We start from the raw sequence: 115,343 nt of genomic DNA, 5'->3' as shown, positions 1-115,343 counted from the left end.
CGGGAGTGATCGGGAATCCATTTTCGAAGTCGCAGAAGTCAAAATGGATTCCCGCCGTCGCGGGAATGACGATCCGCGCTTTCGTGCGCTAGCGCGTCGCGATCGTCTCGCGTGACAGCGGCGGGTTCTTCGCGAAATACCGCTTGATCCCCTGGAACACCGCCTCGGCCAGCTTCGCCTGGTAGGCGTCGCTCGTCAGGCGTCTTTCTTCCTCGTGATTGGTGATGAACGCGGTCTCGACCAGGATCGACGGGATGTCGGGCGCTTTCAGCACCGCGAAGCCCGCCTGTTCGACCGAGCTCTTGTGCAGGGTGTTGATCTCCCCGAGCTCCGAGAGCACCGCCTTGGCGAGCTTCAGGCTGTCGTTGATCGTCGCGGTCTGCGACAGATCGAGCAGCGTCTGCTTGAGATAGCGGTCTTTCACGTCGAGGTTCACGCCGCCGATGAGATCGGCCTCGTTCTCGCGCTTGGCGAGCCAGCGCGCCGCGGCCGACGTCGCGCCGCGCTCGGACAGCGCGAACACCGACGAGCCGCGGGCCTCGGATCGGGTGAACGCATCCGCGTGTATCGACACGAAGAGGTCGGCGTTGACGCGCCGCGCCTTCTCGACGCGGTGGTGCAGCGGGATGAAGAAGTCGCCGTCGCGCGTGAGCACGCCGCGCATGTTCGGCTCGCGGTCGATGCGCTCCTTGAGCTTCTTGGCGATGGCGAGGGTCACGTCCTTCTCGTGCGTACCGCGCGGGCCGCGCGCGCCCGGGTCTTCGCCGCCGTGGCCGGCGTCGATCGAGACGATGAGGAGGCGCGTGGAGGCCGGCCGGCCCTTGCGCGCCGGGTGCGGCGCGGCGATCGCCGGCACCGGCGCGCCGGCCGGCGTCACCGGCGGCTCGGACGGCAGCTCGGTGTCCATCCGCGTCGCCACGCTGTCGGGACGCGCGGGCGCGGCATCGCCGGACGGCGCCGCGCCGTCCTTCTGCGACTGGTAGCGGTCGAGGAACGCGATCAGCGGATCGGGCGGAACGAGCGGGTAGAGGTCGAGCACCAGCCGATGGCTGTACTGGCCGACGGGGGCGAGCGAGAAGACCTGCGGCTTCACCGTCGCTTTCAGATCGAACACGAGGCGGATCGTGCCCGGCTTGAAGCGCCCGACGCGCACCGACTTGACGTACGGATCCTTGTCGCCGATCGCCGCGGCGAGGCCCGTCAGCGCGGACGTGATGTCGACGCCTTCGAGATCGACGACGAGCCGGTCGGGATTGTCGAGGCTGAAGACCTTGTGCTGGACCGCCTGCGGCGATTCGAGGGTGATGCGGGTGTAGTCGGCGGCGGGCCAGACGCGCGCCGCGCTGAACTTGACCTGCGCTGCGGCCGGACCGGAAAACGCGATCAGGACGCCGGCGGCGAAATAGAAAGCGACGCGCAACGCCAGCGATCGCGCGGCGGCTAACGAGCCTCCTCTTCGAGACGGGTCAGACAAAGCTTGCCAACCTCCGAATGCGACGTCAGCTCGGCGGTCCTGCCGGTGCCCGTCATGCGCAGCGCGATATGTAAATCCGGGGGCGGCAGCCCCGCTGCTTTTTCGGGCCATTCCACGAAGCAGACCGAGCGCGAGTCGAAATACTCGCGGAAACCCGCCTCGTCCAGCTCGTCCGGATCGCTGAACCGATAAAAATCAAAGTGATAGAAGTTTAACCTAGAAAATTCATAAACTTCAACCAGCGTGAAGGTGGGACTGCGCACTCTGCCACGGTAGCCGAGGCCCCGCAGCACGCCGCGTGCAAGTGTCGTCTTGCCCGCGCCGAGGTCGCCGCTGAGATGGACGACCAGACCGGGTTCGAGCGCGCGCCCGAGCGCCGTCCCGAGCGCGATCGTGGCGGCCTCGTCGGCGAGGAATGGGTTCTTCAACGGGTTAAGATGCGCGGCTATGGCAGCAGTTGAGCGAGGATGCGCCGCATCGCCCGATTTCGCGGCGCTGGCGCTCGATATCAAGCATTGGGGTGCAGAGCTCGGGTTCCAGCAGGTCGGAATCGCCGATTGCGATCTTGCGAGCGCCGAGCCGCGGCTCCTCGAATGGCTCGAGCGCGGCTGGCACGGCGACATGGATTATATGGCGCGCCACGGCGCGAAGCGGGCGAGGCCGGCCGAGCTCGTCCCGGGAACGCTGCGCGTCATCTCGGTGCGCATGAATTACCTGCCCGAGGCGCGTCCGGCGGCTGACGTGCTCGGCAGACCCGACGCCGCGTACGTGTCGCGCTACGCGGTGGGACGCGATTATCACAAGGTCATGCGCCGCCGCCTGCAGCGGCTGGCGGACCGCATCTCCGACGCGATCGGGCCTTTCAGCTACCGCGCGTTCACCGACAGCGCGCCGGTGATGGAGGTGGAGCTCGCGCGCAAAGCGGGCGTGGGCTGGCGCGGCAAGCACACGCTGCTCCTCAACCGCCAGGCGGGCTCGTACTTTTTCCTGGGCGAGATCTACACCGACCTGCCGCTGCCGGTCGACGCGGCGGTCACCGAGCACTGCGGCTCGTGCACCCGCTGCATCGCCGCGTGCCCGACCGGCGCCATCGTCGGGCCGTATGCGCTCGACGCCCGCCGCTGCATCTCGTACCTCACGATCGAGCACCATGGTTCTATCCCCGAGGACCTGCGGCCGCTGATCGGCAATCGCGTCTACGGCTGCGACGACTGCCAGATCGTCTGCCCGTGGAACCGCTACGCCCAGCTGACCGGCGAAGGCGATTTTGCCGTGCGCAACGGCCTCGACGCCGCATCGCTCGTCGAGCTCTTCGCCTGGAGCGAGGCCGATTTCCACCAGCGCCTCGCCGGCAGCGCGATCCACCGCATCGGCTTCGAGCGCTGGCTGCGCAATATCGCCGTCGCGCTGGGCAATGCGCTCGCCGCGCTCGGCGACGGGGCGGGCGCGGCCGAGATCGGGCGGGCGCTCGAAGCGCGGCGCGACGACCCGTCGGCGCTCGTGCGCGAGCACGTGGCGTGGGCGCTGGCGCAGCGCTCGCCGCGCGTGACAATCTTATCCGGAACAACGGCATAATCCGGTTATGCACATGTGCCGCGCGGCCGGCCCGCGGCGCGGTGCGCCCCCTCATGCCCTCGTCATAGACGCAATGGGGTACGTACGGTAAATTCGGAACGCCTACCTGCCGAAGCTTCATGCACGGTGTCCTTTCCTTCCGGTCGTTTCGCGCGTGCTGTGGAAAGTGCACTCGGGTGTGAGGGGGAGGAGCCGGCGAATTTCCAATAAAAACATCGACGGAAGCGCGACATACCGCAGGCATAAGGCTTGCTGTATGTGCGCGACAATAACAGGGGCCGGGAACACCGATGCTGGTTACGATGCTGCGAAAAAGCGTCGGGCTATTGCTGTTGCTGAGCGCGTGCGCATATGCGGCATCGCCAAACGTTGCATTCTTTTACGGACCGAATCCGCCCTGGGACGAGCTGAGGGCGTTCGACGTCGTCGTCGTCGAGCCCGAGTACGCGCCCGATCCGCGTGCGTATTCCGCCGGCAACACCCAGGTTTTCGCCTACGTCTCGATGGGTGAAGTCGAGCGGACGCGCCCGTACGCCAAGGACCTGCCGCCCGAGTGGATCCCGGGCGCGAACGAGCCGTGGAACAGCGTCGTCATCGACCAGACGCAGGCCCGCTGGCCGCGGTTCCTGATCGACCGGATCATCGCGCCGCTGTGGAAAGCGGGTTACCGCGGCTTTTTTCTCGATACGCTGGATTCCTTCCAGCTGATCTCCAAGACCGACGAAGACCGTGCGAAGCAGGCGGCCGCGCTCGCCGACACCGTGCGCGCGATCCGCAAGGCGTTTCCCGAGGCCAAGCTCATCTTCAACCGGGGCTTCGAGATCCTGCCGCAGCTTCACGGCGAGGCGTACGCGGTGGCGGTGGAGTCGATCTATCGCGGCTGGAACGCGAAAGATTCCAAATACGTCGAGGTGCCGCAGCAGGACCGCGACTGGATCCTCGCTCAGATGAAGCGCGTGCGTGACGAGTACGGCTTGCCCGCCATCGCCATCGAGTACGTGCCGCCCGGGGAGCGCGATCTCGCGCGAGAGACCGCACGGCGCGTCGCGGGCCTCGGTTTCACGCCGTGGGTGACCACCAGCGATCTGGGCTCGCTCGGCGTCGGCGCGATCGAGGTGATGCCGCGCAAGATCCTCATGCTCTACGACAGCCGCGGCAACGAGCTCAACCTGTACGCCGAGCGCGTGCACGCGTTCGCGACCCTGCCGCTCAACTACCTCGGTTACGCCGTCGATTACGCCGACATCAACGCGCCCCTGCCCGCCGGCACCCTGGTCGGACGTTACGCCGGCATCGTCACGTGGTTCGGCGCCGAGCCGCAGGCGAACAAGCAGGCGCTGAACGAGTGGCTCGCCAGGCAGCGCCGTGACGGCATGCGCATCGCGATGCTGGGCACGCTGCCGTTCGCGCCGGCGAGCGATCTCGCGCGCGAGTTCGGCATCGCGGTCTCCGCGCCGCGCGCGCCCGTGCAGCGGCTCACCGCAGTGGTGCGCGATCAGCTCATCGGTTACGAAGACCAGCCCGCGCCCGACGCCCGTTTCTTCGTCCCGCTCGCGGCGAAGGACGCCACGGTGCTGCTGCGACTTCGCAGCAACGGCGGCGACTCGATGGATGCCGCCGCGATGATGCCGTGGGGCGGCTACGCGCTCGCGCCGTACGAGGTGGCGTCGGTCCCCGGCGCGACCGGTTATTACCGATGGATCATCCAGCCTTTCGAATTCCTGCGGCGCGCGCTCGCGCTGCCCGACATGCCGGTGCCCGACGTGACGACCGAGAACGGACGGCGCCTGATGATCGTGCACGTGAACGGCGACGGTTTCGCGGCCGCCGCGGAAGGCGGGCGCACTGCCGGCGAAGCGCTCGGGGAGATCCTGCAGAAATACCGCGTGCCGACCACGGTCGGCGTCGCCGCCGGCGAAACCGCGTCGAACGGCAGGAACCCGCAGCTCTCGCCGATGCTGGAGGCGACGGCACGGCGCATCTTCGCGATACCGCACGTGGAGATCGCGGCGATGCACGAACCCCAGTACGACCTCGGCGCGTCGATCGCCTACGTCAACAGCCTCGCGCCGCCGGCCAAACGTGCGCGCATGGTGTTATGGGGCGGCGACGCCAATCCGCCCGCCGCCACGGTCGCGCGCGCGTTCCAGGAGAACGTGCTGAACATGAACGGCGGCGGCGCGGCGACCACCAAGCAGGGGCGCTCGTACACGCTGGTGTGGCCGATGGGCTTGCGCAAAGGCTCGGGCTTCCAGGTCCACGCGCCGGTGAGCGGGGACGCTACGTTCACCGCCAACTTCTCGCAGCCCGCAGGCTTCGAGCGCGCGATCGAGACGTTCGAGCTCACCGAGATTCCGTATCGCATCAAGCCGATCGACATCCAGTACCAGCCGCTTTCCGCCGCGCGCAGCGATGCGCTGGCCGCGCTGACGAAGGTCTACGACTGGGCGCTCGCGCAGCCGGTGATGAACGTCTACGCCTCCGAGTACGCGCAGAAAGTGCTCGACTTCAACCGCATGGTCGTCGCGCGGTCTGCGGACGGCTGGATGATCCGCGGCGGCGGGACGTTACGTGAGCTGCGCATGCCGTCCTCGCTCGGCGTGCCCGACGTCTCGGCCAGTCGTGCGATCGCGGGCTTCCAGCGGCGCGCCAACGATATTTACGTACACACGGCAGCGCCCGACGCGCTGCTCAGGCTGGCGCCTGACGCGCCCAGCCAACCTTACCTCGTCGAAGCGAACGGCCGCGTCGAGCGCTGGCAGCACGATGGAAGCACCCTGCGATTCGGCCTGCAAGGCTATGTGCCGTTGCGGTTTTCCCTGGCAAACGTGTCCGGCTGCCAGGTCGACGGTGACGCGGGGCCGCTGGCGGGGGTCGCGCAAGGCGGTATGACTCGGTATGAGCTAAAGCAAAATGGCATCGAAAGAATCTCGGTCTCCTGCGCATCCTGAGCCGCCGCGACAGCGCCTCACCTCGCCCTGGACCCTGCTGGGCATCCTGGTGGCGGTGAGTGTCACGCTCGTACTGATCTTCCCGGGTTACCGCGGCTCGCTGGTGCAGCAGGGGCCGGTGACCAAGGAGCGTCCCGAGGACGTCAGCCTTACGTACCTCGCCAAGCTCGCGAAGGAGCAGCCCGGTAATCCGGAGCTGCGCTTCCAGTACGCGCAGAAAGAGCAGGAGGTCGGCAAGACCAAGGCGGCGCGGGCCGCGCTCGAGCCGCTGTACAACCACGCCGATCCGGCGGTGCGCCAGCGCGCCCGCCTGCAGGACTTCAAGCTCCAGATGCAGGAGATGACGGCGCTGCCGCCGAACTCCGCGGAGCGCAAGCGCGAGATGGAGCGGCTGCGCCAGGAGCTCGTCGGGATGAGCCAGTACGAGTGGCCCACGACGGGCTTGCTCGAGCTCGCGACGCTCGCCAATCAGCTCGGCGCGCGCAAGCTGCGCTCGGACATCTATCTGCGCATCGCCAGGAGCGACGAGAAGCAGGAGCGCAAATGGGTGGATGAAGCGGGCGCGGCGGCGCTGGCGGACGGCGAGTATCGCACCGCGTCCGACATCTTCTTCATCGCGATGAACCGCGCGCAGACACGCGAAGACCGCAAGCATTACTTCATGAAAGGCGTCGCGGCGCTGCAGGCGGGCAACATGCCGCGGGAGGCACTGAACGCGGCCGAGCGCAACGCGGGCGACCTGCTCCGCGACGACGACATGCTGCGTTACATGATCCGGCTCGCGCAGGCGTCGAACGAGCCGCAGCGCGCGCAGCAGTACGTGCGGCGGCTGATGCGGATGTCGGAGCAGGGCGCGTTCACGCGCTTCCTCGCGCGCATCGCCGACGTGCTCGTCCCGTCCGCGCACGCCGCCCAGGGCCCGCAGGCGGCGCCGCCGCCTTCGCCGCCCAACGTGATGCGCGGCATGCGGCCTTTCAACAACGACGACTACAAGCTCGCCTACGACGTCTTCCTGTCGAACAAGAACCTGAACGACGCGTATCGCGTCGCCGCGGCGGCGGTGCATCAGGCCCCGAACGACTTCGCGTGGCGCGAGCGCCTCGCCCAGGTGTCGGAGTGGAGCAACCGCTACCCGGAGTCGCTGCAGCAGTGGATGTACATCGCGCGGCGCACCAACCGCCCCGAGGCGTGGCAGGCGGTGCTGCGCCTCGCGCCCGGCCTCAACGACGACGAGGCGCTGCTCGAAGCGATGCGCCACCAGGCCGACCGCGCGCCGCTGACCGAAGGTCAGGTGCGCGCGCTGGCGGACGCGTACGAGCGCGTCGGCCGTTCACGTGAAGCCGCCGACATCCTGCAGCGCGAATACCAGCGCAGCGGCCGCCCCGGGATCCTCGAGCGCCGCGCGAGCCTCCTCGAGCGCATGGGCGACCTCGACGGTTCCATCGCGGCGTATCGCGAGCTCATCCAGCGTACCGGCGCCACCAAGGACCGCGTGATGACGCTGGCGACGCTGCTGATGCTGCGCGGCAGCTACAAGGACGCCTACGATCTCCTCGCCGGTTACCAGTCGTACATGTCGGCGGAGGAGGACAACTACTGGCGCATGCTCTCGAACCTCGCGCGCGAGATGCAGGACGACGCCACGCAACAGCGCGCGCTCAACGTCCTCGTCTCCAGCAGCAAGGTCCAGCCCGACGACCTGAACCGCCTCATCCAGCTCCTCCTCCCGCAGTACCCCGAAGCCGGGGCGCGCCTCGCGGAGTGGGGCTACGACCGCTTCCGGACCACGGACTACCTCATCCTCGCGCTCGGGGTCTACAGCAACCGCCGCGACTGGATCGGGATGCAGCGGGTCTTCGCGAAGCTCACGCCCGAAGTCGAGGCGCAGCTCGTCGCGACCAGCCCGGACTTCCTGATGCTGCGCGGGCAATATCGCAACGCGATCGGCCAGCCGGAGATCGCGCGTCTGGACTACGAGGAAGCGCTGCGCATCGATCCCGAGCACAAGCTCGCGCGGCTGGGTTACATCTGGCACCTCATCGACAACCGCGACCTCGAGCGCCTCAAGCGCCAGATGCAGATCGTGGTCACGAGGGCGAGGACCGATCCCGACTTCGAAGGCGCGGCCGGTGCGGCGTTCGTCATCCTGCAGGACCCGCGCACCGCGCTCGGCTATTTCCAGAAGATCCTCAAGCGCAATCCCGACGACTACCTGTGGCTGCTCAACTACGCCGACGCGCTCGAGCAGGCCAACGAGCCCGACATGGCGTGGCGCGTGCGCAGGCACGCGTGGCTGAAAGTGCGCGAGGAGAAGGCCAAGGTTCCCGAAGGCGAGAACCCGAGCCTGGTGCTGCTGCGCGCCGAAGCGCGGCTCGCCATCACCTTCGAGCCGGGCGATCGCGTCTCGGCGGTGATGCGCCACCTGCTGCGCCAGGACAACGCCCTGGCGCCCGACCCGCAGGATCCTCTGCGGCGCACGCTGGACAACGGCGTGCGCGACATCGCGCTCGCCTGGGCGATCAGCGGCGAGATGTACGAACCGGCCAAGGCGTGGCTCACCCGGCAGTACGCGAAGAACGTCGTCAAGCCGACGTGGGCGGAGTCGCTGCTCGCGGTCGTCGAGAAGGACGTCGAGACCATGCAGCGCCTGCTCGACACCAAGATGGACGACGTGCCGCGTTACGACCGGCACGAGGCGGCGTACCAGACGCAGCAATACAAGCTCGCCGAGGACATCGCCTTCACCGAGCTCGAGAAGCGTCCGCACGACGACGAGATGCACCTGCGCCTCACCAACTCGGTGCTCGCGACGCACAATTACTGGGAAGCCGGCTATACGCGCTTCCGCCGCGGCGCCATCAGCGGCAACGAGTACACCGCCGAGACCGGCATCTGGCTGTCCCCGCGCCTGCGCCTGTCGTTCGACGTCACGCACATCGACATGGGTCTCAACAGCCCCGGCGTGTTCGGCACCATCCCGGGCGACGACACCGCTTACGGCGTGACCGCGCTCTTCAGGCACGCCATCGGCGAGACGCGGCTGTCGGTGTTCCATCGCGACGCGCTCGCCGAGGTGACCGGTTTCCGTATCGTCCACGCGCGGCCGCTGGGCGCCCGTCTCTACGGGCGCATCGGCCTCGCCTACAACGACCGTGCGCTGGAGACCTCGGCCACGACCGTGGGCGCGGTGCGCGACCGTGCCTTCGTCAACGTGCGCTACCAGCCGAGCAAGCGCGAATGGATCATGGGCGAGCTGCAGGCGAGCCGCTACTACACGCAGACCGAGCGCACCTTCATCGGCAGCGGCCACTCGCTGATGTGGGAGACGGGACACCGCTTCCGCACCGAGTACCCGGATCTGCACGTGCGCGCGCAGGGCTCGTTCAACCATTACAACCTGTCGGGCTCCGGCGATGCGTCGAGCTCGATGCTCACGCCCGACGGCACCATCCCGACCTCGTCGTTCTACCTGCCGGGCAGCTTCTCGGTGTACGGCATCTACACCGGCTTCGGCACGTTCTATCGGGAGACGTATACGCGCGCCATACGGCCGTTCGTCGACGTAGGCATTTCGCATAACACCGTGACCGGAATGGGCTACGGCGCGATACTGGGCGCGTCGGGTTCGGTGTTCGGTGCGGACAAGCTGACCCTCTACGCGTCACAGGGGCGTGGAGGCACAGGGACCAACGAGCTGGTGCGGGAAGTTGGGGTGAAGTACATGTACATGTTTGACCGTTTCTAGTGTTGTGAATAAGTAAAGGAGACCATCGTGCGAATCTTGATAGCAATGTTGCTCGCGGCGCTGCTCGCGGCGTGCACTACGACCGACTCACGCAATTACACGACGCCCATGGACGGCAGCGCCAAGTGGGTGATGCTGCCGATCCTCAACCACACCGACGTGCCGCAGGCCGGCCTGCGCGCCGAGGCGATCGTCGAGGGCCTGCTGCGCTCCGGCGGCGTGAACAACATCACGCGCTATCCCGCGATCATGAGCCAGGACACGCTGTTCGAGCCGTCCGAGCGCAAGGTCTACGTCGAAGCCGAGAAGTGGGCGAAGGTGCAGAACGCGCGCTACGCCGTGTACGGCGCGGTCGACGAGTGGCGCTACAAGGTCGGCATCGACGGCGAGCCCGCGGTCGGCGTGGCGCTGCACATCATCGACCTGCAGAGCAACGAGGTCGTGTGGAGCGGGGTGGGCGGCAAGAGCGGCTGGAGCCGCGAATCGCTGTCGGGTGTTGCGCAGAAGCTGATCCGGGAACTGCTCTCGACCGCCAACATCAGCAGCACGGGCGGCTCGCGCACCGCTCGCTGGCAATAAACCGCTCGCGCTTCAAACGAGCCTAAGCACGGAGCTGCCGGCGCATGGACTATAGAACTCAGAAAGAACTGCTTGGCGAAACGCGGCTATCGGCGCTGTTTTCGCCGCTGCTCGCCAACCGCTGGCTGTGGCTGGAGGCCATCATCATCCCGATCATCGGCGTCGGGCTGTGCTATCTGGTGTCTCCGGACGATCCGTTCTTCGTCAACAAGGGCGAGTTTCCGTGGACGTGGTTCGCGCCGATCCTCGTGGCGCTGCGCTACGGCGTCATGGCCGGCATCGTCAGCACCGGCGTCATGTTGATCGGGTGGTTCCTGCTGACACCGATCAACGCGGCGTTTCCGAAGCTGTACTTCCTCGCGGGTCTCATCCTCGTGATGATCGCCGGCGAGTACAGCACCACGTGGCGCACGCGCCTGCGCCGCGTCGGCGAGCTGAACGCGTATCTCACCGAGCGTTTCACGCGCATCATGAATCAGCTCAACGTGCTCCGGTTGTCGCACGATCAGCTGGAGCACGACCTCATCACGCAGCCCGCAACCCTGCGCGATGCGTTGTACGAGCTGCGCATGCTGATGGCCGTGAGAAGCTCGGGGGCTACGCTGCCCGCCGCCCAGGAGATCCTGGTGCTGCTGGCGCACCACTGTCAGCTCGAAGCCGCGGCGATCTACGAGATCTCCGACGGCAGCTACGTTCAGCGGGCGAAGCTCGGCGACCCGCCGCCGGTCAAGCCCAACGACAGCCTGCTCGAGTACGCGCTGGAGAAGCGCACGCTCGCGCACCTGCAGACCGAGGGTCTCGGCAACGAGATCCCCACCGAGCACCTCGTCGTCGCGCCCATCCTCACCAGCGGCGACCAGCTCCTCGGCGTGCTCGTGGTCACGCGCATGCCGTTCTTCGCCCTGAACGAGGACACGCTGCGCACGATGTCGCTGCTCCTCGGTCTCTACGCCGACAGCGTCGTGGTCTCCGACGACGTCGGCCAGGTGATGACGCGCGTGCCGCGCTGCCCGTACGACTTCGCCGACGAGATGGTCAAGCTGGTTCGCATGCAGCGCGAGTTCGGCATCAACAGCCACGTCGTGGTGCTCCAGTTCCAGCCACACCCCGAGCGCGTCGACATGATCCTCTTCGCGACCCGCCTGAGAAGACGATTCGACGTGCAATGGCAGTTCGGCGGCGGCGAGCGCGAGTCGACCGGTATCGCCAACCTGATGCCGCTCGCCAGCGACATCGCGGTGCGCGGTTACCTCGAGCGGATGGAGAACGCGCTGCGTGACCGCTTCGGCGGCGACTTCGAGACGCTGCACGTCAGGCCGTACGTGATCTCGATGGAGCAGCACGACCCGCTCGCCGTGCTCGGCCGCATCGTCACCGGAGAATCCGCAGCATGATCACCCTGATCGTCGGGCTGCTCGCCCTTGTCCTCGAAGTCGTCGCCGTGATGTGGCTGACGCCGTTCCAGGAGGGCAACCCGACGCAGCTCCTCGGTTTCCTGCTCGTGCACGGGCTCGCGAGCCTGTGCCTGTCCGCGTTCGTCGCGGCCGCGCTGCCGCCGCACCTGCGCCGCCCGGTCGCTCCGGTGATCGTGCTCCTGTTCGGTTTTTCGTTCTTCATCCCGGTGCTCGGCCTGATCGGCATGGTCATCGCTGCCCTGGTCTCCAAGTATCTGCCGCGCCACGTGCCCGAGCTGCCGTACGCCGAGATCCCGCCGATCGAATTCGAATTCCCGCCTCGCGAGATTCGCGAGCGCACGAAGTACGGTCCCGGCGGTTTGACCGCGCGCCTGCGCGACTCCGGCGTGCCCAAGGAGACGCGCTTCAAGTCGCTGCTGGCGCTGCAGGGCATGCCGCCCAAGATCGCGAACCCGCTGCTGCAGGAGATGCTGGGCGACACCGCCGACGAAGTGCGGCTGGTCGCCTACGGCATCCTCGACAATCAGGAAAAGAACATCAACCAGCTCGTGCACGAAGAGCTCGACAACCTGCAACAGGCCAACAATCCCGAAACCCGGCTCATCGTGCTGCGGCGCCTGGCCGAGCTGTACTGGGAGCTCGTCTACGGCGGACTGGTGCACGGCGACGTGCGCGCGCACGCGATGGGCGAGACCGAGCGCTATCTCGACGAGGCGATGCGGCTCGCGCCCGAGGACGCCGGGCTGTGGTTCCTCAAGGGCAAGCTCCTCATCTTCAAGCGCGATCCGGCGGCGGAGGCGGCCCTCCACCGCGCGGTGTCGAACGGCATCGAGGAATCGCGCGTGCTGGCGTATCTCGGCCAGATGGCCTTCGAGCGGCGCGACTACGCACAGGTGCGCCGGATTTTCAGCTCGTTGTCCGAAGGCCAGTATTCGCCGCGGCTGAAGGCGGCGGTCCGGTACTGGTCGCGCGGCGCGGACGTCGGGGGTAGGGCGGCATGAAATTCAGGAAAGACAAGGACAAGAAGCGCGAGCCGCTGCCGGGCGAACGCCAGGCCAGCGAAGCCGACATCGGCTTGCTGCTCGAAGGCACGTTCCCGTACGTCGCCGGCGGCGTGTCGAGCTGGGTCAACCAGATGATCCGCGGCTTCCCGGACGTGCGCTTCGCGGTCGTGTTCGTCGGCAGCCTCGAAGAGGAATACGGCGAGCAGAAATACGAGCTGCCGCAGAACGTGGTGCACTTCGAGCGCCACTACCTCTACGCCAAGCGCGCCGCGCCCGAGATCGAGAAGATCGAAGGCGATCCGGCGACCTTCGCTGTGGTCGAAGAGATGCACCGCTACTTCCGCGCGCCGCACGCGCACGCCGAAGGGCGCGAGCTCTTCAAGCAGCTCGCGCCGGAGCTCGCGGGCGGGCGCCTCAACAACGAGGACTTCCTCTACAGCCATCGCTCGTGGGAATTCATCTCGGCGCAGTACCGCGAGTTCTCGTCGGACCCGTCGTTCGTCGATTACTTCTGGACCGTGCGCACCATGCACGCGCCGATCTGGGTGCTGGCGGACATCGCCAAGAACCTGATCCCGTGCAAGGCGTATCACACCGTGTCGACCGGTTACGCGGGCCTGCTGGGCGCGCTGCTCAAATACCGCACCGGCAAGCCGCTCATCCTGTCCGAGCACGGCATTTACACCAAGGAACGGCGGATCGACCTCTTCAACGCGCACTGGATCCCGGACAACCGCGTGATCTTCCAGCGCGACCCGACGGAGATCGCCTACTTCCGCCAGATGTGGATGCGCTTCTTCGAAGGCATCGGCAAGATCTGTTACGACGCGTCGGACTCGATCATCGCGCTGTTCGAAGGCAATCGCCGCCGGCAGATCGAGGACGGCGCCGACGCTGCGCGCACCACCAACATCCCGAACGGCATCGACGTCGCGCGCTACGGGCCGCTGCGCTCGCAACGTCCGGCGAGAACGCCGCCGGTGCTCGCGCTGATCGGCCGCGTGGTGCCGATCAAGGACGTGATGACGTTCGTGCGCGCGATGCGCACCGTGATCAACCGTCTCCCCGAAGCCGAAGGCTGGATCATCGGACCGGAGGACGAGGATCCCGAATACGCGCAGGAATGCCACAACCTCGCGATCGGGCTGGGCCTGCAGGACAAGGTGAAGTTTCTCGGCTTCCAGTCGATGACCGACGTGCTGCCGCAGATCGGCTGCGTGGCGCTCTCCTCGATCTCCGAAGCGCTGCCGCTCGTGCTGCTAGAAGGCTTCGCCGCGGGCGTGCCGGCGGTCGCGACCGACGTCGGCGCGTGCCGCCAGCTCGTCTACGGTCTCGACGCCGAAGACCAGGCGATCGGCGCCGCGGGCTCGATCGTCGGCATCGCCGATCCGCAGTCGCTCGCGAGCGCGGCGCTCGAGCTGCTCACCGACAAGCAGAAGTGGCAGACCGCGAGTGACGCGGCGGTGCGGCGGGTCGAGACCTACTACAGGCAGGAACAGATGTTCGAGCGCTACCGCTCGGTCTACGAGGAACACGCATGGCGGGCATAGGGTTCGAGTTCCGGAAGCTCCTCCAGAAAGATACTTACTGGGGCATCTTCCAGGCGTACGGCTACTCGGGCGTGGTCAGCTCGGGGCCGTGGATACTGTCGATCATCGGCATCCTGCTGGTCGGTATCTACAGCGCTACGACGGTGCAGCCGCCGGTGGCGGTGGTGCAGTTCCAGGTGTCGATCACGAACCTGTTCATGGCTTCGCTGATCCTCACCGGCATCATCCAGCTCGCGTACACGCGCTACATCGCCGATCGGCTCTTCGAGAAGCGTACCGACCTCGTCACGCCCACGTTCAACGGGCTGCTGATGGTCACGGTGCTCACCAGCGGCATCCTCGGCACGGCCGCGGTCTTCTTCCTCTTCCCCGACCAGAGCAACCTCTACCGGCTGCTCATGCTCGGCGCGTTCGTCATCATGTGCTGCATCTGGGACTGCACGATCATCCTGTCGGGTCTCAAGCAGTACAAGGTGATCGTCACGATGTTCGGCGTCGGCTACATCATCGTGGTCGGCGGCGGTCTGCTCCTGTCGCGCATGGGGATCGACGGGCTGATGCTCGCGTTCGTGCTCGGCCATTTCGTGCTGCTCATGGGCATGCTGCTCATGATCTTCAGGAACTACCCGGGCAACGTCTTCATCGGCTTCGATTTCCTCGACAAGCGCCGCATCTACATCAGCCTCGCGTTCACCGGGCTCTTCTACAACCTCGGCATCTGGATCGACAAGATCATGTTCTGGTACAACCCGGACACCGGGAACCAGATCGTCGGTCTCTTACACCACTCGCCGATCTACGACCTGCCGGTGTTCCTCGCGTACTTGTCGATCATGCCGGGCATGGCGGTGTTCCTGGTGCGCATCGAGACCGACTTCGTCGACTTCTACCAGAAGTTCTACGACGCGGTGCGCGACGGCGGCTCGCTCGACTACCTCAACGAGATCCGCGACGAGATGGTGTTCGCGATCCGCCAGGGCATCTTCGAGATCATCAAGATCCAGGGCATCACGGTGCTGATCGTGTTCATCGCCGGACCGGCGATGCTCGCGGCCGCGGGAATCGCCGAGATCAACCTGGCATTGCTGTACGTCCAGGTCGTCGGCGCCAGCCTGCAGGTGGTCTTCCTGGGACTGCTGAACGTGTTCTTCTATCTGGACAAGCGGATCATCGTGATGATCCTGACGCTGTCCTTCGTCATCCTCAACATCGTGATGACGTGGGTGTCGTTCTATCTCGGCTCGGCGTTCTACGGCTACGGCTACGCGCTGTCGCTGCTCATCGTGGTGCTGATCGCCATGCAGTGGCTGGAGCGGAGGCTGTCGCAGCTCGAATACGAAACGTTCATGCTTCAATGAGCCGCTACGCGGCTCGTTGAAGCGTTCCGGTTACGCCAAGGAGGGAAACCAAGGTTTCCCTCCTTGGACCTCCCTTTCCTTTTCCACCTGTAGCTGACCGACGCTCCTCACGTAGGGTGTGTTAGCGGCGAAGCCGCGTAACGCACCGCCTAAGGTTCGGGGACTGTTGCGGGCTTCGTGGGGTCGGAGACCTGGATCACCAGGTACTTCACCGTCGTCTTCGCGTCGCCGTTGCGCGAGACCGCATGGAGTGAATTCGGCGGCTCGTAGAACGTCTGCCCCGGGCCGAGCTTCTGCACCGGCCCGTCGTTCAGCCTGAATTCGTACGTGCCCTCGAGGATGTAGCCGAACGTGTGGCTGCCCGGATGGCGGTGCGGCGGGCTGCCGCTGCCCGGATCGCGCTCGGTGCGGCGGATCGTCACTACCCGGCCCATGACGTCGTCCATCGTCGTCTTGAAGAGATCGATCTGACGCGTGCCGGCGGGGGTTGGGATCTGGGCGTGGGCTGTGGAGAAGTCCGGCGCGCCCGACATTGCCAGCCAAGTTACTGCCGAGGCGGCGACAGCGACTGCCGCATGCGATGCAAGTCGTTTCATTGAGTCCCCCCGGACAAAACCGGGGTCAGACCCCAAAAAGGCCGGGGTCTGACCCCGAGTTACCAAGCGGGCTTTCAGCCCGCTTGCGGATTGGGTATGTGCCTTCGGATGTCGCGGGACATCCGCAGCGCGGTCTCGACGCCGCGGTAGTAGCCCGGCACGTAAGCGCCTTCCTGGAATCCGAGCAGCCGGTAGAACGAGCGCGCGCCGTAGTTGTTGGCGCGCAGCTCGAGCGTGACGGTGGTGACGCCGGCGGTCAGCGCCGATTCCTCGATCCACTCGATCAGCGCGCGGCCGATGCCGCAGCGCTGGTGCGTAGGCTTGACCGCGAGGAGGGACAGGTGCGCCTGCGTGTCGCCGAACTCGGCGATCGCGTACCCGACGAGGCGCGACTGCACTTCGGCGACGAGGACGAGGGTCGAGCGCGTGTGAATCGCCTTGGCGACGCGCTCCGGCGGCCACGACCATCCGCGCAGGCCGACCTCGACGAGATAGCGCGACATGACCGCGATCTCGTACGCGTCGCCGGGGACGGCGAGCCTGAAAGTCGGCTGGACCATGAGGCCAGTATACCGGCGGGGGCCCTGCCCGCAAGCGATCAGGCGTCGCGCGCGAGGCGTATCCCGGTGAAGGGCCAGCGGTCCGGCGGGTAGAAGAAGTTGCGATAGCCCGCGCGGATGTGCGAGCGCGGCGTCGCGCAGCAGCCGCCGCGCAGCACGTACTGGTTCGCCATGAACTTGCCGTTGTATTCGCCGAGCGCGCCTTCGAGCGGGCGGTAGCCGGGGTAGGGCGCATAGCCCGAAGACGTCCATTCCCACACGTCGCCGTACCACTGGCGATCGCTCTGCGAAGACGCCGCGCGCGGGTGGTAGGCGCCCGACTCGACGAAGTTGCCCTCGATCGTCTCGCCCGCGTCCGCGCACTCCCACTCGGCCTCGGACGGCAGGCGGGCGTTGCGCCAGCGAGCATAGGCGTCGGCTTCGTACCAGCTCACGTGGCAGACCGGCTGCGCCGGATCGACCGGCCGCAGCCCCGACAAAGTGAATTCGTGCCACTCGCCGTCGACGTCGACCCAGTACAGCGGCGCGGCCCAGCGCCGCTCCTGCACCGCCGCCCAGCCGTCGGACATCCACAGGTCCGGGCGCGAGTAACCGCGGTCGGCCATGAACTCGAGGTATTCACCGTTCGTCACGGGGCGTGAAGCGATCCGGTAGTCGCGCAGGAAGACCTTGTGCCGCGGCGACTCGTTGTCGAATGCGAACGCATGGCCGGCATGACCGATCTCGCGGATGCCGCCCGGAAAATCCAGCCAGCGCTGCGCGGGCGCTTCGACGGGCGCCGGCGGCTGCGCCGCGCCGTAAACGGGATACAGCGGGTTCGCGTAGAAGTTGCGCTTGATGTCCATGAGCAGCAGCTCCTGGTGCTGCTGCTCGTGGTGCATGCCGAGCGTCACGCGCCGGTCGACTTCGGCGCGATGCTCGACCGGGGCGGCCGCGATGAGCTCTCCCATGTGGCGGTCGACGTGGGCGCGGTATTCATACACCTGCGGCACGGTCGGCCGCGACAGCACGTGCCGCTGCGCCCGCGGGTGAAAGGGGCCGACGGTGTTGTAGTACGAGTTGTAGATGCGCTCGTAGCGCGCATCGAGCGGCTCGTAGCCGCGCAGGAAAGGCTTCAGCAGGAAGGTCTCGAAGAACCACGTGACGTGCGCGAGGTGCCACTTGGGCGGGCTCGCGTCGATCACGCTCTGGACCTGGTAGTCGTCGGTCTCCAGCGGCGCGCAGAGCGCCTCGCTGCGCTGCCTGACTTCCCGATAGCCGCAATCGATCTCCGGCAGCGGCGCCGTACGCTGGGTCGCGAGCATGCTTGTCCTCCCTTTTTCCACATCCGCGGCAGGAGAGCAAGCGCCGGGCCGCGTCCGGGAATGCGACGACGCCTAGCTTACGCCTTCGCGCTCTTCGGTATGAACTTCAGCGCCACGCCGTTGTTGCAGTAGCGCAGGCCGGTCGGCTTCGGGCCGTCGTTGAATACGTGGCCGTGGTGAGCGCCGCAGCGTGCGCAGTGGTACTCGGTGCGCGGGTAGACGAGCAGGTAGTCGGTCTTGGTCTCGAAGACCTCGGGTATGGTCGTGAAGAAGCTCGGCCAGCCGGTGCCGCTGTCGAACTTCATGTCGGACGTGAAGAGCGGCAGGTCGCAGCCCGCGCACGCGAAGACGCCGGCGCGCTTCTCGCGGTCGAGCGGGCTCGATCCGGCGCGCTCGGTGCCTTCCTCGCGCATCACGTGGTACTGGAACTTCTCGAGGCGCTTCTTCCAGTCGTCGTTGGAGAGCTTGACCTTGTCGGCGGGCGAGGGCGTCTTGACGCCTTCGGCGAGCAGGAGCCGCCAGTTCTTCTGCAGCGCCTCCACCTGCTTCGAGGCCATGCTCTGTTGAGCGCTGTGGGCGCCGACGAGCGTCCCGCCCGCGGCCACGGCAAAAAGGCTTTGGAGCCAGGTCCTTCGGTTCATCGTGATCCTCCTTCGGCTGTGAGACCGCCGGCCGGGGACTGAATTCCCCGGCCGTATCGCGCGTTCGTCGGGCGGCGCCGCCTTAACTTACAGCGCGGCTTCCGAACCGAAGATCACGGTGCACTGGCTGGACAGCACGCCGCCGTTGCCGTGCGCGAGCGCGATGTCGCAGCCCGGCACCTGGCGCTCGCCGGCCTCGCCGCGCACCTGCCGGATCGCCTCGATCATGACCAGCAGCCCGTACATGCCCGGGTGGCAGTACGAGAGACCGCCGCCGCTGGTGTTGACCGGCAGCTTGCCGCCCGGGGCGATGGTGCCGCCCTGCACGAAGCGGCCGCCTTCGCCCTTGGGGCAGAAACCCAGGTCTTCGAGGAACAGGATCGGGGTGATCGTGAACGCGTCGTACAGCGACAGCATATCGACGTCTTTCGGGCCGATGCCGGCCATCGCGTACGCCTTCGGCCCCGATTCCGATGCCGCGCTGACCGTGAGGTCGGGCATGCTCGAGATGTTGGCGTGGCTCAGCGCTTCGCCGACGCCGAGCACGTAGACCGGCTTCTTCTTGAGCGTCTTGGCGCGCGCCGCCGAGGTGAGCACGATCGCGCCGCCGCCGTCGACGACGAGGCAGCAGTCGCGCACCGTGAACGGGTAGGAGACCATGCGCGCGTTGAGCACCTGCTCGATCGTCAGCGGCTCTTTTTCCCACGCTTTCGGGTTCTTCAGCGCCCATTGGCGCGCGGAAACCGCCACTTCGGCGAGCTGCTCGCGCGTCGTGCCGAACTGGTGCATGTGACGCGCGGCGGCCATCGCGTAAGCGCTGATCGGCAGGATCGGCCGGTACGGCGACTCGTAGTAGTTGTACTCGCGGGGCGAGGCGGCGGCGCGCGAGACCGAGCGCTGCGTGCTGCCGTAGGCGATCACCGCGACTTCGCACAGGCCGTGCTCGATCGCGGCCTGCGCGTGCGCGACGTGCGTCATGAACGACGAGCCGCCGATGATCGTGCCGTCGAAGTACTTCGGCTTGATGCGCAGGTATTCCGCGAGCGCCATCGGGCCCATGCGCACCTGGGTCGCGGCCACGAAGAGACCGTCGACGTCCTTCAGCGTGAGGCCGGCGTCGTCCAGCGCGCGGATCGTCGCCTGCGCCATGAGGTCGAGCGGGCTGGTGTTCGGCGCAACCAGGCCGAGGTCGGATTCGTCCGCGCCGACGACCGCGATGCTGCCTTTCCTGAGGGTCGTCATTTCGCGCCCTCCGGAGTGAAGACGGGATAGGGCTGCTGCTTTTCATCCCCGGGATGCGCCTTGAACTTCACGCGCATGCCGATCTTCACGTCCATCGAGGCTATGCCTTCGACACGGCTCATCAGGCGAAAGCCTTCGTCCATGTCGATCAGCGCGACGTTCAGCGGCGCCTCGCCCTTGAAGTGCATCGTGGTCGTCGAATAGACCGTGCCGAGTCCCTTCGACACGCGCCACTCGAGCTTGCCGCCGGTCTGCGGCGCGACGGCGCGCGGATAGAAGACCGGCTTGCCGTCTTCGGTGACCTGGTAGGCGAGCTCGCCTTTCCTGATGTGCTCGATGTAAGTCCCGAGCGGGGATTGTTCTGCAAGATTCATGTGATTCCTCATGCGACGTCAAAATGGATTCCCGCCTGCGCGGGAATGACGATGACTGTTTTACCTCTGCGTCCTCTGCGGTTCGAGCCTTTTAACGGTGCGTTACGCCGCTTTGCGGCTAACGCACCCTACGTTTGCTTCTCCGACAGGCCGAAGTCGATCAATGCCTGCGCGCGTAATTTGTTCTTCTGCACCTTGTTGCTGCCGGTCATGCCGATATCGTCGAACGTCGTCACGATGCGCACGTAGCGCGGCACCCGGAAGTTCGCCATCCGCGACTTGCTCCAGTCGATGATCTCTTCCGGCGTGGCGCGCTCGCCTTCGCGCAGTATGACGTACGCCGCCGGCACTTCGATGAGCCGCGGATCGGGCACGCCGATCACCTGCGCCTGCTTGATCTTGGGGTGCTTGTGCAGCACGTCTTCGACCTCGGCGGGCGCGACGTTCTCGCCGCCGACCCGGAACACGTCCTTGATGCGGCTCGCGAAGCGCAGCCGCCCGTCCTCGTCCATGATCCCGTAGTCGCCGGTGTGCAGCCAGCCCTGCGCGTCGATCGCTTTGGCGGTCTGCTCGGGCATCTTGTAATAGCCCTTCATCACGCTCCAGCCGCGGACCAGGATCTCGCCCGTAGCGCCGGGCGGGAGCTCCTTGCCGGTCTCCGGATCGGCGATCGAGACGTCCAGCCCTTCGAGCACGTGGCCCCAGCCGTTGACGCGCTTGTCGAGGTCGTCGTGGTGCCAGGACATGCTGACGTTGGGCGACGCTTCGGAAAGGCCGTAGGCGTGACACAGCCCTTTCATGCCCAGGCGCTCGATCGCGAGCCGCGACACCTCCGGGCCGGCCGACGCCCAGCCGCCGCGCAGCTTGAGCGGATAGCGATCGAAGTCCGGCGCGTTGAGGATCATCAGGAACATCGTGTCGTTCCCCGAGGTGTGCGTGCACGCTTCCTCGGACATGATGCGCAACGCCTGCGAGCCGTCGAAGGTCTCGGACGAGATCAGGCACGCGCCGACCGCGAGCGCCGCCAGCAGCGACAGGGTCGAGCCGGCGACGTGGTAGAAGACTCGCGAGCTGTAATAGCGGTCGGCCTGTTTCAGGTCGAAGCGCTCGGCGACGTAAGCCGCGTTGCGCAGCATGTTGTCGTGCGTGAGCATCACGCCTTTGGGATACGACGTGGTGCCCGACGTGAACTGCATCAGCAGGACGTCGCCCGGCGTGACGTCGTCGAACTCGGGCACGTCGTGCGTGATGCCGAGCGCGAGCATGTCGTCGAAACGGATCGCGGCCCTGGGCACGTTACTGCCCAGCACGACGACGTTCTCCAGCTTCGGAAGCGCGGCGTCGGGCAGCGTCGAGTCGATCGCAGGGCAGATCCCGCGGAGCATCTCGACGAAATCGATCCTGAGGAAGCGGTCGACGACGAAGAGCAGCTTCACGTCCGCCTGCTCGAGGCAGTAGGCGAGCTCGTCCGCCTTGAAGCGCGTATTGACCGGCACCGTCACCGCGCCGATGGTCGCGGCGGCGTAGAAGAAGAGCGCCCACTCGACGGTATTGCCCATGCAGACCGCGACATGGTCGCCGCGCCTGACGCCGAGGGCGCGCAGGCCTTGCGCGGTCTCGTCCACGCGCCGTTTGAGCTGCGCGTAGTCGAGCCGCTGCACGCCGATGACCAGCGCCTCCTGCTCGGGAAAAAGCTCGGCGTCGCGCGTCAGCACGTCGGCGAGCGTCTGGGCGTTCCACTGCGCCATGCTCAATCGATCTTCAATTTGGCGACTTTCACCAGCTTCGCCCACTTGTCGATCTCGGATTTTACGAATGCCGAGAACTCTTCGGGCGAATTGCCGATCGGCTCCGCGCCCTGCGACGACAGCGTCTTGACGACGTCGGGCATGCGCAGCGCCTTCACCGCTTCCTGGTTGAGGCGAGTGACGATCGCCCGCGGCGTCTGCGCGGGCACGAAGAGGCCGTACCAGCCGCTCGCGTTGTAGCCCGGCAACCCCGACTCGGCGATCGTCGGCAGCTCGGGCAGGAGCTGCGAGCGCTTCAGACCGGTGACCGCGAGCGCTTTCACCTTGCCCGCGCGCACGTGCGGCGTGACCACGAGGCTGTTCTCGTACGACAGATCGACCTCGCCCGAGATCAGCGCGGTCAGCGCCGGCGCGCCGCCCTTGAAAGGCACGTGCGTGATGTCGACCTTGCCGAGGAGCTTGAAGAGCTCGCCCGCGAGGTGCGTCACCGTACCGTTGCCCGAGGACGCGTAATTGAGACGGCCCGGTTTGCTGCGCGCGATCGCGAGCAGCTCCTTCACGTTCTTCGCAGGCACCGACGGATGCACGACGAGGATGTTGGTGACCGTCACCGCCTGCGTCACCGGCGCGAAGTCGCGCAGCGTGTCGTAACCGCGGTTCGGATTGAGGCTCATCGCGACCGCGATGCCGCCGATCGTGCCCATCAGCAGCGTGTAGCCGTCGGCGGGGGACTTGGCGACCTGCTCGGTCGCGATCACGCCGCCCGCGCCGCCGCGGTTGTCGACGATCACCGTCTGGCCGAGCGCTTCGGTCATCTTGGGCGCGATGGTGCGCGAGACGATGTCGGTGGGGCCGCCGGCGGGGAAACCTACGACGAGACGTATCGGCTTCGAGGGGTAAGACTGCGCTTGCGCGATCGATGCGCATAGGAGCGGAACGATCGTCATTCCCACGAAGGCGGGACTCCATTCGGCGCGCAAGCGTCGTCCTGGCGAAGGCCAGGATCCATTTTGAACTTTTTTCTCAAGGTCGAAATGGGTCCCGGATCGTGTCCGCGCTGCCGGACACGCCCGGGACGACGCGATGATGCCGCGTCGCCTTTCCTTTGCGTCCTTTGCGTCCTTTGCGTCCTTGGCGGTCAATACGCTTTTAAAGACCTTGTACATTACAAACCTTTGATGTTGGCGAAGCGGATCACCTTGTTCCACTTCGCGATCTCGTCGCGCAGGAACCTGGCATAGGCGTCGACGCTGCTGCCGACCGGATCGGAGCCTTCGGCTTTCAGCTTTTCCATGAGCTCGGGCGCGCGCACGACTTTCACCACGTCGGCGTTGATCTTGTCGACGATGGCTTTGGGTGTCTTCGCAGGCGCGGTGAGGCCGTTCCACGCGACGGCCTGGAAGCCCTTGAGGCCCTGCTCGTCGAGCGTCGGCACTTCGGGCAACGCGGACGAGCGCTTGAGGCTCGTCATGCCGAGCGCGCGCAGCTTGCCGCCTTTGATCAGCGGCAGCGCTGAGGTGAGCCCGTTGAAGACGACGTCGACGTGTCCGCCGACGAGGTCCTGCAGCGCCGGCGCGTTGCCTTTGTAGGGCACGTGCACCATCTTCACGCCCGCCATCGCGTTGAACAGCTCGCCGGCGAGATGGTTGGAGCCGCCGCTGCCGGAAGAGCCGTAGTTGAGCGCGCCGGGCCTGGACTTCGCGAGCGCGACGAGCTCCCTGATGTTCTTCGCGGGAACCGCGGGATGCACCACCACCACGAGCGGCGTCGTGTTGATCAGCACGATCGGCTCGAAATCCTTGTGCGGATCGTAAGGAAGCTTGCTCGCGAGGCTGGGGACGATCGTAAACGGCGCCGGCGTGACGAGCAGCGTGTGTCCGTCGGGCGGGGCCTTGGCGACGATCTCGGTGCCGATCACCGTGCTCCCTCCCGCGCGGTTGTCGACGAGCACCGGCTGGCCCCACATCCTGTTCAGCTCCTGCCCGAGCACCCGCGCGACGATGTCGGTGCTCCCGCCCGCCGCGAACGGCACGATCAGCCGGACCGGTTTGCTTGGAAAGCTCTGCGCCTGCGCGGCCGATAGGGCCAACGCAGAAGCAGCCACTACGAGCCTGGCAAAGTTCATCATGTCTCCTCGAATTGTATTTTGACCGCCAAGGACGCAAAAGGACGCCAAGGAAAGCGACGCGGCATCATCGCGTCGTCCCGGACGTGTCCGGCAGCGCGGACACGATCCGGGACCCATTTTGACCTTGAGAAAAGAGTTCAAAATGTATCCTGGCTTTCGCCAGGACGACGCTTGCGCGTCGAATGGATTCCCGCCTGCGCGGGAATGACGACTATTCTGAACCTTTGCGTCCTTGGCGTCCTTTGCGGTTAATCGCTTTTCAAAACAACCAGGGCATCCGCCGCTAACACGCCTTCGCCCGCAGGTCGCACGAACAACGGGTTCACGTCGATCTCCGCGATGCGATCGGCGTGGTCGGCGATGAGGTGCGACACGCGCGAGAGCGCGTCCGCGAGCGCGTCGACGTCGAGCGCCGCGCTGCCGCGATAGCCTTTCAGCAGCGCCGCGCCTTTGATCTCGCCCACCATCTCGCGTGCGGTCTCGGCGCCGAACGGCGCGAAGCGATAGGTCACGTCCTTCAGGAGCTCGGTATAGACGCCTCCGAGACCGAACGCGACCACCGGACCGAAAAATCGGTCGTTCACCGCGCCGACGATCACTTCGAGGCCGCTCGCCATCTGCTGCACCAGCACGCCGTCGATGCGTGCCTTGCCGTCGTGCCGCTTCGCCGCTTCGAGCACTTCGCGCGCGGCGCGCTTCAGGCCATCGAGATCGGAGATGCCGAGCTTCACCACGCCCGCTTCGGTCTTGTGCGGGATGTCCGGCGACTCGACCTTCACCGCGAGCGGGAAGGGCAGCGGCTCGCGCGTGAGCGTAGCCACCGCTTCGGGCGACAGCAGCACCTCTTTCACCACCGGGACGCCGTAGCTCTCCAGGATCGCTTTCGAGCGGTGCTCGCCGAGCGTTCCCGCGCCGGCCGGCAGCTCGAGCGTCTGCTTGGGTGTGACACGTGACTCTGAGCGCCCGCGCTTCGCGTCGAACTCGCGCTTGCGCTGCGCGTACTCGTTGACGCGCGCGAGCGCGTGCACCGTGCGGCCGGGCGCCATCACGATCGGCATGCGGTGCTCTTCGAGAAACGCCGCGACGTCCGCGTTGTCGTCGGGCGAGGTCGGCCAGTTGATCACCGCGAGCTTGTCCGCGTCCTTCATCTGCTCGACGAAGTTCTTCGCCCAGATCGAAGCCGCACTGCCGCGAGGGGCGCGCAGGATCATCTGGTCGATGTTGGGATCGGCGAGCACGTCCGCGAGCAGGCGGTTGTACGACGCGAAGTTGTCGTTGTAGCCCTGCGGGGTGATGTCGACCGGGTTCGCGACCGTGGCGAACGTCGGCACGTAGGCGCGCGCCTTTTCGATGGTGCCCGGGTCCAGCGCCGGCAGCGTGAGCCCTTCTTCGACGCAGCGGTCGGCGAGCAGCACGCCCGCGCCGCCCGAAGGCGTGACGACCGCGACGCGATTGCCTCGCGGGAGCTTGCGCGCCATGAGGATCTTGCAGACGTCGACGAGGTCGTCCATGTCGCGCACTTCGATGAAGCCGCCGAGCCGGAACGCGGTGCGATAGAGCTCGTAGCCCGCGGTGAGCCGCGCGGTGTGCGAAGCCGCCGCCTGCCGGCCGACGTCGGTGTTGCCGACCTTCCACACCAGGATCGGCTTGCCGAGCGCCATCGCACGCTCGCCGATCTCGAGCAGCCGCCGGCCGTCGGTGATCCCTTCGAGGAACGCGGTCGCGATCTCGACGTCGGGGAGCTCGATCATCGCCGCCAGCCAGTCGAGCGCGGTGAGGTCCGCTTCGTTGCCGGTCGACACCGCGTAGTTGATGCCGACGCCGTAATAGGCGGCGACGGCGACGACCGCGAAGCCGAAGCCGCCGGACTGCGTCACCATGCCGATCGGGCCGGTCTTCAGCGTCTTCAGGTTGAGCGTGCCGCCGAAGCCGATACGGACACCTTCCTCGTGGTTGAGGATGCCGATGCAGTTCGGCCCGTTCACGCGCACGCCGCTCTTTTTCGCCGCTTCGACGAGCTTCGCCTGCAGCGCCTTGCCTGCTTCGCCGACTTCGCTGAAACCGGCCGAGAGCACGAGCGCGTACGGAATACCGGCCTTGCCGCATTCCTCGATGACGCCGGGCACGTGCGGCGCGGACAGCGCGATCAGCGCGACGTCACACGGCTGCGGTACCGCGGAGAGGCTCGGATAGCACTTGAGGCCTTTGATCTCTTCGTACTTCGGATTGACCGGGTACACCTTGCCCCGGTATCCGAACTCGGTGAGCAGGCGGATCGGCTGGCCGCCGATGCGCGTGAGATCGTTGGATGCGCCGACGATGGCGACGCCGCGAGGGCTCAGGAAGCGCGCGAGATCGGGTTTCTCGGAAGTGGTAGTCACGGTGACGCTCTAGAAATCGTGCGGCGGGAAACGGCTCTTAACGTGGCGCGCTCTCGTCGTACGGTTGGGTGGAGACGAAGGAAGGACGCACGGCGAGCACCGCGTAAGCCTCGGCGAGCTTCGGCGCGGCTTCCCGCCATTTCAGGTCGGCGTAGCGGAAATCCAGATAGCCGAGGACGACGCCGAGCGTGAGATCGCCGATGTCGGGTGCGCCGCCGCGCAGTCGATCGGCTTCCAGCTCGGCGGCGGCGAGGGCGCTGCGCAGCTTGCGCTCGCAGGCGGCGTGCATCTCGGGCGATTGCTGCGCTTGCGCGCGCGTGCGCTCGGCGAGCCACAGGATGCCGGTCTCGAGCATGCCGTTCGCGAGCGCATGACGGCGCAGCGCGTCCCAGCGAGCGCCGCCTTGCGCAGGAAACAGCTTCGGTCCGAACGTAACGTCGAGGTACTCGCAGATCACCGCCGAGTCGTAGAGCACCGAGCCGTCGTCGAGCACCAGCGCGGGAATGCGCCCCAGCGGATTGACGCGCAGCATGTCCTCGTTCGGCTTGCGCAGCGACACCAGCGTGTAGATCTTCTCGATACGCTCGGCCATGCCCAGCTCGTGCGCGCACACCATCGCCTTGCGGACGAACGGCGAGCGCGGCGACCAGTGGAGCTTCATGACTGCTTAGCGAGCTCGCGGATGAAGCCCGCGAGCTCCGCGCGGCCGTTGTTGAGCACCGTCACGCCGCGCTCGGGGACGCTCGACCGGAACGACACCACGCTGCCGTCGATCCACAGCTCGGTGCGGATCGTCTCCCCCGGATACACCGGCGACGAGAAACGTCCTTCCATGCTTTTCAAGCGCGAAGGGTCGTAGCCGCAGCACGCTTTGAGAATCGCGTGACCCGCGACGCCGAACGTCGCGCGACCGTGGAGGATCGGCGCCTTGAACCCGCCGCGCTTCGCGTACGCGGGATCGGCGTGCAGCGGGTTGTAATCGCCCGACAGCCGGTAGATGAGCGCCGCCTGCGGCAGCGTCGGCAGGTCGCAGGTGAGGTCGGGCGTGCGCTCCGGAATCGGGTGCGGCTCTTTCTGCGGCCCTGACGGTCCGCCGAAACCGCCGTCGGCGCGCGCGAAGGTCGTGGACGTGAGCGTGCACACGGTGTCGCCGCTCTCTTTCTCGCGCACGGTGGTGCGCGTGAGTATGAGTGCGCCTTTACCGGGGCCCTTGTCGAGCACGCGCTCGACGATGGTGTGGCCGACGACCGTGCCTTCGACCGGCAGCGGCTTGTCGATCGTGAAACCCTGCTCGCCGTGCAACACGTGGGTGCCCGTTATGCCGAAGCTGCCTTCGCGGTGAAACGGCCCGGGCGAGGCGAGCACGATCGCCATCGTCGGCAGGGCGACGAGATTCTCCTCGTAGACGAACTTCAGCTGATCTTCGTCGAGCGGATCGGCGCCCAGGCCCAGCCCGAGCGCGTACAGCATCGTGTCGCGGCGCGTATAGCGCTGCTCGACGTCGGGAATCCGGTGGTTGATGAGCTTTTCGTAGTCGATCGGCACGAGACCATCCCGTGGAATGGACGCGGCCCGCCGCGAGGGGCGGGCCGCTCTACCTCGATGCCGATGTTAGCACGCAGAGGCGCTCAAGCCGGCTTGCGGAAGATCGCGATGCGATTGCTGTTGGTGCCCAGCTTGTTGTTCGAAACGCCCCAGATGTTCGCGGTCTTGGTGAAGCGCTGCGAGTTGATGAGCACCGCCTCGCAGTCGAAGCCGGCCTCGATGCCCAGCGGCGCGACCACTTCCTCCAGCCGCACCGAGCCGCGGCGCACTTCGCCGACCTCGAAAGCGACCCAGCCGCCCGGTTTGGTCACGCGGTAGAGCTCGGCGAACACCTTCGCCATGGCGGCCGACCAGTCCTCCACGGTCTTGCTGATCGTCATGCGGCGTCCGACCTCGTTCGCATCGATGCCGTTGAACCAGCAGCGCAGCCAGTTATCTTTGGCGTAGTGGACGATGTCGAGGAAGGGCGGCGACGTCACGGTGAGCTGCACGCTGCGGTCGCGCAGGCCCCGGGTCGCGGCGGCCGAGCCTTCGAGGAACAGCGCCTGCGCGGCGCAGCGCCGCAGCCGGTCGCGCTCGGTCGCGCTGATGTTCCCCTGGAGCTGCACCGATTTCTTCACGATGAGCTCGCGCACGTTGCGGTACCCGGGTTTCTGGCCGAGCCGCTCGTTGATGCGCACCTGGTTCTCGGCCGATACCGCCTGATTGGGCGGCAGCGTGTAGACCGAGAAGAAACCCGGCGAATGGCCGGTGAGCCGGTTGGTCGCGACCATGCGTATCCAGCGGTCGATGCTGTCCTCGCTGCGCGAGCGGCGCCGCGCGTTGAGGTACGCGCGCAGGTTGAGGAGCTCGCGCTCGGTGTCGGGGTGATAGAACATCGAGAGGTCGAGCGTCGGGCGCGCCTTCTGCCCCAGATCGATCCCCGCCAGCCGCGCGTCGACCTCGCCCACGTGAGGCATCTCCAGGCGCGGCCTCGCGAAGATCGACGACAGCGGATTGATGTCGTTGGCCGCGACGCGACGGCCGCGCAGGGCCGCTTCCACCGCGGTCGTTCCGCGTCCGCTGAAAGGATCGTAGACGAGGTCGCCTTCGTCGGAGAGGCGGTCGATGAAGTAGGCGGGAAGCTGCGGCTTGAAGCACGCGCGGTACGACACCTCGTGGATCGAGGACGCCTGCCGCTGCTTGCTCGTCCACAGCTCTTCTTCGTACACCGGGACGTGAGGTGTGCCTTCGAGATACAGCGCCTTGCGGACCGTTGCGGTGCGACTGTGACGGGTGCGGCGTTCTTCGAGCGATCGGCGCGGTATCTGCAGCATCGGCTTGGGCCTCTCCGGTATGAAGTGGCGCCGATCGTACGCGCGTTTATCAAAAAGTACAATAGGGTTTCGCATGATGCACCCTTGAGTACTATGACAAGGAGATGGCTCAGCGGGCGCTGAGGAGGTCGTCCACGAGCTCTATCCAGTGGCGAACGGGTTTGTCCGTGCCTTGCTGCAGGTGGTTCTGACAACCGATGTTGGCCGTGACGATCTCCGCGGGATCGCCCGCGGTGAGCGCGGCGAGCTTGTTGTCGCGCAGTTGTCCCGCGAGGTCGGGATGCAGCAGCGAGTAGGTGCCGGCCGAGCCGCAGCACAGGTGCGCGTCGCGCACCGGCACGAGATCGACGCCGAGCGAGAGCAGCAGGCGCTCGATCTCGCCGCGTATCTTCAGTCCGTGCTGCAGCGTGCAGGGCGGGTGGAAAGCGACTTTTTTCGTAGGGCGTGGGGTCCGAGCGAGGCGTGTCAACGCGTCCGCTTCGGCGAGGATGACTTCGCTGATGTCTCTGGTGAGCTCGGAGATGCGAGCGGCCTTCTCGGCGTAACGCGCATCGCGCGCGAGGTGGTGACCGTAGTCCTTCACCATGGTGCCGCAGCCGCTCGCGGTGATGACGATCGCCTCGACGCCCGCTTCGACGTGCGGCCACCACGCGTCGACGTTGCGCCGCATGTAACCGCGCGCCTCGTCCTCGGCGGTGAGGTGGTAGGAGACGCCGCCGCAGCAGCCGGCGCCTTGCGCGGCTTCGAGCGTGATACCGAGGCGGTGGAGCACGCGCGCCGCGGCGACGTTGGTCGCGGGCGACAGCACCGGCTGCACGCAGCCTCGGAGCACGAGCATCCGGCGTGCATGCGACGTAGCGGGTAAGGCAGGCGCCGGACGCGCCTCGCGCGGCACTTTCTCTTGCAGCGCCCGCGGCAGCAGCGGCCGCATCATGCGGGCGGTGTTGACCAGCGCTTCGAACACGACCGGCCGCGGCACTACCGCGCGCAGCGCCGCGCGCACGAAGGTGTCGGCAGGGCCGCGCTTCACGCGCTCGTCGACGACGCGGCGTCCGATGTCGAGCAGTCGGCTGTAATGCACGCCCGATGGGCACGTGGTCTCGCACGAGCGGCAGGTGAGGCAGCGGTCGAGGTGGAGCTGAGTCTTCCCGGTGACCGGCGCGCCTTCGAGCACCTGCTTCATGAGATAGATGCGGCCGCGCGGACCGTCGAGCTCGTCGCCGAGGATCTGGTACGTGGGGCAGGTCGCGGTGCAGAAACCGCAGTGCACGCACTTGCGCAGGATCGCGTCGGCGTCGCGGCCGTCGGGCGTGTCCCGGATGAAATCGGCTAGGTTGGTCTGCATTTCAGAATTCGGCGTACATGCGGCCGGGATTCAGCACGCCGTGCGGATCGAACGTGCGCTTCAGCCTGGCGTGCACGCGGGCGAGGGCGGGCGAGAGCGGGTGAAAGGGTTCGGCGTCGCTCGCGTGGCGGCGGAAGAGCGTGGCGTGCCCGCCGGCTCGCGCGGCTCTGCCGCGGATTTCGTCCGCATCGCCGTCGTGCGCGAGCCAGCGCACGCTGCCGCTCCATTCGATCAGCTCCTCGCCGCCGAGCGGCGGGGTCGTCGACTTGAGCGAGACCCGCCACAGCGGCCGCGAGGTGCGAAAGAAATCGTGCCGATGGTCTCTCAGGTCGCGCCAGAAGCGCTGACCGTCGTCCACGGCTTCGCCGCCGAGCTTCTGCTTAGCGGCGTTCACCGCCGTTCCGGCGCCCGAGAGCCGAACGTACAGCGCGCCGCCGACGTGGCACGTCGCGCTGATCGGCAGCGGCTTGCCGGCCCATGCGTTCATGAGCTCGATCGCCTGGGCAGCCGTGTGCTCGCGCCGCAGCGTGGTCTCGGCAGGCGGCAGCGGCAGCGCCTTGAGCGAGATCTCGAGCAGCACGCCGAGCGTGCCGAGCGATCCCGCCATCAGCCGCGAGACGTCGTAGCCGGCGACGTTCTTCATGACGCGGCCGCCGAAGGAGAGGTCGGCGCCCTTGCCGTCGAGCATGCGTATGCCGAGGACGAGATCGCGCACGCTTCCCGCGTAAGGCCTGCGCGGTCCCGAGAGGCCCGCCGCGACGCAGCCGCCGAGCGTCGAGCCTTCGGCGAAGTGCGGCGGCTCGCACGCGAGCATCTGGCCGCGCTCGCGCATCGCGGCCTCGATCTCCGCGAGGCTCGTCCCCGCGCGCGCCGTGATCACGAGCTCGGTGGGCTCGTAATCGACGATGCCCGCATACGCGCGTGTGTCGAGCACGTCGCCCGCCACCGCGCGTCCGTAGAACTCCTTCGTCCCGCCGCCGCGCACCACGAGCGGCTCGCGCCGCGCGGCGGCGTCGCGGATCCGTTCAGCGAGCTGTTCGATGATCTCTTGCATGAAAGGCGTTTTGAACCGCAAAGGACGCAAAGGACGCAAAGGAAAGCGATGAGTCGGTCGCGAGCTCGACGCGTGTCGCTTTATCTTGCGCATGAGGTGCTGATGAAAAGCACCCGATGAAAACCTTTGCGTCCTTTGCGTCCTTTGCGGTCAATTGCTTTTGATTTAGAAGCGAGGCAGGTCCGCGAACTTCTCCTGGCCTACATGCACGTGCATGCGGCCGAACTCCGCGCATCTATTCAGGCTGGGCACGGCCTTGCCGGGGTTGAGGAGGCCGTGCTCGTCGAGCGCGCGCTTCACCGCGTGAAACGTCTCGAGCTCGGGTGTCGCGAACTGCACGCACATGTGGTTCACCTTCTCGATGCCGACGCCGTGCTCGCCGGTGATCGTGCCGCCGACGGCGATCGACAGCTCGAGGATTTCGGCGCCGAACGCTTCGGTGCGCTCGAGCTCGCCGGGCGAGTTGGCGTCGTAGAGGATCAGCGGGTGCAGGTTGCCGTCGCCCGCGTGGAAGACATTGGCGCAGCGCAGCCCGTACTTTTTCTCGAGCTCGGCGATCGCGCTCAGCACTTCCGCGAGGCGCTTGCGCGGGATCGTGCCGTCCATGCAGTAGTAGTCGGGCGATATGCGTCCCACCGCCGGGAACGCGGCCTTGCGGCCCGCCCAGAATCTCAGGCGCTCGGCGTCGTTCCGAGAGGCGCGGATCAGCGTCGCGCCGCTCTCTTCCATGATCGCCTCGACGCGCCGCACCTCGTCCGCGACTTCCTCCTGCGTGCCGTCCGATTCGCACAGCAGGATGCCCGCGACGTCGGTCGGATAGCCCGCGTGCACGAAATGCTCGACCGCGACGGCGGCCGCCTGGTCCATCATCTCGAGGCCCGCCGGGATGATGCCCGCGGCGATGATGTTCGCGACCGCGGCGCCGGCTTTCTCCACCGCGTCGAAAGCGGCCATGACGACCTGCGCGCATTCGGGCTTGGGCAGGAGCTTCACCGTCACCTCGGTGACGACCGCGAGCAGGCCTTCCGAGCCCGTCATCAGCGCGAGCAGGTCGTAGCCCGCGGCGTCGAGACCGTCGCCGCCGAGCTCCAGCAGCTCGCCTTCGATCGTGTACGCACGGACCTTGAGTATGTTGTGCACCGTGAGACCGTACTTCAGGCAATGCACGCCGCCGGAGTTCTCGGCGACGTTGCCGCCGATGCTGCACGCGATCTGGCTCGAAGGGTCGGGCGCGTAATAGAGGCCGTGCATCGCGGCGGCTTCGGAGATCGCGAGGTTGCGCACGCCCGGCTGCACGCGCGCCGTGCGCGCGACCGGATCGATCTCGACGATGCGCATCAGCTTAGCGAGCGACAGCAGCACGCCGTCGCCCATCGGCAGCGCGCCGCCCGAGAGTCCGGTGCCGGCGCCGCGTGCGACGACCGGCACGCGCATCGAGTGACACACTTCGAGGATGCGCCTGACCTGATCTTCGTGGTCCGGAAGCGCCACGACCATCGGCACCTGCCGGTACGCAGAGAGCCCGTCGCACTCGTAAGGCTTCACGTCCTCTCGCTCGAAGAGCACTGAAGCAGCGGGAAGAAAAGCGCGCAGCGCCGCGGCGACCTCGCGCTGGCGCGCGAAATCGACCGGAACGGGCTCGACGACGGTGCTCATGCCCGGATTCTATCCCACGCTCTGAAAACGCCTTATGCTCGCTCTTGATGAAGAGACGTGAAGCATTGCTTAGCCTCGCTGCGGCGGGAGCCGCGGTTGCCTGGCCGCGGCCCGCGGCTGCACAGCAGCACCCGCGCGAAAAGCTCGTAGCGCTCGTCCGAGCGCGTTCCAACGTCGACCCCAAGACGCGGCCCATTCAGAAGATCGAGCCCGTCGAGCTCACGCCCGAGCCCGGCAACACCGTCGACAACCTGCCGGTCTTCGATCATTTCGTCGGCGACCTGCACCTGCGCTACGTCTTCGACGACGAGCGCTTCGTGCAGGCGGTGCGGGGACGCGATCTGAAGCGCCTGAAGCTCGACCGCAAGGCGCTGCCGGCCCTCGTCGTCGAGAACTATCGCAAGCTCTATCCGGACCTGTCGGTGATACAGCCGTATGCAGGCATGGGCGCGGTGATCAAGGGCGGGCAGCTCGAGCCGACGATCCTGCTCGACGCCGATTTCTGGGACGAGCAGGAGAAGCGTATCGGCGCCGCGCTGATCGTCGCGGCACCCCAGCGCGACATGGTGGTCTTCACGCGCTTCGAGCCCAAGCAGAACATCGAGCTCCTGAAGCACCGCGCGGTGCTCGCCTACGAGCAGGCCGGCGAGCGCGCGCTGTCACGCACGATCCTCGCGTGGCGGCAGAAGCGGTGGGAGGTGGTGGCTTAGAATTCGACGGCGGTGGCAGGCCGCCATGGATCGGCGGGCCGAGTGTCTGATTCTCAGACGAACTCTTGATTGAGCGCGTCGCTTCGCCGAGCCCACCGCGTGAGCGACACATAGCCGGGATTTCGTGCGGATCAGTCGCCGTTTTAATGTGGCCATGGCGTCGAGCCATGGATAACCATCAGGCCGTAGGGAATGCCGGTCGTGTCCTCGACGCTTCAACGAGGCCATGGCGTCGCGCCATGGATAACGCGAGGCCGAGTAATGAAATCGCTCCTGATCGACGCGCTTCAATGAGGCCATGGCGTCGAGCCATGGATAACCCGCGGCCCGATGCGCTTCGGATCGCCGGCAAACTTGCTTCAATGAGGCCATGGCGTCGAGCCATGGATAACGCGGGCCTTGCCGAAGGCACGAACGCCAACACCATGCTTCAATGAGGCCATGGCGTCGAGCCATGGATAACAGGAAGCCGAGGCGGCGCGGGAGCAGACGCTCGCGCTTCAATGAGGCCATGGCGTCGAGCCATGGATAACCGGCGCTTGACCTTCGTGTGCAGCTCGGCCGACTTGGCTTCAATGAGGCCATGGCGTCGAGCCATGGATAACAGGTCGTCGTCAGACGAACACGTCACAAATCGTTTGAGCTTCAATGAGGCCATGGCGTCGAGCCATGGATAACACCGCGCGGAAATCAGGACCGCGGTCGGCGCGATGCTTCAATGAGGCCATGGCGTCGAGCCATGGATAACCTGGTGCTGCGGGGCAACGCGCGTTACGCCACCGAGGCTTCAATGAGGCCATGGCGTCGAGCCATGGATAACACCAACGCTCTTTTATTTTTCACCCTCCCTTGGGCCGCTTCAATGAGGCCATGGCGTCGAGCCATGGATAACGCCGGTCACGGGCGGGAATGAGCCGCTCGCCCAGCATGCTTCAATGAGGCCATGGCGTCGAGCCATGGATAACTTCTTCGGTGATCGCGAACGCCAGTGCGATCGTCTCGCTTCAATGAGGCCATGGCGTCGAGCCATGGATAACTTGTAGGTCAGATGGTGCGAGACGAACTGTGGAAATGCTTCAATGAGGCCATGGCGTCGAGCCATGGATAACGGGGAGATAGGCCACATGGACAAGCTTCAAGAGCTGGCTTCAATGAGGCCATGGCGTCGAGCCATGGATAACACCAGGATCGGCTCGGCCATCAGCGCGGCGCTCCAGCTTCAATGAGGCCATGGCGTCGAGCCATGGATAACCTAATCGATGATGTCTTGTCAGTGCGGCGGTGAACGCTTCAATGAGGCCATGGCGTCGAGCCATGGATAACAGGAACGCCGTGACCGACCACCTGCCGATGCCCGAGGCTTCAATGAGGCCATGGCGTCGAGCCATGGATAACCATCGTCACCTGCTTCGCGACCGCTCCGTGCTTGGTGCTTCAATGAGGCCATGGCGTCGAGCCATGGATAACCTCACAGGCGCTCGCGATGCTGCGCGAACTGCACCCGCTTCAATGAGGCCATGGCGTCGAGCCATGGATAACCCCGAAAGACCCGCGCGCCGCGCTTGATCAGCGCCGCGCTTCAATGAGGCCATGGCGTCGAGCCATGGATAACATGGCGCAGGCGCTGCGGACGGTGGCGGGGCTGGAGCTTCAATGAGGCCATGGCGTCGAGCCATGGATAACTCCTCGATGTCGGCAGAGGATGTCAACGCCGCAATCGCTTCAATGAGGCCATGGCGTCGAGCCATGGATAACGACTTCTGCCGAGGCGATACGTTCGTTGTGTGGTGCCGGCTTCAATGAGGCCATGGCGTCGAGCCATGGATAACCGCAGGAACGGTGAACGCCGGGCAGAACTTCGGGACAGCTTCAATGAGGCCATGGCGTCGAGCCATGGATAACGAGCGGGTCGGTGGGCACGGTGAGCGCGGTCGAGCTCGGCTTCAATGAGGCCATGGCGTCGAGCCATGGATAACCTACCTACGGCCGCAAGAAGTGGAGGTTTTCATACTTGTGCTTCAATGAGGCCATGGCGTCGAGCCATGGATAACGAGAAGGAAGCGAAGCTCGCGGCCGCGGAGTTGCTGCTTCAATGAGGCCATGGCGTCGAGCCATGGATAACACCCATGCCCGTGCCTTTCAGTGGCCCGACATCGAGCTTCAATGAGGCCATGGCGTCGAGCCATGGATAACGACGCTATTGCGGATGATGGGCGCTGCCTGCTCGTCGCTTCAATGAGGCCATGGCGTCGAGCCATGGATAACACTACACCCTCGGGGTCGAGCATCTTCTGACCGACCGCTTCAATGAGGCCATGGCGTCGAGCCATGGATAACCCAGCGTCCGCGAGGCCACAGGAAGCCCGGTGATCTGCGCTTCAATGAGGCCATGGCGTCGAGCCATGGATAACATCCTTCCGATGTGCTTCCATCTCACCTTCTGTACGTGCTTCAATGAGGCCATGGCGTCGAGCCATGGATAACTTGCGCGCGCAGCTCCATCAACCGGCACTCTTCGATGCTTCAATGAGGCCATGGCGTCGAGCCATGGATAACCCCCACCCTCCACACCCCCATATCGCACGCTGAGCATGCTTCAATGAGGCCATGGCGTCGAGCCATGGATAACCCGGTCGGGTTGCGGCGACGATCTTCGATGTTTCCTGGCTTCAATGAGGCCATGGCGTCGAGCCATGGATAACCAATGCGTTCGTGGATTTCGGACGCTTCGCCATCGAGCTTCAATGAGGCCATGGCGTCGAGCCATGGATAACCTTGCTGAGCTGACCGCCGCTGAGCAGAAGCGCCTTGGCTTCAATGAGGCCATGGCGTCGAGCCATGGATAACCCGCCGCATCCGAGCGTTCAACAATGCGCCGCTCGAGCTTCAATGAGGCCATGGCGTCGAGCCATGGATAACTAACGGAGCGTCGAGCGCAAAACAAACTGATTCGTGCTTCAATGAGGCCATGGCGTCGAGCCATGGATAACCCCAACCGCGAGTTGCGTCCGGATGCTCGCGATACGCTTCAATGAGGCCATGGCGTCGAGCCATGGATAACGTCGTTCGCTGCGACCACGGTGCGCAGCGCGTTTGGTGCTTCAATGAGGCCATGGCGTCGAGCCATGGATAACGAACGAAGCCGCGGAGCGGGTAGCACAGAAGCACCCGCTTCAATGAGGCCATGGCGTCGAGCCATGGATAACCCAGACGCCGTAGACCGGCTCGCTCCTCGGGCTCTGGCTTCAATGAGGCCATGGCGTCGAGCCATGGATAACCCGCCCCTCCCCGGCTGGGAGGAACGAGCCAAGACGTAGCTTCAATGAGGCCATGGCGTCGAGCCATGGATAACGTAAGTGAAAGACAAGGCAAACAACGGGGGGGCGATGCTTCAATGAGGCCATGGCGTCGAGCCATGGATAACTTGCTTCCATCTTTGGGGGCGATACCACAACAGTTGCTTCAATGAGGCCATGGCGTCGAGCCATGGATAACCCCCACCTCGTGGGTGCGCGCCGCTATAGCGCGCTGGCTTCAATGAGGCCATGGCGTCGAGCCATGGATAACCCCGCAGGGTGCCGTCGGCAAAGCCCAGATCACGCCGGGGCTTCAATGAGGCCATGGCGTCGAGCCATGGATAACCAGATACCCCGGGTTCATCGCCTCCTGGATGCGATAGCTTCAATGAGGCCATGGCGTCGAGCCATGGATAACCCCGTCGAGTCCCGCCCGGGCGAGCGGCTGAGCGCGCTTCAATGAGGCCATGGCGTCGAGCCATGGATAACGGTGCCCTGAAAATCGACCGGAGGAGCAACGACTTCCGAGCGCGTTTGCGAGCGGTTGTCGCCGGAAAAGTATAGCAGTGCCCGGCGATCGGCCGCGCCGGGCCCTGCAGAACGAAAATCCCAGGTTGTTAAAGAGCTTGGCGATTGCGAGCGCTCTACGCGTCGTACGTTCGCATTGGAGCGCTCGCGACCGCCGGGCGAGCTAAACGACGATGGGCTCGCGTGTGACCGGCTCGAAGGTCTTGCCCAGGCTGACCACCCTCGGGACGACGTGCTCGGCGGTGCCGAGGTCGAGCAGCACGACGTGGTCGCTTGCATGGTGGATGATACCGTCGAGCAGCGCAATAAGCTCGGCATGCTGCTGCCGGGTGAGGCGGCACTGGAATACCGAGAGCTGGAGCCACTCGCCGTAGCCTTTCATCACGCGAAAGACCCGGCGCCATCGCTTGGGGTCGCGGATGTCGTAGGACACGATATACAGGTGCTCGGCGTTGGAGGTGCTCATCGCGTGGTGAAGTTCGGGTAGTCGTCGATCTCGCCGAGCAGGTGTCGGGCGAGCAGGCGCGCCTGCAGCTCGAGCAGCCGCCGGTAGCTCAGCTTGTAGCCGAACAGCGGATGCGTGACCTCCTGGGACAGCCGGCGCTCGAAGGTTCCGATGAAGCGCTTGCGGCCGTCGGCGGTGAGCGCGACGCTGCCTGCCGCGCTGAGGAAATCCGTGGAGCGGATCTCGCCGTTGTTGATCGCCTGGATGACGGTCGAATCGGCGAGCAGCGGGCGGAAGGGCTCCATCATGTCGAGGGCGAGGGCCGGCCGGCCGTAGCGCGGCTGGTGATAAAAGCCGCGATACGCATCGAAGCCCACCGCCGTCAGGGCGACCGTCCAGGTGCGCACCAGCAGGGAGTAGGCGTAGGAGAGCAGGGCGTTCACCGGATCGGTGGGCGGTCGCCGGTTGCGCGTCGTGAAGTCGAAAGGCAGAGACCCGGCGTCGTCGTCCTGCCGGATCATCGCGGAGAAGTCGCCGAAGTAGCGGGCGGCGGCCTGGCCTTCGGCGCCCAGGAGCGTGGGCAGGTCGTGAGCGCGCTGCGCGAGCCGCACGTCCTGCTGAAACCGATCGATCAGATCGTCCATGGCCTCGGGGCGTTTCCAGTTGCGTCTGAGCAGCGTCCTCTGGTTCTGGATCTTCGCGACGACCAGGCCTTTGGCGATCCGCAGGCACGCGGCGCCGTCGAAGCTCGCACGATACTGCGCGGCGCGTATCTCGACGTTCTTGTGGCCGGTGCCGACCGTATGGCCCATGAACCAGCCGCCGAACGAGTGCCACGAGATCGGGATCTCGCGCGCCATCATCTCGTGGAGCGTCGGCGTCGTGACGTAGATGTTGCCCATCAACACGAGCTGCGACACCTCCATCAGCCTCGCTGTCTGTACCGGCTTGTCGTCGACGGAAATCTCGAGCGTCTCTCCTTTCTTCGCGACTTTGCCTCCGCGCGCCTGGACGTAGACGGGCAGCGCGTCGTCCCGCGCGACGAACAATGGCCGCGGCGGATTCTGCTCCTTGCGCAGGAAGTTCACTTCGTCCGGGAGGCAGATGCTCACCAGCGAGCAGCGAGGACACTTCGGGCTGTCTTCGAGCGGGCGCGGTATCGTGCCGCCCGCAGCGATCAGACGCAGGCCGTCGACCGCGTTGCGCGTGAGCGCGCGCAGCTCGTCGTCGAAGGGAATACGCACGCGCTCGCGGCTTTCGACGAAGTAGAGCACGCCCTCGGTGCAGCGATAGCCGTGCTCCTCGAGGATCATCCCCTGCACGCAGAGCTGTACGCGCTCGGGCTCGTACGCGCCCTGAGGCACGTGAGGCCGCTTGCCGCGCTTGTAATCGACCGGCGTCACGGTGTCGCCTTCGCCCTCGACGAGGTCCATCTTCGCGATGAGCCCGAGCCGATTCGAGGACAGGGTGATCGAGCGCGCGTGGACGTGCTCGCCGGCCTCGGCCTCCGCCGGATCGGGAAGATCGCCCGAAGGCTTGTCGACCTTGCGGTGAGCGTAGCGTCCTTCGACGGTGTCGGTGGAGTCGGACCATTCGCCCTGCACCCACTCGAGGTAGGCGAGGCGCGGGCAATACTGGTATTCGTTCACCATCCGCGCGGGCAGCAGCGGAAGATCGCCCGAGAGCTCGGGGAAGGGAAGCGGCAGCTCGTTCTGCAGCGGGACTTGATCGGTCATGCCCCTCCTCGTGTATGGGGTGGTCGAGCGCCTGCGGGTGAGTGGGTGCGGCTAGGGAACGAGATCCGTCATCAATGAATCGATCACCACTTCCTCCTCCAGCGCGAGGCCGCTCTCGCTCATGCTGTCGGACAGGCGGGGATCCCAGCTCGCGACGGCGGATGGCGGCACGAGCTCGCGGCCGCCGCGCTTTACATGCGCCAGGTAGTGTGTCGCGTCGAACTGCCACGGGCGCGCGTCGAAGCTGCGCATCACGAAATTGCCGATGACGATGCCCGGCCAGTCGAAGTCGCCGTGGTAGTGGAGGCGGGCTCCGGCGGCGCTCAACTGGGACAGCAGCACGCGTTGAGCAGCCGACGGCATGCCTTCGGTGCATACCAGCGGCGCGGAGCGCGTTCCCAGCCGGTCGGCCGCGACGGCAACCACGGCAGGGTTTTCGCAGACGAATATGTCGCGCTCCAAGACCGCCCATCGCGGCGGATGGCGCAGCAGGGCGCGCAAGGACAGATGGACCGGCTCGCCGCGCGTGCGGCCCTCTTCGGCCAGGGCGCCCGCCGCCGTGTCCCGGGCGGCTTCCAGATTGAGCGCGAGTGCGGGACAGACGAGCTCGCCGACCAGGACGCCGTGCCGTGCCCAGATCTCCCGCGGTCGTTCGGCGTCGCTCTGGCGCAAGGCGGCGAGGGTGGCCGTGCTCGCCGCCTTGCCTTCGTCGAGTGCGTGCGCGTCGCCGAAGAGATCGGCGGCTAGATGCGACAGCGGCGCGCCGTCGCGAGGCAGGGCTTCGAGGACGCGGTCCACGCTTTCGAGCAGTGCGCGCGCACGGTCCGGATCGCTCGCGCTCAGGCGCTTGACGAGCCCGCGGCCCGCACTGCCCGCAACGAGGGCCGCGATGCGGGGGTCGCGGCAGGCACGGAAGAGATCTTCCCAGCGCGCGTCGAGCTCGATACGCTCCGCCAGCCGGTCACGCACCGGGCCGTCGAGCTGGGACAGCGCTTCACGCAGAGATCCCGCGATCCCGGCCCGCGCGAGCGCCTGATCGAGCTCCGCCACCGACAGGCGTATCGAACGCGCTTCGCGCGCGGGCCTTGCGAGCAGCCCTTCCAGCGTCCGGCGCTCGAGCGGCGTCACGTCGCTCAGCGTGAACGAGTCGCCGTCGCGTGCAAGCTCGTAGCGCTGGCGCAATCGTTTTCTCAGCGCCGCGAGCCCGGGACCGCCGAGAAGCCGCTCGAGCCGCCCGCTCGGCTCGTTCATGTCGCGGCCGCTTCCGGAATCCTGCGCGAGGCGTCGAGCTCCTCGCGGCGCACCCGGCCGTCCCAGCTCCAGCGCGATACGTAGACCGCGTCCACGCCGTCGCGGCGCACGAGCTGACAGATCGCGAGTCCCGGCAACTCGGCGTAACAGCCCCATTCGCGCTCGCTGGTCATGACGAAATCGAGATCGAACTCCCGGATGAGCGCCATACAGTGCGCGCGCGCTTCGTCGTCGATGCCCGCGTAGGCCTCGTCGAGCAGCACGAGCCGCGGCGCATGCGGGTAGTCGGCATTCGCATAATGGCTGCTCGCCGCGGCGAACAGCGGCACCGTGAGCCCGAGCGCGCGCTCGCCGCTCGATGCCGGCCCGGTCAGCGGCTTCCACTCGCCCTGTTGCAGGCGGCGGATGCGAAAGCGATGCCAGCGGCGGTAATCGAGCGCACGCGTCAGGTGATCGAGCAGGCCCGCGCCCTCGTCGCGCAGCCGCTCGATCTGGATGCGGTTCTGCAGAAACTCGCCGATGATGCGACGGTCGTCGACCGACCACGCATCGGGGGCGCGCTGCAGGAGGCGGGCGCGCGCCGCGGTGAGCCCGACGGGCGCGCCGTCTTCGCCTTCGGGCAACGCCTGCCAGTCGAGCTTGAAGCGCACGCCGGTCGACGTGGGGCGCTTGTCAAGCTCGGCGTTGATCGTGCGCACGCGGCGCTCGGACTCCTGCAGCAGCTTTTGCAGCGATGCTGCGACTTCGGCCTGCAGATGGTTCTCCAGCACCTCGCGCTCGCGCGCGGTCAATATCTCGCGCCGCTCGGCGATCTCGTTGGCGACGCGCTGCTCGAGCACGTCCGGACGCTCGGGACGATGGCGGTAGACGATGTGGACGACGAGGCCGTAATCGCTCTGCTCGGACAGTGCCTGATGGCCTTGCGCCGCCATCGCCTGCACGAGCTGATTGAAATCGCCCGAGAGCGCGCTCTGGATACGGCTCCAGTCCGAGTCCTCGGCGGGCACCGCACCGAGCGTCTGCTCGATCCGCCGCGCGAGCTGGAGCGCCGGGTCGATGGTCCAGGGCGCGTCACCTTCGGGGATCGGCGCATCCTCGATGGCGACCGACAGCAATCCGGTGCGTGCGAACCCCTGCAGTTGAGCGACGGCGGTTTGCCTGCGCGCCTGGCGTTCCTCGAGCGTCTGCTGCGCGTTCCCGGTTTTCTGCTTGCTCTCGCCCCGCGCTTCAAGGGCGGCATTCTGATCGCGCGAGGCTTCCTCGCGCAGCGTCTCGCCGCTGCTTACGGCTTCGTGCGCGCGCGCGAGGCGCTGTTCGATCTCCTGCACGGCGGCGCCGACGCTTTCGCGCAGCACGTCGCGGCGCGACGTCGCATCTTCGGCGGCGAGGGTGCGCCGCACATGCTCGTCCGCCCAATAATCGGCTTCGGCCCGCGCGTCGCGCTCCCGTGCTTCCTGCTGCGACGCCCTGGCCAGGGCTTCGCGCGCATCGAGCGCGGCGTGGGCAAGCTCGCGCACGTCGAGAGCGAACTGCGACAGCGTTTGCTCGAACGCATTCAGCGCGCCGGTCTCCGGCGGCAGCCGCAGGTCTTCCGCGTCGCGCAGCAGTATGGTGCGAACGCCGCTCCAGGCCGCCTCGGCTTCGTGCGCCCGGGCGTCGGCTTCGACGTAGCGGTCGTGCGCTTCGCGCCGGTGCGCTTCGGCGCCAGACCAGTTTGCGTGCGCAGTGCGCAAGAGGGCGTCCGAGGGGGCCTCGGCGTACTTCGCTTCCAGCCGGCGTTGCCGGGCCTGGATCGACTGCAAGGTCTCGTCGAGCGCGGCCAGTTGCCCGTCGAGCGCCTCCTGTTCCGCTGCGATGGCCTCGAGGCGCGCGCGCCGCGCCGCTTCGCGCGCGGCATAGCCGAGGTACTGTGCCGCGGGCTTCGACCACGCGCCCCGCGCAGGACCGACGCGGAAACGCCCTTCCGGAGACACCCACGCTTCATCGTCCTGCGGCTCGTCGGTGCAGCACGCGACGCTTCGCAGCAGCGTCTCGATACGCTCCGGCGCGACCGCGAGATCGTCGCCGGCAGGGCGCAGGCAATCCAGCAAGGCTGCGGTGACCGGCTTGCGCGGAACGAGAACGATGTCGTGAGTGTCCGCGTCGAGCACGACGGCTGCGGGCGTGACCCACGCATCGAGCAGACCTGCAGCTTCGAGCGCGGCTTCGATCCCCGCCCGCGCCGCCTCGTCGACGTGATCGCGAAACTCGAGCAACTGCCACAAGGGCGCGCCCTCGCGGCCGCTGCGCGCATCGGGCTTGCGGGTGTGCGGCGCGGGCGGTGCCGGTTGGTGGCCCGCGAGCAGGCGCACACGCTCGGCGTCGAGGATCTCGCGCTGCTCCTGTATCAACCGCTTTTGCTGCTCGGCGTCGGTGGTCTCGAGCGCAAGCCGGCGTATGCGGTCGCGATACGCCCGTTCGAGAACGGGGGCGAGCGGGTGCTCGCCGGCGAGCGATTCCACCCACGTTTCGAGCGCGTCAACGTACGCATCCTGATCGTCGATGTCCAGGATGCTCGAAGACTCCAGGAATGCCTGCCAATCGCGCAGGTGCTCGCGGGCGCTCTGCTTGAGCTCGTCGTCGACCGTCGCCGAGCGGCGCTGCGCCGCTTCGAGCTGGTCGAGGTACGCCTCGCGAACCGAAACGCCGCGATCGCGCGCTGCGGCGGCCTGGTCGAGCTCGAGCAGGCGCGCCCGCACCTGTGCAACGTGCTCGCGCCGGCGTGCGATTGCTGCATCGAGTCTGGGCGCAAGCTTTTCCAGATCGCTGCGCGGTCGTTCGCCGAGACGCTCCAGGGGCTGCAAGGCCGCCTCTGCGCCTGCGTGCTCGTGTGCGAGACCGACTTCTGCGGCGCCGCGCGCCGCGGTCTGCACCGCACTGCGGACGCGCGAGAGGCCCGATTGCGCGGCGTCACGGTAGCGCGCGGAGTCCGCCCCGGCCGTCGCCAGCGCCTGCGCCGCCTTCCGGTTGCGAGACGCGGAATCAGCGGTTTCCTGCGCCCGCTTGCCCACCGCGTCCTCGGCGTCACGCAGGCGCGCCGCGTCGCGCATCGCCGGATCGCGCTCGAGCTCGCCAACCGCCGCGCGGTCGCGGACGAGCGCGCGGTCCAGCTCGGCGATGCGTGCTTCCACCGCATCGACCCGCGCAGCGGCTGCGGCGAGCTCGGCGCGGGCCTCGGCGAGCGCGCGGCTCGCGGTGTCGAACTCAGTCTGCGCCTGTCGCAGCAGCCGCGCCTCCCGGCGAGCGCGCACGCGCGCGTACGCCGTGTATCGCCGCACAAACTGCGAGACGTCCTTGCACAGCGCATCGAGTTCCGCCAGCTCGCGGCGATACTCGTCGAGCTGCGTCAGCGCTTCGGCGACGTCTTCGAGCGTCGCCTGCGGCAGCGGCGGGAGCGCCTGCGTGAGCGCGTCGGAAAGCGTGCGCTCGTCGGGGCGGCGCGAGAGTTGGGGCTGCCGAAGCTGGATGAGCGTGTCGATCAGCGCGCGGTAGCGCTCTTCACCGAGGCGAAACAGCCGCTCGTCGACCGCGCGCCGGTAATCGCCGGCGGTCCTGAAAATCTGCCCGCGGTCTCCGAGTTTGTCGGCAAGGCGCTCGCGCGACAGCACCACGCGCTCGGGGCTGACCAGCCAGAGATCCTCGCCGATGCGAAGGTCGGTGATGAACGGCCAGGTCTCCACGTGCGGTTTTCCCGCCACGGCGGCGAGGCCGCAGCCGAGGGTCAGATATTCCGCCGCGCCGTCTTCGCCGCGGCGCGCGAACTCGATCCAGGCGTAACCGGTGCGGCGCTCGTAGCGCCCCATGAGGAGATTCCACTCCATGCGCTTGGTGCGGTCGCCGTCGGGTTCCACACGCGCCGCGCCCACGTGAAGGTCGAGCAGGAACGGCAGGGTGAGCGACAGCACCTTCGATTTGCCGGTACCGTTGTTCCCGCGCAGCAGGAGGTGTCCGTCGCGAAACCAGAATTCCTCGCAATCGTAGTGATAGAGCTCGACGAGCCCCATGCGCAACGGCTGCCAGCGCGCGCGCTGAGGCTCCGGTAATGGCGGCAACGGCATCGGTGCGGTCATGACAATCGGAGTGAGGCTTGCGCCGGCGGCACGATCTCGGCCGTACCGAACGCGAATCGCAGCAGCGCGGGACGCGCTTCGACCGCGCCGTCGCGGCGGCGCGCGAGCTTCAGCCGGGCGAGGCGCGAGAGCGCCTCTTCGGCGAGCTCGCGTTCGGCGCCCGGCTCGCGCGCGTTCTTGCGCCAGTAGCGGCCGTATTGCTCGACCGCGCGGCGCAGGAAAGCCTCGACTTCGGATTCGGGCGTGCGGCGCGACGGCTCGGCCTGGGCGCGCTGCGCCAGAAACTGCGCGACGAGCAGCGTCGCGTGCGCCGATGTGCCTTCGGCTGGGAGCGCGGCGTCGGTGATCTCGCCGCGCGGATCGACGAGCGCCGCGCCCTCCGCCCGCAGCTCGGGCACCAGACCCGTCGCCGACCGCAGGCGCGCGGCCATCGCGCCGCGTTGGTTGACGAAGTATTCCTTCTCTTCCGCGTCGAGCTCGTCGAAGTACACCACAGGATCGTCGAGCAGGCGACGGGCAAGATGATGGCGCGCGGCGTTGCGGCGGGCTTCGACCGTGTCCGGCACGTACTCTTCGACGAGCAGACGTAGCCGCTGCTCGAGCGCCTCGTCGTTCGTCGCCGCGATCATCGAGGGGCCGCGGGTGCACGCGAGCAAGCTCGCGAGCGCGCGGCGGCCGATATCGTAAAGCGCGTCGCCGGCGTGCTGCACATAGCCTTCCTCCTCGCCGGCGACCCGGTGCAGCACGCCCAGCTCGAGGAGGTAACGGCAGACATAGACGAGCTCGCGCCGTTCGTGCGCCGCATTGAGCGCGTAGACGTAACCGCGCGCCGCAAGCTCGGGATCCGCTGCCGCGGACAGCAGGCGCTCGCCGAGCGTCCTCAGCGTGATCTGCGGGTCGGCGCGGTCGAGCACGGCGCATACGAGGCAGAGCAGGACGTAGCGGCGCCGATCGAATCCCGGTGCGCCGCGCGAGGCGTCGTCGAGGTCGGCGGGAATCTTGTACAGCCGCGCACAGTCGCGCTCGACCCGCAGCACCCAGCCCGTCTCGCGCGCGAGCCAGCCTCGCAGGAAATCCGCGTGGCGCCGCACGGCCGCGAACTGTGAGTGCGCCGCGGTCATGAGAGGCCGCATGAGGAGCGCGCACAGCGCCTGCTCGCGCTCGTCGACGCGATGCCGCGTGAGGACGTCGGCCAGCCGCTCCGCACTCACGACGGCCCCGCGTGCAGCTCGGTGATGGTGATGCGGTGATCGCGCCCGGAGAAGCGGCCGAGCGCGGTCTCGATGCCCGCTTCGGTGTCGGCGCCGAGCGGCTCCAGCCTCACGCGCAGCAGCCCGTCGGCCGTCACGCGCTCGACGGGCTGGTCGGGGGCGCTCTGCACGGCCAGGGCCTCGCCGAGCAGCGCCAGAAACAGATCAAACTCGTGGCGGTCGAGCCGGTGCAGCTCTGAGAGCCGCCCAGCGCCGCTGTTCGCCAGTCGCGTCCGCGCCGCCCGCACCTGGGCGTATTCATGCGCCATTCGGTCGGCGAGCAGAAGGCGCTCCGCCGTCCGGTCGCGCATCCGCGGCGGCGCGCCGCGGGGCGTGAGCTGACCGCGCTCGCGCAGCCGCGGGGTGACGTTCACGGCGGGGGCGTCAGCCCACGCCGTGCTGGCGGCGATGTCCGCGTCGGCGACGGCCAGGCTGAGATGGCGGGCGCTGTTGAGCGCGAACGCCGCACGCCACAAGCGATGCGCGTCGGCCTCGCAGCCGGCTTCGGCGAACCAGTGCGCGAGCACACGGAAGTCCGCGGAGCGATCGCTGCGTCCGCTGCGGCGCTCGTTCAGCGATGACACTGCCGCCAGGAGCTGAGGGATCGCGGCGCGGGCGCGGCTGCGCAGCATCTCGGCTTGCGGCGCCGCGCCGGCCGAGCCGACGAACCACCCGTTGAGGCCGCGCCAGCGCTCGCGCCATGCGGTCCGTCTTTCCCCGAGGACCGGCGCGGCGCTCGCGGCGCCGTCGGGCGCGGCGTCGCGCGCTTCACGTCCCGCCGCGGCTTCGAGCAGGCGCTCCACGTGCGGACCGAGCTCGGTGAGCTCGCGCGCGATGCGGCCTGAGCGCGCGACGAGATCGCCGATGAAGCGTTCCAGATAATCGATCAGCCGCGCCTTGTAGGCGAGGACGGCGGAGAGATCGGCGCGCTGCAGCTCGATGCTGCGCGCGAGACCGGCCATGAAAGCCTGCGCGTTCTCCGCCAGCCCGGTGAACACGTGGACCAGGTCGCGCAGCGACTCGTGCACTTTGGCAGGGTCGAGCGGTTCGTCTTCGGCGAGCGTCCGCAGCGCCGAAAGCCGCGCGAGGATGTCCTCGAGCGCGACCGATTGCAGCTCGGCCCGCCGCGCGAGCGCCTGGACGAACGCCGCGAGCCCGGCTTCCACCGCCTCGCCTCCCGCAGTGAGGCTGTAGAGGAAGCGCGCGCGATAGAAGTCTTCGAGCGTCGTGACCCGGGCGGTATCGGGCTGCGCGCGCAGATTCCCCCAGTCGACGAGCTGCGTCAGCGCCTGCTGGACCTCCTCGAGAGGGGGGGCGGCTTCCTGCCAGCGCGCCTCGGCGCGCACTTCGTCCGGACGCAGGTGCAGGCGGAACTGACGCTTTGCCGCGGCAAACGCGTCCATGATCGCACGATACAGCGACGCCTTGTCGGCGGTGACGTGGCGGAACAGGTCGGTGTGGTTGATGCCGGGGCGGGTGGACGGGGTCATGGATGCGGCAGGGTGATCGACGTAGACGTTGCGGTTCACGTCCGGTTCCGTATACGTCGTATGACTGCTCGATGTTAGCGCGACGCAGCGGTCCTGCAACACCGGCGGGGTTCCGCTGCGGCTGTATCGTCGTTGTTCGTGCAGGTCATGCCGAAGGCGCTGCCGCCCACGCCAGCTCGAGCCGCGCCCGGCTCGCGGCGCGCAACTGCGGCAATCCGGCGACACGCGCCATGGCCTGGATCGCGGCTTCGCCCTCGAATCCCTGCGAGCGTATCTCCGCGGCCAGCGCGATCAGCTCGGGCAGCGCGATCTCGTCCACGGGCCGCGCCGCGCCGTTGTCAGGGCGCCGGAAGCTGGGCCACGTGGCGGTGTCGTGGCCCGCGGGCCAGATGAATACGTCGCTGCCTTCCGCCGCCGGGCGGTAGCGCTGCCTGGCGATTTCGAGCACACGCTCCTTGATGCGCGTGCCGGTACGCGCCCAGCCGTGCGCGCGCGCGATGCGCCGGGCGAGGACGTCCGCGCGCAGCGGCGCTTCGAGCGCGACCACGTGCTCGATCATGGCTTCGAGCGTCGCGTCGTACGCTCGATCGTGGAAGGCGCCGGCGTCGACGGACGCGACCGCGGATGCGGCGTCCGCTTCGATCCAGCGCGACGCAGGGCGGACGGCCGACGGTGTCGCCGGCGACGCCGCGGCACCTGCGTAGACCCCGCTGGGCGGCGTGGGTGCGCTGTCGTGAGCCTGCAGCGCGGCTTGGGGAGGAGGTGATGATGCGACCGCACTGCGCGAGGCGCGCGCCTGCGCCAGCAGCGATTCGAGGCGCTCGTGCAGCCTGGACAGCGCGCTCTGGGCGTCCTGCCACCAGTCGGTCGACCAGATGCGCTCGATCTGCCAGCCCAGATCCCGCAGCACCTGCTCGCGCAGCTTGTCCCGATCCCTCGCCGTTGCCGATCTGTGATAGGTGGCGCCGTCGCATTCGAGGCCGGCGAGGTATCGGCCGGGCACGTCGGGATCGACCACGCCCAGGTCGATGCGGAAAGCCGAGACGCCGACCTGGCTGTGCACCGTCCAGCCCTTGGCCGCGAGCGCCTCTGCGACCGCTTGCTCGAAAGGACTGTCGTGATCGCCGGTCGAGCCGAAGACGGCTTCCGCGAGCGCGCGCGGACCGCGCTCGGCGAACTCCAGGAAGTGCTTGAGGTCGCGCACGCCGATCGCCTGTGTGCGCGAAAGATCGATGCGATCGGGCGTCAATGTCGAGTACACCCGCAGCGCATGTCGCGCGCGCGTCACCGCGACGTTGAGCCGGCGATGACCGCCGTCGCGATTCATCGGGCCGAAGTTCATCGACACCGCTCCGGTCTTGTCCGGACCGTACGTGACGGAGAAATACATGATGTCGCGCTCGTCGCCTTGCACGCTCTCCAGGTTCTTGACGAAGACCGGCTCCAGCGCGTCCTCGGCGAAGTGCGGCTCCAGCGACGCATCCTTGCGGCGCTCCTCGTCGAGCAGGTCCTCGATCAGCCGCTGCTGTTCGACGTTGAACGTGACCACACCGATCGTGTGCCTGCTTTCGGTGAAGCCCGGCGTCTTGAGTCGCGCCACCAGGTCGGCGACCAGCGCCTGCGCTTCGGGTTTGTTGATGCGCGCACCGCCTTTTTCGTAGAGACCGTCCTTGACGGGGTGGAAGCTCACGGCGCGGTCGTCGGTCACCGGCGAGGGAAACGTGACCAGGCCGCCGCCGTAGTAGCGGTGATTGGAGAACGCGATCAGGCTTTCATGACGGCTGCGGTAGTGCCATGCGAGATTCATCGTGGGCAGGTTGGCGCCCATGCATTCGTCGAGGATGCTTTCGAGATCGGCGTCGATCTCGATGTCGTCGTCGCCGTCTTCTTCGGCCCGCTCGAAGAAGCTCGTCGGCGGCAGTTGCTTCGGATCGCCGACCATCACGACCTGCCTGCCGCGCGCGATGGCGCCCACCGCATCCCACACGGGTATCTGCGACGCTTCGTCGAAGATGACGACGTCGAACGCCGCAACACCGGCCGGCAGATACTGCGCTATCGACAGCGGGCTCATGAGCAGACACGGGGTCAGCCGGGTCAGCGCGGCGGGAATGCCGCCGATCAGCTCGCGCAGCGGCAGGTGCCGCCTCTTTTTCTCCATCTCGCGCCTGAGCAGTCCCCATTCGGACGCTTTGGGAACCGCGTTCAGGTCCGGCAGGCCGGCGCACAGCCGCGCGCGCACGTAAGCGCGCGTGAGCGCGGTGTATCGTTCGTCGAGCGCCCGGAAGTCCTCGATGCGCTTCTCGTGCTCGGCCGGGACGAAATCCCGGAGGACTTCGTCGCGGTCGACCGTCGCGTTGATCCACCAGCGGCAGTATGCGGTCTCGAACGTATCGCGAGCGCTCCCGGGCGGTATCGCACCGGTTTCCATCGCGCTGACGAGCGGACCCAGACCGGCGGCAACCGCTGCGGTGCGCGCCCTGCGCCAGGCGCACCAGGCGCGCAGCCGCGGTTCCTGCGCGATGAGCCCACGACACGTGGTCACGAGTGATTCGAGGTCGGGCGACATCGCGGCGTCCGGCTGGATTGCCGCCAGGCCGCTCCACGTCTCGTGAGCGCTCTGGAAGCGTCCAAACGCAGTCACGCAGGCTTCGGCCGCGGCACCGACGGCCGCAGTGGGTTCCAGCAGCGCATTGCCCTGACCGAGGATGGATTCCAGAGCTGCCGTGAGGGCCGGCAGCGCGGCGGCGTTGGGTGCGAGCCCGCCGAGGGCGACAGCGAAGCCCTGCTGGAAGCGCAGAGCCTGCCCGGCTTCGTCGATATTGGTGGCGAGCCCCGACCATACGCCCGCCGTCTTCTCCCGCAAGTCATCGAGCTTCGCCAGGTCCTCTTCAAGGGCGCGCAGGCTCGACAGGCGGGGCAGGTCGTCGCCGGCGTTCGGCGTGCCGGCGGTCGACGCCGCGCGTGCGAGCGCCCCAGTCACGGCGCGCCGCATGAACCAGCTTCTCGGCCACCACGTCGCGCCCGCTTCGTTCCATTGCGCCTGAAGACCCTCCAGATCGAGGTGCAACGCGTCCGGCCGATAGGGTAGCGAGAGATCCGCCGTGAGGCTCTCGTGACGCGCCAGCAGCTCGAGGCCGCGAGCGATGCTTTCGCACACCGGGCGCGCATCGGGTCGCAGCACGAAACGCCAGTCGCGTCGCGCCGCCTGCGGCAGCACACGGGCGAGCGCGGCCAATCCGTCGCGGCCGCGCGCATCGAGCGCGATCTCCGGCAGCGCGAGCGCCTCGCAAAATGCCGCGGTGGCTTGCGACAGCGCTTCGGATCGCACGATCAGATCGCGTGAGGCGTCGATGAACGCCTGCTGCCATGCCGGCGACCACTCGCTGTGGGCGACGGCGGCCAACGGACCGTGCGCAACGGCCTGCACCTCGCGCAGGTCGGCGTCCAGTCGATCAGCGAGATCGCGCAGGTTGTCCAGAGCGTCTTCGTCTTGGGCGTCGGCCGAGGGCCACGAGAGACCGAGTTGCGGGTCGTCGCGACGCGCGACGACGCGTCCCATCGCTGCGAACGGACTGAGCCCGTTGCGATGCCGCCGGTGCAGGCGCTCGACATAGACGTTGAGCTCGTCGCGCAGTTTCTTCAGGCGCTGGGCTTCCTTCTGCCATGCGCCGTCGTCTGAGCCGCCTCGGGCGTTCCACGCCTTGCGCAGCTGCTCGAGCACGTCGAGCTTGCGCGCTTTGCTCGAATGCAGCTCGAGGCAGAACTCGCCGAGCTCCACCGCACGCAGGCGCCGATAGACCACGTCGAGCGCGGCGATCTTCTCGGACACGAAGAGAACGGTCTTGCCCTCGGCGAGACACTGCGAGATCAGGTTCGAGATCGTCTGGCTTTTTCCTGTACCCGGCGGGCCGATCAGCACGAAGTCCTTCCCCTGGGCCGCCGCGAGGATCGCGGCAAGCTGCGAGGAGTCCGAAGGCAGCGGGCAGAAGGTGCGTTCGGGACCGTGCGTCGCATCCAGTGCACGCGGGTCGGGAAACGCGATCGTGCCCGGATAAGGGTCGCGCGGGGTGTCGATGAGATGGCGCACGACCGGGTTGAGCCTGAGCGTGTCGGTACGGTCGACGAGGTCTTTCCACATCAGATACTTCGCGAACGAGAACGTGGCCAGCACGACGTCCTCGACGACCTCCCAGCCGCGAATGTCCTTGACCGCGTGCGCGACCGATTTCCAGATGCCCGGTATGTCGAGGCCGCGCTCGTCGCGCGGAAGCTCGCCGGTGGCGACCGGCAGCACGAGCTTGAAATCCTGGCGCAGCATCTCGAGCAGAGTGGGGTTGAACCGGGGCTCGTCCTCGTGCAGGGCGACGGAGAATCCCGACCGCACGCTTCTGCGGGTCAGCGTGACGGGAACGAGTATCAGCGGCGCGCGGCAGCGCTTGTCGTCCTTGTCGGCGACGGTCCACGACAGAAAGCCGAGCGCGAGATAAAGCGTGTTCGCGCCGCCTTCCTGCAGCGTCGCGCGCGCTGTGCGATAGAGCTCCACGAGCCGGCCTTCCAGCTCTTCCCGCGGCAGGTCTATCAGCACCTCGTCGCGCGTCAGCGCTTCGAGCGCGTGCTGTCTGCGCAGGTCCTCGCGGTGACGGCTCTCGTGTATCGCCTGGCTGCGCGGATCGGCGCCGTCCATGAGGTCGGGCCGCGGCAGGAGCTTCAACGATCTTCCGAGCGCGAGCGCGTCTTCGACCTTGCCGGCGTCGGGAATGTCCAGGCGCACGGAGCGTTTTGAGGGGCGGAAGTTCAGCAGGTTGTTGCGGAGCGACAGATCGAGGAGCTTGCGTTGCCAGCGATCGAGGCGATCCTTCGGCGTGCCGCTGTCTCGGGACTCGACCGCCGGTGCGTCGTCGTCCAGATCGGGCGCTTCCTCGAACGCGGGCTGGGACTGCGCTTCAGGCGCGGCAACGGCGTGCGCCGCGGCCTCGGCGCCCGAGAGCGGACGGATACGCTGCGTGCGCGCGCGGCGCACGTCGACGACGAGCTCGAAGGCGTCCTCCTCGGATTCCGCGATGTGTCGCGCACCGTGGTCGATGGCGTGGCTGAAGGCGGGGCAGGGCCTTTGCGCGAGCAGCGTGGTCTCGATCAGGACCATCTCGTTCAGCTTCACCCGTTTGCGCAAGGCGGTCACATCGTCGACCACCGCATTCGTGAAGTCCTCGGCCTTGAGCCACACGCCCGCGAACGCGTGGCCGCGCGTGAGGACGACGAGCGGGTTCAGCCCGCATTGCTCGATCGCGGCGCAGAAGAGGAGGGTGGTATCGAGGCACGTGGCGATGCCGCCGTCGACGATCTGGCCGGGGCTGCGTACCTTCTGGCCCACGCGCTCGAAGCTCGCAGGCGGCAGCGCATAGTCGAGGCCGAGCGATCCCAACGCGGTCCACACCGCCGATGCGAGCTCCCACGCGCGCTTCGAGCCGCCCTGGTAGCCGTCCAGCGCCGCGGCCTTGCCGTGCTGTCGCAGGACGTCCGCGGCCTTCTTCAATAGGCGATCGACCGCTGGATCGTTCGGCTGCACGAACGCCGCGATCATCTCGGGGACATGGCCCAACCCGCCCCAGTGATTGCGGGGCAGCAGCTCGACGGACGATTCAAGGCGATGAAGCTCGCTTCCGCCGGCCGCGATCACGAAGGACACCTGCGCCGTCTCCGCCTCGGTGAGCCGGCCCAGCAGAGCGCCGTCGAGCGCGACGTCGAGCTCGGACAGGTGATAGCGCTCGCCCGCTGCAACGCTCTCGACGCGCCAGGTGCGCTGCTTCAGGAAAGCGGGCTCCGAATTGAGCGCGATCTCGAGCGAGTGCACCGCGGCGTCCGACTCGTTCACCACCACCAGCTCGCGCAGGAAAGGCACCGCGTTCTGGTGGAACGCGAGGTTCAGTCGCGGGGAGAGGGCGGAGTCGAGGCGGATCGACGCCGGTCGGTTGTCGGAAGGAGTCATGTCGCGTCGTCCTCGGGGGCGCGAACCCGAACGCGACCCTTCTTCCGGACGCAGCTATCCAATAACAGCTTCAAGCGGGCCTGTCAGTCACGGAGGGTTCGACGCGTTCATGCGCGACGACCCGGTATGCATAGACAAGACAGGCACGAATGTCCTCGGGTTCGAGCCACGGGTATCCCTCGAGGATCGTTTCCTGCGTGTCGCCGGCGGATAGCATTCCCAGGACGTGTTCCACAGCGGGGCGCCGCCCCCGAACGATGGGCTTCCCGCGGAAGATCTGCGGATTGACAGTAATGCGTGACAGCAGTTCATTGTCGGTCATGATGTACTCCAGCGAGACGCCGTGCCGCGGCTTCAATGAGGCCACGGCTCTTCATTATGAATATCCTGCATGGTGCCTAGGCGGGCGTCTCGGAAAGGCAGCTGGACGGGGATGCGGACGCGACTGGTCGCAGCCATGCGCGTGGCATTAACGGCGGCTTACTCACAGATCAAGTCGGCCGACGGCGCGGAGAAGTGCACGCGCTACCTCGAATGTCTGCCTTTTCCACAACGCCATCGATTTGGTGTCTCCCAACACTAAGGTCGTCCAAGCTGGGCAGTCATGTAATCACAAAGAGGCCCAGTCCAGAGAATCGGCCGCTACCGGCGCAGAGTGGCCCTGCGACCTTGACGGGCCAGGTCAGTTTGACGTGGAACCGCGGCGCCTGTGCGAGGTGGCTGGGCACGGCGTACCGCGAGGCCTTATCCACGCCGGCGATGAATCCCGTCTCCCGCGTCTCAATCTGAGCGGAGAACGCCAGCTCGTCGCCGAGGCCTGCGTGGCGCAGCGCCTTCCGCACTAGGGCCTCGCGGCGCTTGATCAAGCGCTCGACCTGCGACTTCTGCTCTTCGCCGCTCTTGGCCTTCCGAATCTTCTCGCGAAGTCCCCTTGGATCGTCGTGGCCCGGCAGCAGCATGGGCGTTACCGTCACCCACGTGGAGGACTCCAAGACGTAGCGCTTGAGGACGCGGTCGTTGCGCGACGTCGCGGCGAGCACGGCCTGCACCGTGCCGGTCTTCTCGTCGATAAGGTCCATGCCGCCCAGCGCACGTTCGGCCCATGCGGTGTCACTGCTTCGCGCGTCGGTCGAGAACACCATTACCCGCCGCACGGCGCCCGCGGTCTCGGCCCCGTCGCCGCGCGGCTCGATGCTGGGCACTGGCACGAGCAACAGGCGAGCTTCATGACCATCGCCATGCCCCAGCACAGAGGCGCGAACGCGCGCTTCGTCCCACCCCGCGCGCTCGGCGGCGGTGCACACGGCATGCCGCAACATGCCGGCGACGGCCATGCCGCGGCGCGCAGCGTCGAAGGCACGGAAATTGTCCGAGTCGACGCGCATCAGCGTGAAGCCGGCGACGTCGGGTACACGCGGCTGATCGGCTCGAGCGTAGTTGGTGATGGCGAAGGTCGATAGAGGTGGCGGCGGGCGCAGCGTCGTGTCGGCGAAGCTGGTGCGAGAAAGAAACGCCCCGTGTCGTCGCTCGAGATCATTGAGCGTTCCTTTCGTCGGCGCACGCAGCCCCCGTCTTCCGTCGCTGCGCGGCTCCCAGACCCTCAGTTTCGCGGACAGCTCGGCAAATTGCTCGCCTCCGACGACTGCGCCGTCACCTACAACGAGATCAATGCCCCAGCCGAGCGCGACCACGCTGCGGGTTACAGCGATAAGGACGGGCGCGGCTGACGAGTCCGCATCGAGCTTCCACGCGTAATGCACGACCGTGTCTTCAGGCAGGCGGTGCGGTCGCAGGTTCTTCATCGTACGGTGTTCGGCCGCGCTACCTTCGTCGCCCCGGATCCATTGTTTCCCCACGAGGTCCATCGCGTTGTGCGGCACCGAGAGCCGGTAGCCTACCGCGCTCTCAACGGCTTCCGGAGCGATGATGAGCGGTGCAGTAAGTTGCTCGAGCCAGATAAGCGCGCCCCGGGCCGACTCCAAGGTGCCAGCGCGCGCCGCGGCCGCTACGACTGCCTGAAACGCGCGCAGCGGAGACGGCGGCCACTCCGGTGCGTTCTCGTCCCCCCGTCCGTGGAACCACGGCGAGAGAAAGCGGAATGACAACACGAGGTGGAGACTCATTCTGCCTTCGCCTTCTTCGGCGTCTTTGGTTTCTTGCCCTCCCCAGTTGTCTCGTCCTTCGCTAGCTTGGTGTCGAACTTCACCGTCTTGTTCCCGCCGACGCCGAACGAGGCAGCCGCCTTCTTCGCGAACGCGAGCGCCGCATCGTGCGTGAGCCCCGAGACTTCGCGTCGACCATCGGGGAAGACCACCTTCGACTCGGGCCTTTTGTCGCCGTCCAGCACCAAGTTGCAGCCCTGACGCAGGAATCCCACCGCCGGCTTCGTGAAGGCCACGAGCGCGAGCCCCAGCAGATAGGCGCGCAGCTTCCTGGTCTCGTCTTCGGTCGTGCCCCGGAGCAGCCGCAGCGCCGCCACATGCAGCGTCACTTCACGGCGGATGTCGCCCTTCGCGATGACGCCGCCGTGCGTCGCCGACGCCGGCACGTGGCGGAAGCCGCGTTCGGAGTAGGCCTTGAGCGCTCCCTTGTCTTCCGTCTCGTCGAGCAGTCCCTCCTCTACGTACTCGACGGCGGGGTTGTATTGGGCCGAGCGCGTCAGCTTCGCGACGTTGAAGGCACGAACGGTAGCCGCCAACAGGCGCGGCGCCTTCGCCTGCGTGTCGCGCGAGTCCCAGACGCCGAAGACGAGCGAAGTCGGTGCGAGTTTCGCGAGTGGCACGGCGTCGCCCTTCTTCAGCGCCTGGAAAGCCTTCTGCAGCGCATCTTTCAGCTCGGTGCAGCGCACGATGGCGTCGCCGGCGCGGTGCCCGGCCTCGAGAATGCTGACCCTCTTTTCTCCAGCCTCGACCACGAGCTGCGGCACGAGTGCGGCGTAGTCACCCGTCGCGAACATCGGCTCTATGCGGTTGGCCTGGGAGCCGACCGAGTCGATGAGGCATACGTTCTCGCCGTTGCCCAACTCGTTGACGTTGTACCCACCCGGGAACTCCTTCGCGTTCTCGGCCGCCGCGAACGTCGGTGGAAAGAAGACGCCGTCCTTGCCTTCCACCGGCGTTAGGTATTCACGCAACACGATGGCTGCGGGTGCGTCAGCAGAGCTTTCGAGCCACGCCTCGATTTGCACTTCACTCATGTAAATCTCCATGCACGGGAACTGCGGGTGAGAAAGCCTTGTGCTTGCGCTGGTCGGTGCGGAACGCACTCTCGAACTGGAACAGCGGTCCTTCATCGGGGAGCGTGTTCGCCGCCGCAAGCGCCGCAAGCGTCACGGGAAGCGGCGCGCGCCATGCGCGATACCGGTAAACGCGCAACTTTACGTCGGAAGGGCGAAAACGCTGGAGTCCTAACAGCGTGAAGAACTCCGTGGCGCTGAAAGCGACCGTCTCCAGCGACAGGGCGTCGGACGAGAATCCGACGTCGAGCGGCAGCGCGGTCGCGCCTCGTCGCCCATCGAAGTAGTACGGCTCGACCTTCTTGCCGTCGGGACCGACCACAACGTGGCCATCGTCGAAGAAGCCGTTGCTCAACGTGTTCGGCAGATCCCGCTGAAGGCTCGTCGCAATGCGATCGACCGACATGCGCCCGGCCCACGTCTTCAGGCCGCGCTCGACCCTCCACCAGTCGATCCGCAGGTCGAAGGGTTCCGCAAGCCGCAGCGCCGACGACGTCTGGTTGGCTGGCTCCAGCACCTCAAGAGATGCTTGCGCGGTCTTTGTGACCAGTTCCTTCATATCTCCGTCGGACACGACGAACTGCGCACCCTCGAAGTATGCCGTCGCGCCTGGCCACAGGCGTTGCGCCAGCTCGAACACACCGCAGCAGCCAAAGAACTGGCCGGGGTTGGTGAGGTCGACTTCGAGGCGGATCATCCGGCCACCTCTTCTTCTTCAGAGCCGAGGACGTCAGCGGCGCGGAGAATCGACTCCATCCACGCCAGACCCCAGCGGCCATATCGACGCTGCAGCCGGTCGAAGCGAAGGGGCACCTCGCGCACCAGCGCGGCCACGACGTCGTCCTTCAGCTCTGGGTCGTAGCTCTCGACGACCGGGAAGTGCGGACGGGCGCGGCCGTGGTGCGCGGCGATGGTGTGCAACGCGAGGTCCTTCGCCGCTTTACTCAATTCGCTGAAATCACCGTCGTGCAGCGAGCCCAGCTCGTGGCGGTAGTGGCTCAGCTCTGAGGGCTGCATGGGGCCCTTGGCGAGCGGTGGCTCCTTGAAGCGCTTGATGGAACGCTGCCACACGCGCCGCTGCTTCCCCAGATCGTGGGCGCGTCCGGCGCGGGCCAATGCCTTCTGCTCTGATTCGGGCAGGGAAAGGCGCTGGGCGAGCCGGGCCGCCCACGCTTCGGTGCGTTGCAGATGGACGTCGAGCAGGAGCTCCGTGCGGCTGTTGCGCGAGCCGTCGTCGTCCGCGCGCTGGGAGATCGCGTAGAGGCGCCACCACAATGGCACGTCACTGTCGTCGACCGTGCGCTTCACCGCGCGGACCAGCCGCATGCCGGGTGGCGCCTTAGGTGTCTCTTCCGATTCATGCACGAGCCGTTCGTTTTCCTTGGGTCCCAGGTCGTAGGCGACGGCTGGATCGAACTCGGCCGTGCCGTCGAGGAGCCCTTCTTTAAGCAGGCCCCCAGCCTCTGGTGCCAGCACCACTGTGGCGTCGTCGAGCGTCGGGTTCCTCTTCGAGTCGTAGCGGTCGACGAGCTCGACCAGCTTCATGATTTCGGCTGGTCTGTCATGGCGGACCAGCCAAGCGAAATGGTTGCCGTCTTTGTCGCGCGCTGCCAGCTTCTCAAGGTGCTTTAGTACGCGGATGGTGACGTCACTCAATGTCTCGCGGCTGCGCAGAGGATAGTCGGCGAGGAAGTCGTCGAGCTTCTCCCGACCGAGATTTTCCTTAGTAAGCCACGCCACCTCGCGGCGCCAGGCAACGGTAGTGCGACTCGGTTCCCATTCAGCTTTTCCGTGCAGCCATTCAGCCACCGGCGGGCGACCGGGCAGCACCTCGGTGACGGTGGTGTAGGACCATCGATCGAACAGCAGCGCGTCGACGTGGTGAATGTCGGGCTGCGGCGTCGAGGCATGGACGCGTGCGCCACGGGGCAAGGCACTTAGCGCCGACGGAGACGCTTCCCGGCGCTCGTCGTCACGTGTAGGCAGCTCGCCCAGCAGCGCTCGCGTAAAGAAGCGCGCGTGGTCGTATTCGTCCTTGCGCTTGCCGAGCTTCTCGTCTTCTCCATCGCCGTCCTCGTCATCGGCTTTCGCCTTTGGAGGCTCTTTCAACTTCTCGCAGTACACGTGCACTTCGGCGTCGCCTTCACCGTAGCGATTGACACGACCCAGCCGCTGAGCGAGCGCGTCGAACGGAGGAAGGTCTGTGACGAGATGATCGGCCGAGATATCGATACCCACTTCCCCCGCTGACGTGGCGACGAGGAAGACGGTGCCCTCCTGCGGTCTCACGTCGTCGCTTGGGCTTGGGAGGAAACGTGCGAACACCGGGTTTTTCACAAGGCCATCGCGTTCCGCGCCTCGCATGGTACCGGTCAACGTGGCGACGCTATCGCTATGCTTCCTCTTGCGAAGCATCTGTGCGCATTTCTCTACGTGCTCGACCGAAGACAGGAAGATAAGAATTTTGCCGTCGAGCTCCATGGCTTTTGTAGCGGCGCGTTCGGGCAGCTCTGCTCGGTCATCAATGGCGTTTAGCTGCAGGCCCTTCCTGGCGTGGAGTCGCTTCCTTACGACCGCGTTGCGGAGGTCCTCTTCACTCAGCATGAATTTGGGTTCCGTGCGGCCGGTGGCCGAAAGCGCAAGCACCTTGAGCGGGCGCGGCTCTTTGCTGCGGTGCTGCTCGTCGGCGATGGCGGTGAGCAACGACTGAAACGCTGGCTCGAGATGGGCCTCATCATGGACCAGCAGTGCGTCTTGCCCGAGGAAGCCGGCGTGCAGCGGCTTACTGCGGAAGCCGCAGCCGTAGCCGCTGAAGAGCAACCGGCTGCCGATCATGTCGACGGTGCCGACTATGATGGCCGGTCGTGACGGATCTCGCCGCCACGCGCCGTTGTCGGCGAACTCGCCTCGAAGGGTGCTGATCGTCAGCGGATGCTTGGCGCTCACCGCCGCCAAGGCGTCGAGGGCATCATGAAGGTGTCGTACGCCAGGCTCGAGGAGTTGGCTGCGAAGCCGCTCGGCCTCAGCGGTGGATTGATCGACGACGGTGCGCCGATTGACGACGTACACGAGCCGCCGCGGTAGTTTCGGGTTCTTGGCGAGCGCGAGCAGCCAAAGGGCGATAACACTTGTCTTCCCGAGGCCAGTCGGCAGATCGCACGAGTTGGGGAAGTCGCTCGCGACGAAGCGCTCGTACAACGCGCGCTGCCACGGGAAGGGGGGGGTGCCGGTGAGTATCAGGAAATCATCGTCAAAGGCCATGCAGGGACTCTCTCTGTAAGGTGTCCTCTGTGTGGGCATGCAGTCCTTGGACACGAAGGAAGGACGCGGGGCACACTCGTTCGCCTCGAGCAAGGGCCAGTCGAACTCGTCGCCGCAGAGGAGGATCGTCGCCGGCCAGTCGCGCCAGAACGTCGATCTTATGGCTCCTCATTCGTCACTCCTCTTAAGTCCCAGCACTTCCGGACTGTGATCGAGCGCATCCCGTCCATCGATGCGGTAAAACGTCGCCAACTCGTCCGGGTCGATGGTGACGGCAAGCTCATCGTGCCTGATCTCGTAATCTGTGAACTCGTGACTGTCGCGGTATACGCGAAAGATCATTGGGCCGCAGGGCGTACGCAAGAGAACGCCTTTGACTCCGGCCGCAGAGGCGGCTTGTGCGGTTACATTGCCGTAAAGATACGTATCTATCGTTTTGTCTTCGCGTCATGTCCGCGTTCTTCGGTTTTCCGAGTTCGCGCATATCTGCAGCGTGTGCACGACGTCTATCGGCCGTCGTCTTACCTCGGCATACGCTTAACGTTGCAGGGGTCATGTCTCGTGTCTACAATGCTCTTTTGTGGTCACACCCTGGAGCCATGTCCATGGACGTATCGGTGCGAGAGCTGAAAAGCCGCCTCTCCGAATACCTGCGCCGCGCGGCGCAAGGAGAAGAGGTGATCGTGACCTCGCATGGCCGCGAGGTTGCGCGACTGGTGCCGCCGCGGGGACATGACGCGGCGACCGAGGACGAACTGATCGCCCGTTTCCGCGAGCTTCCCTGGGTGCGTCCCGGGAGCGGCAGGAAGCCCCGCCTTCCGAAGCCGGTCCTTCGGCTCGATGAAGGCGAGAAAACGCTGGCGGAGATGGTGAGCGAACTGCGCGGATGATCCTGTACCTGGATACCTCCGCATTGGTGAAGCTGTTCGTTCACGAACAGAGCTCTGACACGGTGCGCGAGGCCGTGTCCGGCGCACGGTTGGTCGTCACGCATGCGATCGCGTATGTCGAAGCGTGCGCCGTGTTCGCCCGTGTGACCCACGAGCGTAAGGCAGATGCATTGTTTGCGACCTTGCGGGGCGACCTCGACGTTCAGTGGAAATCGTGGGAGATCCTGCAAGCGACCGATTTGCTGATTCGCCGGGCGGCCGACTTCGCGGGACGCTACCGCTTGCGCGGTTACGACAGCCTGCATCTGGCCGCTGCCGCCGCGGCGTTGGATGCGTTCGGTGATCAGGTGGCGTTTCATTTCGGTGTGTTCGACGACCAGCTCAGGGTCGCTGCGAGACAGGCAGGCGTTCCGTTGCTCGACACATGATTCGGACGTAGCGGCCGTCATGCGCTGCGTTCGTTGTTCGCGCCTCATCCCGCCCCGTCCGACAGCAGTGACGCCCTAAGCTCCTCGGCCTGCACAGTCCGCGGCGTCTGCGGCAGCACGTCCAGGGCTTCGATCTCGCTGTCCTGCGCCGCCGCATGCAGGTCCCTGAACCTGCGCGCTGAAACAAGCACGCGCGTCTCGAGCGTTCCGGTCGCGCTGTTGTAGGCGTCGACTGCTTTGCCGAGACGGTCGCCCACAGTCCCCCAGTGCTCCGCGAGTTTCGCGATCCGCTCATAGAGCTGCCGCCCCAGTGCGGCGACCTCGTGTGCGTTCTTCGCGATCGCTTCCTGCCGCCAGCCATAGGCGACTGCGCGCAGTAATGCGATCAGCGTCGTCGGCGTGGCTGGGATGACTTTTTCGTTCACGCCGAACTCGATCAGTCCGGGATCGTTCTGGAGCGCGGCGCTGAAGAACATTTCGCCGGGAAGGAAGAGCACGACGAACTCCGGCGCGGGATCGAACTGCTCCCAGTAGCCTTTGCGGCCGAGCTGGGTCATGTGGGTACGCACCTGACGCGCGTGATCGACGAGTTTCGTGCGCTGGGTTTCCTCGTCGGGCGCCTCGATCGCTTCGAGGTAAGCCGTCACCGCGGCTTTTGCGTCCACGATGATCTGCTTGCCGCCGGGCAGACGCACGATGAGATCGGGACGCAACCGGCCGTCCTCGGTGGTGCGTGTTTCCTGCTCGTAGAAATCGCAATGATCGATCATGCCGGCCATCTCGACCACGCGTTTGAGCTGGATCTCGCCCCAGCGGCCGCGCACGGTGGGCTGGCGCAGGGCCTTCACGAGATTGGCCGTCTCGCTGCGCAGCATCGGGAGGTGCGTCTCGACCAGGCCGCGCAGTTGCTCGTTCAGCGCGGAATACGCGGATACGCGCGCCTTTTCGATGTCGCCGAGCTTGCCGTCGACTTTCTCGAGCGATTCCCTGAGCGGGCGCACGAGCTCGCCGACCGCTTTCTGGCGCGCCTCGAGATCGCTCTTCGCGCCGTCCTGGAACTTCTCGAGCGTCGTCCGCGCGAGCTCGAGGAATGACTGGTTGTTGCTCTTCAGCGCATCGGAGGACAACGCCTTGAACGCGTCGAGCAGGGCGGTCTCCGCCTGCTTGACCAGGGCGAGCTTTTCTTCCGACGCGCGAGCGGACTCCTCGATGCGCGTCGTAAGCTCCGCTATCCGGGCCTCGTGTGCGGCGACGGTCGTGCCTTTACTGCCGAGCTCCGCTTCGAGCTGAGGCACGCGCGCCGCTTTCTCCTCGGCACGTGCGCGCTGCTCCCGCTCTGTGGCGAGCACGTCCGGGCACGCCGCGTGTTCGGATCGCAACGATGCGAGCTCGAACGTGCGCTCCTCATACTGCGTGTGTGCCGCGGCGAGCCGGGCTTCGAGCGTGGCCTGGGCGGCTTTGCTCGATGCGGCCCGTATGAGCCACGCGAGTGCGGCGCCGACGATGGCGGCCAGCAATGCGATGACGATTGATTCGTTCATGTTTTCTTGTACTTTCCAGCTTCGAACGAACAGGAGCTTAGCGGCCCCGACTCTGAATACTCGATAGCCGTACGTGGCCCCCGTCGGGGTCACGGCCGGCATGGCCAAGCGATCGGTGTTTGGCGTCTTTCGCCGCGGCCAGGGCCGCGGTTCTCGTTATCGGGCGCGTCGAGCAGCCCGACTTATTATGGTCCTCCGGCCGCCAAGCGCTCTGTCGGGAGATGCCCTACGCCTCGGAGGGCGGAGGGGCTGGGGCAGGAGCCGCTCCTGCCAGCGCTTCCGCCAGCTCGCGCATCTCTTCCTGCGCGCGGATGATCTCTTCCAGCGTGAGCTCGGACCATCGTCTCAACTGCTCACGTCGGGCGCCTTCCCAGGTGGTCAGGCTCCAGTCGATCGGCTTCGGATCGGCGGATTCAGCCACGGTCGTCCTTGAGACGCAGTTGTTCGATATCGATGTGGTCCTGGGGTCGACCTGCGGCTTGCTTCATGCGGATCAGCTCCTGAACCGTCACGAAGTGCACGGCTATTGCGCCGTGCAGCGGCTTGACGAGCGCGCGCTCGTACTCGAGATCGAAGTCGAACGGCTCGCGCACGAACACGTCGATGGGCGTTTCACGATGCCGATCGCTCCAGAACTGGAGAACTTGCATGCCTTTGTCCCGGATCCACGATGCGCGCAAGCTTGCGTCTGCGAATTGCGCCGCGGAGATCGGAACCGTGGGGCGGTAACCAAGATTGTTCAACGCGTCGAATGCAGCAACGATGTTGTCCGAGACGAGCTGCACGACGAGGTCGACGTCTTTTGTAAATCGCAGATAACCATGTGCATTCACTGCGAGGCCGCCGGCGACAAGGTAGCGCACGCCGGCCTCCTCCAACGCGACGGCCAGCGCTTCAAAACTCGCGAGCTTCATATATCGGATAGTATGCCCGGCGGAAACCGAGCGCCATCGATCGGCCACGCGCGGCGATGATCGTCACTCCGGCTTGTACCGCGCCAGGGCCGCGCGAAGTCTTTCGACCACTGCCTCGCGCAGGCTGTCCGGCGCCGCCACTTCGACTTCCGGTCCGAATCTCATGACGTCCATCGCGAGCTCGGTCGCGTCGCGGTAGGGCACGCGCAGCTCGTAGCGCCCGTCGGTCAGGAACTGTCCGATCTGCTGCGGATGCCAGCGCTCGTCCGCGACCCAGCGCGCGGCGTTCGCAGAGAAGCGCAGCACGGCGGTCTTGTTCGCTTTGCCCGCGAAGATGCCGTAGCTGCTGGCCAGATGCGCGTCGAGGTCTGCTTCTGGAACGTCGCGCGCGGTGTCGGCGCGTTCCTTCGCCTCCCTGATGCGGTCGATCGCGAACGTGCGCAGCGCGCTGCGGGTATGGCACCAGCCGTCGAGGTACCACGTATCGCGATAGTGCACGAGGCGTTGCGGCGATACGACGCGCTCGGAGACCTGGTCTTTGCTTCGTCCGTGGTAGCGCAGCCTGAGCTCGCGGCGCTGGAGGAGCGCCTCGGCCACGGCCTCGAACCACCGGCCGGGCGCCTTGGCCGCTGCGCCCACGACGCGCACGCGCCGGGCAGCCTCGGTGAGCCCGAGACGCTGGTGTTTCAGCAGCTCGCCGATGCGGCGGTTGAGCGGGGCGAGGTGATCTTTCAGAAGACCGGGATCGAGGCTTTCGAGCACCCGGTCGAACACGATCAGCGCCTGCAACTCCTTCGCGTTGAACCACAGTCCCGGCAGCTCGTAGGTGCCGCCGGATGCGTCGCGCTTGTAGTAGTAGCCGCCGATCTCGTCGTGCCACTCGATCGGCGCGTTCAACTGGTCCTTGAGCAGGCGGATCAGGCGATAGATGCTCGACTCGGACTTGAGCTCGAGCTGCTCCACGAGCTCCGCGCGCGGGATCGGCGTGCGCCGGTCGCGAAGCAGCTCGTGGAGCTTGTAGATCCGGTCGAATTTGTCCACTCAGTCCGATCGTTTGGTCTCTTGCCGACGCTATCGAGCCATGCAGCACTTCTTGTACTTCTTCCCGCTGCCGCACGGACATGGGTCATTGCGGCCGACCTTGGGCTCGGCGCGCACGTAAGGCTCATCGAGCGGAAAGCCTTCTTCATCGACGAGCTCGCCTTCGCCGCGCTCGAGCTCGGCGTCGGCTTCGGCCCAGCGGCGCCGGCGCTCTTCGATCGCTTCGGGCGTATAGAACGCCCACGGCTCGTCGCCGGTTTCCCAGTGCGGCGGTTCGCCGCCCGACGCATACGCACGAATCACATCGGAGCGGTCGAACCATGTTGCTTCATCCGGCTGCTGACCGGCAAGTGCATCGAGCCCGCGCCGATGCCGCGCGCGCGCGAAGCGCAGCAGCGTGCCCGCCAGCAGGCTGCGCATCTGGATGAATTCGGTTTTCGAGGACGCCATCGCGGCCGAGCGGTCGAGCTCGCGCTCCAGCGCTTCGGGGTCGTTCTTCTGAACCCATGCGATCGCCGCATCGACCGCGTCGGAGCGCGTGTACCAGAGCACGTCCGGATCGTCCGCCAGCGCGTGCAGCGCGGGCAGCACCGCGGCCGGCTTGTTCCTGAAGAGCTTCGGCCACTCGTCCGACAGCCACTCTTCGAGCATCTCGTCTTCGGTGTCGTCCACGCGGCGCATGAAGCGCACCAGGAGCTCGCCGGCGCGCTCCGAGTCCATGAGGCCGAGGATCATCGCCGCGTGCAGCAGGCGCCACCATTCGCCGTCGCTCTGGTCGTCGCCCCAGTTGTAGTCCTTGTCGATGAGATCGGCGATCGCGTCGAGCATCGCGTCGCCGCGGCGGGCGGCCTCGTCGATGACGTTGCGCGGCACGCGGTCTTCATCGCGCGCGAGGATGCGCATGAGCTCCGGAACGCTCGTGCCGCGCAGGGTTTCGTCGGTATAAGTGGGAAGTGATTCGGACATCGTCGTCTAACCGCGCACCAGCACCACCACGCCTGCGACGGCACAGAGCGCGCCGATCACGACGCGTCGCGTGAGCGCTTCGGTGCGCAGGAAGAGGGCGCTGTAAAGGAGAGTGAACAGAGGATACAGCGCGACGAGCGGCGCGACGACCGAAACCTGCCCGGTGTGCAGCGCCTGGTAGAGCAGCAGCACCGCGAGCGCGTTGAGGATGCCGGCCGCCATGAACCACTTCACCCCGCCCGGCCGCAGCTTGTAGGCGTCGTCCCCTGCGGGGCGAGCGAGGGTGTATCCCCAGATGCCGGCGCCGGATACGGTGTAGCTGATGAGCGTCGCCGCGAACGGGCTGGGCCACAGATTGAGCGCGAGCTTGGAGAGCGTCTGCGCGAGCCCGCGCAGCATCGCGCCGCTGAACGGCAAGAGGAGCCGCCAGCCCCCTGATGCCTGCGGCGAGCCGCGCCACGACATCAGCACGAGCGCGGCCACGATCGTCGAGCCGCCGACGAGGATCGCGGGCGTCAGCTTCTCGCCGAGCACGAGCACCGCGAGCGCGGTCGCGAACAGCGGCGCGGTGCTGCCGATCGTGCCGGTCAGGGTCGGCCCGAGCAGCCGGTTCGATTCGTTGGTGAGCACGGTGACCGCCGCGGGATAGAACAGGCCGACGACCGCGAAGATCGCCGCGGCGCCGAGATGCCACGCCGACAGATCGAGCTGGAACGGCGCGATCAGCCACCACAGCACGAAGCTCGTCGACAGGCTCACGCGCGCGCCGGCGTAGCTCCCGCCGTAGCGCAAGCCGTAGTGCACCACGATCAGCGCCGCGCCGAAGCACGCGGCCGAGAGCAGCGCGACGACGGCCGGGTGGATCACTCCGGCCTGGCGCCGGAGGCCTTGACGACCTTAGCCCACTTGGCGATCTCGGAACGGATGTGCGCCTGGAACGCTTCGGGCGTGATGCTCGTCGCTTCCATGCCCTGGTTGATGAACTTCTCGCGCACGTCGGGGGAGGCGAGCACCTTCGCAAGATCGTCGTGGATCTTTCTGACCAGCTCCGGCGGCGTCTTGCCGGGCGCGACCATGCCGTACCAGTTGCTCGCTTCGAAGCCGGGAAGCGCGGCCTCGGCGATCGTCGGCACGTCCGGCGCGGCGGGCGAGCGCTTCGCGGTCGTCACGCCGAGCGCGCGCAGCTTGCCGCTGCGGATGTGCGGGATGCCCGCGCTGATCGTCGGAAACGCGAGCTGCACCTGGCCGCCGAGGAGATCGGTCATGCCCGGCGCCATGCCTTTGTACGGGACGTGGATCATCTGGATCTTCGCCATCGTGCTGAAGAGCTCGACCGCGAGATGGCTCGGAGCGCCCGCGCCCGCGGAGGCGTACACGATCTGCTTCGGCTTGCTGCGCGCGAAAGTGATGAACTCGGCGAGGTTCTTCGCCGGCACCGACGGGTGGATCACCGCCATGTTCGGTCCGACCGCGACGAGGCTGATCGGCGCGAAGTCGCGCAGCGTGTCGTACGGCAGCTTGGGATAGAGCGTCACGTTGATCGCGGCGCCGCCGGTCATCATGAGGAGCGTGTAGCCGTCGGCCGGCGCTCGCGCGGCGAGCTCGCTGCCGAGCTGCTGGTTCGCGCCGCCGCGGTTGTCGAGGATGACCGTATGCCCCCAGATCTCGGTGAGCTTCGGACCGACGATACGCATCAGGAAGTCCGAGGGCCCGCCTGCGGCGAACGGGACGATCACGCGCACCGGCTTCACCGGGTATTGCTGCTGCGCGTACGAGAGCGGGGCGGCAGCGAGCGTGAGCGCCGCCAGCAGACGTGCGAGGTTTTTCATTCTTCTGGGATGACTTTGCCGGGGTTGAGGATGTCGAGCGGGTCGAGCGCGCGCTTGATCGCACGCATCGGGGAGATCGCGGAGGGCAGCTCCGCTTTCAGGAAATCGATCTTGCCGAAGCCGATGCCGTGCTCGCCGGTGCAGGTGCCGTTCATCGCCAGCGCACGCTCGACCACGCGCGTGTTGAGCGTCTGCGCTTCCTCGATGTCTTTCGCGTCGGCCGGATCGACCAGGATGACGAGGTGGAAGTTGCCGTCGCCGATATGGCCGAAGAGCGCGACCGGCATCGACGCGTGCGCGATGTCCTCGTTCGTCGCGGCGATGCACTCGGCGAGCCGCGAGATCGGCACGCAGACGTCGGTCGCGACCGCGCGGTTGCCGGGCCGCAGCTGCATGCACGCCGGGTACGCGTCGTGGCGCGCCTGCCACAGCTTGGTGCGCTCTTCGGTGAGCGTCGCCCACTGGAAATCCATCCCGCCTTCCTCGCGCGCGATCTCCTGCACGCGCTCGGCCTGCTCGGCGACGCTGGCTTCGGTGCCGTGGAACTCGCAGAAGAGCATCGGCGCCACTCTTAACCCGAGCTTGCTGTAGCGGTTCACCGCCGAGATCGTCAGCGCGTCGAGGAGCTCGCAGCGCGCGATCGGGATGCCGAGCTGTATCGTCTGCATCACGGTGCGCACCGCGGCGTCGACGCTCGGGAACGCGCACGTCGCCGCCGACAGCGCTTCGGGCTGCGGGTAGATCCGCACGGTGAGCTCGGTGATGATGCCGAGCGTGCCTTCGGCGCCGACGAGCAGGCGAGTGAGGTCGTAGCCCGCCGAGGACTTGCGCGCGCGCCGCGCGGTGTCGACGACGCTGCCGTCGGCGAGCACCGCTTTGATGGCGAGCACGTTTTCGCGCATGGTGCCGTAGCGCACCGCATTGGTGCCCGACGCGCGGGTCGACGCCATGCCGGCGATCGTCGCGTCGGCGCCCGGGTCGATCGGAAAGAAGAGGCCGGTGGACGCGAGATCGCGATTGAGCTGCTTGCGCGTCACACCGGCTTCGACGGTCGCATCGAGGTCGTCGGTGTGGACTTCGAGCACGCGGTTCATGCGCGTCATGTCGAGACAGACGCCGCCGTGGATCGCCAGCACGTGGCCTTCGAGCGAAGTGCCGGCGCCGAACGGTACGATCGGCACGCGGTGCGCCGCACAGAGCTTCACCAGCGCGACCACGTCGTCGGTCGTTTCGGCATAGACGACCGCGTCGGGCAGCGCGTGCGCGTGCCACGACTCGTCCTTGCCGTGGTGCTCGAGCGCTGCCGCTGCGGTCACCACCCGATCGCCGAAGCGCGCCTTCAGCTCGCTTAAGACGATGTCGGGAAACGGGCGCCGCGCGCCCGGGTGCGGCGCGCTCATCGTGCGTTCAGGAGATCGCCCACGCGCCGTCGATCGGCAGCGCCGCGCCGGTGATGCTGGCCGCGGCATCGCTGCAGAGGAACACGCCGAGCGCGGCGACGTCGGAGGGCATGACCGGACGCCGGCTCGGCTGGCGTATTTCGAGCAGCTCGGCCATCGCCGCTTCGCGCGTGCAGCCTTTCTCCGCCATCTTGCGCGCGATCTGGTTCTCGGCGTGGGGCGTCAGCACCCAGCCGGGCGAGATCGCGTTGACCGTGATCGGCGTTTGCGCGCACTCGAGCGCGACCGCGCGCGTGATCCCGACGATCGCATGCTTGGTGGTGACGTAATCGACGCGGTCCTTCACCACGCTCGTCGCGTGGATCGACGCCATGTTGATGATGCGGCCCCAGTTGCGCTTCTTCATGCCGGGCAGCGCGAGACGAATCGTGTGGAAAGCCGCCGAGAGGTTGACTGCCAGCGCGCGCTCCCACTTGTCGACCGGAAACTCTTCGATCGGCGCGTAGTGCCGGGTCACGGCGTTGTTGATGAGGATGTCGACGCCGCCGAAGCGCTTCTCCGCTTCGTGCATCATGTCGGCGATCTCGTCGGGCTTGCCGACGTCGGCCGGGTGATAGACGACGCGGTTATCACCCTCGAGCGAAGCGCGCAGCTTCTCGATCGCTGCGGGCTCGCCCAGGCCGTTCATCACGACGTTGCAGCCTTCCTTCGCGAACGCGCGCGCGAACGCTTCGCCGATGCCGCCGGTGGAGCCGGTGATGAGGGCGGTTTTGCCTTTCAGAGTCACGTGTGGAAAGTCCGGTTAGCTGTTGTTACAAAGAGGTGATGAGATGGGGGTGATGAGACAGGGGGCGTCACCTTCACCTCATCACCTTCACCTCATCACTTCATCACTTCGCTACATCGTGATTCGCCATCCGCTCCAACGCTTTCACCATCGCGGAGTGGTCCCACTTCGCGCCGCCGTTCGCGGCGCACGAGTTGAAGAGCTCCTGCGCGGTGGCGGTGTTGGGGAGCGAGACGCCCATCGCGCGCGCGCCGGAGAGCGCGAGCGAGAGGTCCTTCTGGTGCAGCTCGATGCGGAAACCGGGGTCGAAGGTGCGCTTGATCATGCGCTCGCCGTGCACTTCGAGGATGCGCGACGCGGCGAAGCCGCCCATCAGCGCCTGCCGCACTTTCGCGGGATCGGCTCCGGCCTTGGACGCGAACAGCAGCGCTTCGCCCACCGCTTCGATGTTGAGCGCGACGATGATCTGGTTCGCGACCTTGGTCGTCTGGCCGTCGCCGTTGCCGCCGACGAGCGTGATGTTCTTGCCTATGAGATCGAACAAAGGCTTCACGCGGTCGAAAGCCGCCTGGGGGCCGCCGACCATGATCGTGAGCGCCGCGTTCTTCGCGCCGACTTCCCCGCCGGAGACGGGCGCATCGACGTAGTCGCAGCCGGCCTCGTTGATGCGCTTCGCGAAACTCTTGGTCTCGATGGGCGAGATCGAGCTCATGTCGACGACGGTCTTGCCTTTGCTCAGGCCTTCGGCGACGCCGTTCGCGCCGAACAGCACTTTGTCGACGTCCGGCGTGTCGGGGAGCATGGTGATGATGACGTCCGCCTGCTGCGCGACCTCTTTCGCGTTGCCGCAGGCTTTGCCGCCCGCGCCGGTGAGCTCTGCCGGGACGCCGCTGCGGCTCTGCAGGAACAGCGTGTGACCGCCCTTGATGAGGTTCAGCGCCATGGGCTTGCCCATGATGCCGAGACCGATGAATCCGACGTTCATGTGTGTCTCCGTGAGTGATGGGGCGATTCTATCGTTACAGCATATCGAGCGACGCCGCTTCGGCGCGATTGAGGTACGGCTGGATCCAGCCCAGACCTTCGACCGTCGTCGTCTTCGGTTTGTACTCGCAGCCGATCCAGCCCTTGTAGCCGATGCGGTCGATGTGATCGAACAGGAACGCGTAGTTGATCTCGCCCGTTCCGGGCTCGTTGCGTCCCGGATTGTCGGCAAGCTGCATGTGCGGGATGCGTGCGAGGTTGGCTTCGATCGTCCGCGCGAGGTCGCCCTCCATGATCTGCATGTGATAGATGTCGTACTGGAGGAAGAGGTTGTGCGACGCGACCTCGTCGATGATGTCCAGCGCCTGCTTCGAGCGCGTGAGATAGAAGCCCGGGATGTCGCGGGTGTTGATCGGCTCGATGAGGAGCTTGATGCCCGCCTCCTCGAGCTTCTGCGCGGCGAACTGGAGGTTCGCGACGAACGTCGTCCTCTGCCGCGCCTCGTCGACGCCCTCCGGGGACAATCCGGCCAGACAGTTGAGCTGCTTGCAGCCCAGCGCCGTCGCGTAGTCGATCGCGCGTCCCACGCCGTCCTGAAACTCGCCGACGCGCGCCGGATCGCACGCGAGCCCGCGCTCGCCTTTCGCCCAGTCGCCCGCCGGCAGGTTGTGCAGCACCTGCACGAGGCCGTTTTTCTTCAGCGCTTCGACGAGCTGATCCTTGGGGAAGTCGTAGGGGAACAGGTACTCGACGCCTTTGAAGCCCGCTTTCGCGGCGGCTTCGAAGCGTTCCATGAACGGGTGCTCGTTGAAGAGCAGGGTGAGATTGGCGCAGAACTTGGGCATTTCGGATTCCAACGGATGAGGCGCAAACCGCCGCCCGTATAATGAGGCCATCCATGAACGCTCAGCAACCGATCGTCGGCGTGCTGCTCGCCGCCGGCGCAGGCACGCGCTTCGGCGGCGGCAAGCTGGTGCACCCGCTGGAAGACGGCGCGCCGATCGCCGCCCATGCCGCGCGCAACCTCGTCGCCGCGGGTCTCGACGTCATCGCGGTCGTGCGCAGCGGCGATTTCCCGCTGGCCGACATCCTCGAGCAGGAAGGCTGCGAGGTGACTCACTGCGCCGAAAGCGTGCACGGCATGGGGCACACCCTCGCGCACGGCGTCGCAGAGATACGCGAGGCCGGCGGCTGGATCGTCGCGCTCGCGGACATGCCGCGCGTCAGACCGCAGACGATACAGGCGGTGGCCGCGGCGATCAAAGGCGGGGCGGTCATCGCGGCGCCTTTCTATCGGGGTGAACGCGGGCACCCGGTCGGATTTTCCGCGCGGGTGCGCGACGAGCTCACGCAACTGCGGGGCGACACCGGCGCGAAAGCGGTGCTCGCCCGGCACGCCGACGAGATCGTGCGCGTCGACTGCGACGATCCGGGCGTCCTGCTCGACATCGATCTCAGAACCGACCTCCACCGGGCCCGCTGATGTCCGGATCGAGCCTGGGCGTGCTCGCGCGTGCCTTGCGCGCGGGAGCGAGGCTCGTCTCCCTGCGTCCGGTCTCGCGCGCCGACGTGCCGCCGGTGCCGGAGCTCTTCGCCACGCTGGTCGCCATCGACATCGCGATCATGTTCGTCTTCTCGATGGCGGCTTTCGGGGTGCGCGGGGAGGTCAACATCTACGAGCTCGCGCGCGCGCTCGCTTTCGTGCCGGCGGTGCTGATCGTGGGCATGATCGCGCGGCGCCTCGCGCCGGGTGACGCGCTCCTGACGCTGCCGGTCGTGCTCGCCGCGGCGAGCGTGGTGATGAACGTCATCTCCTCGGCGCTCTACATCCTCGCGCAGCAGCAGCTCCTGCCGTTCGGCGAGACTTACTGGTTCGTGATCGATTACGTGATGCTCGCGTGGTCGGCGGCGATCGTGCTCAATGCCGGATGGCGGCTCGTCGACGCGCCGCTGCGTCGGCGGCTCGCGGCCGGCGTCGCGGCGTTCGCGATCGTCGTGCTCCCGGCTTACCTCGTGCCGCAGGGGCTCGTCTGGGCGCCGCAGCGCGACGAAGGCGCGGCGGACGCGGTGACCGGCTTCTATACGCTCGCCGAGGAGAAAGCGTTCTACGCGCAGACGGCCGCGCTCGATCGCGAGCTCGAAGCGGTGCAGCCGCAGCGCCCCGGGATGCCCGACGTCTACGCGATCGTCGCGGGCCTCTATGCGGGCGAAGACGTCTTCATGAAGGAAACGAAGATGATCTCGTCGCTGCTCGCGCAGCGCTTCGACGCGGGCGGCCGCACCGTGATGCTGATCAACAACGCGAAGACGCTCGAAGAGCATCCGATCGCGACGCTGACGAGCCTCACCGTCGCTCTGCGCCACGTCGGCGAGACGATGGACCGGGACGAGGACGTGCTGCTGCTCTACGTCTCGTCGCACGGGTCGGCCAAGCACGAGCTCGCGGTCGATTTCCGCCCGCTGAGGCTCGACCCGATCACGCCGGAGCGACTGAAGAACGCGCTCGCCGAATCGGGCATCCGCTGGAAAGTGCTGATCGTCTCGGCGTGCTACTCGGGCGGCTTCATCGACGCGCTGAAGGACGATCGCACGCTCATCATCACCGCCGCGCGCCGCGACCGCACGTCGTTCGGCTGCGGCTACGGCTCGGACGCGACCTACCTCGCCAAGGCGCTGTTCGGGGAAGCGCTCGCGAAGACGCACTCGATCGAGGGCGCGTTCGAGACCGCGCGCGCGAAGATCGAGCAGTGGGAGCAGGAGAAAGGCCAGACGCCGCCGTCGGAGCCGCAGATCTACGTCGGCAGGGAGATCCGCGCCAAGCTCGCGGAAGTCGAGCGCAGGCTGGACGAAAAGCGTGATTTACCGCAGAGGACGCAGAGGCGCGCAGAGGAAAAACGTTCGAATCCGTAAAGCGCGCTGCCCGCCGGAGAGGCGGGGAGTCCGCCCGTATAATGCGCGTTTTCGCCGCCAGGACCCGCCATGCGTTTCGAAGGCACCGACAACTACATCGCGACCGAAGATCTGATGATGGCCGTCAACGCGGCGATCACGCTCGAGCGGCCGCTGCTCATCAAGGGCGAGCCCGGTACGGGCAAGACGCTGCTCGCGATCGAAGTCGCCAAGGCGCTTCAGAGGCCGCTCTTCGAATGGCACATCAAGTCGACGACCAAGGCGCAGCACGGGCTGTACGAATACGACGCGGTGTCGCGGCTGCGCGATTCGCAGCTCGGCGACGCCAAGGTGCACGACATCCGCAACTACATCGTGCAGGGCATGCTCTGGAAGGCCTTCACGTCCGAAACGCCGGCGGTGCTGCTGATCGACGAGATCGACAAGGCCGACATCGAGTTCCCGAACGACCTCCTGCGCGAGCTCGACCGCATGGAGTTCTACGTCTACGAGACGCAGGAGCTCGTCAAGGCGAAGCACCGGCCGCTCGTCGTCATCACCAGCAACAACGAGAAAGAGCTCCCGGACGCGTTCCTGCGGCGCTGCTTCTTCCATTACATCCGCTTCCCCGATCACGAGACGATGGAGAAGATCGTCGGCGTGCACTATCCCGACATCAAGAAGCAGCTCCTGCGCGAGGCTCTGGAGCGTTTCTTCGAGCTGAGGGAAGTGCCGGGCCTGAAGAAGAAGCCGTCGACCTCGGAGTTCCTCGACTGGCTGAAGCTGCTCGTCGCCGAGGACATCTCACCCGAGGCGCTGCACAGCCAGGACACTCACAAGATCGTCCCGCCGCTGCACGGCGCGCTGATCAAGAACGAGCAGGACGTGCACCTCTTCGAGCGGCTGGTGTTCATGTCGCGGCGGAAGAGCTGAACCGCCAAAAGCAGTCGTCATTCCGAAGGCGGGAATCCATTTCGACGTTCAACGGCTGGAAAATGGATTCCCGATCGCTCCCGCTGCCGCGGGTCGGGAATGACGGCGAAAAAAAAGCGCCTGGGGGGCGCTTTTCGATTGCGGCCGGAGGCTATCTCCAGTGACCGCGGTGATGGTGACGATGACCCCAGCCGCGGCCGCCACGGTAAATGACCGCGGGCGGACCGTAGTAAACAGGTGCCGGCGCGTAGTAGACCGGCGCCGGCGGGGCCACGTAGACCGGGCGCGGCGGCACGTAGACGACCGGGGGCGGGGGAGCGACGTAGACAGGGGCCGGGAAACCCAAGGAGATACCCACGTCAACGCGCGCTGCGGCGGTGCCCGAGATGCCGATGAGCGCCGCGCCGGCGAGCAGGGTTGCGATGGTTTTACGCATTGTGGTCTCCTCGTTACCGTGTATCCAGTGTTTCGATGGTTGAACGATACCCCCTTCGCGCACGACAATGCGTAAGCAGTTGTAATGATTTGTAACGAGGCCAAGTCGCTGTGCTCATTGAGTTTTTCCTGAAGCTGCGCGAAGGCGGGGTGCCCGTCTCGATCCGCGAGTTCCTCACCCTCATCGAAGCGATGGCGAAGCAGGTCGCTTTCGGCCGGGTCGAGGACTTCTACTATCTCGCCCGCACCTGCCTGGTGAAGGACGAAAAGTTCTTCGACCGCTTCGACCGCGTGTTCGCCGCGTACTTCAAGGGCATCGTCGAAGTCGACCCGCTGAAGGCGGAGATTCCGGAGGAGTGGCTCAGGAAGCTCGTCGAGAAGTTCCTCACCGACGAAGAGAAGAAGCTCATCGAGTCGCTCGGCGGCTGGGACAAGCTCATGGAGACGCTGAGGAAGCGTCTCGAAGAGCAGAAAGGCCGTCACCAGGGCGGCAGCAAGTGGATGGGCACCGGCGGCACGAGCCCGTTCGGCGCGTACGGCTACAACCCCGAAGGTGTCCGCATCGGGCAGCACGAATCGCGCAACCGCCGCGCGGTGAAGGTCTGGGACCAGCGCGAGTTCAAGAACCTGGACGACAGCGTCGAGCTCGGCACGCGCAACATCAAGGTCGCGCTGCGCCGCTTACGCAAGTTCGCGCGCGTGGGCGCGCCCGAGGAGCTCGACCTCGACGACACCGTGCGCTCGACCGCGAAGAACGCAGGCTGGCTCGACCTGAAGATGGTGCCCGAGCGCCACAACGCGGTGAAGGTCTTGATCTTCTTCGATGTCGGCGGCTCGATGGACGATCACATCCGCATCTGCGAGCAGCTCTTCTCCGCCGCGCGGATCGAGTTCAAGCACCTCGAGTACTTCTACTTCCACAACTTCCTCTACGAGCGGGTGTGGAAGGACAACCGCCGGCGCTCGGCCGAGCGCATGGCGACGTGGGACGTGCTGCACACCTATCCCCACGATTACAAGGTGATCATCGTCGGCGACGCGACGATGAGCCCGTACGAGATCACCTATCCCGGCGGCAGCGTCGAGCACACCAACGAGGAGCCGGGTGCTACGTGGCTGCAGCGCTTACTGTCCGTCTATCACCAGACGATCTGGCTCAACCCGCAGCCCGAGGCGCTGTGGGACTACCACGAGTCGATCCGCATCACGCGAGAGCTGATGGGGGAGCGCATGTTCCCGCTGACGCTCGAGGGGCTCGACAAGGGAATGCGGCAGCTGACGAAGGCTCACTGACGTTCGTCATTCCCGCGAAGGCGGGAATCCATGTTGACTTTGAAGAAATTCAAAATGGATCCTGGCGTACGCCAGGACGACGCTTCGCGTCGAATGGATTCCCGATCACATCGCGCTCGCGCGCGGTCGGGAATGACGGCTCACAAGCGGTTCCGCGCCCTGAATTTCTCCTCGTCGATGACGTGGCGCTCGTGCTTCCCTTCGGAGATGAGATTCACGCCGTCGTGCGCCGACAGCGTGAAATAGAGCTTGCGGCCTTCGACGCGATCCAGGCGCACGTCGACGGTGACGGTGCGCCCCGCCGGCGTGGCCGCGAGGTGCGAGAAATCGACGTGCGTGCCGAGCGACTGCTCGCGCGGCCAATGAGGGACTTGCGGGTTTTAACTCAACACTTAACACGTAACATTCAACACTCAACACTCGACAGACGTCACCGCCGGTGACGTCTGTCGCCCCCCGGCGGCGGCGCGACGTTCATCACTTCGTCGATGGTGGTGAGTCCTGCGGCGATCTTCATGGCCCCGCTGATGCGCAGCGGCTTCATGCCTTCGCGGAAAGCCTTGTCGCGCAGTGCTTCGAGGTCGAGCTCTTCGGCGACGCCTTTGCGCAGCTCGGGCGTCATCACCATCATCTCGTAGACGCCCATGCGGCCCATATAGCCGGTCATGCGGCATTCGAGGCAGCCTTTGTTGATGTAGGTCGTGCCTTTCGGCGTCGACGCTTTCCAGGGGGCGACGAGCATCTCCCACGCCGACTCGTCGATGTCGTGCTGCTCCTTGCAGTGCGGACAGAGCGTGCGCACCAGACGCTGCGCCATCACGCCGAGGATCGTCGACTGCAGCAGATACGACGGCACGCCCAGGTCGAGCATCCGCGTGACCGCCGAAGGCGCGTCGTTGGTGTGCAGGGTCGAGAACACGAGATGGCCGGTGAGCGCCGCCTGTATCGCCATCTCGGCGGTCTCGAGGTCGCGGATCTCGCCGACCATGATCACGTCCGGGTCCTGCCGCATGAGCGTGCGTATGCCGCTCGCGAAATCGACGCCGATGCCGGGCTGCACCTGCATCTGGTTGAACGCGGGCTCGACCATCTCGATCGGGTCCTCGACCGAGCAGACGTTGACCTCGGGCTTCGCGACCTGCTTCAGCGTCGAGTAGAGCGTGGTCGTCTTGCCCGATCCGGTCGGGCCGGTGACCAGGATGATGCCGTGCGGATTGGTCACCATCTCGTTCCACTTGGTCTCGTCCTCGTCGGTGAAACCGAGCTCGCGGTAATCCTTGACGAGGTTCTCCGGGTTGAAGATCCGCATCACGAGCTTTTCCCCGAAGGCGGTCGGCATCGTCGACAGACGCAGCTCGACCTCCTCGCCGTCGGGCGTGATCGTCTTCAGCCGCCCGTCCTGGGGCCTGCGCCGCTCGACGACGTCCATGCGTCCGAGCACCTTGATGCGGCTCGTCATCGCCGCCATGACCGGCGTGGGAATCTGGTAGACCTGGTGCAGCACCCCGTCGATGCGGAAGCGCACGTTGCCGATGTCGCGCCGCGGCTCGATGTGGATGTCGCTCGCGCGCTGATCGAACGCGTAGTTGAACAGCCAGTCGCAGATGTGGACGATGTGCTGGTCGTTCGCGTCGAGGCGTCCGCTCCTGCCGAGCTGGACGAGCTGCTCGAAGTTGGCGATGTCGCTGTAAGCGCCCTTGTCCTTCTCGGTCGCGCCTTTGACCGAGCGCGCGAGGTTGTAGAACTCGACGAGGTACTGCTGGATGTCGAGCGGGTTCGCGATCACCCGCTTGATGTCGAGCCTCAGGATGCGCTTGAGCTGCTCTTCCCATTCGCGCACGTACGGCTCGCAGACCGCGATCGTCGCCTCGCGCGTGTTCACGCCGACGGGGAGGATCTTGTAGCGCTGCGCGTAGGCGTTCGACATCACCTTGGTGACCGCGGCGAAGTCGATCTTGAACGGGTCGATGTGCAGGTAGGGCAGGCCCACGCGCTCGGCCAGCCATTCGGTCAGCGCCTCGAGATGCAGCAGCTTCCTCGGGTTGCGCGGATCCTTGAGCTTCTGGTCCGCGATCACCACCAGCGGATGGGTGTCGATCCGCGCCGCCCGGCGGTCCTTGAGCAGCTTGTCGGCGGCGTCGCGCGCCACCAGGCCGTCGGCCACGAGGTCGTCGAGGACGCCTTGCAGGGTCAGCGGTGCATCGGGGGTGGAGCTGTGCGCGGGTTGTGCAGCGGGTATGGCCATCCGGTCGACTATAAACGCCGGCCGGAGCGCCTTCAATGGTTTAGCGCACAGTGTTCATCGGGTTTCGCAAGCGGTACCGGAGAAGGTCTATGCGGGTGCGGGCCTGTGTCCGAAAGCACCGCAACGGTGCATCAGTCGGCACGAGTGATCCGTTATGGTGCGCGACGATCGCACACCAATTGAAAATACCTTGTAAAACAACGTAATGAAGAAAGGGCCGGTTCTTGCTTACGGGCGGCCCGATTAAGAACAACGGAGGGAGGTTATGGAAACGCTGAAAATCAGCAGCGACGCGCTGTTCATCCTGCTCGGCGCGATCATGGTGCTGGCGATGCACGCCGGGTTCGCATTCCTCGAAGTCGGCACGGTCCGCCGCAAGAACCAGGTCAACGCGCTCGTGAAGATCCTCTGCGACTTCGCGATGTCCACCATCGCCTATTTCTTCATCGGCTACACGGTCGCCTACGGCGTGGGTTTTTTCACCGGCGCCGAGAAGCTCGCCGAGAAGAGCGGCTACGACCTCGTCAAATTCTTCTTCCTCCTCACCTTCGCCGCGGCGGTGCCGGCGATCATCTCGGGCGGCATCGCCGAGCGGGCGAAGTTCGTTCCGCAGCTTTTCGCGACGGCGATCATCGTCGGCTTGGTCTATCCCTTCTTCGAAGGCATCGCCTGGAACGATCAGTACGGCATCCAGGCGTGGCTCGAAAAGTCGATGGGCGCGAAATTCCACGATTTTGCGGGATCGGTCGTGGTGCATGCCGTGGGCGGCTGGATCGCGCTCACCGCCGTCCTGCTGCTGGGCGCGCGCAACGGGCGCTATCCGAAGGGCGGCGGCGTCACCGCCCAGCCGCCTTCGAGCATCCCTTTCCTCGCGCTCGGCGCGTGGGTGCTGTCGGTAGGCTGGTTCGGGTTCAACGTGATGTCGGCGCAGACGATCGACAAGATCTCGGGGCTGGTGGCGGTGAACTCGCTGATGGCGATGGCGGGCGGCACTCTCGCCGGACTCATGATCGGGCGCAACGACCCCGGATTCGTCCACAACGGTCCGCTCGCGGGGCTCGTCGCGATCTGCGCGGGCTCGGACGTGATGCACCCCATCGGCGCGCTGGCCACCGGCGGCATCGCCGGGGCGCTCTTCGTCTTCATGTTCACCCTCACGCAGAACCGGCTGAAATGGGACGACGTCCTCGGCGTGTGGCCGCTGCACGGGCTCTGCGGAGCGTGGGGCGGCATCGCGTGCGGAATCTTCGGCACCAAGGCGCTCGGCGGCATCGGCGGCGTGACGTTCGGGGCGCAGCTCGTCGGGACGCTGCTGGGGATTGCGGTCGCGCTGATCGGCGGGGCGATCGTCTACGGCGCGCTCAAGTCGACCGTCGGCATACGCCTCGACGCCGAGCAGGAGTTCAACGGCTCGGACCTCTCGCTGCACAAGATCAGCGCGACGCCGGACAACGAAGTGTCGTGGTGATCCTGGGCATTAGTGCACGCCGATCCCGCACGGTGCGGGGCTAGAATCGTCAGCGCGTCGTCGACGAGGAGCGGCCGTGTATCCGAGAGTTCTGATCGCAGGGTTGGTGGCTTTGAACAGCGTCGGTGCGAGCGCGGGGGTGTCCGCGCGCGCCGGCGTTCCGGTGTACGACGCGACGCAACTCGCGCTCGGGAGCTACGTCGTGGTCGAGCGCGTGGGCCTCGCCGGATGGCATTCGGCTTTCAGCGTCCCGGGGTATCCGACCGAGGACGAGGCCCGGGGAGCACTCCTGGCGCGCGCCGCGAACGTCGGCGCCGAGGGCGTGACCAACCTCGTCTGCATGTCGCAGACCGACAGCCTGTTCAAGCCCGCCGGTTATTACTGCTACGCGACCGCGATCAAGCTGAAGCAGAAATAATCGTCATTCCCGAACCGCGGTAGCGGGACTGTCGGGAATCCATCTTCAAGCAAAGTCAAAAAGCAAAGTCAAAATGGGTCCCCGCGTTCGCGGGGACGACGGCCTGGGCGGCCGTCGCTTTCGCGGGAACGACGGCTCTAGCGAGCCGTCGATTTTTTCTTCCCGGCGATTTTCTCCACCGTCTCGCGCTCGATGCGGTACGACTCCTCGAGCCCGATGATGTCCTCGACCTGCTTCCTCGCGACGACGAAGTCCTGCTCGGAGAGGCCGGTGTAGTCGCCGGTCTTCTTGAGCTCCTCGAAAGCCTTGCGCATGAAGTGGTGCTGGATGCACACGGCGAAAGTCGCGTCGATGCAGCCGGCGTAGCCCATGTCCTTCAGCTGCCCGTAGCTGTAGAGCGGCCGCTTGTCGCGGTTGCCGCGGCTCTGCACATAGACCATCGGGACCTTGCAGAGCTTGGGCGTCTTGACCGTGTCGGCGTGGTTGACCGGGAAGATGAGACCCATGTCCGCACCCTGGTCGGCGGCGACATTCACGCGCTTGACCGCTTCCCTGAGGCCCTGGATGCGGGCGGCGTCCGAGCGCGCGATGATCACGAAATCCTTGTCGGTGCGGTCGCGCTGCTCGCAGGCGAGGCGGATCTTGTCGCGGTACTCCTCGATCGGGATGTTGTGCACGACGTAGGTGTGATAGTGCGCGCGCTTGGGGAATAGCTGGTCCTCGATGTGCACGCCGGCGATGCCTGCGCGTATGCACTCGCGGATGGTGCGCATGGTGTGCAGCGGCTCGCCCCAGCCCGCCCCGGCGTCCATCACGACCGGGATGTCGACCGCGTTCGCCATGTCGCTCGCGACGCGGATCTGCTCGTTCATGGTGAGGCACGGCTCGCTGATGCAGCTCGAGCCGCCGGTGACGAAGCCGCCGCTGTAGATCGTCTTGAAGCCGCAAGCCTGTGCGAGTCGCGCGGTGATCGGATCGTAGCCGCTCGGCAGCTCGAGGAACTTGCCCGCGCGCACGAGGGCGCGCAGCTTGGTGGTGGCACGTTGCATAACCAGTCCTTGTTTTTTCAGGGAATTTTGTGGGGTCTGCCCCCGATTTCTTATTCCGCGCGGATGTTGCCGTCGCGGATCACTTTGGCCCAGCGTTGCGTCTCGCTCTTGATGACGCGCGCCATTTCGGCCGGCGGCATGCCGCCGGCTTCGAAACCCTGTGCTGCGAGATTCTTCGAAAGATCGGGATGCGCCAGCGCTTTGACGATCTCCGAGTGGAGGCGCGTGACGATCTCGTGCGGCGTTTTCGCGGGCACGAGGACCGCATACCAGGTCTCGCTCTGGAAACCCGCAAGCGTCTCCGCCACCGTCGGCACGTTCGGCAGCACCTTCGATCGCTTCGCGCCCGACACCGCGAGCCCGCGCAGCTTGCCGCTCTCCACGAGCGGCGTGAGGCTCGGCAGCGTGCCGAAGGTCGTCGCGACCTGGCCGCCGGCGACGTCGGCGAGCGAGTTGCCGCCGCCCTTGTACTGCACGACGAGCAGATCCACTTTCGCCATCTGCCGGAAGAGCTCCGCGGCGAGGTGCGAAGGCGTGCCCACGCCTGCCGCGGCGATCGTGATCGCGCCCGGTTTGGCGCGCGCGATCGCGATGAGCTGCCTGACGCTCGTCACCGGTATCGACGGGTGGATCGCGAGCAGGTTGGGCGCCGCGGCGGCGATCGTCACCGGCGCGAAGTCGCGCTCGGCGTTGTACGGCATGGACGCGTGCAGCGAAGGATTGATCGCGAGCACCTGCGTCGTGAAGAGCACCGTATGGCCGTCGGGCGCCGACTTCGCGACCGCGTCGGTACCGATGATGCTGGCCGCGCCGGGACGGTTCTCGACGATGACGTTCTGGCCCATGCTCTCGGCGAGCCGTGCGCCGAGCGAGCGCGCGAGGATGTCGGTGCCGCCTGCAGGGGCGAAAGGCACGATGATGCGGATGGGTTTCGACGGATACCGACTCTGTGCGGCGGCAGGCACGCAGAGCAGGGCGGAGATCGCGAGCAGCGCGAAACGCGCGGCGCGGCCGCGCACAGTGAAAGCGCTCATACGGCTCAGCCCGCGATCAGCGCAGCGAGCTCGCGCGCATCGCGTCGGTCGAGATCGAGCACGAAATCGCGGATCGCTTCCGACTTCGCGCGCGGCAGCACGAGCTCCGCGTTGTCCAGGAACTTCGCGACGATGTCGTCCGCCGTCAGCGCGCGATCGCCCGCGCCGCGATTGATCTTCTCCATGTGGACGAGGTCGCGGCCGTCGGTCGTCGTCACGACGACCCCGCCCGAGAAATACTTCGGGAACTGCGACTCCGGATCGGCTTCGTGCGACACGCGCTGCGCCAGCGCGAGGATCGCCGGATCGTGCAAGGCGTCGTCTTCGAGCTCGGCGAAGCCGAACTTGCCGCGCGTCAGGCACGCCGCGACGACGTACTGCACGCTGAACTTCGCCATGTACTCCGACGTGGGCTTGCGGCGCATGTCCGCGGGTTCGCAGACATAATGGAACGTCTCGGGGTGGAGCAGGGCCCGCACTTTGGCGATGTGTTCCGGTTTCAGCTCGTGCTTGCGGCGCAGCGCGAGCGCCGAGTCCGCGCACGCGTGCAGCAGATGGCAGATGGGAAAAGGCTTGATTGCGACTTCGTCGAGGAGCCAGTGCTCGCCCAGCGCTTTCGTCATCGTGCCGAGATCGAGCTCGGAGAAGCGTTCCCCCGTATGCGAGCGAAAGATGCCGTCGGCGCCTTCGTAGATCCTGCGCGTGCCTATATAGCCGCCCCGTGCGAGCAGCGCCGCGGTGATGCCGCCGACACCGGCCCAGCCGGGGTGCATGCGCTTGTTCCATGCGCCGTCGGCGCGGTGCTCGGACAGCGCCGACGCGGTGCTGCCCGCGAGGCCCTGCGCGCGCGCGAGCTGTTCGGCGTCCAGGCCGAGCAGCTTGCTCGCCGCGATGACACAGCCGAAATGCCCGGCGACGCCGGTGGTGTGGAAGCCCGAGGTGTGCATCGCGCCGGCGGCGGTGAGGCCGACGCGCGTCGAGACGTCGACGCCGAGCACGTACGCGGCCATGAGGTCGCGGCCGCTCGCGCCGACTTTCTCAGCCACGCCGAGCGCGCACGGAAACGCGCTGCTCGACGGATGCACGATCGCGCCGGGATGGGTGTCGTCGTAATCGAGGCCGTGCGCGAGGATGCCGTTGAGCAGCACAGCGTCGCGCAGCGGCAGCTTCACCGGCATGCCGATCACCGAGTGCGTGCCGGGCTCGGCGAGCGCCTTGAGTCCGGCGAGCGCGCGATGGCTGAACTCGTGACGCGTCGCCGCCAGCGCGGTGCCGATCACGTCGAGCATGTGAAGCTTCGCCCGTTCGCGTATGCGCTCCGGGATGCGCTCGTACGTCGTCGAAGTTACGAAATCGGCGAGCCGCTGCGAAATGCTCGCATCGCTCGCCGGAGAGGGGACGGGGGCGGGGGAGGCCGCGTTCATGATGTTCTCGTTCTATTGCCTGGCGCCCGAGAGTAGCGCGCCGCGCGAGCCTACGGCAACCGGCGCTTTATAATCTGAACCCTCGCGCAGCATCCATCCCGGGATTCCCATGCAGCTGACCGACCTCGAAACGCCCGCACTCGTGCTCGACCGCAACAAGCTCGACCGCAACCTCGCGCGCATGCGCGAGCACCTCACCGATCTGAAGGTGTCGCTGCGGCCGCACGTGAAGACCGCCAAGTCGATCGACGTCGTGCGCCGCGCCCTCGTGGCGCAACCGGGACAGCCCGAAGCGAAGTGTCCGATCACGGTCTCGACGCTGAAGGAAGCGGAGTATTTCTTTTCCAACGGCATCACCGACATCCTCTACGCGGTGGGCATCGCGCCGAACAAGCTCGAGCACGTGGCGAAGCTCATGAAGCAGGGCGCGAACATGAAGATCCTGCTCGACAACGCCGAGGCGGCGGACATGGCCGCCGAAAAAGGAGAGGCGCTCGGCGTTCGGTTTCCCGCCCTGATCGAGATCGACAGCGACGGCCACCGCTCGGGCATACAGCCGGGCGATCCGCGCCTCGTCGACATCGGCACGCGGCTGCATGGGCGCAAAGGCTCGCGGCTCGCGGGCGTGATGACGCACGCCGGCGATTCGTACAACTGCACCACCATCGACGCGATCCGCGCCATGGCGGAGCGCGAGAGGACAGCGGTGGTGGATTGCGCGCAGGCGCTGAAAGCGGCCGGCCTGCCGTGCGACATCGTCAGCGTCGGCTCGACGCCCACCGCGACGTACTCGGAGAACATGGAGGGGGTGACCGAAGTCCGCGCGGGCGTCTACATGTTCTTCGATCTGTTCCAGGCGGGGATCGGCGTGTGCGGCATCGACGACATCGCGCTGTCGGTGCTGACGAGCGTCATCGGCCATCAGCCGGACAAGAGCTGGATCATCACCGACGGCGGCTGGATGGCGATGTCGCGCGACCGCGGCACGGCGAATCAGAAGGTGGACCAGGGTTACGGCGTGGTGTGCGATCTGGCCGGTCGCCCGATCGACGATCTCATCGTCACGGGCACCAACCAGGAGCACGGCATCATTGCGGATCGTGATGGCGGTCCGGTCGATCTGAGCCGCTTTCCCGTCGGCACGCTGTTGCGCGTCCTGCCCAATCACGCGTGCGCGACGGCCGCGCAGCACCCGCATTACAACGTGATCGCCGGCGAGCCGGTGGTCGAAGCGGTCTGGCCGCGATTCAGCGGCTGGTAACCTAGTGCGTCATTCCCGCGCAGGCGGGAATCCATTTTGCTTTTCGGGCCCTCATGGAATGGATAGCTGATCCTCACGCCTGGGTAGCGCTCGCCACGCTGGCGGCGCTCGAGATCGTCCTGGGCGTCGACAACATCATCTTCATCTCGATCCTCGTCGGGCGGCTGCCCGAAGAGAAGCGTGCACGCGCGCGGACCCTCGGCCTCGCGCTCGCGGCCCTCACGCGCATCGGCCTCCTGCTGTCGATCTCGTGGGTGATGTCTCTCACCGATCCGTGGTTCTCTCTGCTCGACCACGACTTCTCGGGGCGCGACCTGATCCTGCTGGGCGGCGGCTTGTTCCTGCTGTGGAAGAGCGTGCACGAGATACACGGCTCGCTCGAGGGCGAAGACGACGCGCCGGGCATCGCGGTGGTCGCGCATACCTTCGGCGCGGTCATCGTGCAGATCGCGATCATCGACATCGTGTTCTCGCTCGATTCGGTGATCACCGCGGTGGGCCTCGTCGACGAAGTCGAGATCATGATCATCGCGATCCTGCTCGCGGTGGGCGTGATGATCTTCGCCGCCGGCCCGATCGGGCGCTTCGTCGACGCACACCCGACGATCAAGATGCTCGCGCTGTCGTTCCTGGTGCTCGTCGGGGTGGCGCTGATCGCCGAAGGCTGGGGCTTCCACATCCCCAAGGGCTACATCTACTTCTCGATGGCTTTCGCGATCGGCGTCGAGATGCTCAACCTGCGCGTGCGCAGGAACCAGGACCGCAGGGCGCCGGTGAAGCTGCGGCAGACCGGCGCGTTGAAGCAGCGGCCGGTGGCGGGGAAGGTGATGAAGTGATCGTAGGGTGCGCGCGAGCGCACCGAGCCTCTAGCGGTGCGTTACCACGCACCCTACGAAAGCATTCACGACGCGTTTCAGAACGGCCGCGAGCCCTTCACCGTCGCCCGCTCCATCAGCCTGCGCTTCGGAAGCTGGTAGTTCGGTATCGCCAGGTGCTGGGTGGAGCAGTTGTCCCAGATCAGCAGATCGCCCACGCGCCACTTGTGGCGATAGATGAAACGCTCTTCGGTGGCGTGCGCGAGAAGCTCGTTCAGGAGCGTATCGCCTTCGGGGCCGTCCATGCCGACGATGCGCGAGGTGTAGCCTTCGTTCACGAAGAGACATTTCCTGCCGGTGTAAGGATGCGTGCGCGCGATCGGGTGCGGCATGTCCGGCGTCTTTTTCTTCTGTTCCTCGGTGAGCTCCGGACGGGGGCCGCTGTTGCGGTCGCGGTAATAGCCCTTCGCATACGAATTGATCGCCTGCAGGCCTGAGATGCGCTGCCGGGTCGATTCGGGCAGCGCGTCGTACGCGGCGGTGGCGCTGGCGAACAGCGTATCGCCGAGCGGCTCGCCGCTGTCGTCCACCGGCACTTCGCGCGCGTAGAAGATCGAGCCGCGGCTGGGCTCGGCCATGTAGCACAGGTCGGAGTGCCAGAAGAGTCCCGCGTCCTGCGAGCCGATCGGCTTGCCGTTCTCGATGACGTTCGAGACGACGAAGAGCTCGGGATAGCCGGGGCGGCAGCGGTCCGCGCGCACGTGGTGCTCGAGCTCGCCGAAGCGGCGCGAAAACGCCACGTGCTGATCGGGGGTGAGCGTCTGGTCGCGGAAGAAAACGACCTCGTGCTCGTGGAATGCATCGACGATTTGCTGGAAGGTCTTGTCGTCGAGCGGTTGCGACAAGTCTATGCCGCGGATCTCGGCGCCGAGCGCGGCGCCGCTTTTTCGAATCTCCAAAACGTCTCCTCCGTCTTTGTTGTCAGAATGCGGCGATACCGGTCTGTGCGCGCCCCAGGATCAGCGCGTGGATGTCGTGCGTGCCTTCGTAGGTGTTCACGGTCTCGAGGTTCATCACGTGGCGGATCACGTGGAACTCGTCCGAGATGCCGTTGCCGCCGTGCATGTCGCGCGCGAGGCGGGCGATGTCGAGCGACTTGCCGCAGGAGTTGCGCTTGAGCAGGGACACCATCTCGGGCGTCGCGCGCCCTTCGTCCATCAGCCGCCCGAGGCGCAGCACCGCCTGCAGCGCGAGCGTGATCTCGGTCTGCATGTTGGCGAGCTTCAGCTGCACGAGCTGGTTCGCGGCGAGCGGCTTGCCGAACTGCTTGCGGTCGACGGTGTAATTGCGCGCCGCGTGCCAGCAGAATTCCGCCGCGCCAATCGCGCCCCACGCGATGCCGAAACGCGCCTTGTTGAGGCAGCTGAAAGGCCCCTTGAGGCCCGACACGCCCGGCAGCACGTTGCCGGCCGGCACGAACACGTCGTCCATCACGATCTCGCCGGTGGTCGACGCGCGCAGGCTCATCTTGCCTTCGATCTTGGGCGTCGACAGGCCTTTCATGCCGCGCTCGAGCAGGTAGCCGCGGATCGTGCCGCTCTCGTCCTTGGCCCAGACGAGGAGCACGTCGGCGAGCGGCGCGTTGGTGATCCACATTTTCGCGCCGGTGAGGCTGAAGCCGCCGTCGACCTTCTTCGCGCGCGTGATCATGCTGTTCGGATCGGAGCCGTGGTTGGGCTCGGTCAGACCGAAGCAGCCGATCATCTCGCCGGTGGCGAGCTTCGGGAGGTATTTCTGCCGCTGCTCCTCGGATCCGAAGGTGTGGATCGGGTACATGACGAGGCTGGACTGCACCGACAGCGCCGAGCGATAGCCGCTGTCGACGCGCTCGACCTCGCGTCCGATGAGGCCGTAGCTCACGTGGTTCACGCCCGCACAGCCGTAGCCTTCGAGCGTCGAGCCGAGGAAGCCGAGCTCGCCCATCTCGTTCATGATCTCGCGGTCGAATTTCTCGTGCCGGTTGGCTTCGAGCACGCGCGGCATCAGCTTTTCCTGGCAGTACGCGCGCGCCGCGTTGCGGATCATGCGCTCGTCGTCGCTGAGCTGATCTTCGAACAGCAGCGGATCGTCCCATACGAAGGCGGGCTTGGTAGTGGGAATGGGGGCGGTCATCACGGGTCTCCTGATACAATCGTGCGCACGACGAGCGGCGCGAGAACCCATTGATTTTATGGCAGCTCGGCGTGGCGTGCCATGCCATGCGTAGCGCCGCGTGACCTCCGGCAGACCAACTTGTCCGAACCCGATCTCTCCACGCTGCGCATCGAGCGCGGCAGCCCGCGCGCGGGCGTAGACGACCGTCGGCGCAAGCGCATCGTGCGCATGTGCCTCATCGCCGTCGCGGTCGCGATCGGCGCCGCCGTCGCGTTCTTCTATCGCCCGCCGATGCAGGTCGAGGTCGGCACCGCGGCGCAGCTCTATCCCTCGCAGGCGCTCACCGCGCTCAACGCGACCGGCTACGTCGTCGCGCAGCGCAAGGCCGCGGTGGCGTCGAAAGCGACCGGCCGCCTCGAATGGCTCGGCGTGCGCGAAGGCAGCAAGGTCGCGGCGGGCGAGGTGCTCGCACGGCTCGACAGCCGCGACGTGACCGCGCAGATGGACCAGGCCGCGGCGAACATCAAGGTCGCCGAGGCGAACCTCGACCAGGGGCAGGCCGAGCTCAAGGAAGCCGAGCGCCAGCTCCAGCGCTCGGCGGACCTGCTCGCGAAGAACTTCGTGTCGCAGGCCGCGCACGACACCGCGATCGCGCGGCGCGACCGCGCCGCCGCCGCGATCAGCGCGCAGCGTGCGGCGATCAATGCGGCGCGTGCGAATTTCCGCGCGGCGCAGGTCGCGGTCGAGCAGACGCAGATCCGCGCGCCGTTCGACGGCGTCGTGCTCACCAAGAACGCCAACGTCGGCGACGTCATCGCGCCGTTCTCGTCGGCGACGGGCTCGCAGGCCGCGGTGGTGACCATGGCGGACATGTCGACGCTCGAAGTCGAAGCCGACGTGTCCGAAGCGAACATCGGCAAGGTGAAGGTCGGCCAGCCCACCGAGATCCAGCTCGATGCCTTGCCGGATATCCGCTTCCGCGGGGAGGTGCGCAGCCTGGTGCCGACGGTGGACCGGTCGAAGGCGACGGTCACCGTCAAAGTGAAGTTCCACGACAACGACCCGCGCATCCTGCCCGAGATGAGCGCGAAGGTCGCGTTCCTCTCGAAGGAGGTCGCGAAGCAGGACAACACGCCGCACGTCGCCGTGCCCGCATCGGCCGTCGTCGAGCGGGACGGCCGGAAAGTCGTCTACACGGTCAAGGACGGCAAGGCGAAGGAAGCGCCGGTGACGACCGGCACGACCGCCGGCGATCTGGTGCAGGTGAACGGCGTGACGGCAGGCGAGCGCGTGGTGCTGAAGCCGCCGGAGCGCCTGCGCGACGGCGCGGCGGTCGCCACGAGCGCGAAATGACAAAAAAACGTTCCCTCCCCCTCAGGGGGAGGGTTAGGGTGGGGGCGGTTTTACCCTCCATGTCAGAACCCATCGTCGAGATCCGCAACCTCTCCAAGTCCTACCGCCGCGGCGGCCAGGTGGTGCCGGTGCTGTCGGACATCACGCTCGACATCCCGGCCGGCGAGTTCGTCGCGCTGATGGGGCCTTCGGGATCGGGCAAGAGCACGCTCCTCAATCTGATCGCCGGCATCGACAAGCCCGACGGCGGGGTCCTGCGCGTCGGCGGTCTCGACATCGCGAGCCTGTCCGAGACCGAGCTCGCCGACTGGCGCGCCCAGAACGTCGGCTTCATCTTCCAGTTCTACAACCTCATGCCGGTGCTCACCGCGTACGAGAACGTCGAGCTGCCGCTGATGCTGACCGACCTCGCCGCGAGCGCGCGCCGCGCGCACGTCGAGACCGGGCTCGCGATGGTCGGCCTCGCGGACCGCATGGAGCACTATCCTTCGGAGCTCTCGGGCGGCCAGCAGCAGCGCGTGGCGATCGCGCGCGCGATCATCACCGACCCGACGATCCTCGTCGCCGACGAGCCGACCGGCGACCTCGACCGCGCTTCAGCCGAGGAGATCCTGAACCTCATGGACCGCATGAACCGCGAGCTCGGCAAGACGATCATCATGGTCACGCACGATCCGAACGCCGCCAATCGCGCCCGCGTCCTGAAGCACCTGGAGAAGGGCGTTCTGACCTCTTAACAGCGTCAAAAGCAAATGAGCCGCAAAGGACGCAAAGGACACAAAGGAAAACCTTAAAACGTCATCGCGAGCGCCGAAGGCGCGTGGCGATGTCGTGGCGCACGGTTTGCGTTCGTAACGGGATTGCTTCGTCGCGGCGCTCCTCGCAATGACAAGTAGGCTGTCCTTTGTGTCCTTTGTGTCCTTTGTGGTCAATAGCGCCCTTTAAACATCAATGCATTTTTTCAAGCTGATCCTGCGCAACGCCCTGCGGCACAAGTTGCGGACCGCGCTGACGGTGGTCGGGCTGGTGGTCGCGTTCCTGTCGTTCGGGCTGCTGCAGTCGATCGTCGACGCGTGGTATCACGGCGCGGACGCGGCGGCGCCGAACCGGCTGATCACGCGGAACGCGGTGTCGCTCACCGTGTTCCTGCCGCTGCACTACCGCGAGAAGATCCGCTCGGTCGAAGGCGTCCGAAGCGTCGCGGCGGTGAACTGGTTCGCCGGCGTGTACCAGGAGCCCAAGAACTTCTTCCCGCAGTTCGCTGTGGAGCCGGCGCCGTATTTCGCGATGTACCCGGAATACAGGATCCCGCCCGAGGAGTTCCGCGCGTTCATGCGCGACCGCAAGGGCGCCGTCGTCGGCCGCAAGCTCGCGAGCCAGTACGGGTGGAAAGTCGGCGACACCGTCCCGCTCAAGGGCACGATCTTTCCCGGCAACTGGGAGTTCGTCGTGCGCGCCATTTACGACGGCGCCGAAGCCAAGACCGACACGACGCTGTTCTTCTTCCACTGGCAATATCTCAACGAGACGGTGAAGCAGCGCTTCCCACTGCGCGCCAACCAGGTCGGCATCTTCCTCGTCGAAGTCGACGACGTCGATCGCGCCGCGGTCGTCTCCGAGGAGATCGACAAGCAGTTCCGGAACTCGATCGCGGAGACGCTGACCGAGACCGAGCAGGCTTTCCAGATCGGTTTCGTCAAGCAGACCGAAGCGATCCTGATCGCGGTGCGCATCGTGTCGTTCGTCGTGATCTTCATCATCCTCGCGGTCATGGCGAACACCATGGCGATGACCGCGCGCGAGCGCCTCGGCGAGTATGCGACGCTGAAGGCGCTCGGCTTCAGTCCGATCTACGTCGGCTCGCTCATCTACGGAGAATCGCTGGCGATCGCGCTCATCGGCGGGGCGCTCGGCGTCGTCCTCACCTTTCCAGCGGGAGACTGGTTCGCGAAGCAGATGGGAACGCTCTTTCCGGTGTTCGGCGTCAGCGAGGAGACCGTCTTTCTCCAGATACTGTCCGCGGCGATCGTAGGCGTTCTCGCCGCGCTGCTCCCCGCGCGAACCGCTGCGCGCGTGCGCATCGTCGAAGGCCTGCGAGCGATCGGATGAGCGGGGCGCGACTGCCTTTGCGCTATAGCATGCGCAATCTCTGGACGCGCAAGCTGACGACGCTGCTGACGGCGGGCGGCATGGCGCTGGTGGTGTTCGTGTTCGCGGCGGTGCAGATGCTCGACACCGGGCTCAGGGCGACGCTCGTGTCGACCGGACAGCCCGACAACATCCTCGCGAGCCGCCGCGGTTCGAACGCCGAGATCTCCAGCGGCATCGACCGCGTGCAGGCCGCCATCATCGAGTCTCAGCCCGAGATCGCGGTCGGCGCCGACGGCAAGCGCCTGGTGTCCAAGGAAGCGGTGATCCTGATCACTCTGCCCAAGCGCGAGACCGGACAGGCGACCAACGTCACGACGCGGGGCCTGGGGGAAGCGGGGATCGCGGTTCGGCCGCAGGTGCGATTCATCGAAGGCCGCCCGTTCCAGCGCGGGGCGGCCGAGGCCGTCGTCGGCAAGAGCCTCGCGCAGCGCTTCGACAATACCGCCCTCGGCAGTAGCTTGCGCTTCGGCGGACGCGAGTGGCGGGTCGTCGGCATCTTCGACAGCGGCGGGGCCGCGTTCGACTCCGAAGTGTGGGTCGACGCCGATCAGCTCATGCAATCGTTTCGCAGGCAGTCGTATTCGACGGTGATCGCGCGCCTGGTCGACACGCGTTCGTTCGACGCGGTGAAAGCGCGGCTCGAAAGCGATCCGCGGCTCACGCTCGACGTGAAGCGCGAGCGCGTGTTCTACGAAGACCAGTCGCAGGCGCTCTCCAAGTTCATCAGCTATCTCGGGCTCACGCTCTCGATCATCTTCTCGATCGGCGCCATGATCGGCGCGATGATCACGATGTATGCCGCGGTCTCCAACCGGGTCGGGGAGATCGGCACGCTGCGCGCCCTCGGCTATCGCAGGAGCGCGGTGCTCGGCGCTTTCCTCTTCGAGGCGGTGCTGCTGGGCGGCGTCGGCGGCATCGTGGGGATCGCGCTGGCGTCGTTCATGCAGCTCATACAGATCTCGACGCTCAACTGGCAGTCGTTCGCGGAGCTCGCTTTCACGTTCACGCTGACGCCGAAGATCGCGCTCTCGTCGTTCGTGTTCTCGATACTGATGGGCGTGCTGGGCGGCTTCCTGCCGGCGGTCCGGGCCGCGCGCCTTTCGATCGTCGATGCGCTGAGAGCCGCGTAGTATTCTTACGACCTGCCCTGAACTTCCATCCCCCATGAAATTCTGCAGCAACTGCGGCTCTGCCGTGTCCTTCAAGGTGCCGGCGGGCGACACCCTGCCGCGTCACGTGTGCGACGCGTGCGGGACGATCCACTACCAGAACCCCAAGATCATCGTCGGCTGCATCCCCGAGCACGAGGACCGCGTCCTCCTCTGCAGGCGCGCCATCGAGCCGCGTTACGGGCTGTGGACGGTGCCGGCCGGGTTCATGGAGAACGGCGAGACCACCGCGCAAGGCGCGGCGCGCGAGACGCTGGAGGAGGCGAACGCGCGCGTCGAGGTCGGCCCGCTGTATGCGCTCTACAACATCCCGCACATCAACCAGGTCTACATCCTGTTCCGGGCCCGTCTGCTCGACCTCGATTTCCATCCGGGCGCCGAGACGCTGGAGACGCGTCTCTTCACCGAAGCCGAAGTGCCGTGGTCCGAGATCGCTTTCCTGACCGTGCGCAATACGCTCACGCACTTTTACGACGACCGGAAGAAAGGCGAGTTCGGCCTCCACGTCGGAACCATCGAGCGCTCGCCGGCGTCCAGGCATTCGTAAGCCATGCGTCCTTCGCACATCGCCGCCATCCTCGATCGCGAGTTCGAAAGCTCGGCGGAGCACACCCCGGTGATGCTGTGGGGACCGCCGGGCGTGGGCAAGTCGCGCATCATCGCGGACGTCGCTCGTGCGCATGCGGTCGAGTTGATCGACGTGCGCCTTTCGCAGATGGAGCCGACCGATCTGCGCGGCATACCGTTCAGGAGCGGCGACCGCGTCGAATGGTCGGTGCCGGCGCTGCTGCCCGACGCCGAGCGCCACGGCGAGCGCGGCATCCTCTTCCTCGACGAGATCTCGTCCGCGCCGCCGACGGTCACGGCTGCAGCGTATCAGCTCATCCTCGACCGCCGGCTCGGCGAGTACCGGGTGCCCGACGGCTGGGCGATCTTCGCGGCGGGCAACCGTCACGGCGATCGCGGCGTCACCTACGTCATGCCCTCGCCGCTCGCCAACCGCTTCACGCACTACGAGATCGAGCCGCACCTCGACGACTGGGTCACGTGGGCGCACCACGCGGGGCTCGACGAGCGCGTCATCGCTTTCCTGCGTTTTCGGCCCGATCTGCTCTTCGACTTCGATCCCGCGCGCAACCCGGTCGCTTTTCCGAGCCCTCGTTCGTGGGAGTACGCGCATCGCGCGCTGCGCAAGTTCGAAGGTCATCCCGCGCTGCTGCTCGACTCGCTGCAGGCGTGCGTCGGCGCGGCGGCCGGTGTCGAGCTCAAGGCGTTCGTCGAGCACATGAGCGAGCTGCCCGACCTCGATGCGATCGTCGAGGGGCGAGAGACCGGAGTGCCGCGGGCGATCGACCTGCAATACGGGGTGGCGTCGGCGATCGTGCGGCGGGCCGCGCAGGCGCGCGACAGCGCCGACGCCGGGCGCCTCTACGCCAACATCCTGCGCTACGCACGGTCGTTTCCCGAACGCGAGATGGGCGTCATGCTCGTGACCGATCTCCATCGATCGATCGGGCAGCCGCTCTACGGCATTCCCGAATTCGCGCAGTGGGCGGAGAGCATCAGCGATCTCGTGCTCTACGACCTGCCGGCGCTGCGGCGGTGATCCCCGACGCGGCCGCGACCAAGCTCGCGGCGGCGCGCGCCCGGCTCATCCTCGAGCGGCCGTTCATCGGCGCGCTCGTCATGCACCTGCCGCTGGTGCCCGCGACCGGCGACTGGTGCGCGAGCGTCGCCACCGACGCCCGCGCGATCTACTACAACGCCGAGTACGTCGACCGCTTGAGTCTCGCCGAAGCGCAGTTCGTGCTCGCGCACGAGGCGATGCACTGCGCGCTCGGCCATCTCGCGCGCCGCTCGCATCGCACGGTCAAGCGCTGGGACGTCGCCTGCGATCACGCGGTCAACCTGCTGCTCGTCGACGAAGGCATGGTTGCGCCGCCCGATGCATTGCTGGACGCGGCGTATCGCGGACTGTCCGCCGAAGAGATCTACCCGCTGCTGCCGCTCGGCCCGCAGATGCGCACGCTCGACCAGCACATCGGCGGAGGCACCGGCGCATTGACCGGACGACGGTCGCGCGAAGCGCGGCCGGCGCTCGCTCGCGTATCGTTCACGCAAAGCGAAGCGGGCTGGGACGACGCGGGCGACGAGCATCGCGTCAACGAAAGCGCCGAGGAGCCACCGGCGATTTCGCCGGCGCACGCCGAAGCGCTCGCGCACGAATGGCAGGGACGCATGGCGTCGGCGGCGCAACAGGCACGGCTCGCGGGTCGGCTCGCGCCGGCATGGCTGCGGCTCGTCGACAAGCTCATGCAGCCGCAACTGCCGTGGCGCGCGCTGCTCGCGCGGTACGTGATGAGCGCCGCCCGCGACGATTACAGCTTCCAGCGGCCGTCGCGCCGCGAAGGCGCCGCGATGCTGCCGCGGCTCGCGAGCGGGGAAGCCGACGTCTGCGTCGCGATCGACACCAGCGGCTCGGTCACGCGCGCGGAGCTCGCGGAGTTCGTCGGCGAGATCGACGCGCTGAAGTCGCAGATCCGCGCGCGGGTGACGCTGCTCGCGTGCGACGAGCGGCTCGACGAGCGCGCGCCGTGGCGCTTTTCGGCATGGGAACCGGTCTTGCTCCCCGAGGAAATGCGCGGAGGAGGCGGGACGAGCTTTCTGCCGGTGTTCGAGTGGATCGATCGAACGAACGATCGGCCCGACGTGCTCGTCTACTTCACTGACGCCTTCGGCGAGTTTCCCGCCGCGCCGCCGGGCTATCCGGTGGTGTGGCTGGTGAAAGGAAACGCCAAAGTCCCCTGGGGCGAGAGAGTTCAGTTGAATTGAAGTGCCGGATGAAGCGGTGACGGGTGAAGCGGTGACGGGTGAAGCGGTGACGGGCGAAGCGGTGACGGGCGAAGCGGCAGGCAAGGGTTCGAGCGGCGCGGTCGGTTTTCGTCATTCCGGACCGCGCGACAGCGCGATGTGATCCGGAATCCATTTTGACTTTAGTTCGTTTTTTGCTGCTGGCGTTCTTCGCATCTCTCGCGCTGAATGCCTTCGCCGCGTTCGCACCGGGCGATTACGACGTTTCGCTGACACACCAGAACCTGCGCCGCAGCTACTCGGTCCACGTGCCGCCGCAGGCGCGCGGCGGCAGGCCGTTGCCGCTCGTCATCGCTTTTCACGGCGCGGGATCGAACGCCGAAGTGATGCGCGTGTACACGCGCATGGACGCCGCGTCCGACCGCGACGGCTACGTCGTGGTCTATCCCAATGGCAGCAGCGGCTTCGAGGGCCGCTTTCTCACCTGGAATGCGGGCAACTGCTGCGGGCCGGCGGCGCTGCTGCAGGTCGACGACGTGGGCTTCGCATTGACGGTGATCGAGGACGTGTCGAAGCGCGCATCGATCGACCGCCGCCGGATCTATGCGACCGGCCTTTCGAACGGCGCCATGATGGCTTACCGCCTTGCCGCCGAAGCGTCCGACCGCATCGCCGCGGTGGCGGGCGTGGCGGGCTCGATGTCGCTGGCGTCGTTCGCGCCGACTCGCCCGATGCCCGTGATGCACATCCACAGCACGACCGATCACATCGCGCGTTTCGACGGCGGCCTCGGACCGCCGAGATCCATCGCCGATACGCGAATGTTCAACATGCCCGTCGAGGACATGCTGAGGAAATGGCTGGACCACGACGGGTGCCCGCTCAAGACCGCGGCGGTCGAGACGGTGACGGGCCGGCCCGGCACGCCCGACGAGAGCCACACCGCGATCAAGCGCGTCTACGGGCCGTGCCGCGAAGGATCGGAAGTCGTGCTGTGGCAGCTCTCCGGCGCCGGCCACGTCTGGCCGGGCGGCGTGCGCGACTACAACCCGGAGCTCCTGGGAACCGGCACCGCGATCATCGACGCGAATGCTGAGATCTGGAAGTTCTTCTCGCGCTTCCGCCGATAGAAAACCACCCCACCCTAACCCTCCCCCTGAGGGGGAGGGGATTGGGGTAATTCCTTGAACGGCGCCCGCTCGTTCAGCTCGCCGATATGGTCCGCCACCCCGTGCGTCTCGCGCGCGAGGAAGTCCTCGATCGCACGCGCGAAGTCGCGGCGTGCGATCCAGTGCGTCGAGCGGGTCTCGACCGGCATCAAGCCGCGCGCGAGCTTGGTGCGCTCGCCCTGCGCGCCGCCTTCGAATCGCGTCAGCCCCCGCGCGATGCAGTACTCGATGACCTGGTAGTAGCACGTCTCGAAGTGCAGGACGGGGTGGTGCTCGATCGCCCCCCAGTAGCGGCCGTAGAGCGTCGTCGCGTCGCGCATGTTGAACGACGCCGCGATCGGTTTGCCCGCACGCCGGGCGATCACCATCGTGATGTTCTCCGGCATCGCCTCGCCGATGCGGCGGAAGAACTCGAGGTTGAGATACGGCGTCGAGTAGTGCTCGCGATAGGTGCGCGAGTAGCACTTGTGGAAGAACACCCAGTCGGCGTCGGCGATCTCGCGCCCTTCCCGCCATTCGAACGTGATGCCCGCCTCGCGCACCTTGCGCCGCTCCTGCTTCACTTTCTTGCGCTTGTCGTGGTTCATCTGCGCGAGGAAGTCGTCGAAGCTCGCGTAACTGTCGTTGCGCCAGTGGAACTGCACGCCGTGGCGCTCCATCATTCCGACGCCGGTCAAAGCGGCGGCGTCTTCTTCGGGCGGATAGAGGCAGTGCAGCGACGACACGCCGAGCTCGCGCGCGAGCGTGAGCGCGCCGGCGGAGAGGATCCTGCGCGCTTCGGTGCTGGCGGCGAGGATGCGCGGGCCGCACACCGGCGTGAACGGGATCGCGCACAGGAGCTTGGGGTAGTACTCGAGCCCGTGACGGCGATACGCATCCGCCCAGCTCCAGTCGAAGACGTACTCGCCGTACGAGTGACCTTTCAGATAGAGCGGCATCGCGCCGGCCAGCGCGTCGCCGTCCATCAGGATCAGATACTGCGGTCCCCAGCCGGTCTCGGGCGACGCGCAGCCGGTCTCGTGCAGCGCGTTCAGGAACTCGTGGCGCACGAACGGCTGCGGCCCGGCGAGGGCGTTCCACGCGTCGGGCGCGATGTGGGCGATGGAGGAGGCGACCTGGATCGCGACGGCATCGTCGGCCGCGGGCGAGGTCGTGGGTTTCGAGCGTGCTATCGCGAAGCTCCGGCTGTAGCCCCGCATCTTATCGAACGCGGCGCCCGAGCGCGTGGCGCCCGGTGCGCACTGTCGAGGGGCAGGGGCATGTTATCCTTGCCGGATTCCAGGACACACCGAGGTACCGGGGGACAGGCCATGAAGAAAATCGAGGCGATATTCAAGCCGTTCAAGCTCGACGAAGTGCGTGAAGCGCTGTCCGAGATCGGCGTCTCCGGCCTGACCGTCACCGAGGTCAAGGGCTTCGGCCGTCAGAAAGGTCATACCGAGCTCTATCGCGGCGCGGAGTATGTCGTCGATTTCCTGCCCAAGGTCAAAGTCGACGTGGTCGTTCCCGACAACCTGCTCGACCAGGCGATCGACGCCATCGTCAAAGCCGCCCGCACCGGGAAGATCGGCGACGGGAAGATCTTCGTGTCCGACGTCGCGCAGGTCATTCGCATCCGCACCGGCGAGACGGACGAGGCAGCGATCTAGCGCCTCGTCATTCCCGCGAAGGCGGGAATCCATTTTGACGTCGAGGCCCGATTCAAAATGGATTCCGGATCACTTCGCCCTGCCGGGCGGTCCGGAATTACGGTCAAGCCCTAAGCAGCACTACCACTGCGCCGCTTCCGCCGTCCGCAGGCTTCGCCTCGTGAAACGCGAGCACGTCCTCGCGCTGGGCGAGCCAGCTCGCGACCAGGCCTTTCAGCACGCCTTCGCCGGATCCCGAGCGCAGACCCTTGCCGTGAATGATGCGCACGGAGCGTGCGCCGCTCGCGCGGCAGCGCTCGAGGAACGCCACGAGCAGCGGCCGCGCCTCGTTGACGGTGAGGCCGTGCAGGTCGAGCTCGTCCTCGATGCGCGAGCCGCCGCGGCGAAGCTGGCGCAGCGTCTGGCGTTGCACGCCGGGGCGCGTGAACTTGAGCGGCTCGCCGGCTTCCCGTTCGAAAGGCCGCGTGTCGCTGAGATCGTCGGTGACGGCGAGGTCGTGCTCGGCATCGCGGACGCGGGGATGGGGCAGGGGTTTTGCGAGCGCCGCCTTGTTGCGGTCGGCGAGCGGCTTCACGTCGGACATCGCCGTGCGAAACGCCGGGTCTTCGACCGGTTTGCGGGCTTTCGCGCCGCGCTGCGCCATGCGCTCGGGCTGCAGCCGCGGGCGACGCGCAATGACGCCTCTACGGGTGCCGGTCATGTTCTTTGCGGTGCGTTATCACGCACCCTACGAACGTATCGACGTAGGGTGCGTGCGAACGCACCGGGGGCGCTACGCGCCCTTGGCTTCGAGGTAACGCTGCGCGTCGAGCGCGGCCATACAGCCGGTGCCCGCGCTCGTCACCGCCTGGCGGTAGATGTGGTCCTGCACGTCACCCGCGGCGAAGACGCCGGGGACGCTCGTCGCGGTCGCCATGCCTTCGAGGCCGCTCTTGGTGATGATGTAGCCGTTGTTCATGTCGAGCTGGCCGGCGAAGATCTCGGTATTGGGACGATGGCCGACCGCGATGAACACGCCGGTGAGCTTCTTCTCGCTCGTGGCTTCGGTCTTGACGTTCTTTACGCGGATGCCGGTGACGCCGGTGTTGTCGCCCAGCACTTCGTCGAGCACGGTGTCCCAGTGGATCGTCGCCTTGCCTTCCGACACCTTGTCGCGCAGCTTGTCGACCAGGATCGGCTCGGCGCGGAACTTGTCGCGGCGATGGATGACGTTGACGTGGCTCGCGATGTTGGTGAGGTACAGCGCTTCCTCGACCGCGGTGTTGCCGCCGCCGACGACCGCGACTTCCTGGCCCTTGTAGAAGAACCCGTCGCAGGTGGCGCAGCCCGACACCCCTTTGCCCATGAAAGCCTGCTCGGACGGCAGCCCGAGGTACATCGCCGAAGCGCCCGTGGCGATGATCAGCGTGTCGCAGGTATAAGTGCCGCTGTCGCCGATCAGGGTGATCGGGGTCTCTTTCAGCTTGGCGGTGTGGATGTGGTCGAACACGAGCTCGGTCTTGAAGCGCTCGGCGTGCTTCATGAAGCGCTCCATCAGCTCCGGTCCCTGCACCCCCATGGCGTCCGCCGGCCAGTTGTCGACGTCGGTCGTGGTCATGAGCTGCCCGCCCTGGGCGAGGCCGGTGATGAGGACGGGCTGGAGATTGGCGCGGGCGGCGTAGACGGCGGCGGTATAGCCCGCGGGCCCCGACCCCAGGATGAGGACGCGGCAATGTTTGGTCGCTTGGGACATGGATGTGTGCCTGGACGGGTGGACTGAATGACCTTCCGGCACGCATCGTGCCGGGCCGGTCGCTGGGAAGGTGCGAATCTATAGCAGCTTAGGGTCGGTGTCGAGCATATAAAAACCCTGAAATTTCAGCGGTTACCGGGTGACGGTTCATCCCCATTCTGGCACTATAGCGGGTGATCCGCCCCGGGCCGCCGGATGACGGGGCGATAACGACTAAAAGAGGCGTTCGATGGCCCAGTTCGCGCTGAATCCGAACATTCTCAAGAATGTTCCGCTGTTTTCCTCGTTCACCGACCATCAGCTCGCGCTACTGCTGCCGGCGGTCCAGCACCGCCGGTTCCCGCGGGGCTCGTACGTGATCCGGGCGGGCGAGGAGACCGACTCGCTGTACATCATCCTCGCGGGCAAGGCCAAGGTGCTGATCCCCGACGACGACGGCAATGAAGTGATCCTGTCGGTCATCGGTCCGAACGAATTCTTCGGCGAGATGGGCCTCCTCGACGACCAGCCGCGCTCGGCGAGCGTCGAGACCATGGAGCCCTGCGAGATGCTGCGGATCTCGCGCACCGCGTTCCTGACGTGCCTCAAGGACAACTTCGACGCCGCGCTCGTCATCATCCGCAACCTGGTCAAGCGCCTGCGCGAAGCCGACCGCAAGATCGAGAGCCTCGCGCTGATCGACGTGTACGGCCGCGTCGCGCGGCTGCTGATCGAGATGGCGCAGCCGGTCGACGGCCAATGGATCATCGAGAAAGCGCCGCCGAAGCAGGAGATCGCGCGCATGATCGGCGCGTCGCGCGAGATGGTGAGCCGGGTGGTGAAGGACCTGCACGACAAGGGCGTGATCCGCGCGGAGAAGCGCAAGATCTTCGTGCTCGACCGCCAGTCGATGCACAGGCGCTCGACCGTGCGTCATTGATAGCGAGGACAGGCACGATTGCTGTGGAGTGAAAAAGCCGGCGCGGCCAAGGTAGCGGGCAACCCGCTGCCGCCGAAGATCGCGGCGCTGTTGCGCGAGTCGTGGTGGCTCGCGCTGGTGGCCGTCGCGGTCTACCTCCTTCTCATCCTCGCCACGTTCAACCCGCAGGATCCCGGCTGGTCGCACAGCGTGCGCGAAGCGCCGGTGCAGAACTGGGGCGGCGCGTTCGGCGCGTGGCTCGCGGACGTCTTGCTGTCCCTGTTCGGGCGGTCGGCGTACTGGTTCATCGCGCTGTGCGGCGCGCTCGTCGCGTGGGCGTTCAAACGGATCGAAGTCGTCCCCGAAGGCGGCGACCGGCGCTCGTACGTGCTGGCGCTGATCGGTTTCTTCGTCGTGCTCCTCGCAAGCGCGGGCATCGAGGCGATGGGGCTGAAGAAATTCGGCGCGATCCTGCCGCAGGGGTCGGGCGGCTTCATCGGCGAAATCATGGGCGGCGCTGTATCGCGAACGCTGGGTCGGCCCGGGGGGCTGATCATCCTGCTCCTCACTTTCGCCGCCGGCCTTTCGCTTTTCACGCGTGTCTCATGGCTCACCGCCCTCGAGCGCCTGGGTGAATGGACCGAGCGCGCCTTCCTCTTCGTCATCGCCAAGTGGCAGGAGCGCCAGGACCGCCGCGCGGGCGAGCAGGCGACGATCGAGCGCGAGGAAGTGGTCGAAGTCTCCAAGAAGAAGCTCGTCATCCACGAGCCGGTGAAGATCGCGCCGCCGCCGGTCGAGATCCAGAAGTCCCCGCGCGCCGAGCGCGAGAAGCAGGTGCCGCTCTTCGACAACCTGCCCGATTCGCTGCTGCCGCCGCTGGGGCTGCTCGACGAAGCCGACAGGAACATCGAAACGATGTCGGCGGAGACGCTCGAGTTCACCTCGCGCCTGATCGAGAAGAAGCTGCTCGACTTCGGCGTCGAAGTGAAAGTGGTCGCGGCGTATCCCGGCCCGGTGATCACGCGCTACGAGATCGAGCCCGCGGTCGGCGTCAAAGGCAACCAGATCATCAACCTGGTGCGCGACCTCGCGCGCGCGCTGTCGGTGATCAGCATCCGCGTCGTCGAGACCATCCCCGGCAAGAGCTACATGGGTCTGGAGATCCCGAACCCGACGCGGCAGACCGTGCGGTTGACCGAGATCCTGTCGTCGCAGGTCTACGCCGACATGGGCTCGCCGCTCACCATGGCGCTGGGCAAGGACATCGCCGGCCACCCGGTGGTCGCCGACCTCGCGCGCATGCCGCACCTGCTCGTCGCCGGCACGACCGGCTCGGGCAAGTCGGTCGGCATCAACGCGATGATCCTGTCGCTGGTCTACAAGTCGCCGCCGTCGCAGGTGCGGCTGATCCTCGTCGACCCGAAGATGCTCGAGCTGTCGGTGTACGAAGGCATCCCGCATCTGCTCGCGCCCGTCGTCACCGACATGCGCCAGGCGGCGAACGCGCTCAACTGGTGCGTCGCCGAGATGGAGCGGCGCTACAAGCTGATGTCCTCGCTCGGCGTGCGCAACCTCGCGGGCTTCAACCAGAAGATCCGCGACGCCGAGAAAGCGAAGAACCCGATCCCGAACCCGCTCCTCGCGGGCACCGAGAATCCCGAGCCGCTGCACGAGATGTCGCTGATCGTGGTGGTGATCGACGAGCTGGCCGACCTCATGATGGTCGTCGGCAAGAAGGTGGAAGAGCTGATCGCGCGCCTTGCGCAGAAAGCGCGCGCGGCGGGCATCCACCTGATCCTGGCGACGCAGCGTCCGTCGGTCGATGTGATCACCGGCCTGATCAAGGCCAACATTCCGACGCGGATCGCGTTCCAGGTCTCGGCCAAGGTCGACTCGCGCACCATCCTCGACCAGATGGGCGCCGAAGCGCTCCTTGGCCAGGGCGACATGCTGTTCCTGCCGCCGGGCGTCGGCCTCACCCAGCGCGTGCACGGCGCGTACGTCGCCGACCACGAGGTGCACAAAGTCGTCGATTACCTGAAGCAGCTCGCCCAGCCGCAATACGTCGAGGACGTGCTGGAAGGCCCGCCGGCCGAAGACGAAGGCGGTCTCCTCGAAGGCGGCGGAGGCGGGGACGGCGAGTCCGACCCGCTCTACGACCAGGCCTGCGCGATCGTGCTCAAGACCCGCCGCGCGTCGATCTCGCTGGTCCAGCGGCACCTCCGGATCGGCTACAACCGCGCCGCCCGGCTGATCGAGCAGATGGAGCGCGCCGGCATGGTCTCGGCCATGCAGACCAACGGCAACCGCGAAGTGCTCGTGCCGGCGTCGGCGGGCGCTGAGCAGTAACGCTTCGTTACATCCCGACGCAAACGCGCGGGACATGTCGCTGTCTCACCTTCCGTGAGTCGAACAACCCACCCCAATCCCGGCTTTCCCTCTGAGGGGGAAGGAGAAAACCGTTCCCTCCTCCTCAGGGGGAGGGTTAGGGTGGGGGTGGTTTTGTTCGCACTCGCCACAGCCGCCGCCGCCCAGACCTACAAATGGACCGACGAGCGCGGCGTGACCACATACGGCACCAAGCCGCCGCCGGGCGTGAAAGCGCAGCCTGTCGACACCCAGCCGCGCGGCCCCGCCGAGCTCTCGCCGGAAGACCAGAAACGGGTCGAAGCCGAAGCGCGCCGCCGGGCGGCGATCCAGCCGCCGCCGCCACCGCCGCCCGCGCCCGTGGCGGTCGCGCCGCCGGTGCGCGGCATGCCTTTTGATACCTACATCCGGCTCGAGCGCGGCATGAGCGAAGGCGAGCTCGTCCTGCGCGCAGGCAGCCCCGACCACGTCTCGACCGAAGACGCGCCGTGGGGCTATGCCCGGGTCTACTACTACATGCCCACCGCGACCGATCCGTTCACCACCGTGGTGACGCTGCGCAGCGGGCGTATCGAACGTCTCGAACGAACCAGGAAATTCTGATGCGAAACTTATTGTGGATTGCGCTGTTCCTCCCGACGCTGGCTTTCCCGGCGAGCGTCGATACCTTGAAAACGATGCTGAACCAGACGACGACGGCGAAAGGCCGCTTCGCCCAGACGGTGCTCGACAAGAACAACAAGACGCTCCAGACCTCCACCGGCACGATGGAGTTCTCGCGTCCCGGCAAATTCCGCTGGGAGTACGTGAAGCCGTACGAGCAGACGATCGTCGGCGACGGCTCCAAGCTCTGGATCTACGACAAGGACTTGAACCAGGTCACGGTGCGCAAGCTCGATCGCGCGCTCGGCGCGAGCCCCGCGGCGCTGCTCGCCGGCAGCAACGAGATCGAGAAAGCGTACGCGCTCAAGGCCGCGGGCGAGAGCGGCGGGCTCGACTGGCTCGAAGCCATGCCGCGCACCCAGGACACCGCGTTCGAGCGCATCCGCCTGGGTTTCGGCAAAGGCGGGCTGGAGGCGATGGAGCTGAAAGACCAGTTCGGGCAGACGACGATGATCAAGTTCGCCGATCTCGAGCGCAACGTGAAGCTCACGCCGGCGTCGTTCACGTTCACGCCGCCCAAAGGCGCCGCGGTCATCAGTGAATGACCTCTTCGGCCAGCGTGAGCCCGCGGCGCCGCTCGCCGAGCGCCTGCGGCCGCGCACGCTCGACGACGTCGTCGGGCAGAGCCATCTCCTGGGACCCGGCAAGCCGCTGCGGCTCGCGTTCGAGGCGCGCAAGCCGCACTCGATGATCCTGTGGGGTCCGCCGGGCGTGGGGAAGACCACGCTGGCGCGGCTGATGGCGCAGGCGTTCGACGCCGAGTTCATCGCGCTCTCCGCGGTGTTCTCCGGCGTGAAAGACATCCGCGAAGCGGTCAACCGCGCGCAGCTCGACCTCCAGCAATCGGGCCGTCACACGATCCTGTTCGTCGACGAAGTCCACCGCTTCAACAAGGCGCAGCAGGACGCGTTTCTCCCGTTCGTCGAGCAGGGGCTCATCACCTTCATCGGCGCGACGACCGAGAACCCGTCGTTCGAGGTGAACAGCGCGCTCCTGTCGCGCGCGGCGGTGTACGTGCTCCAGCCTCTGTCCGACGCGGAGCTCGACACCCTGGTCGCGCGCGCCAGAGAGCAGGGCGGGCTCGATCTCGAGTTCACCGACGAAGCGCGGCAGCTCGTCGTCGGCTATGCCGACGGCGACGCGCGACGGCTGCTCAACATTCTCGAGCAGCTTTCGACCGCGGCGGAGAGCGCCGGGCGCAAGGAGGTCGACGCCGAGTTCCTCAAGTCGACGATCGCGCAGACGCTGCGCCGCTTCGACAAGGGCGGCGATGCGTTCTACGACCAGATCTCCGCCCTGCACAAATCGGTGCGCGGCTCGTCGCCCGACGCGTCGCTCTACTGGCTGGTGCGCATGCTCGACGGCGGCGCCGATCCGCTCTACCTCGGACGCCGTCTGGTGCGCATGGCGGCGGAAGACATCGGCCTGGCGGATCCGCGCGCGCTGCGCATCTGCCTCGACGCGTGCGAGACGTTCGAGCGCCTCGGAACGCCCGAAGGCGAGCTGGCACTGGCCGAGGCGGTGATCTATCTCGCGGTCGCGCCGAAGAGCAACGCGGTCTACAACGCTTACAACCGCGCGCGCGATCTGGTGCGCAAGGATGCGTCGCGGCCGGTGCCCGAGCACCTGCGCAACGCCCCGACGCGGCTCATGAAACAGCTGGGCTACGGCAAGGAGTATCGCTATGCGCACGACGAGCCCGACGCCTATGCGGCCGGCGAGCGCTATCTCCCGGAAGGCATGAAAGAGCCCCGGTTCTACGAGCCCACGCCGCGCGGCCTCGAAGGCAAGATCGGGGAGAAGATGGCCGAGCTGCGCAGGCTCGACCGCGAAGCGAAGAAGCGAGACTAGAGGCCTGCAACGGGTGTAAAACCGGGCGTACCGGTCCGTCCACGGGGGAGGCGCTCATGGAACGCGTAGGACTCGGTTTACGCGCGGTCGCGACGATCATCGACACCGCGCTGCTCTTCGTCGCCGGCTACGTCATCGCGGTCTTCACCGGAAGCACGACCGAAGGCGGCTTCCGCCTGACCGGGGCGCCGGCTTTCCTCTGGCTCTTCGCCGCGCTCGTCTACTACATCGTCCTCGAGGCACTATCCGGCGCGACGCTCGGCAAGCGGCTCGTCGGCATCCGCGTCGTCAGGCTCGAAGGCGACGCGCCGCTCGATTGGCAGGCCTCTGTCGTGCGCAACGTGCTGCGGCTGGTCGACGGGCTTTTCTTCTATCTCGTCGCCGCCGTCGCGGTGATCGCGTCGAAGGAGAAGCAGCGCATCGGCGACATCGTCGCGAAGACCGTGGTGGTTAAAAAAGGGAGCGTTCCATGAGAGCAGCCGTAACGATCGCATTCGCGTGGGCGCTGTTCGCGGCGCCGCCGCTGTTCGCCGCCGAGGGCAAGCTCGCCGACGTCGTGCTCAGCGACAGCGAGAATGGCAGTGCGAAGGCCGTCTATGCGACGACGGCGCCGAAGATCTATTTGCGGGCAAAGCTCGTCGACATCCCCAAAGGCTCGAAGGTGAAAGCGGTGTGGATCGCGGAAAAGACCAAGGTCGCGCCGCCGAATTACGAGATCGACGCGAAGGAACTGGGGGTCGGAGCGGTCGCCAACCGCGTCGATTTCTCCATGAGCAAGCCCAGCGCCGGGTGGCCCGAAGGCGATTACCGCGTCGACGTGCAGATCAACGGCAAGACGGTGCAGTCGGTGAAGTTCAAGGTCGGGGGCTGAGGCGGTGCGTTACGGCTTCGCCTGGCGCACCCTGCGACAACGTCATTCCCGCGAAGGCGCGAATCCATTTTCAAACCGTAGGGTGCGTGGTCACGCACCGCGCCTTTAAAACCGGTACAACCGCGCCGGATTGTCGGCCAGCACTTTCTTCCGCAGCGCTTCGTCCGGTATCCACTCCAGAACGAGATCGGCGAGATCGCCGTCATTCGGCATCGCCACCCCCTGCCGCGTGACCGCCGGATGCGGCCAGTCGGTGCCCCACACCACGCGATCGGGCGCGGCCGCGACGACCGCGCGCGCCAGCGGCGTGACCTTCGGATACTTCGGCGCGTTCTTCGAGAGGAAGTAAGGCCCGATCAGCTTCGCCCAGACGTTGTCGCGTTTCAGCAGCCGCAGCAGGGTCTGGAACGCCGGCGCATCCGCGCCGTCGTCGGCGTTCACGTGCCCGAAGTGATCGACGACGATGTCGATGTCCAATCCGCCGAGCTTGGCTTCGGCGTCGGCGAGCTTGCGCAGGTCCATGAAGAACTGCAGATGCCAGCCCATGGGCTTGATGCGCGCGGCGAGCCCGGGGGCGTGCTCGAGCGTGAGGCCGGGGGTCTCGGACGCGAGATTGATCCGTATGCCGCGCACGCCGGCATCGTGCAGGTCCTTGAGCTCTTTGTCGCTCACGTCGGCGTCGACCACCGCGACGCCGCGAAACGCGAACACGCCCGAGCGCAGCGCCGCCGTCATGCAGCTGTTGTCGGTGCCGTAGACGCTCGGCTGCACCAGCACCGCGCGCTCGCAGCCGATGGTGGTGAGCATGCGCGCGTAGTCTTCGGGCGTGGCGTCGTGCGGGATGTACGACGCGTTCGGCAGGTACGGGAAGCGCGTCTGCGGGCCGAATACGTGGGCATGGCAATCGCACGATCCGGCCGGCATATTCCAGCTCGGCTTGCGCGTGTTCGGGTCCTGGCTCTGCAAAGTGTAAGGGCGGGGCGGTGCAACGCTCATGACAAGGTCCGATAAAAGTCGAGCCGCTATAATACGCGTTTGATTTTTGCTCACGGGCTCCTGGGGAAACGGATGCTGGACCTACAGTTACTGCGCAGCGATCTGAACGGGGTCGCACAGCGGCTGACCGATCGCGGCTACACGCTCGACGTCGCGGGCTTCGAAGCGCTCGAGAGGGAGCGCAAGGCGATACAGGGCGAGACGCAGGACCTGCAGGCGCGCCGCAATCAGCTCACCAAGCAGATCGGCGCGATGAAGGGCAAGGGCGAGGACGCGTCCGAGCTCATGGCGCAGGTCAGCGCGGACGCCGACCGGCGCAAGGCGCTCGAAGAGACGCTGACGCAGGTGCAGGCGAGGCTCGACGAGTTCCTCGGCGTCATCCCCAACATCCCGCACGCCTCGGTGCCGCCGGGGAAGACGTCCGACGACAACCCCGAAGTGCGCCGCGTCGGCGAGCCGCGCAGGTTCGACTTCCCGGTGAAGGATCACGTCGACATCGGCGCTGCGCTCGGCATGATCGATTTCGACGCCGCGGCGAAGATCGCCGGCGCGCGCTTCTCGGTGCTGAAAGGGCCGATCGCCCGGCTGCATCGCGCGATCGCGCAATTCATGCTCGACGTGCACACCAGCGAGCACGGCTATACCGAGGTCTACGTCCCGTACATGGTGAACGCCGCGAGCGCCAACGGCGTATCCAGCCTCGCCAAGTTCAAGGACGACCTGTTCAAGATCGAAGGCCGCGACCTCTACCTCATCCCGACCGCCGAATATCCGGTGACGAACCTCGTGCGCGAGGAGATCCTGCCGCTCTCCGCGCTGCCGATGAAGTTCGTCTGCCACTCGCCGTGCTTCCGCAGCGAGGCGGGCTCGTACGGCAAGGACACGCGCGGCATGATCCGTCAGCACCAGTTCGACAAGGTCGAGCTCGTGCAGATCGTCCACCCGAGCGAGTCCTACCAGCGCCACGAAGAGCTCACGCGGCATGCCGAAACGATCCTCGAGCGCCTCGAGCTTCCGTATCGCACCGTGACGCTGTGCACCGGCGACATGGGCTTCTCGTCCGCCAAGACCTACGACCTCGAAGTGTGGCTGCCGGGGCAGAACGCGTATCGCGAGATCTCCTCGTGCAGCAACTTCGAAGCGTTCCAGGCGAGGCGCATGCAGGCGCGCTTCCGCAACGAGAAGGGGAAGACCGAATTCGTCCACACGCTCAACGGCTCGGGTCTCGCGGTCGGCCGCACCCTGGTGGCGATCCTGGAGAACTACCAGCGCGCCGACGGCGGCGTCGACGTGCCCGCCGCGCTCAAGCCTTACATGGGCGGGCTGGAGACGATCCGCGCCTGATCCGCGCCGAGCACGCGCGCCCACTCGCGCGCGACCCTGGCCTGGCCCGCTTCGGCGAGGTGACACCCGTCCGAGCGATCCTCGATCGCGGTGTAGCGGTCGGTATCGGGTCCCGGCAGCACGCCGCGCGCGGCATCGGTGACCGCTTTCTGCGCCTGGCGTATGCCGTCGTCGCGCTCGACGCCGAAGCAGTGCGTCGTCTGCGACACGTAGAACTTGAGAGCCGGGAAGGCGGCTTTCGCGCGTGCGATGAGCTTCTCGAGCTCCGCGCGATACGCCGCGGGCGGCGTCGTACCGGCATCGCCTTCGCCCTGCATCCACGCGAGATGCGTGACGGTGTAGCGCCGCTTCGCGTCGCGCAGCGTTTCGTCGACGAGCGGCGCGAGCCGTCCGTTCCAGTCGGCGATCTTGGTCGCCGGCACCGCCATCGGGATCAGCACGACGTCGCGTCCCAGCAGGTTCGCCATCTCCACCCAGACGCTGCCGGCGCGCCCGCTCGAACCGACGAGCGGATCGAGCGCAGCGTAACAGGCGCCGCGGAAGTAATTGACCACGCGCGCAGTCCCGACATGGCGCCGCGAGAGCACCGAGGCCGCATTGGATTGCCCGGCGACGATGACGACGAGCGTGTCCGGCGTCTGCTCGGGGCAGGCGATAGGCGCACGATCGGTGCGCACGGTGCGCTCGTACTGGTCGACGTCTCCGGCGCGCGGTATCCATGCGCGCTTCAGAGCGATCAGCTCCTGGAGGATCGAGTCGCGCGTGTAGCCTGAATGGAGGCCCGCGAGATAGGCGCCCGCCACGGCGACCAGCGCGGCGACGGCGAGGACGGCGCGCTTCACGCGTCAGCGCGCGCGCGGCTTGAGGCGGATCGCAAGGCGCTTCGGCGCGTCGAGGCAGCCGTTGAGCGCCGTCCTGAGGACCGGTGCAAGCGGCTTTTCGATCAGCACGTGCACCGCGTACGCGAGCGCGAGGGCGAGGACGATCGTTCCCCAGAACACCACGTGCACGTCCAGCCTCGGGTGAAGGACGTTGAACACCATGAAGCCGATGTACTGGTGCAGCAGGTACAGCGGGTAGGTCAGCGCGCCGAGCAGCACCCAGCGGCGGGCGCCGAACGAGCCGGTGCGCCGCAGCGCGATCGGCAGCATGACGGCGAAGAAGAGCGTGACGAGCACGCCGACCGTGAAACCGCTGATCGGCGCATGGAACTTCTGCTCGAACTCGGCGAGCTGAGCGACCGATTCACGCACGGCGAGCGCCCACGATGCGAGGAGCATGGCGGCGCGCGTCACCGACAGGCCACGCTCCCAGATCAGATACAACGTCGCGCCGGCGATGAAGAACGGCGCGTAGTCGGCGATCAGCAGGAACTTGAACTTGCCGAGCGCCAGCGAAGCGACGGTGAGCGCCAGCCATCCGATCAGGATGGGCTGCGCGTGGCGGATCTGGCCGATCAGGAGCACGAACGCGACCATCGCGTAGAAGCGGATCTCCACCGCGAGCGACCAGTACGCGCCGTCCATGGTCTGCACGCCCACGAACTCGGCGAGCATGGTCATGTTGATCGCGTACTCGCGCGCCGAGGACGTGAATCGCGGGGCGCCGATGGCGAGGATGGCGAGGAAGGTGATCGTGCAGCACGCCCAGAAGGCGGGATAGAGCCTGACGAAGCGGGATACGACGAAGCCGCGCAGGCTGCCGCGCGCCGCGGTCATCAGGATCACGAAGCCGCTGATCATGAAGAACAGCTCGACGCCGAGGTAGCCGTACTTGGCGACCGGCGCCAGCGCGGGGTAGGCCAGGGTCGTCATGTCGTCCGCGGCGTTGCCGCGGAATGCGTAGTGGAAGAACAGCACCATCTTCGCCGCGACGAAACGCAGCAGGTCGATCTCGTTGACCCGTTCCTTGCTCATGGTGTCGGCGGTGGCGGCGCGCGCCGTGCGGCAGTTCCCCTGGATCGCCGGAGAATAGCATCTCTCCCTCGCGGCAACGGCTGTCGAGGGTGGCAAAGTGCTGTTCGTGCTGCTAAAATTCCGCCTCCTGCCACGCAGCCCAGCGGCATCCGGGGAGAGTCCGGGACACCTTCAGCGTCGACCCGACCGTCCCCCGCCGCTGCGGTCAATCAGGCAGCTCAAGGTCGTCGTCACGACGACCGTAAAGTAGGATCGGCCGGAGCCACCCGGCCGCAGCCGAGCAGGTCCCCGCGGAGAGGTGGCAGAGTGGTTGAATGTACCGGTCTCGAAAACCGGAGTGCTCGCAAGGGCACCGTGGGTTCGAATCCCACCCTCTCCGCCATCATCCAAAGCAACTCACTGACAGGTAACGACTTTTACGTAGAAGTCGTTTCTCGCCCCCTAGCACGCCCCCTAATTAGCGCTGCTCCCTGATCTCGTGGTACTTTCGTACTTGTCTCAGCAGGGCGTGTTGCGGCAGTTCACACCGGTTTCATTAGCCGCAGCCCGCTCACGTGTGCGGAGGTTTCATGTCTTTGATCAGCTGCCCTGAATGTGCGTCGCAGATTAGCGGTCGTGCGCCCGCGTGTCCTCACTGCGGCGTTCCTATGCAAGTCTACGCACGCGCGCCCCATGCCTCTCAGCCGTCCTGCACAGGCACCGTGACGATCCAAGCCACGGGCAAGACGTATAAGGCGCTGCAGCTTGCCGGGGCTGCGGTGATCGCAACAGCCGTCGCGAGCTGTGCCGCCGCTGTCCCAAGCAGCGAGTCATGGTCTGGCTTTGTGTTTTTGACTGGCATCATGCTCTATGCCGGCGGCCGCGTCGGCGCCTGGTGGAATCACGGGTGATCTCCGAAGCGGGCGTTCGATCTAAGGTCCGCCTAAGACTGCTTGGCTAGGAGCAGACGTTCGCCAGAGCGTCGATAAGGCCGTCTCGCCCATTTCATTCGCAGGACGCAATCGCAGATACACACTCCCGCGACTCCTGACCAGCAGCGCTCGCGCTAAGAGTGACCGGAGTTGCGTCGCGGGGGGCTCCCGGGAGTAACGCCGGGCCGACTTAGCCCGCCGCTTAGTCTCATTTCCTTCCGTTCGTTGCTGATGTACGTGAGTTTGCCTAAGCTCTCGCGCGTGGATTTAGCGAAGAGAAAGGCGCGTTCGTGAATCGAAAGAACAGGCGACGCAGGCAGGGTTTTCTCGAAAATTACCGGCTTGACGACGCGTACATGTTGAAACCCGACCGAGCTAACGGTAGGGCCGGGATTTACGGCGGCTTTTCTCCAAGCGGTGATCCGATCCTTGTTAAGGTCTGGCCGCGCGCGAGTTCTAGTAATGATCAAGACCTAGAAGAGATATGGCGGCATGAACTCCGGCAACTTCATCGCCTCGCCGGCTATCCCGGGGCGGCCGATTGCATTGCCCATTTGTCTGAAGCTGGGTACGACACTCAGGGCTTTTACCTTGTGCTCGCACCGGGCCAGAGGCAACCACTGCAAGCGCTGCTGACCGCTGTGGGGCCAGCACACTGGCTCCGGCAGACACGACAGCCCACAAACCGCGCGCGTATATGGCGGAACTTGGGATTGTTGGCCCGCGGTCTCGAGACCCTGCACTCCCAAGGTTTGTTACACCGAAACCTCGATGCTTGGGCGGTGCTCACATCTGGCGGCGAGGAGCCGGATTTCCAGCTGACGGGATTTGAATGGTCGATGCGAATCGTTGGGGCCGAGACCGCTCGTCGTGCATCAGCTCGCCGCGGAACGGCTGAAAGTACGGACTCCTTTCTTAGAGACTGGCTGATGTTCGGCCTTCTAGCGGCCGACTTATTGGGCGTCAAGGCTGATCGTCTGCTCAACCAATCGCTAGTTCCATACGAGGTCGCGGATCATCTAACGGTCGAAGAAGCACGCCTACTCCGCAACATTACGCAAGTGCACCCCATCTTTCCGCTCAATGGCGACGTCGTTGTGACTCGGATAGATGAAATTCTGCGTCTTCTCGCTGCCACGATCGCGGAACGCGATCCGAAGTTACATCTTGTGCTTCGCTTAGGAACAGATACCCCGCTCGCCGAGCGGATTAGAGAAGCATCTGATAATGAGATAGAAGTCGATGACGTAGAAGAGCAACTTAGGTTCGTCTCCGACGATTTACTCGAGGCACCGATGCTGCTTGCGTTAAAGCCATTTGATGGCGCGGAGGGCATGCGGCTTGTGCTTCGCGGGAAGTATCTTAGTTACAGGCTACAAGAATACAGGCAGCCGCGCTCTCGTACTACAACGTGGGAGTTCGCATATTGCGAAGTCGTTGAAAGAACTGTCCCGGCGCCAGTCAATATCATTGGGCAGCGGACACTGGAACCCACCGCTATACAACTTTTAACCACATCAGCTGCGTTTGAGCGCTTTCCGAGGCTACGCGGAAAGCTCACCTCTTGGGAGGAGTGGAGGCGGCGATTTATCGTCGAGGCAACGCCTCTTAGCCGAGAGCAGCTAACACATCGGGCTCTCGCTTTAATTCAGTTGCTTGAAGCCCTTTATGCTGCTGCGGATATTTTTCCAGTTGAGATCGTCGCCCAGCCTCGGGGATCCACAGAGTCAGCGGATGGTGAAGTCCTGCTGCGACTAAGGTCGCGGGCAGACCCAGAGCGCGACAATCTGTCGGCGGCTCTCAACTTGAAGGCGCCAGAATTTCGCTTGACTCATGCACTGGTAGGCGATGCGGTCAAGCCCGAGGGATGGATTCTCACGGACACTGGCTCACTCGGTGAGCGCGATGTGAACAATACCGAATGGCGGTTCCAGGAGATCGAGAAAACCCCCGGTCAGCCGAGTACCTTCGTATTTACTGGAATCAATCCTGCGCCGCTCCTCGCAGAACCGTTTCTCATACCGGACGGATCAATCGGGCGTGACGTTCAGTTCCGCCGCCGGCTTAAGGCGCTGCGAGCTCTAAAGGATCACCACGAACTTCTTCGGATGATTACCGACCCGCGCCGGCGTGTTGTCGAAACTCACGATTCCATTGAAGAGGACGAAGCCTTTTTAAAGCTTGACGAGCCAAAGCAAGAGGCGCTGCGGGAATTAACAGCGACGCTCCCACTGTATTTGGTTCAAGGTCCTCCTGGCGTGGGTAAGACGCGCCTGGTGCGCGACTTGGTGCGTCGACGCTTTGCGGATGAGCGTAACCGTCCGGTCAGCACCGCCTTGACGCAGTATCGCTGATTCAGGCGGCGAGTTCGACGGCCGGGTTATCCACGAGCGTGCTCGCCACATTCCACGGCAGCAGCTCCTCGACGCGGTTGATCGGGTGATCGGCGATGC

Annotated in this window: 94 protein-coding genes, 1 tRNA gene and 1 CRISPR repeat array; of the genes, 40 read left to right on the top strand and 55 right to left on the bottom strand. The window is 66.4% G+C overall.

Annotated elements, in window-relative coordinates; translation table 11 throughout:
* Positions 1-88 precede the first annotated feature (88 nt).
* The gene (locus tag VHP37_00475) at positions 89-1,420 is read right to left on the bottom strand and encodes an N-acetylmuramoyl-L-alanine amidase (GenBank protein HEX2824790.1); all 1,332 of its coding nucleotides are present in this window, start codon (positions 1,418-1,420) and stop codon (positions 89-91) included.
* A 20-nt stretch (positions 1,421-1,440) separates the two neighbouring features.
* The gene (tsaE, locus tag VHP37_00470; GenBank protein HEX2824789.1) at positions 1,441-1,902 is read right to left on the bottom strand and encodes a tRNA (adenosine(37)-N6)-threonylcarbamoyltransferase complex ATPase subunit type 1 TsaE; all 462 of its coding nucleotides are present in this window, start codon (positions 1,900-1,902) and stop codon (positions 1,441-1,443) included.
* 19 nt (positions 1,903-1,921) lie between these two features.
* Here tsaE and queG point away from each other — a divergent pair, with 19 nt between their 5' ends.
* From queG to pelG, 8 genes are all read left to right on the top strand, one after another.
* Positions 1,922-3,049, top strand: a complete 1,128-nt coding sequence (gene queG, locus VHP37_00465) for a tRNA epoxyqueuosine(34) reductase QueG (protein HEX2824788.1) — start codon at positions 1,922-1,924, stop codon at positions 3,047-3,049.
* A gap of 302 nt (positions 3,050-3,351) precedes the next feature.
* Positions 3,352-6,000: an endo alpha-1,4 polygalactosaminidase gene (locus tag VHP37_00460; GenBank protein HEX2824787.1), complete on the top strand. Its 2,649-nt coding sequence runs from the start codon at positions 3,352-3,354 to the stop codon at positions 5,998-6,000.
* Positions 5,963-9,745 (top strand): tetratricopeptide repeat protein, encoded by a 3,783-nt coding sequence (locus tag VHP37_00455; GenBank protein ID HEX2824786.1) that lies wholly within the window; start codon positions 5,963-5,965, stop codon positions 9,743-9,745. The genes VHP37_00460 and VHP37_00455 overlap by 38 nt, the downstream gene beginning before the upstream one ends.
* Positions 9,746-9,772: 27 nt before the next feature.
* A complete protein-coding gene (locus VHP37_00450; GenBank protein HEX2824785.1) occupies positions 9,773-10,324 on the top strand; it encodes a penicillin-binding protein activator LpoB in 552 nt (183 codons plus the stop codon).
* Between the two features lie 44 nt (positions 10,325-10,368).
* Positions 10,369-11,718: a PelD GGDEF domain-containing protein gene (locus VHP37_00445; GenBank protein HEX2824784.1), complete on the top strand. Its 1,350-nt coding sequence runs from the start codon at positions 10,369-10,371 to the stop codon at positions 11,716-11,718.
* Positions 11,715-12,740 (top strand): hypothetical protein, encoded by a 1,026-nt coding sequence (locus tag VHP37_00440; GenBank protein HEX2824783.1) that lies wholly within the window; start codon positions 11,715-11,717, stop codon positions 12,738-12,740. Before VHP37_00445 ends, VHP37_00440 begins: the two co-directional genes overlap by 4 nt.
* Positions 12,737-14,293 carry a GT4 family glycosyltransferase PelF gene (gene pelF / locus VHP37_00435; protein ID HEX2824782.1) on the top strand — a complete coding sequence of 519 codons (1,557 nt, stop codon included), beginning with the start codon at positions 12,737-12,739 and terminating at the stop codon, positions 14,291-14,293. Before VHP37_00440 ends, pelF begins: the two co-directional genes overlap by 4 nt.
* On the top strand, positions 14,281-15,651 hold the full coding sequence (pelG, locus tag VHP37_00430) for an exopolysaccharide Pel transporter PelG (protein HEX2824781.1): 1,371 nt from the start codon (positions 14,281-14,283) through the stop codon (positions 15,649-15,651). Before pelF ends, pelG begins: the two co-directional genes overlap by 13 nt.
* A gap of 149 nt (positions 15,652-15,800) precedes the next feature.
* On the opposite strand, the gene VHP37_00425 is transcribed toward pelG, so the two are convergent.
* The 16 genes from VHP37_00425 to VHP37_00350 all read right to left on the bottom strand — a co-directional run bounded on the left by VHP37_00425 (position 15,801) and on the right by VHP37_00350 (position 33,541).
* The gene (locus VHP37_00425) at positions 15,801-16,247 is read right to left on the bottom strand and encodes a cupin domain-containing protein (GenBank protein ID HEX2824780.1); all 447 of its coding nucleotides are present in this window, start codon (positions 16,245-16,247) and stop codon (positions 15,801-15,803) included.
* Positions 16,248-16,321: 74 nt separating this feature from the next.
* Positions 16,322-16,807 (bottom strand): GNAT family N-acetyltransferase, encoded by a 486-nt coding sequence (locus VHP37_00420; protein ID HEX2824779.1) that lies wholly within the window; start codon positions 16,805-16,807, stop codon positions 16,322-16,324.
* A 38-nt stretch (positions 16,808-16,845) separates the two neighbouring features.
* Entirely contained in the window at positions 16,846-18,111 is a 1,266-nt protein-coding gene (egtB, locus tag VHP37_00415) for an ergothioneine biosynthesis protein EgtB (GenBank protein HEX2824778.1), read from the bottom strand.
* A gap of 77 nt (positions 18,112-18,188) precedes the next feature.
* A complete protein-coding gene (gene msrB / locus VHP37_00410) occupies positions 18,189-18,752 on the bottom strand; it encodes a peptide-methionine (R)-S-oxide reductase MsrB (GenBank protein HEX2824777.1) in 564 nt (187 codons plus the stop codon).
* A gap of 87 nt (positions 18,753-18,839) precedes the next feature.
* The gene (locus VHP37_00405) at positions 18,840-19,994 is read right to left on the bottom strand and encodes a thiolase (protein ID HEX2824776.1); all 1,155 of its coding nucleotides are present in this window, start codon (positions 19,992-19,994) and stop codon (positions 18,840-18,842) included.
* Positions 19,991-20,368, bottom strand: a complete 378-nt coding sequence (locus tag VHP37_00400) for an OB-fold domain-containing protein (protein ID HEX2824775.1) — start codon at positions 20,366-20,368, stop codon at positions 19,991-19,993. Before VHP37_00400 ends, VHP37_00405 begins: the two co-directional genes overlap by 4 nt.
* 128 nt (positions 20,369-20,496) lie before the next feature.
* Positions 20,497-22,116 (bottom strand): AMP-binding protein, encoded by a 1,620-nt coding sequence (locus VHP37_00395; GenBank protein ID HEX2824774.1) that lies wholly within the window; start codon positions 22,114-22,116, stop codon positions 20,497-20,499.
* A 2-nt stretch (positions 22,117-22,118) separates the two neighbouring features.
* Positions 22,119-23,096 carry a tripartite tricarboxylate transporter substrate binding protein gene (locus tag VHP37_00390; GenBank protein HEX2824773.1) on the bottom strand — a complete coding sequence of 326 codons (978 nt, stop codon included), beginning with the start codon at positions 23,094-23,096 and terminating at the stop codon, positions 22,119-22,121.
* 185 nt (positions 23,097-23,281) lie between these two features.
* Positions 23,282-24,241 carry a tripartite tricarboxylate transporter substrate binding protein gene (locus VHP37_00385; GenBank protein ID HEX2824772.1) on the bottom strand — a complete coding sequence of 320 codons (960 nt, stop codon included), beginning with the start codon at positions 24,239-24,241 and terminating at the stop codon, positions 23,282-23,284.
* A gap of 251 nt (positions 24,242-24,492) precedes the next feature.
* Positions 24,493-26,625, bottom strand: a complete 2,133-nt coding sequence (locus tag VHP37_00380) for an acetate--CoA ligase family protein (GenBank protein ID HEX2824771.1) — start codon at positions 26,623-26,625, stop codon at positions 24,493-24,495.
* A gap of 37 nt (positions 26,626-26,662) precedes the next feature.
* Positions 26,663-27,286, bottom strand: a complete 624-nt coding sequence (locus VHP37_00375; GenBank protein ID HEX2824770.1) for a glutathione S-transferase N-terminal domain-containing protein — start codon at positions 27,284-27,286, stop codon at positions 26,663-26,665.
* Positions 27,283-28,170 carry a MaoC/PaaZ C-terminal domain-containing protein gene (locus tag VHP37_00370; GenBank protein ID HEX2824769.1) on the bottom strand — a complete coding sequence of 296 codons (888 nt, stop codon included), beginning with the start codon at positions 28,168-28,170 and terminating at the stop codon, positions 27,283-27,285. Before VHP37_00370 ends, VHP37_00375 begins: the two co-directional genes overlap by 4 nt.
* A gap of 83 nt (positions 28,171-28,253) precedes the next feature.
* On the bottom strand, positions 28,254-29,486 hold the full coding sequence (locus VHP37_00365; protein ID HEX2824768.1) for a DNA methyltransferase: 1,233 nt from the start codon (positions 29,484-29,486) through the stop codon (positions 28,254-28,256).
* 109 nt (positions 29,487-29,595) lie between these two features.
* Entirely contained in the window at positions 29,596-30,831 is a 1,236-nt protein-coding gene (glcF, locus tag VHP37_00360) for a glycolate oxidase subunit GlcF (GenBank protein ID HEX2824767.1), read from the bottom strand.
* A 1-nt stretch (position 30,832) separates the two neighbouring features.
* The gene (gene glcE / locus VHP37_00355) at positions 30,833-31,885 is read right to left on the bottom strand and encodes a glycolate oxidase subunit GlcE (protein HEX2824766.1); all 1,053 of its coding nucleotides are present in this window, start codon (positions 31,883-31,885) and stop codon (positions 30,833-30,835) included.
* A gap of 165 nt (positions 31,886-32,050) precedes the next feature.
* Positions 32,051-33,541 carry an FAD-linked oxidase C-terminal domain-containing protein gene (locus tag VHP37_00350; GenBank protein ID HEX2824765.1) on the bottom strand — a complete coding sequence of 497 codons (1,491 nt, stop codon included), beginning with the start codon at positions 33,539-33,541 and terminating at the stop codon, positions 32,051-32,053.
* A 47-nt stretch (positions 33,542-33,588) separates the two neighbouring features.
* Here VHP37_00350 and VHP37_00345 point away from each other — a divergent pair, with 47 nt between their 5' ends.
* A complete protein-coding gene (locus VHP37_00345; GenBank protein HEX2824764.1) occupies positions 33,589-34,251 on the top strand; it encodes a hypothetical protein in 663 nt (220 codons plus the stop codon).
* Between the two features lie 140 nt (positions 34,252-34,391).
* Positions 34,392-38,036: direct repeats of the CRISPR family, unit length 36 nt; unit sequence GCTTCAATGAGGCCATGGCGTCGAGCCATGGATAAC.
* 202 nt (positions 38,037-38,238) lie between these two features.
* On the opposite strand, the gene cas2 is transcribed toward VHP37_00345, so the two are convergent.
* The 12 genes from cas2 to cas3u all read right to left on the bottom strand — a co-directional run bounded on the left by cas2 (position 38,239) and on the right by cas3u (position 60,841).
* On the bottom strand, positions 38,239-38,541 hold the full coding sequence (cas2, locus tag VHP37_00340) for a CRISPR-associated endonuclease Cas2 (GenBank protein ID HEX2824763.1): 303 nt from the start codon (positions 38,539-38,541) through the stop codon (positions 38,239-38,241).
* Positions 38,538-40,256: a CRISPR-associated endonuclease Cas1 gene (cas1, locus tag VHP37_00335; GenBank protein ID HEX2824762.1), complete on the bottom strand. Its 1,719-nt coding sequence runs from the start codon at positions 40,254-40,256 to the stop codon at positions 38,538-38,540. The genes cas2 and cas1 overlap by 4 nt, the downstream gene beginning before the upstream one ends.
* Before the next feature lie 51 nt (positions 40,257-40,307).
* Positions 40,308-41,507: a TIGR02679 family protein gene (locus tag VHP37_00330; protein HEX2824761.1), complete on the bottom strand. Its 1,200-nt coding sequence runs from the start codon at positions 41,505-41,507 to the stop codon at positions 40,308-40,310.
* Positions 41,504-45,616: a TIGR02680 family protein gene (locus tag VHP37_00325; GenBank protein ID HEX2824760.1), complete on the bottom strand. Its 4,113-nt coding sequence runs from the start codon at positions 45,614-45,616 to the stop codon at positions 41,504-41,506. The genes VHP37_00330 and VHP37_00325 overlap by 4 nt, the downstream gene beginning before the upstream one ends.
* Positions 45,613-46,827: a TIGR02678 family protein gene (locus VHP37_00320; protein ID HEX2824759.1), complete on the bottom strand. Its 1,215-nt coding sequence runs from the start codon at positions 46,825-46,827 to the stop codon at positions 45,613-45,615. The genes VHP37_00325 and VHP37_00320 overlap by 4 nt, the downstream gene beginning before the upstream one ends.
* Positions 46,824-48,395 (bottom strand): TIGR02677 family protein, encoded by a 1,572-nt coding sequence (locus VHP37_00315; protein HEX2824758.1) that lies wholly within the window; start codon positions 48,393-48,395, stop codon positions 46,824-46,826. The genes VHP37_00320 and VHP37_00315 overlap by 4 nt, the downstream gene beginning before the upstream one ends.
* A 106-nt stretch (positions 48,396-48,501) precedes the next feature.
* Entirely contained in the window at positions 48,502-54,345 is a 5,844-nt protein-coding gene (locus VHP37_00310; GenBank protein HEX2824757.1) for a DUF3320 domain-containing protein, read from the bottom strand.
* A 70-nt stretch (positions 54,346-54,415) separates the two neighbouring features.
* Positions 54,416-54,712, bottom strand: coding sequence for a DUF433 domain-containing protein (locus VHP37_00305; GenBank protein HEX2824756.1), 297 nt, complete (start codon positions 54,710-54,712; stop codon positions 54,416-54,418).
* A 235-nt stretch (positions 54,713-54,947) separates the two neighbouring features.
* The gene (csb2, locus tag VHP37_00300; GenBank protein HEX2824755.1) at positions 54,948-56,468 is read right to left on the bottom strand and encodes a type I-U CRISPR-associated protein Csb2; all 1,521 of its coding nucleotides are present in this window, start codon (positions 56,466-56,468) and stop codon (positions 54,948-54,950) included.
* Positions 56,465-57,541 carry a type I-U CRISPR-associated RAMP protein Csb1/Cas7u gene (gene cas7u / locus VHP37_00295; GenBank protein ID HEX2824754.1) on the bottom strand — a complete coding sequence of 359 codons (1,077 nt, stop codon included), beginning with the start codon at positions 57,539-57,541 and terminating at the stop codon, positions 56,465-56,467. Before cas7u ends, csb2 begins: the two co-directional genes overlap by 4 nt.
* The gene (locus VHP37_00290; protein HEX2824753.1) at positions 57,534-58,277 is read right to left on the bottom strand and encodes a hypothetical protein; all 744 of its coding nucleotides are present in this window, start codon (positions 58,275-58,277) and stop codon (positions 57,534-57,536) included. Before VHP37_00290 ends, cas7u begins: the two co-directional genes overlap by 8 nt.
* Positions 58,274-60,841, bottom strand: a complete 2,568-nt coding sequence (gene cas3u / locus VHP37_00285; protein HEX2824752.1) for a type I-U CRISPR-associated helicase/endonuclease Cas3 — start codon at positions 60,839-60,841, stop codon at positions 58,274-58,276. Before cas3u ends, VHP37_00290 begins: the two co-directional genes overlap by 4 nt.
* Positions 60,842-61,446: 605 nt before the next feature.
* Between cas3u and VHP37_00280 the strand changes: the two genes are divergently transcribed.
* Together VHP37_00280 and VHP37_00275 are read left to right on the top strand one after the other, a co-directional pair.
* On the top strand, positions 61,447-61,731 hold the full coding sequence (locus VHP37_00280) for a type II toxin-antitoxin system prevent-host-death family antitoxin (protein HEX2824751.1): 285 nt from the start codon (positions 61,447-61,449) through the stop codon (positions 61,729-61,731).
* A complete protein-coding gene (locus tag VHP37_00275; protein HEX2824750.1) occupies positions 61,728-62,159 on the top strand; it encodes a type II toxin-antitoxin system VapC family toxin in 432 nt (143 codons plus the stop codon). Before VHP37_00280 ends, VHP37_00275 begins: the two co-directional genes overlap by 4 nt.
* 44 nt (positions 62,160-62,203) lie before the next feature.
* On the opposite strand, the gene rmuC is transcribed toward VHP37_00275, so the two are convergent.
* From rmuC to hyi, 11 genes are all read right to left on the bottom strand, one after another.
* The gene (gene rmuC / locus VHP37_00270) at positions 62,204-63,700 is read right to left on the bottom strand and encodes a DNA recombination protein RmuC (protein ID HEX2824749.1); all 1,497 of its coding nucleotides are present in this window, start codon (positions 63,698-63,700) and stop codon (positions 62,204-62,206) included.
* Positions 63,701-63,926: 226 nt separating this feature from the next.
* Positions 63,927-64,121 carry a hypothetical protein gene (locus tag VHP37_00265; GenBank protein ID HEX2824748.1) on the bottom strand — a complete coding sequence of 65 codons (195 nt, stop codon included), beginning with the start codon at positions 64,119-64,121 and terminating at the stop codon, positions 63,927-63,929.
* Positions 64,114-64,614, bottom strand: coding sequence for a hypothetical protein (locus VHP37_00260; protein HEX2824747.1), 501 nt, complete (start codon positions 64,612-64,614; stop codon positions 64,114-64,116). Before VHP37_00260 ends, VHP37_00265 begins: the two co-directional genes overlap by 8 nt.
* A gap of 63 nt (positions 64,615-64,677) precedes the next feature.
* Positions 64,678-65,655 carry a WYL domain-containing protein gene (locus VHP37_00255; GenBank protein HEX2824746.1) on the bottom strand — a complete coding sequence of 326 codons (978 nt, stop codon included), beginning with the start codon at positions 65,653-65,655 and terminating at the stop codon, positions 64,678-64,680.
* Between the two features lie 30 nt (positions 65,656-65,685).
* Positions 65,686-66,621, bottom strand: a complete 936-nt coding sequence (locus tag VHP37_00250) for an SEC-C metal-binding domain-containing protein (GenBank protein ID HEX2824745.1) — start codon at positions 66,619-66,621, stop codon at positions 65,686-65,688.
* Between the two features lie 6 nt (positions 66,622-66,627).
* Positions 66,628-67,488: an EamA family transporter gene (locus tag VHP37_00245; GenBank protein HEX2824744.1), complete on the bottom strand. Its 861-nt coding sequence runs from the start codon at positions 67,486-67,488 to the stop codon at positions 66,628-66,630.
* Positions 67,485-68,450 (bottom strand): tripartite tricarboxylate transporter substrate binding protein, encoded by a 966-nt coding sequence (locus VHP37_00240; protein ID HEX2824743.1) that lies wholly within the window; start codon positions 68,448-68,450, stop codon positions 67,485-67,487. The genes VHP37_00245 and VHP37_00240 overlap by 4 nt, the downstream gene beginning before the upstream one ends.
* Positions 68,447-69,850, bottom strand: coding sequence for an FAD-linked oxidase C-terminal domain-containing protein (locus tag VHP37_00235; protein ID HEX2824742.1), 1,404 nt, complete (start codon positions 69,848-69,850; stop codon positions 68,447-68,449). The genes VHP37_00240 and VHP37_00235 overlap by 4 nt, the downstream gene beginning before the upstream one ends.
* Before the next feature lie 7 nt (positions 69,851-69,857).
* Positions 69,858-70,637 (bottom strand): 3-hydroxybutyrate dehydrogenase, encoded by a 780-nt coding sequence (locus tag VHP37_00230; GenBank protein HEX2824741.1) that lies wholly within the window; start codon positions 70,635-70,637, stop codon positions 69,858-69,860.
* A gap of 103 nt (positions 70,638-70,740) precedes the next feature.
* Positions 70,741-71,622 carry a 2-hydroxy-3-oxopropionate reductase gene (gene glxR, locus VHP37_00225; protein ID HEX2824740.1) on the bottom strand — a complete coding sequence of 294 codons (882 nt, stop codon included), beginning with the start codon at positions 71,620-71,622 and terminating at the stop codon, positions 70,741-70,743.
* Positions 71,623-71,656: 34 nt separating this feature from the next.
* Positions 71,657-72,466 carry a hydroxypyruvate isomerase gene (gene hyi, locus VHP37_00220; protein ID HEX2824739.1) on the bottom strand — a complete coding sequence of 270 codons (810 nt, stop codon included), beginning with the start codon at positions 72,464-72,466 and terminating at the stop codon, positions 71,657-71,659.
* Positions 72,467-72,519: 53 nt separating this feature from the next.
* Here hyi and VHP37_00215 point away from each other — a divergent pair, with 53 nt between their 5' ends.
* The 3 genes from VHP37_00215 to VHP37_00205 all read left to right on the top strand — a co-directional run bounded on the left by VHP37_00215 (position 72,520) and on the right by VHP37_00205 (position 75,443).
* Positions 72,520-73,104 carry a nucleotidyltransferase family protein gene (locus tag VHP37_00215; protein ID HEX2824738.1) on the top strand — a complete coding sequence of 195 codons (585 nt, stop codon included), beginning with the start codon at positions 72,520-72,522 and terminating at the stop codon, positions 73,102-73,104.
* Positions 73,104-74,531: a C13 family peptidase gene (locus tag VHP37_00210; GenBank protein ID HEX2824737.1), complete on the top strand. Its 1,428-nt coding sequence runs from the start codon at positions 73,104-73,106 to the stop codon at positions 74,529-74,531. Before VHP37_00215 ends, VHP37_00210 begins: the two co-directional genes overlap by 1 nt.
* A 69-nt stretch (positions 74,532-74,600) precedes the next feature.
* The gene (locus VHP37_00205) at positions 74,601-75,443 is read left to right on the top strand and encodes a MoxR family ATPase (protein ID HEX2824736.1); all 843 of its coding nucleotides are present in this window, start codon (positions 74,601-74,603) and stop codon (positions 75,441-75,443) included.
* 151 nt (positions 75,444-75,594) lie between these two features.
* Here the strand turns inward: VHP37_00205 and VHP37_00200 are convergent, their stop codons facing one another.
* Positions 75,595-75,879 (bottom strand): virulence factor, encoded by a 285-nt coding sequence (locus VHP37_00200; protein ID HEX2824735.1) that lies wholly within the window; start codon positions 75,877-75,879, stop codon positions 75,595-75,597.
* A 110-nt stretch (positions 75,880-75,989) separates the two neighbouring features.
* Here VHP37_00200 and VHP37_00195 point away from each other — a divergent pair, with 110 nt between their 5' ends.
* The gene (locus VHP37_00195) at positions 75,990-77,171 is read left to right on the top strand and encodes a VWA domain-containing protein (GenBank protein ID HEX2824734.1); all 1,182 of its coding nucleotides are present in this window, start codon (positions 75,990-75,992) and stop codon (positions 77,169-77,171) included.
* 140 nt (positions 77,172-77,311) lie between these two features.
* Here VHP37_00195 and VHP37_00190 read toward each other — a convergent pair whose 3' ends face one another.
* Both VHP37_00190 and VHP37_00185 read right to left on the bottom strand, forming a co-directional pair.
* Positions 77,312-77,449 (bottom strand): hypothetical protein, encoded by a 138-nt coding sequence (locus VHP37_00190; GenBank protein HEX2824733.1) that lies wholly within the window; start codon positions 77,447-77,449, stop codon positions 77,312-77,314.
* A 152-nt stretch (positions 77,450-77,601) separates the two neighbouring features.
* Entirely contained in the window at positions 77,602-79,416 is a 1,815-nt protein-coding gene (locus VHP37_00185) for a GspE/PulE family protein (GenBank protein HEX2824732.1), read from the bottom strand.
* A 265-nt stretch (positions 79,417-79,681) separates the two neighbouring features.
* Between VHP37_00185 and VHP37_00180 the strand changes: the two genes are divergently transcribed.
* A complete protein-coding gene (locus tag VHP37_00180; protein ID HEX2824731.1) occupies positions 79,682-80,884 on the top strand; it encodes an ammonium transporter in 1,203 nt (400 codons plus the stop codon).
* Between the two features lie 76 nt (positions 80,885-80,960).
* Complete coding sequence (locus VHP37_00175) at positions 80,961-81,302, top strand: hypothetical protein (GenBank protein ID HEX2824730.1); 342 nt, start codon at positions 80,961-80,963, stop codon at positions 81,300-81,302.
* A gap of 137 nt (positions 81,303-81,439) precedes the next feature.
* Here the strand turns inward: VHP37_00175 and VHP37_00170 are convergent, their stop codons facing one another.
* From VHP37_00170 to VHP37_00160, 3 genes are read right to left on the bottom strand one after another with little or no spacing between them, the layout of a single operon-like run.
* The gene (locus VHP37_00170; protein HEX2824729.1) at positions 81,440-82,351 is read right to left on the bottom strand and encodes an isocitrate lyase/PEP mutase family protein; all 912 of its coding nucleotides are present in this window, start codon (positions 82,349-82,351) and stop codon (positions 81,440-81,442) included.
* A gap of 50 nt (positions 82,352-82,401) precedes the next feature.
* Entirely contained in the window at positions 82,402-83,385 is a 984-nt protein-coding gene (locus tag VHP37_00165) for a tripartite tricarboxylate transporter substrate binding protein (protein ID HEX2824728.1), read from the bottom strand.
* 5 nt (positions 83,386-83,390) lie between these two features.
* Positions 83,391-84,809 (bottom strand): MmgE/PrpD family protein, encoded by a 1,419-nt coding sequence (locus tag VHP37_00160; GenBank protein ID HEX2824727.1) that lies wholly within the window; start codon positions 84,807-84,809, stop codon positions 83,391-83,393.
* 109 nt (positions 84,810-84,918) lie between these two features.
* On the opposite strand from VHP37_00160, the gene VHP37_00155 reads away from it, so the two are divergent.
* Together VHP37_00155 and VHP37_00150 are read left to right on the top strand one after the other, a co-directional pair.
* Positions 84,919-86,070 (top strand): DSD1 family PLP-dependent enzyme, encoded by a 1,152-nt coding sequence (locus VHP37_00155; GenBank protein HEX2824726.1) that lies wholly within the window; start codon positions 84,919-84,921, stop codon positions 86,068-86,070.
* A 53-nt stretch (positions 86,071-86,123) separates the two neighbouring features.
* Positions 86,124-86,906, top strand: a complete 783-nt coding sequence (locus VHP37_00150; protein HEX2824725.1) for a TerC family protein — start codon at positions 86,124-86,126, stop codon at positions 86,904-86,906.
* A gap of 77 nt (positions 86,907-86,983) precedes the next feature.
* Here the strand turns inward: VHP37_00150 and VHP37_00145 are convergent, their stop codons facing one another.
* Together VHP37_00145 and VHP37_00140 are read right to left on the bottom strand one after the other, a co-directional pair.
* Positions 86,984-87,844 (bottom strand): TauD/TfdA family dioxygenase, encoded by an 861-nt coding sequence (locus tag VHP37_00145; GenBank protein HEX2824724.1) that lies wholly within the window; start codon positions 87,842-87,844, stop codon positions 86,984-86,986.
* A gap of 22 nt (positions 87,845-87,866) precedes the next feature.
* Positions 87,867-89,057 carry an acyl-CoA dehydrogenase gene (locus tag VHP37_00140; protein HEX2824723.1) on the bottom strand — a complete coding sequence of 397 codons (1,191 nt, stop codon included), beginning with the start codon at positions 89,055-89,057 and terminating at the stop codon, positions 87,867-87,869.
* A 120-nt stretch (positions 89,058-89,177) separates the two neighbouring features.
* Here VHP37_00140 and VHP37_00135 point away from each other — a divergent pair, with 120 nt between their 5' ends.
* The 9 genes from VHP37_00135 (at position 89,178) to VHP37_00095 (ending at position 97,653) form a co-directional block, all read left to right on the top strand.
* Positions 89,178-90,392 (top strand): efflux RND transporter periplasmic adaptor subunit, encoded by a 1,215-nt coding sequence (locus VHP37_00135; protein ID HEX2824722.1) that lies wholly within the window; start codon positions 89,178-89,180, stop codon positions 90,390-90,392.
* 59 nt (positions 90,393-90,451) lie between these two features.
* The gene (locus VHP37_00130) at positions 90,452-91,129 is read left to right on the top strand and encodes an ABC transporter ATP-binding protein (protein ID HEX2824721.1); all 678 of its coding nucleotides are present in this window, start codon (positions 90,452-90,454) and stop codon (positions 91,127-91,129) included.
* A 214-nt stretch (positions 91,130-91,343) separates the two neighbouring features.
* On the top strand, positions 91,344-92,501 hold the full coding sequence (locus VHP37_00125; GenBank protein ID HEX2824720.1) for an FtsX-like permease family protein: 1,158 nt from the start codon (positions 91,344-91,346) through the stop codon (positions 92,499-92,501).
* Positions 92,498-93,673 carry an ABC transporter permease gene (locus VHP37_00120; GenBank protein HEX2824719.1) on the top strand — a complete coding sequence of 392 codons (1,176 nt, stop codon included), beginning with the start codon at positions 92,498-92,500 and terminating at the stop codon, positions 93,671-93,673. Before VHP37_00125 ends, VHP37_00120 begins: the two co-directional genes overlap by 4 nt.
* A gap of 34 nt (positions 93,674-93,707) precedes the next feature.
* The gene (locus VHP37_00115; protein HEX2824718.1) at positions 93,708-94,259 is read left to right on the top strand and encodes an NUDIX hydrolase; all 552 of its coding nucleotides are present in this window, start codon (positions 93,708-93,710) and stop codon (positions 94,257-94,259) included.
* 3 nt (positions 94,260-94,262) lie between these two features.
* On the top strand, positions 94,263-95,318 hold the full coding sequence (locus VHP37_00110; protein HEX2824717.1) for a MoxR family ATPase: 1,056 nt from the start codon (positions 94,263-94,265) through the stop codon (positions 95,316-95,318).
* Positions 95,315-96,544: a VWA-like domain-containing protein gene (locus tag VHP37_00105; GenBank protein ID HEX2824716.1), complete on the top strand. Its 1,230-nt coding sequence runs from the start codon at positions 95,315-95,317 to the stop codon at positions 96,542-96,544. The genes VHP37_00110 and VHP37_00105 overlap by 4 nt, the downstream gene beginning before the upstream one ends.
* A 16-nt stretch (positions 96,545-96,560) precedes the next feature.
* The gene (locus VHP37_00100; protein ID HEX2824715.1) at positions 96,561-96,686 is read left to right on the top strand and encodes a hypothetical protein; all 126 of its coding nucleotides are present in this window, start codon (positions 96,561-96,563) and stop codon (positions 96,684-96,686) included.
* Positions 96,687-96,699: 13 nt separating this feature from the next.
* Positions 96,700-97,653: a PHB depolymerase family esterase gene (locus VHP37_00095; protein HEX2824714.1), complete on the top strand. Its 954-nt coding sequence runs from the start codon at positions 96,700-96,702 to the stop codon at positions 97,651-97,653.
* Between the two features lie 14 nt (positions 97,654-97,667).
* On the opposite strand, the gene VHP37_00090 is transcribed toward VHP37_00095, so the two are convergent.
* On the bottom strand, positions 97,668-98,891 hold the full coding sequence (locus VHP37_00090; GenBank protein ID HEX2824713.1) for a GNAT family N-acetyltransferase: 1,224 nt from the start codon (positions 98,889-98,891) through the stop codon (positions 97,668-97,670).
* A gap of 111 nt (positions 98,892-99,002) precedes the next feature.
* Between VHP37_00090 and glnK the strand changes: the two genes are divergently transcribed.
* Complete coding sequence (gene glnK / locus VHP37_00085) at positions 99,003-99,341, top strand: P-II family nitrogen regulator (protein ID HEX2824712.1); 339 nt, start codon at positions 99,003-99,005, stop codon at positions 99,339-99,341.
* Between the two features lie 103 nt (positions 99,342-99,444).
* Here the strand turns inward: glnK and VHP37_00080 are convergent, their stop codons facing one another.
* Both VHP37_00080 and trxB read right to left on the bottom strand, forming a co-directional pair.
* Positions 99,445-100,041, bottom strand: coding sequence for a Smr/MutS family protein (locus tag VHP37_00080; protein ID HEX2824711.1), 597 nt, complete (start codon positions 100,039-100,041; stop codon positions 99,445-99,447).
* Positions 100,042-100,113: 72 nt separating this feature from the next.
* Positions 100,114-101,073 (bottom strand): thioredoxin-disulfide reductase, encoded by a 960-nt coding sequence (gene trxB, locus VHP37_00075; protein ID HEX2824710.1) that lies wholly within the window; start codon positions 101,071-101,073, stop codon positions 100,114-100,116.
* A gap of 229 nt (positions 101,074-101,302) precedes the next feature.
* Here trxB and VHP37_00070 point away from each other — a divergent pair, with 229 nt between their 5' ends.
* From VHP37_00070 to VHP37_00040, 7 genes are all read left to right on the top strand, one after another.
* Positions 101,303-101,992: a cyclic nucleotide-binding domain-containing protein gene (locus VHP37_00070; GenBank protein ID HEX2824709.1), complete on the top strand. Its 690-nt coding sequence runs from the start codon at positions 101,303-101,305 to the stop codon at positions 101,990-101,992.
* A gap of 18 nt (positions 101,993-102,010) precedes the next feature.
* Positions 102,011-104,320, top strand: a complete 2,310-nt coding sequence (locus tag VHP37_00065; GenBank protein ID HEX2824708.1) for a DNA translocase FtsK 4TM domain-containing protein — start codon at positions 102,011-102,013, stop codon at positions 104,318-104,320.
* A 147-nt stretch (positions 104,321-104,467) separates the two neighbouring features.
* Positions 104,468-104,941, top strand: a complete 474-nt coding sequence (locus VHP37_00060) for a DUF4124 domain-containing protein (protein ID HEX2824707.1) — start codon at positions 104,468-104,470, stop codon at positions 104,939-104,941.
* Complete coding sequence (lolA, locus tag VHP37_00055; GenBank protein ID HEX2824706.1) at positions 104,941-105,546, top strand: outer membrane lipoprotein chaperone LolA; 606 nt, start codon at positions 104,941-104,943, stop codon at positions 105,544-105,546. Before VHP37_00060 ends, lolA begins: the two co-directional genes overlap by 1 nt.
* The gene (locus VHP37_00050; protein ID HEX2824705.1) at positions 105,539-106,852 is read left to right on the top strand and encodes a replication-associated recombination protein A; all 1,314 of its coding nucleotides are present in this window, start codon (positions 105,539-105,541) and stop codon (positions 106,850-106,852) included. The genes lolA and VHP37_00050 overlap by 8 nt, the downstream gene beginning before the upstream one ends.
* Before the next feature lie 56 nt (positions 106,853-106,908).
* Positions 106,909-107,325 carry an RDD family protein gene (locus VHP37_00045; protein HEX2824704.1) on the top strand — a complete coding sequence of 139 codons (417 nt, stop codon included), beginning with the start codon at positions 106,909-106,911 and terminating at the stop codon, positions 107,323-107,325.
* On the top strand, positions 107,322-107,723 hold the full coding sequence (locus tag VHP37_00040) for a hypothetical protein (protein ID HEX2824703.1): 402 nt from the start codon (positions 107,322-107,324) through the stop codon (positions 107,721-107,723). The genes VHP37_00045 and VHP37_00040 overlap by 4 nt, the downstream gene beginning before the upstream one ends.
* Before the next feature lie 105 nt (positions 107,724-107,828).
* Here the strand turns inward: VHP37_00040 and VHP37_00035 are convergent, their stop codons facing one another.
* Entirely contained in the window at positions 107,829-108,719 is an 891-nt protein-coding gene (locus VHP37_00035) for an amidohydrolase family protein (GenBank protein ID HEX2824702.1), read from the bottom strand.
* Positions 108,720-108,791: 72 nt separating this feature from the next.
* On the opposite strand from VHP37_00035, the gene serS reads away from it, so the two are divergent.
* Positions 108,792-110,063 carry a serine--tRNA ligase gene (gene serS / locus VHP37_00030; protein ID HEX2824701.1) on the top strand — a complete coding sequence of 424 codons (1,272 nt, stop codon included), beginning with the start codon at positions 108,792-108,794 and terminating at the stop codon, positions 110,061-110,063.
* Here the strand turns inward: serS and VHP37_00025 are convergent.
* Both VHP37_00025 and VHP37_00020 read right to left on the bottom strand, forming a co-directional pair.
* Positions 110,030-110,905, bottom strand: coding sequence for a sialate O-acetylesterase (locus VHP37_00025; GenBank protein ID HEX2824700.1), 876 nt, complete (start codon positions 110,903-110,905; stop codon positions 110,030-110,032). The genes serS and VHP37_00025 overlap by 34 nt on opposite strands.
* Before the next feature lie 3 nt (positions 110,906-110,908).
* Positions 110,909-111,979: an acyltransferase gene (locus VHP37_00020; protein ID HEX2824699.1), complete on the bottom strand. Its 1,071-nt coding sequence runs from the start codon at positions 111,977-111,979 to the stop codon at positions 110,909-110,911.
* A 292-nt stretch (positions 111,980-112,271) separates the two neighbouring features.
* On the opposite strand from VHP37_00020, the gene VHP37_00015 reads away from it, so the two are divergent.
* The 3 genes from VHP37_00015 to VHP37_00005 all read left to right on the top strand — a co-directional run bounded on the left by VHP37_00015 (position 112,272) and on the right by VHP37_00005 (position 115,244).
* A tRNA-Ser gene (locus VHP37_00015) sits at positions 112,272-112,361 on the top strand.
* A 265-nt stretch (positions 112,362-112,626) separates the two neighbouring features.
* Positions 112,627-112,869: a hypothetical protein gene (locus tag VHP37_00010; GenBank protein HEX2824698.1), complete on the top strand. Its 243-nt coding sequence runs from the start codon at positions 112,627-112,629 to the stop codon at positions 112,867-112,869.
* 311 nt (positions 112,870-113,180) lie between these two features.
* Positions 113,181-115,244, top strand: coding sequence for a hypothetical protein (locus VHP37_00005; GenBank protein ID HEX2824697.1), 2,064 nt, complete (start codon positions 113,181-113,183; stop codon positions 115,242-115,244).
* Positions 115,245-115,343: the final 99 nt, after the last annotated feature.

Source organism: Burkholderiales bacterium (assembly GCA_036262035.1).
Lineage (GTDB): Bacteria > Pseudomonadota > Gammaproteobacteria > Burkholderiales > SG8-41 > JAQGMV01.
The sequence above is the reverse complement of the archived record's forward strand: the minus strand, read 5'-3'. Positions and strand labels throughout refer to the sequence as shown.

Bases quoted from the DNA above. Each gene is read 5' to 3' on its own strand.
- VHP37_00130 (HEX2824721.1), top strand. From the start codon at position 90,452: ATGTCAGAACCCATCGTCGAGATCCGCAACCTCTCCAAGTCCTACCGC.
- VHP37_00070 (HEX2824709.1), top strand. From the start codon at position 101,303: ATGGCCCAGTTCGCGCTGAATCCGAACATTCTCAAGAATGTTCCGCTG.
- VHP37_00250 (HEX2824745.1), bottom strand. From the start codon at position 66,621: ATGTCCGAATCACTTCCCACTTATACCGACGAAACCCTGCGCGGCACG.
- VHP37_00395 (HEX2824774.1), bottom strand. From the start codon at position 22,116: ATGGCGCAGTGGAACGCCCAGACGCTCGCCGACGTGCTGACGCGCGAC.
- VHP37_00405 (HEX2824776.1), bottom strand. From the start codon at position 19,994: ATGACGACCCTCAGGAAAGGCAGCATCGCGGTCGTCGGCGCGGACGAA.
- VHP37_00200 (HEX2824735.1), bottom strand. From the start codon at position 75,879: ATGCGTAAAACCATCGCAACCCTGCTCGCCGGCGCGGCGCTCATCGGC.
- VHP37_00280 (HEX2824751.1), top strand. From the start codon at position 61,447: ATGGACGTATCGGTGCGAGAGCTGAAAAGCCGCCTCTCCGAATACCTG.
- VHP37_00035 (HEX2824702.1), bottom strand. From the start codon at position 108,719: ATGAGCGTTGCACCGCCCCGCCCTTACACTTTGCAGAGCCAGGACCCG.
- rmuC (HEX2824749.1), bottom strand. From the start codon at position 63,700: ATGAACGAATCAATCGTCATCGCATTGCTGGCCGCCATCGTCGGCGCC.
- trxB (HEX2824710.1), bottom strand. From the start codon at position 101,073: ATGTCCCAAGCGACCAAACATTGCCGCGTCCTCATCCTGGGGTCGGGG.
- lolA (HEX2824706.1), top strand. From the start codon at position 104,941: ATGCGAAACTTATTGTGGATTGCGCTGTTCCTCCCGACGCTGGCTTTC.
- VHP37_00425 (HEX2824780.1), bottom strand. From the start codon at position 16,247: ATGAAACGACTTGCATCGCATGCGGCAGTCGCTGTCGCCGCCTCGGCA.
- VHP37_00235 (HEX2824742.1), bottom strand. From the start codon at position 69,850: ATGAGCGCGCCGCACCCGGGCGCGCGGCGCCCGTTTCCCGACATCGTC.
- glxR (HEX2824740.1), bottom strand. From the start codon at position 71,622: ATGAACGTCGGATTCATCGGTCTCGGCATCATGGGCAAGCCCATGGCG.
- VHP37_00350 (HEX2824765.1), bottom strand. From the start codon at position 33,541: ATGAGCACCGTCGTCGAGCCCGTTCCGGTCGATTTCGCGCGCCAGCGC.
- VHP37_00185 (HEX2824732.1), bottom strand. From the start codon at position 79,416: ATGGCCATACCCGCTGCACAACCCGCGCACAGCTCCACCCCCGATGCA.
- cas3u (HEX2824752.1), bottom strand. From the start codon at position 60,841: ATGGCCTTTGACGATGATTTCCTGATACTCACCGGCACCCCCCCCTTC.
- VHP37_00240 (HEX2824743.1), bottom strand. From the start codon at position 68,450: ATGAAAAACCTCGCACGTCTGCTGGCGGCGCTCACGCTCGCTGCCGCC.
- VHP37_00155 (HEX2824726.1), top strand. From the start codon at position 84,919: ATGCAGCTGACCGACCTCGAAACGCCCGCACTCGTGCTCGACCGCAAC.
- VHP37_00365 (HEX2824768.1), bottom strand. From the start codon at position 29,486: ATGCTGCAGATACCGCGCCGATCGCTCGAAGAACGCCGCACCCGTCAC.
- VHP37_00445 (HEX2824784.1), top strand. From the start codon at position 10,369: ATGGACTATAGAACTCAGAAAGAACTGCTTGGCGAAACGCGGCTATCG.
- VHP37_00375 (HEX2824770.1), bottom strand. From the start codon at position 27,286: ATGAAGCTCCACTGGTCGCCGCGCTCGCCGTTCGTCCGCAAGGCGATG.
- VHP37_00345 (HEX2824764.1), top strand. From the start codon at position 33,589: ATGAAGAGACGTGAAGCATTGCTTAGCCTCGCTGCGGCGGGAGCCGCG.
- cas2 (HEX2824763.1), bottom strand. From the start codon at position 38,541: ATGAGCACCTCCAACGCCGAGCACCTGTATATCGTGTCCTACGACATC.
- VHP37_00460 (HEX2824787.1), top strand. From the start codon at position 3,352: ATGCTGCGAAAAAGCGTCGGGCTATTGCTGTTGCTGAGCGCGTGCGCA.
- VHP37_00160 (HEX2824727.1), bottom strand. From the start codon at position 84,809: ATGAACGCGGCCTCCCCCGCCCCCGTCCCCTCTCCGGCGAGCGATGCG.
- VHP37_00010 (HEX2824698.1), top strand. From the start codon at position 112,627: ATGCAAGTCTACGCACGCGCGCCCCATGCCTCTCAGCCGTCCTGCACA.
- serS (HEX2824701.1), top strand. From the start codon at position 108,792: ATGCTGGACCTACAGTTACTGCGCAGCGATCTGAACGGGGTCGCACAG.
- VHP37_00150 (HEX2824725.1), top strand. From the start codon at position 86,124: ATGGAATGGATAGCTGATCCTCACGCCTGGGTAGCGCTCGCCACGCTG.
- VHP37_00440 (HEX2824783.1), top strand. From the start codon at position 11,715: ATGATCACCCTGATCGTCGGGCTGCTCGCCCTTGTCCTCGAAGTCGTC.
- VHP37_00140 (HEX2824723.1), bottom strand. From the start codon at position 89,057: ATGACCGCCCCCATTCCCACTACCAAGCCCGCCTTCGTATGGGACGAT.
- VHP37_00020 (HEX2824699.1), bottom strand. From the start codon at position 111,979: ATGAGCAAGGAACGGGTCAACGAGATCGACCTGCTGCGTTTCGTCGCG.
- VHP37_00330 (HEX2824761.1), bottom strand. From the start codon at position 41,507: ATGAACGAGCCGAGCGGGCGGCTCGAGCGGCTTCTCGGCGGTCCCGGG.
- glcF (HEX2824767.1), bottom strand. From the start codon at position 30,831: ATGCAGACCAACCTAGCCGATTTCATCCGGGACACGCCCGACGGCCGC.
- VHP37_00400 (HEX2824775.1), bottom strand. From the start codon at position 20,368: ATGAATCTTGCAGAACAATCCCCGCTCGGGACTTACATCGAGCACATC.
- VHP37_00260 (HEX2824747.1), bottom strand. From the start codon at position 64,614: ATGAAGCTCGCGAGTTTTGAAGCGCTGGCCGTCGCGTTGGAGGAGGCC.
- VHP37_00455 (HEX2824786.1), top strand. From the start codon at position 5,963: ATGGCATCGAAAGAATCTCGGTCTCCTGCGCATCCTGAGCCGCCGCGA.
- cas7u (HEX2824754.1), bottom strand. From the start codon at position 57,541: ATGAGTGAAGTGCAAATCGAGGCGTGGCTCGAAAGCTCTGCTGACGCA.
- VHP37_00385 (HEX2824772.1), bottom strand. From the start codon at position 24,241: ATGAACTTTGCCAGGCTCGTAGTGGCTGCTTCTGCGTTGGCCCTATCG.
- VHP37_00045 (HEX2824704.1), top strand. From the start codon at position 106,909: ATGGAACGCGTAGGACTCGGTTTACGCGCGGTCGCGACGATCATCGAC.
- VHP37_00310 (HEX2824757.1), bottom strand. From the start codon at position 54,345: ATGACTCCTTCCGACAACCGACCGGCGTCGATCCGCCTCGACTCCGCC.
- cas1 (HEX2824762.1), bottom strand. From the start codon at position 40,256: ATGACCGATCAAGTCCCGCTGCAGAACGAGCTGCCGCTTCCCTTCCCC.
- VHP37_00040 (HEX2824703.1), top strand. From the start codon at position 107,322: ATGAGAGCAGCCGTAACGATCGCATTCGCGTGGGCGCTGTTCGCGGCG.
- msrB (HEX2824777.1), bottom strand. From the start codon at position 18,752: ATGAACCGAAGGACCTGGCTCCAAAGCCTTTTTGCCGTGGCCGCGGGC.
- pelF (HEX2824782.1), top strand. From the start codon at position 12,737: ATGAAATTCAGGAAAGACAAGGACAAGAAGCGCGAGCCGCTGCCGGGC.
- queG (HEX2824788.1), top strand. From the start codon at position 1,922: ATGGCAGCAGTTGAGCGAGGATGCGCCGCATCGCCCGATTTCGCGGCG.
- VHP37_00180 (HEX2824731.1), top strand. From the start codon at position 79,682: ATGGAAACGCTGAAAATCAGCAGCGACGCGCTGTTCATCCTGCTCGGC.
- glcE (HEX2824766.1), bottom strand. From the start codon at position 31,885: ATGCAAGAGATCATCGAACAGCTCGCTGAACGGATCCGCGACGCCGCC.
- VHP37_00290 (HEX2824753.1), bottom strand. From the start codon at position 58,277: ATGATCCGCCTCGAAGTCGACCTCACCAACCCCGGCCAGTTCTTTGGC.
- VHP37_00325 (HEX2824760.1), bottom strand. From the start codon at position 45,616: ATGACCGCACCGATGCCGTTGCCGCCATTACCGGAGCCTCAGCGCGCG.
- hyi (HEX2824739.1), bottom strand. From the start codon at position 72,466: ATGCCCAAGTTCTGCGCCAATCTCACCCTGCTCTTCAACGAGCACCCG.
- csb2 (HEX2824755.1), bottom strand. From the start codon at position 56,468: ATGAGTCTCCACCTCGTGTTGTCATTCCGCTTTCTCTCGCCGTGGTTC.
- VHP37_00115 (HEX2824718.1), top strand. From the start codon at position 93,708: ATGAAATTCTGCAGCAACTGCGGCTCTGCCGTGTCCTTCAAGGTGCCG.
- egtB (HEX2824778.1), bottom strand. From the start codon at position 18,111: ATGCTCGCGACCCAGCGTACGGCGCCGCTGCCGGAGATCGATTGCGGC.
- VHP37_00125 (HEX2824720.1), top strand. From the start codon at position 91,344: ATGCATTTTTTCAAGCTGATCCTGCGCAACGCCCTGCGGCACAAGTTG.
- VHP37_00215 (HEX2824738.1), top strand. From the start codon at position 72,520: ATGAACGCTCAGCAACCGATCGTCGGCGTGCTGCTCGCCGCCGGCGCA.
- VHP37_00205 (HEX2824736.1), top strand. From the start codon at position 74,601: ATGCGTTTCGAAGGCACCGACAACTACATCGCGACCGAAGATCTGATG.
- VHP37_00210 (HEX2824737.1), top strand. From the start codon at position 73,104: ATGTCCGGATCGAGCCTGGGCGTGCTCGCGCGTGCCTTGCGCGCGGGA.
- VHP37_00080 (HEX2824711.1), bottom strand. From the start codon at position 100,041: ATGACCGGCACCCGTAGAGGCGTCATTGCGCGTCGCCCGCGGCTGCAG.
- pelG (HEX2824781.1), top strand. From the start codon at position 14,281: ATGGCGGGCATAGGGTTCGAGTTCCGGAAGCTCCTCCAGAAAGATACT.
- VHP37_00110 (HEX2824717.1), top strand. From the start codon at position 94,263: ATGCGTCCTTCGCACATCGCCGCCATCCTCGATCGCGAGTTCGAAAGC.
- VHP37_00090 (HEX2824713.1), bottom strand. From the start codon at position 98,891: ATGCGGGGCTACAGCCGGAGCTTCGCGATAGCACGCTCGAAACCCACG.
- glnK (HEX2824712.1), top strand. From the start codon at position 99,003: ATGAAGAAAATCGAGGCGATATTCAAGCCGTTCAAGCTCGACGAAGTG.
- VHP37_00120 (HEX2824719.1), top strand. From the start codon at position 92,498: ATGAGCGGGGCGCGACTGCCTTTGCGCTATAGCATGCGCAATCTCTGG.
- VHP37_00165 (HEX2824728.1), bottom strand. From the start codon at position 83,385: ATGAGCGCTTTCACTGTGCGCGGCCGCGCCGCGCGTTTCGCGCTGCTC.
- VHP37_00275 (HEX2824750.1), top strand. From the start codon at position 61,728: ATGATCCTGTACCTGGATACCTCCGCATTGGTGAAGCTGTTCGTTCAC.
- VHP37_00420 (HEX2824779.1), bottom strand. From the start codon at position 16,807: ATGGTCCAGCCGACTTTCAGGCTCGCCGTCCCCGGCGACGCGTACGAG.
- VHP37_00170 (HEX2824729.1), bottom strand. From the start codon at position 82,351: ATGCAACGTGCCACCACCAAGCTGCGCGCCCTCGTGCGCGCGGGCAAG.